The sequence below is a fragment of the Bacillus sp. ISL-41 genome (genome assembly GCF_018613235.1).
GTDB lineage: Bacteria > Bacillota > Bacilli > Bacillales > Cytobacillaceae > Mesobacillus.
In genome coordinates this window covers 1-115,343 of sequence record NZ_JAGGQP010000034.1, presented here as the reverse complement: position 1 = coordinate 115,343, position 115,343 = coordinate 1, and the positions used below count along the sequence as shown (strand labels likewise).

The window sequence follows — 115,343 nt, the reverse complement described above, 5'->3', positions numbered from 1 at the left end:
ACGGCGGAGAACTAATCGTCCAAACGTTCCGCACCGGAACTGTAATTCATATTCTCGTGAGAGATACAGGTCTCGGGATGACGGAAGAACAGATTGCCCGCCTGGGAGAACCATACTATACGACAAAAGGGCAGCAAGGAACTGGCCTTGGCATGATGGTGACTTTCAGCATCATCCGTGCAATGAGAGGTAAAGTAGAGGTCAAGAGCCAGGTTGGCACAGGGACCACCTTCCATATCCGCTTCAGCAATATAATAGAAGACAGCTAGCATGATTCTTCCAACGATTTGGGATGGTATTGATTTTTTTGAACATTTCTCAGCTGAAAGCTCCTGCCAGATAACAAGCACTTTAAACAAGAAATTGTCAGGTTTGTCTTCTGTTGACATTAAAATCCATCGTTGCTATATTGAAATTAGCTGATTGCACACGTATTAGGCACTATGCAATTTGCTTATTCCAATGTTTTAGACGTTTGAATAGGTCATGTATGAGGAACTAGTCGTTGTGATTTGCTAAATTTTAATCATGGCTTGTTCGGCCGATCTAGGAGGATTTTTCACATGAAAAACGGAAAAGTTAAATGGTTCAATGCAGAAAAAGGATTTGGTTTCATCGAAACTGAAGACGGCAATGATGTTTTCGTACATTACTCGGCTATTCAAACAGAAGGCTTCAAAACATTAGAAGAGGGCCAGGAAGTATCTTTTGAGGTTGTTGAAGGTGCTCGCGGACCACAAGCTGCTAATGTTACTAAACTATAATCGTTACTAAACTATCATTCTTAGTCTGATTTTTAGCTCAGCCAACTGGCTGGGCTTTTTAAGTACCAAAAATTACAATTAATTTGAAACCTTTCCATTATGAAAAACGTAATATCGATTAACAACTATTCCACAAGGCGAGGTGTATGATGTTGGGTATCTTCTTAACAATAGCGGCGGGAGCAGGGATTCTCTTTGCCATAGCTTATTTTTCGGGCAATGGAAGCAAGAAGAAAGTTTTATTGAAGGAGAATATACCGGATCGTCTTGGATTGCTGGAAGATGTGCCAGCTTCTGCTATCCTGAATAAATTGGAAAATGCACTTCCTTATGAGTATATCAATCAAGTAAAACTTCGATATTTAAGTGACCATCCACAAATTTCCGATGATGAATTTGAATGGCGCCTATTTGAATTAAAACGATATTTCTTCCTCAATTCGATTATGAAAAGCACGCCGATGTTCAGCAGCGAGGTCGATGATGTGTGGCATGAGATGCTGATGTTCACGAAGCAATATGAAGCTTTTTCCGAAAAATATCTTGGCAAAATGCTTCATCATACGCCGAATCTGGAGCCGGAACCGGCACCACAGCAACGGGCCTTCTTTGATTGGGTGTTTGCTCAGCTATTTGAAATAACAGAGTACACATGGCAGGCATGGGGAGACTTTTTTCATTATCCAATGGATCAGCAGCTTCTCAAAAAAATCGGTTCACTTAGTGACGATGAGCTGAAACAGCAATTTTTCAGGATTACTGAGGATAATCAGGAGCTAGTCGATTACTTAACCAAACAGTTTAGGTCACAACTAAAAAAAACACAGGAAATGTATAGTGTTGACAGAAAAGGGACCTTTGAAAGGCCAGTGCTTTTTGGCGACTTATCAGGATTGAGCCTGGTAATGATGTTTTATTCTTACTATTACTTTGATGAATACTGGGACTATGCACAAGCATATGTGTATTCACACCAGGCACATGGAACATCGGCCTGCAGTGCCGTTTTTTGCGGGTCGGGCGACTTGAATGATTCCCATAATGATGGAGGCGGACAGAGCTGTTCTTCCAGCAGCTGTTCAAGCTGTGGCGGAGGGTGTTCATCCTAAAAATAAAAACCTTCTAGTGATTGCTAGCAGGTTTTAACTTTGTATGATTTTTTTAATTACATTCTGCAGATTACCTTCTGTAGTAATATCTGAAAAATCTATTCCCAGCTGAACTGCTGTTTGTGCAACCTCTGGCCGGATCCCCGTAACGATGGTTTGAACGCCCAGCAGCTTTAGGGCATCCATCAGTTTGAAGATTTGATGGGCTACCATCGTATCAACCATCACGACTCCTGAAAGATCAACGATCAAGGTATTGATTCTGGCATCGATACTTTGTGTAAGCGTCGATTCCATCAAGCCCTTTGCTCTCGTTGTATCGATTTCACCAATCAATGGCAGAAGACCGACTTCCCTTGTCAGACTAATTACTGGTGCGCTTAATTCCTTAATTAAAGTTGCTTGAGAGGCTAATCGATTCATAAGGATATCCATGAAAACGATAATAAATGTTTCAAAGACATAATCAAGCGTGTAATTAATCTTTTCTTCCCATGTAAAAACGTCGTCCAGTGTGATCTCCATTTCAGTCTGTTTCACGAATCTTTGAACATATTCCCAGTAAACACGACGGAAAACGCCTGAATTCCAAGCCACTTCTGTCAGGTCCGTTTTAGATTTTATCCGGTCAGCTGCAGTCTGGCTCGTCCAGGCCGAAATGGTTTCCATCATCTCTTCCTCAGTCTGATAAAGTGATTTGGCTACAAGGCGAACATAATTTGAATTCTGCTCCTTCACCCTGTTCATAACTTCTGACGGCGCGTCAGCAGAGTAATCCGACCCCTTAATAACCCGCTGGCGTTTAAGCCAATCCTCTGTAAAATGGCTCGCATTATCGAAAAGAAACTTATATAACGCCTCTGTTTTTGGTTCCATTCATAATCCCTGCTTTATTGATTAGTCGTAACTCTATTGTGAAAAACAAGAGTTGAAAAGTCAAATTTCAAATATAATTAGTAAATGTTATTACAATATACAATAGTAGAGGAAAAATCAGGTAGATTTTCCAGGGGGTTTCTGATAGAATTAGAACAAACGTTCCTAAATCTTTCCTTTTTTTGAGCACCCAATAAATTTTTGAGTTTGATATAATAGTAGCATTGTCAAAAAACGCTTATAGCAAAATTAAAATAGATAACTTTAAAAAAACAGGGGGGATTGGCATGAAATTTATCCATACAGGTGACTGGCATCTTGGAAAGCTTGTACATGGTATGTACATGACTTCAGACCAGCGAGAGGTATTGAATCAATTTGTAGACCTTGTTGCCGACGAAAAGCCTGATGCTGTAGTGATTGCAGGGGATCTTTATGACAGGTCTGTACCGCCGACAGATGCTGTGGAGCTTCTTGATGAAGTGCTCTTCAGGATCAACGTGGAACTGAACACGCCGATTGTGGCGATTGCAGGAAATCACGACAGCGCAGAACGCCTGTCCTTTGGCAGTTCATGGTATCGTCACAACCATTTTTACCTTACCGGTAAATTGACGAACGACTTTAGGCCCGTACATATTAACGGGGTCAATTTTTACCTGATTCCTTATGCTGAACCTGGCGTCGTCCGCCATTTGCTTGACGATTCTTCAATCCATTCCCATCAGGATGCGATGAAAGCAGTGATCGGCAAAATTGAAGAAAATCTGAATCCTGACGAAGCAAACGTTTTTGTGGGACATGCTTTCGTGCTTGGAGGCGACTCATGTGATTCGGAGCGCACATTATCGGTTGGCGGTTCAGGCTGTGTCACCCAGGACCTCTTTGACCCGTTCGCCTTTACTGCACTAGGGCATCTTCACAGCCCAGACGCAATCAAGCATGACAAAATCAAATACTCTGGCTCCCTGTTAAAATATTCATTTTCGGAAGCAAAACAGCGTAAATCGATTTCAATCATTGAAATGAATGAAAACGGCAGCTTTGACATGCGCTACAGGACCCTGAAACCGAAGCAAGACATGCGTGAGTTGGAGGGCCACCTTGAACAGCTTTTGGATCCATCATTTTATGAAAAAGAAAATACGAGTGATTATTTAAAAGTAACTTTGCTAGATGACGGGGCCATGATCGACCCAATGGGCAAACTGCGTCAGGTCTTTCCGAATGTCCTCCATCTAGAGCGTAAAATCGAATCTATAGATCAGAAGCAAAAGCAGCACTTCAGCTCCAGCAGGGAAGAGAAAAAGACTGAGCTGGAGCTTTTCGAACAGTTTTACAAGGAAATGACCACAAGCGAATTTTCAGAAGATAAACGTGGGGTCATGACAGATGTGATTGGCAAAGTATTGAGGGAGGAGGGTCAAAAATGAAACCTCTGAAACTGACGATGCAGGCTTTCGGGCCATATGCCGGTACGGAAACGATAGATTTCAAGCAGCTTGAGAACAGGACAATGTTTGTCATTTCGGGTAAAACTGGATCTGGAAAGACAACGATTTTTGACGGCATCAGTTACGCGATTTACGGCAAGGCAAGCGGTGAGGATCGTAATGGCCCCGATCTGCGAAGCCAATTTGCTGAAGATGAGTTATTGACTGAAGTTACTCTTGAATTTTCATTGCGTCAAAAGACGTACCGGATTACAAGGTCTCCTCAGCAGGAGAGGAAAAAGAAATCTGGTGAAGGAACAACAAATGTCGGTGCCAAGGCAGAATTTTATCTGATCGACGAAAACGGAGAACTGCAGCTGCTTGCTTCAAATGTCCGCGAAGTGGATGAAAAGATCAAGGAGATCATGATTATCGACAGCAATCAATTCCGGCAGATCCTGATGATTCCACAGGGGGAATTCCGAAAGCTTCTAACTTCCGACAGTAAGGAAAAGGAAGTTATCCTGCAAAGACTCTTCCATACGGAAATCTATAAAAGAGTAGAGGAAAAGCTTAAGGAAGAAGCAACTGTGCTGAAAAAAACGGTCGAGGACCAGGTTGAAAAGAGGAATTCAGCACTTCGCAGCATAAAAGCTGTGGAAAATGAGGAACTGAAAGAGTATGTAGAAGCCGGCAGTACAAATGATGTATTGATCCTTCCGCTTTTAAAAGAAGAAATTGGGGCAATGGAAATAAAGCTTGAAAAGCTAAACAGGAACCGCGATAAGCTTCAGCTGGAGCGCGATAAAATGCAGCAGCGTTTGTTCGAAGCTGAAGCAACTTTAAAACAAATCCAATCACTAGAAATCCTTAAGATGACAAAGGAAAAGCTTGAAGGCCAAAAGGGTCTTTATGCAGAAAAAGAAAAGCAAACAGTGCTTGCCAAAAAAGCAGCTCTTCTGGAAGCTCAGGAACAGCTTTGCCACCGACTCAAGGCCGACCTGGACAGTATAACAAACCAGGTAAATGTGATCACAAAACGAATTGAGCAGTTAACAGTAAGACTCACAGCAGCAGAAAAAGAACACCAGAAACAAATTGATCGGGAACCAGAGCGGAAAGCAGCTGCTGAACAGGTTAACAGGCTTGAAAATATGAAGGAAGATGTCCAAGTATTCGCCAGCATAGCTTCACAGTTTGCAGAACTTAAGCAAGCACTGGAATCATCGGTAAAGAACCGGGAGAACAATGAAGCTCAGATTAAGTCAACTGAGGAGCGGCTTAAAGTTTTGCTTACAGAAAAGGAAGATGCCGAAAAGACTCAAATTACTTATCTGGAGAATGACCGGAAATTGGAGAAACTGTTGCTTGAATTGGAGAAGTTGAATAGGCTTGGCAACCATAATCAGAAAGTTACCCAAGCCCGAGCAAGCTTTGAAGCACGAAAAGGCATTTTTAACCAGGCTGTATCCAGACTGAATGATGCCAAAGCCACATTGGAAGAGCTTGAACAAAAATGGCTTCATTCCCAGGCTGCAGTTTTGGCTGCCTCACTCCACGATAGCAGTGCTTGCCCTGTTTGCGGATCAGAGCATCATCCTGAACCCGCGAAAGCAACTGAAGGTTTTATTCCGACCGAAGAGGATCTAAAAGCTGCACGAGAGCAGATCACTGGTGTTGAAAGAGAGAAGAGCGCTGCTGAAAAGTCTTACATCGAGGCAGATACGACCCTTAGGTCAAGGATTGAAAGCGGAGAGGAAATGATTGCTGAAATCGTCAAATTCCACTCTGACTTTGTCGTCGGCCAGTTAGCTGACACCGTCCTGCTGACCCAAAGTGAGGTTGAAAAACTGCAACATGAGCAGAATCAACACTCGGTGAAGTTAAAAGGCCTGGAAAAAATCAAATCTGAAATCAAAAGGTTTGAAGATGAAAGAGAAAGGCTGAATAAGCAGCTGAAAGCTATCGACGAAAGCTATCAAAGCCTGATGATCCAGTATACGGAAAAGAAAACCACCCTAGAGAGAATAACAGAGAAAATACCTGAACAACTGCGATCACTGCAAGTATTCGAATCGAAAGTGAAATCAGCACGACTCTTACAGAAGCAGCTTGATGAGGAACTAGAGCAGGCGCGCACAAATTATCAGGAAGCGAAAGAACTTCTGGGAACCGAAAAAGCACGGAGTGAAGAGGCCGAAAAGAGATTGAAGGAAATAGATTCGCAATTGACAGCCGAGAGGGAAACATTCAAAAACAATATGACATCCCAGGGCTTTGAAAACTATCAGGCCTATTACCAGGCGAAAATTCCAGAACAGGCTATTCAACAGCTTGATGCAGACATCTTGAATTATCGGGAAGAAGTCAGGTCGGTAAGTGATCGTTTCGCGGAATTGTCTGAACTTCTTAAAGACGTTAAGAAACCTGATATGGAAACACTTCAAGCAGAATTCGCCCAGTTAAATAATATGATTAGGGAGACTGATGAAGCATACCAGGATTTAAACATGAAAAAACGTGATAATCAGTCCATCTTGGATCAGGTAGATACTCTGAATGAGCAGATGAAGGTACTGGAGGAAAAGTACAAGCTAGTTGGGCATTTATTCGAAATTTCAAAAGGCCAGAACACTTACAGGATTACTTTCGAACGTTATGTCTTGGCGGCGTTTCTCGATGATATACTGGCTGAGGCGAATCTAAGGCTCAACAAGATGACGAGCGGACGATACAGATTATTGCGGAAAACCGATCGTTCAAAAGGCAATGTACAGAGTGGGTTGGAGCTCTTGGTTTTGGATGCATATACCGGACAGGAGCGACATGTTAAGACATTGTCTGGCGGAGAAAGCTTCAAGGCTGCGCTGTCACTAGCGCTGGGACTAGCCGATGTTGTCCAAAATTACGCAGGTGGAGTTTCATTAGAGACAATGTTCATCGATGAAGGCTTCGGAACCCTTGATCCAGAATCCCTGGACCAGGCCATTGAAGCATTAATCGATATCCAGAGCAGCGGCCGGCTTGTCGGGATCATTTCTCACGTGCCGGAACTAAAAGAGCGGATTGATGCAAGGCTCGAGGTCATATCAACCCAAACCGGGAGCAAAACAGAATTTGTATTGTTGAACTAACGGACAAATACAGCATCTTGCAATAGATGCTGTATTTTCACGCTTATAGGTCAGGCCTGAGTCTCAACTTGTAATCAGCTTGTCAAAAGTAATCAATAAATACGTCAGCAGGGAGTTTTACCATGGATTTTGAAGTTCAATACTTATCATTTTACGTTGTACAGGTAGAAGGAAAAGGCGATCAGGCAGATAAAAGATATAAACATTTCCAGACATTGAATGAGGAAGAATATGAATCTAGCCATCTGAAGGATTTTCTCGATGGCGAATTTGCCAAAATCGTCAAGCGTAAGGTAGAACGCCATCCAAAAACAGATGAAGTTCCTACTAAGCTCGGGTACTTCATCGTTGAGGAGGGGCATGATTTAACATCCAACCCAAACTACAATCTTTTCCATCGAGTACGTTTTGCGGAGTCAAAGGAAGACTTCCAGCAAGAGAGTGAAAAATTCGCTATTGCTTACGTAGATACAAGTGCAGTAAGAGGTGGGGCTTTTATTGTAGCAAGAGCCAAGCTTCGCAAGTTTTTTGATGATGCATTTGTGTTCATCCTTAAATGTGATTTTGAACCAAAAGTAGCTTCCATTTCTGATGAGTCAACATTGATCCGGCAAGTGGAAATGGCGATAACGACTAAAAACATGAAATCCATACAATATCCCTATATGCCAGAAGAGGGAATGATCCAGGATAATGAACTAAAAATCAACCAGTCTTCCCATGCACGTTATTTTGAAGACTTCCTGAAATATGTAGAGTATGGCCAATCGATGCCAGAAATCGTTAAGACTCAAGTTATTGAGATGGTCCGAGGGCATATGGAGGAAACCTTTGAGCCGGAAAGTGAGGAGCGGGAGCAGTTAGAGAGCGCCATGGAAATCTGGGCAGCCAGTGACAAGCGCGAACTCCAGGAGCGATTCGAGCCAGAGCAGGTCATTGAAGCGGCTGCACAGCTCATCGAGCATACCCCTGAACTGGAACTGAAAATGAAGCTCGACCACATATCAGTGAAAGGGTTGCTGGCTGATTACGGTGACAGCATCCATCTGTCAAAGGTGAATGGAAAGTATGTCATTATGATTGAAGCAGATACCATTACTTTTGAAAAAGGCTTTTCTCCAGTCGAATTTGCCAAACCAGATGAAATTGGTACCGTAGTAGAAAGAATAAGGCAAAAGAGCTGACAACTTATAAAGTTACAGCATGAAGAAAATAGCCGGATTAATACTTAATACTTTAATAACACATACAAGCATTGGCAAAGGCGCCAATGCTTTTTTTATACCCTTGTAATACTCTTCATATTATGGTTACAATTGGAAGGAGGGTTGGTTGTTTAACAGCAAGGGGGCTTATGGTTGATCACTACATATGTAAACTGGAACAATGCAAAAGTTAAATTAACCTGGCAGGAGGATGACAAGCTTCCACCGAGGGAGTTAATCAGCAGTGTCCATGGTTTCTGTTTCTACGATGATAAGGTGCTCCTGGTAAACTTGAATCACCGTGGATGGGATATGACTGGCGGTCATATTGAGGCAGGTGAATCTGTTGAGGAATGTTTTAAGAGAGAAACTATGGAAGAGGCCTATGTTTCTGGTGATTGCAGGCTTTTAGGTTCAATCATTGTGGATCATACTGAGAACCCGCAATGGAATGACATCAGTCCATACCCAAAGATTGGATTCCAGGTATTTTACCGGATGGACATTAAAGAAATACATGATTTCGATGCAGGATATGAATCCTCTGAAAGAATCCTTGTCGATCAAGACCGGGTCAGCGAGTATTATCATGATTGGCACGATCTGTATGAACATGTTTTAAAATTTGCTGCTGATAAAAAAATAATAGATTAAGATAGTTAGGGTGAATGAGATGGATGCAGTTAAACAAAATAGTCTTGCATGGGACAAGAAGGTTGAAAGTGAAGCAGTTTATACTAAGGCGGTTTCAAGAGAAGTAATTGAAAAAAGCAAAGCGGGCGAATGGGAAATCACCGTGACAACTGGAAAGCCGGTCCCAAGAAGCTGGTTTCCACAATCACTGGCAGGATTAAAAGTTCTTTGTCTTGCTTCTGGAGGAGGACAGCAGGGGCCCGTTCTGGCTGCAGCTGGAGCTAATGTAACAGTTGTAGATATCTCCAAAAAACAGCTGGAGCAGGATGAGTTTGTAGCCAAAAGAGATGGAATTCAATTAAGTACACTACAATGTAGCATGACGGATCTTTCGGCGTTTAGTGATGAAGAATTTGACATGATCATCCATCCAGTGGCCAATCTATTCGTTGAAGACATCTCACAAGTCTGGACGGAAGCGTCGAGAGTATTGAAAGATAAAGGGACACTGATATCCGGCTTTACAAATCCTCTGTTATTTATTTTCGATGATGAAGAGGACCTGAAAGGAAACCTGGTGGTTAAGAACAAAGTTTCCGGCTCTTCAATGGACAACCTGACGGACCATGAGAAAGAAGAATATATTCAATCAGGGAATACCATTGAATTTTTTCATACACTAGAAGACCAGATACAAGGTCAGGTCGATGCTGGATTCGTCATCGCTGGATTGTATGAAGACGATTTTGGCGGCAGAAGACCGCTAGATGAATATATTAAATGTTTTGTCGCAACAAAAGCAATTAAAATAAAGCTATAAATTGCTTAAGCCCTAAACATCCTTAGGGCTTTTTCTACTTTATAGGTATGAACATACTTCTCGCAAATTAGTGTCTAGCTTCAGCGCCTAGCCCCTCGAGTCGCTTCGGCCCGCCCAATGATGTCAAAGAGCGACTTCACTGGTCGGCCCTCCAGCGCTTGTCGGGGCTGACCAAGGCGCTTACGCTTTTCTAATTATTTTTAGAATATTTAGACTAATAGTTGAATATTTCAATATAAACGTTATAATAAAGTTTATAGTACATACCGACCGGTTAGTAGAAATCTTTAGGGGGAATAAAATGAGATTAGGAGACAAGACGGCGATCATAACTGGCGGCGCCAGTGGAATAGGCCGTGCAGCCGCACTTCGATTTGCCGCTGAAGGAGCCAAGCTGGTAATCGCGGATGTGAATGATGATGGCGGCAGAGAGACAGCCAAGCTTATTGAACAACAGGGAGGCAAGGCCCTTTTTATCGAAACAAATGTAAGCGATTCCAAACAGGTGAAAGACCTCGTTTCAGCAACTGTTGAAGCATACGGGAAGCTGGATATTCTATTTAATAACGCAGGCATAGGCAATCCGGATGTTAAAAGTGTTGATCTCGATGAAGACGAATGGGACAGAATTATAGATATAAATCTTAAAGGTGTTTTCCTTGGCATCAAGCATGCTGTCCCTGAACTAAAAAAGACTGGTGGAGGAGCGATCATCAACACCTCAAGCCTGCTTGGCATCAAAGGACAAAAATATCTTGCAGCTTACAACGCATCCAAGGCTGGCGTTATCCTGCTGACCAAAAATGCTGCGTTGGAATACGGCAGGGACAATATCCGTGTAAATGCAATAGCCCCGGGTGTCATCGATACACAAATTATAGAAGGATGGAAAAATGATGAACGCAAATGGCCGATCATTTCAAGGGCTAATGCCTTAGGAAGGATTGGAACACCTGAGGAAGTCGCTAATGCGGTACTGTTTCTTGCCTCTGAAGAAGCTTCTTTTATTACTGGTGCGACATTGTCAGTCGACGGCGGTGGACTGACATTTTAGCCATATACAAATACGTTAAATTTTGAATGGGGGAAATCAAATGAGCGAGAACAATGTCTGGCTTTCCAAGTATCCTGACTCCATTGCATCCACTATCACAATTCCTGAAAAATCTTTGCCGCAAATGCTTCGAGAATCAGCAGAGAAGTACCCTCATAACAATGCCTTATCCTTCTATGGCAGAAAAATCACCTATGAGCAATTGTCCCAGAATGTGACACATTTTGCATCAGCAATGCAAAACAGAGGAGTGGAGGCTGGAGACCGGGTTGCCATCATGCTGCCAAACTGCCCTCAATATGTCATTTCCTACTTTGGCATATTGACTGCAGGTGCGATTGTTACTCAGGTTAACCCAATGTCTGTTGAACGTGAACTTGAGTATATTCTCAATGATTCAGGAGCGGAAACGATTGTTGTGTTTGATGCCCTCTATGCCAAAGTTAAAAGTGTTCAGGCTTCTACAAAACTTAGAAATATCGTAGTTGTCAGCCTGCAGCCTTCTGAGCATACTTTTGCGCCAGATACAAAATTCGAAGCGTTTTTAGCAGAAAGCAGCGGCAGGACATCCGTGGTAGATGTTGATCCTGCAGAGGATGTTGCCGTGCTCCAATATACGGGCGGCACTACAGGAAGATCCAAAGGTGCGATGCTGACTCATCGAAACCTTCTGGCCAATGTACTGCAATCCCATGAATTTTTTAAGAATGATATCAAACCTGGTGTTGAGCGTTCGTTGACGGTCATTCCTCTTTTCCATGTATTTGGGATGACTGCCTGCATGAACCTATCAATCTATACAGGCGCAGAGATCATTTTATTGCCTCGCTTTGATCTGGAAGAAGTCCTGAATACGATAAAAAATGAGCAGCCAACGATGTTCCCTGGGGTTCCGACGATGTATGTCGCCATAACGAACCATCCCAAAGCGGAGGAGTATGGAATCGGCAGCATCGAAATTTGCAACAGCGGCAGCGCGCCAATGCCTGTAGAGCTGCTAAAAGAATTCGAGAGAAAAACCGGTTCAAAGATCCTTGAAGGCTATGGCCTTTCTGAAGCATCGCCAACTACACATTGCAATCCAAGCTTTGCCGAAAGAAAGCCAGGAAGTGTCGGCATCGGCATGCCATCAACAGAATACAGAATTGTCGACCTGGCGACAGGAACAGAAAAAGTTCCTGCTGGAGAGCTGGGTGAAGTAACCATCAAAGGCCCTCAGGTTATGAAGGGCTATTGGAATATGCCAGAGGAGACAGCAAACACATTGAGGGATGGGTGGCTTTATACAGGAGATATTGCAAAGGTTGATGAAGACGGATATTTATATATTGTCGACCGGAAAAAAGACATGATCATCGCGAGCGGTTACAATATTTATCCACGTGATATTGAGGAAGTGTTGTATGAGCATCCGTCTGTCCAAGAGGCCGTTGTCATCGGCATACCGGATGAATACCGGGGTGAAGCAGTCAAAGCAGTGATTGTCCTAAAAGCAGGAAAAGAAGCCGAAGAAGCACAGATCAAGGAGTTTTGCCGACAGAATATGGCGGCATACAAGGTACCTAACGTCGTCGAATTCCGTGAACAGCTGCCGAAGACAAGTGTGGGCAAGATTTTGCGCAGAGCACTAAGGGAAGAAGTCAGGAGTAAATAAATACTATCTCCTTAATGGGACAGGGGGTAAAATATGGTATAATTTCTGTGCAGACTAGTAGGATTGCGAGGACAGCAAAGTGAAAGAGAAAATTACCGCACATAGCATAAAATTATTTGAGAAAAAAGGTTTCAGTGAGACTTCGATCCAGGATATTGTCGACTCACTAGGGGTGACTAAAGGTTCGTTTTATTATTACTTTTCCAGTAAAGAAGAGTTACTGATGGATATCCATCTCAGATATATTGACGAGTTGCTGGGCCGTCAGGAAGAAATTCTCTCAGAACAGTCAACAAGCAAGCAGAAATTGTTTGACATCGTTTATATGCTGATTAGCAGCATTAAGTCCAAAGGAGCATCCGCAAAAATCTTTTTCAGGGAAATGCGTCACTTAAGTGATGACAGGCTGGCACAGATTGTCGCAAAGCGGGATCAATTCAGATCGAACGTGGAACGGCTGATTCGCGAAGGAATTGACAGCGGCGAGTTCCGAAAAGATTTGAATCCCATCATCGTAACCTTTGGCATACTGGGTGCTGCAAACTGGAGTTACCAGTGGTTCAATCCAATGGGAAAGGTTTCTGACCGGGAAGTGGCAGAGATTTTTGTCGAAATGATCCTGAAGGGAATCGAAGTCAATTGAAGAAATATAGGGAGAGGCTTTTGAAAGCCAAGCCTCTTTCTTTGTTTGCTACATACCAACCGGTTAGTACGGAGGAATTTCGAATTGAAAGTGGGGAGACAAATGCAGGAGATCCAGGTACAGGCACGATTTGGCGAGACGGACGCGCTAGGACATATTAACAACACCAGTTATTTTGTCTATCTGGAGGAGGCGAGGATGCGCTTTTTTGAAAAATTGGGCTACAGCATGGAGTTAAACGACTGGAAATTCATTTTAGCCTCTACAAAATGCGATTTCGTAAGCCAAGGGTATTTTGACCAGCTGTTGACGGTAAAAACATATGTATCAAGAATTGGTTCGAAAAGCTTCCAGCTGGAACATGACATTGTTTGCCCGCAGACACAGCAGTTGATCGCAAAGGGCAATGCAATCATTGTGTATTATGATTTTACAAATCAACAGAGTCAGGTTTTGCCCGAATTGCTAAAAGAAGGGCTGAAAAGCTATTTGTTGTCCGCTTAAATGACTGAATATTCCGTATACAAAGGAGGTTTTGGAGTGAGATTTCAAGAAACTGTGGTTCTTGTTACAGGAGCGGGGAGTGGAATTGGGAAAGCGACAGCCGCTCGGTTTGCCAGCGAAGGGGCAAAAGTAATATTGGTTGGACGGACGAAATCTAAGCTTGAGATGGCTGCAAAAGAAATAAATGAATCGTATGAGCTTCCTAAGGCAGAAATCTTTCCTGCTGACATAACAGATGAAGAAGATGTAAGAGAGTTAGCTCAACACATTGAGGAGCAATTTGGCGACTTGCATGTCCTTGTCAATAATGCAGGAGGTTCAGTTCACTCAAAAATTATGGACACCTCAGCCAGTGATTGGGACTTTGTACAAAATACGAATTTAAAAAGTGTTTTCCTGGTCTCGAAAATGCTTGGAAAACTCATGGCAAAAAATTCAGAGAAGGAGGGAGATTCTTCTCAAAAACGGTCGATCGTCAATGTAGCCAGCTTATCCGGACACCAGGCAGGTGCACATATCCCACATTATAGTGCTGCTAAAGCTGGTGTCATCAATTTTACAAAAGCAATGGCATTGGAATTTTCTCCTTACGGGATCAGGGTCAATTCCGTATCACCTGGTTTCGTGGAAACTCCCCTGACTGAGCAGGGGATGAAGAATGAACAATTTGTTAAAGCAATCAGAAGAAATACAGCTCTAAGTCGAGCTGGCCATCCCGATGAAATTGCGAATGTGATTGCTTTTGTCGCATCAAGTGAAGCTTCTTACATGACGGGTTCTGACATCCTCGTTGATGGCGGCTGGTTGATTAAATAAGTTTATGATTCTATTAAAATCTGAGAAAGGGTGAACGCTTTGACGAATGTTAAGACGAGTGACCATTTAATTATCAACAAAAATGGAGCAGTACTTTCCTTGACCTTAAACAGACCAGAAAGCTTGAATGCCTTCAGCCCGGAAATGATTCTTACACTGACGGAGGCATTAAAAGAGGCACAGAACAACCCAGAGGTAAAGGTAATCGTTTTGTCCGGTGCCGGCAGGTCGTTCAGTGCTGGAGGCGATGTAAAAACAATGGGCCAGGCAAACGCGACAGGAGTATACGACCATATCGGCAGGCTGAATGAGTGTATTCTTGCCATGAAAGCTACAGAGAAGCCAATCATCGCAGCGGTTCATGGTTTTGCTGCGGGCGCAGGATTCAACCTTGCCCTTGCTTGTGACTTGATTGTCGCTGCCGATGAGAGTAAATTTGCGCTGAGTTTCTCGCAGGTTGGCCTCGTCTCTGACGGCGGGGGTTCCTATTTTGTCACAAGATTAGTTGGCCCGCATCTGGCAAAACAATTCATGTTCACTGCAGAACCAATGCCGGCAGAGCGTTTATATCAGCTTGGGGTCATAAACTATCTCGTACCTGCAGCAAATTTACAGGAAGAAACACTGAAGCTTGCCGCACAGCTGGCAAATGGGCCGACCCGAACATATGGGATGATCAAGAAGCTGGTTGACCATTCCATGACATCAACACTTGAAGAGATTCTTGAGCAGGAACGAATCACACAGACGATGATGGTTTCCTCTGAGGATCATCAAGAAGGCATTGCAGCATTCAAAGAAAAAAGAAAGCCAAACTTTACAGGCAACTAAGGAGGCAAATCATGAAAGCAATCCAACTGAAAGAATATGGCGGACCTGAGGTTCTCCAATTAGTAGAAATGGAAAGACCGGTTCCTGCAGATCATCAAGTATTAATTGAAATCCATGCGATCGGAGTCAATTATGCGGACACAGCAAGAAGAGAAGGACAGTATGTCGTTCCTACTAAACTACCGTTTATACCTGGGGCAGAGATTGCGGGAGTAGTAGTTGAAACAGGAGAATCAGTAACAAATGTCCAAAAAGGTGACCGCATCGTTACCTTGATCGAATCAGGAGGTTACGCAGAATTTGCCCTTGCTGACAGCCGCGGGCTGATTCCCTTGCAGGACCATATGGAATTTGAACAGGCAGTCGCTCTCCCGCTTCAAGGGCTGAGCGCTTATCACATCCTGAAAACGATGGGGCGTCTTGAAAAAGGCGAAACAGTGCTAGTCCATGCAGCAGCTGGAGGAGTAGGCACTTTGGCTGTCCAATTAGCTAAGCTATCAGGCGCAAGCATAGTTATAGCAACCGCTAGCAGTGATGATAAACTCGCTTTAGCCGCTGAAATGGGCGCTGATGTACTTGTCAATTACACTGAACAGGGATGGGAAGAAAAGGTTTTGGAAGCAACCGGCGGTAAAGGTGTTGATGTCGCCCTGGAAATGGCAGGAGGGGAGATTTTCAATATAACACTGAAATGCCTTGCCACTTTTGGACGGCTGGTTATCTACGGAGTTGCCAGCGGAGAGCAGAGCCGCTTTTATCCATCATCCTTAATGGCCAGAAACCAATCAGTCATCGGATTTTTCTTACCGCAAATTATGAGAAAGCCAGAGCTGATTCAATCAAGTATGGCTGAAATGCTTGGATATTTATCGAATGGCCAATTAAAACTGACAATTGGAGGCGTTTATTCGCTGGAGCAGGCAGCAGAAGTCCATCGCCTTTTACAATCACGTCAGACGAAGGGAAAGCTGATTCTAAAACCTTAATAAGGGGTGTGCTGAATGGCAAGTATTAATACGGTAACTGGTCCTATTAAAGCGGAGCAATTGGGGAAGACGCTGATTCATGAGCACTTTATCTTTGGATACCCTGGCTTCCAGGGTGATGTGACATTGGGTGGATTTAAGGAAGAATCTGCTCTGGAAGAGGCAATCAACATTGCCAGGAACATGCAGAGCTTTGGGGTAAAGACAGTCGTGGATCCGACCCCAAATGAATGTGGAAGGAATCCAGAGTTTTTAAAGAAAGTCTCGGAAGCTACCGGTCTCCAGATTATTTGTGCCACTGGCTATTATTATGAAGGGGAAGGAGCAACCCCTTATTTCAAGTTCAGGCAGGCATTGGGCACCGGGGAGGAAGAAATCTATCAAATGTTCAAGAAAGAGCTCACTGAAGGCATCTCAGGTTCCGGCATAAAGCCTGGAGTGATCAAGCTGGCATCGAGCAAAGGTGAAATCACAGAGTATGAAAAAATGTTTTTCCGTGCAGGCGCCCGAGTACAACAGGAAACAGGAGCAGTCATCCTCACCCACACCCAGGAAGGAACGATGGGTCCTGAACAGGTCAGGCTGTTGATCGAGAATGGAGCAGATCCAGGCAAAATCATCATCGGCCATATGTGTGGAAACACCGACCCTGAATATCATAAACAGGTAATGGATCAAGGAGTCAGGATTGGCCTGGACCGTTTTGGCATACAGGGAATGGTTGGAGCTCCTTTTGACCAGGAAAGGGTACAGACTTTATTGGCTTTACTTAATGATGGGTATGAAGATCAAATTTTACTTGCACATGACACAGTGAACATCTGGCTCGGGCGCCCTCCTGTTATGCCTGAACAGGCTACAAAGATTATGGAAAACTGGCAGCCAGGCCATATTTTCAACAATATCCTGCCACAGCTTAGGGAAAATGGAGTGTCAGAAACGCAAATTGATAAGATGCTCGGCGGAAATGCTGTTGGACTTTTCACGGGGGCTCCTGCAAAGGTAGTTTCCTAGAAACAGTTCTCAGAGCTTAAATAAGATTCTAAAAGAAGGAGGCGATGACCTATCCAAAAAATTATACCTCTTACGCTGGATTCGCCTTTTTCTGAAGGAATCGTTGTAGCGTATGCTGTTCTTGGTGAAACAGCAACACTTATAGATACAGGCAATCCAGGTGAGAAATCCTTTTACCAGCTGAAATCACAATTAAAAGAGCATCATCTCAGTTTTAAAGACTTTGACCATATCATTGTGACCCATATGCATACGGACCATTGTGGCGGAGTCAGCCTGATCCAGCAGGAAGCAAGCCTCCCCGTGTATGTACATGAGCTTGCAAGGCCAGTGATCGCTGGAGGAGAACCAGAGTTTAATAGAATGAATCAGTTTTTTAGTGATTTTCTAAAGGAATGTGGTGCTGACCCTGCCGTTCATCAGCATGCACGGAAATACAAAGAAGAAATCTGGCAAAATGTCCATTATGTCAATGAAGGCGATGAAATATACATAGGAGGAAGACCCTACAGTGTATTGCATGTACCCGGACATAGCCAGACGGATATCCTTCTGATTGATGAAAAGCAGGGGATTACATTTGTCGGTGACCATATCATCCCCGAGCTGGCTGTTAACGCCTTTATAGAGCCTCCGGTACCAGGTGGGCAGGATCGTCCGTCTCCCTTGATACAATACAGGGAATCCCTGATCCGCTCAAAAGGGAGAAACCTTGGAAGATGTTATTCAGGACATGGATTGCCCTTCACACAGCACATCGAGCTCATTGATAAAAGATTGGCTCAGCAGGATGCACGCTGCCAGCAAATACTTCAGGTGTTACATGAGTCTGATAAAAATGTTTACGAGATTTGCCAGGAGGTCTACCCGCACTTGAAGGGTGGTATCGTTTTTCTTGGTCTCTCACAAATACAAGGCCATCTTGATTTGTTGGAAGCCCGAAATGAGGTGATCAAAGAGGAACGGAACTCAATTGTTTATTACAAACTGATTTGATAGTTGCCATAGCTTCTTAAACTTTGAACAGGAGAGGATTAAATGAAGCTGAAAGAGCTGCTTGAAAATAATATCAGTAAATACGGGGAATATCCTTTTATCTATTATAAAGACCAGCAATATACCAATATTGAAACGAGGCAGTATGCTGACCGGATTGCGAAAGGTCTCCATAAGCTCGGAGTGGGAAAAGGCGACCGGATTGTCGTCTGTATGCCAAATAACCCTGAAGTGATATTTTCCTATCAGGGCATTACCAGGAGCGGTGCTGTCATTGTTCCAATCATGTTTACCCTGCACCCAAAAGAAATTCAGTACATCATCAAAAATTGTGAAGCCAAAGTTGTCATTGCCTCTTCCTATACAGCAGAAAATATGAAAAAGGCGATAGAAGGCCTGGAAGTCAAACCAATCCTGGTCGTTACGAATCTTCCTGGCAATGATGATTTGTTAAACCTCTATGATCTCATGTCTTCGGAGTCAGCTGACACCGAGGATGATTCTGATGAAAACGAAACCGCCGTGATTTTATACACCTCAGGAACGACTGGAAATCCGAAAGGCGTTCTTTTGACCCACAAAAATCTTTACACCAATGCAGTCAACTCCGCAGCCCATAATGAAACCGAAAGAGGCGTTACGATTGGCGTCCTTCCGTTAGCGCATGTATATGGTCTTACCATTTCTAATACGTGCTATATAACAGGAAGTTCAGTTGTCGTTTCCGCCCGGTTTGACCCAGAAGAAATTTTCAAAGCTATTGAGACTTATAAAGTAAAAGCTTTCTCCGCAGTGCCTGCGATGATTCATGCAATGGTTGGCAGCCCAAAAGCCGACCAATATGATACATCTTCCCTTGAGTGGATCGGCTCAGGGTCGGCACCGCTGCCGATTGCCCTGTTAAATGGATTCCGCCAAAAGTTTGGGGCAAAAGTTTTTGAGGGGTATGGCTTATCAGAAGCGGCGCCAATCGTGACAGCTCATAATAAAAAAATTGAAATAAAACCGGGATCAGTCGGAATACCGCTTCCAGGGGTCAACATAAAAATAGTTGATCATCTGGGCAGGGAAGTCCCCGCTGGAGAAGTTGGGGAACTGATCGTTTCTGGTGATAATGTCACTCCTGGCTATTACCAGAACAGAGAAGAAACAAACAAGGTCATCAAGGATGGCTGGCTGTTTACCGGTGATATGGCCAGAGTTGACAACGATGGCTATCTCTATATTGTCGACAGGAAAAAGGATTTGGTGATCAGGGGCGGATTTAATATATACCCCCGTGATATTGAAGAGCTGCTGAACGCCCATGAGTCTGTCTCAGAGGCAGCTGTCGTTGGGATACCTGATGAAGCGATGGGTGAGGAAATCGTCGCATGTGTCGTAAGAAAAGCGGGCGCATCATCAACAGAAGAGGATCTGATTCATTACTGCCAGGACAATCTGGCCAAAAACAAAACACCCAAGCGGATTGTTTTTATGGAAGCTTTGCCGCGGAACGGAGTCGGCAAAATCCTTAAGACCCGTCTAAGAGAAACAGCTGGTACTATCATCACAAAATAAGTCATATACCGAGGAGGAGTGCAAGTGGAGCAAAGAACAATATTAACAACCAGCAAGCGGGGGTTGCAGACGGATTCATTTCCATTCCGTCTCTATCAAAAAGCGAAGAAATTCGGCATCTGGAATCCTGCTGACATTGATTTTACCCAGGACCAACAAGACTGGAAGCAGTTGGACGCCGAACAGCAAAATGACATTCTGCGCCTGATTTCACAGTTCCAGGCTGGTGAGGAAGCCGTTACCCTCGATTTGCTGCCGCTGATCATGGCCATCGCCAAGGAAGGCAGGCTCGAGGAGGAAATGTTTTTAACCACCTTCTTGTTCGAAGAAGCCAAGCATACAGAGTTCTTCCGGCTTGTCCTGAATGCGCTGGGTGAAACAGGTGATCTATCAGGACACCATACAGCTACTTATAAAAGGATTTTTTATGAAATCCTGCCGACTACGATGGACCGGCTGCTGACTGACCAATCTCCTGAAGCTATCGCTGAGGCTGCAACTGTCTACAATATGTTTGTTGAGGGAGTCCTGGCTGAAACAGGCTACTACTCATTCTATCAAAACCTTGAAACACTCGGTTTGATGCCAGGACTGCTCAAGGGGATCGGCAATTTAAAAAGGGATGAATCAAGGCATATTGGCTATGGGACCTTCCTGCTGCAAAGACTGATTTGTGAGCATCCCCATTTATACGAGTTCGTTGAAGGAAAAATGCAGGAGCTGACCCCGCTTGCCATCCGTTTGAACCAGGAGGGATTCAAGGGGAAGGATGTAAGTACTTTCGGAAATCAGATCGAAGATACAATGAATTTTACCATGAAACAGCTTTCGGTCCGGATGGACATCCTCTCCCGGGCAAGGGGCAAGCGGATTGAAGAGATTTATAGAGTCACAGAAACCGATATGGGTGTTCTATAACATACAACCTTTAGTTAATTAGTTGTTTAATGTCGTGGTTAGTGACCGAAAAAGACAAATTTTAACAAAACAGGGCACCAATAAGCCCTGTTGGTGACCGAAAAACCCAGATTCTAGCAAAACAGGGCACCAATAAGCCCTGTTGGTGACCGAAAAACCCAGATTCTAGCAAATCAGGGCACCAATAAGCCCGATTGGTGATCGAAAAACCCAGATTCTAGCAAATCAGGGCACCAATAAGCCCGATTGGTGATCGAAAAACCCAGATTCTAGCAAATAAGGGCACCAATAAGCCCTGTTGGTGACCGAAAAACCCAGATTCTAGCAAATCAGGGTACCAATAAGCCCGATTGGTGACCGAAAAACCCAGATTCTAGCAAATAAGGGCACCAATAAGCCCTTTTGGTGACCGAAAAACCCAGATTCTAGCAAATCAGGACACCAATAAGCCCTGTTGGTGACCGAAAAACCCAGATTTTAGCAAATCAGGTCACCAATAAGCCCGATTGGTGACCGAAAAACCCAGATTCTAGCAAATAAGGGCACCAATAAACCTGATTGGTGCCCGAAAAATACAGATTTCGGCAAATTAAGGAACCAATAACCCCAATTGGTCACCAGGAAATTTAGATTCTAATACTTCTTCTACAATTAATGAACATCCTGTTCTGTAAGTAGTTTTTATAACGTTCTAAAAAAGAAAGAAAATAAGGAGGACGCAAAATGACCGTAAATCTTGATGTAAAAACATTCCCGCTATTCATTAATGGAAAATGGGAGGCAGCGAGCAGCCAGGAAACATTTGATGTGTTTAATCCGGCGACTGGAGAACTGGTGGCACGTGTGGCAAAAGGCAATACAGAAGATGTAGACAGGGCCGTTGACGCAGCACGCAGAGCATTTGATGAAACCGACTGGAAGGACATGAAGCCAACGGACAGATCTAAGGTGCTTTATGCAATTTCTTATCAAATCGCTGCCCATGCAGAAGAATTGGCTTATCTTGAATCGATCAGTTCCGGTGGTACGGTAAGGAGAATTGGCGCAAACGATATTCTGCAAATGGTCGATTTGTTCCAGACATTGGCCAAGTTTGTTGAAGAATATGAATTCTCGGAAACGCTGCCAAGTCCCCCATTCCCGGGACCGGCACATAACTTTATCTGGCGCGAACCAATCGGTGTTTGTGCAGCGATTACTCCCTGGAACCTGCCAATGGTGATCGCGACATGGAAAATCGCTCCAGCTTTGGCGATGGGAAATACGGTTGTCGTCAAGCCGGCAAGCTACACTCCTTTATCGACTTTGAAGCTGGCTGAAATCATTTCACAGGTCGTCCCTCCTGGAGTCATTAATGTCGTGACTGGCCCTGGTGCTGAAGTTGGGGAAAAGCTGGCAAGTCACCCAAAAGTTGATAAGGTTGCTTTTACAGGGTCGACTGAAGTAGGCCGAAAAGTGATGCAGCTTGCTGCCGGGACCGTAAAGAATACAACTCTGGAGCTTGGCGGTAAGTCACCTAACATCATTTTGGAGGATGCTGACTTAAGCATCGCACTGCCAGGGAGCTTATTTGGAGTGTTCCTGCACTCGGGCCAGCTTTGTGAATCGGGCACGAGGCTGTTTGTTCCGGATCATTTGCATGACGTGATCGTTGAAAATCTTGTCAAGCTCGCTGGGAAAATCAAACTTGGCAATCCACTTGACCCTGCAATTGATGTGGGTCCGGTCATTTCCAAAAAGCAAAAAGAAACGATTTTATCTTATATCGAAGCTGGAAAAGCAGAAGGAGCCTCCCTTGTTTGCGGCGGAAACGAAGCTAAGGTTGCTGGCTGTGAAAATGGACATTTCATTGAACCAACAATTTTCACAAATGTAACCAATGACATGAAAATCGCCCGCGAAGAAATCTTCGGACCTGTTTTATCTGTGATTCGATATACAGATGTTGATGAAGCAATCAAAATGGCGAATGACTCGATCTACGGTCTAGCGGCCGGTGTTTGGACCAGGGATGTGAATAAAGCTTATGAGGTTGCCCGCAAGCTGCAGGCTGGAGTGGTCTGGATCAATGACTGGCATATGCTGCGCAATGATGCACCATTTGGCGGATACAAGCAGAGCGGAATCGGTCGCGAAATGGGCAAGCATTCACTGGATGCCTACACTCAAGTCAAACATGTGCACACTTCAATGGTACCGGAAGCACATAAGCGAACTTGGTATGGACTGCTTTTATCCGATACAGCTGAATAAAAGATTTATAAAAAATTCTATGAGGTGAAAAGGATGCAAACGACAACATTATCACAGTTCTCCCTACGTTCGGCAATCTACTGTGGATCAAATTCACGCGCCATGGTACCTGATTTGTTCAAGGGCTTAGGCTCTAAAAGAGTTGTTCTTTTTAGCGACAGGGGTCTGGAAAAAGCCGGAGTAGTAGAAAAAGTCGCCCAGATTTTCGAGTTGACCGGTAAAGGTACTGGCCCTGAACTTGCCGGGATTTACGTCGACATTGCCCAGGATGCCGAAAGCACTTCAGTGAATGAAGCTCTCCGGTATGCAAGGGAAGTGGGGGCTGACGGGCTGCTTGCTGTCGGAGGCGGCAGCGTGCTTGACACAGTTAAGGGAGTAAAATATGCCCTGCATAAAGGGTTAACCGACATCAAGGAAGCGATCACCGGCGGCTTTTTATTCGAGCAATTCCCAAAGGCAACCCATATCCCGATCCCGCACATTGCCATTCCGACAACTGCGGGAACAGGATCTGAGGTCTCGCCGATCGCGGTCATCTACAATGAAGATATCCAAATGAAAGGAAATATCATCAATCCTTTCCTCAGTGCGGACATTGCGGTGCTGGATCCGGACTTGACAGTGGGTCTGCCGCCGGCAATCACTGCTTTTACCGGCTTTGATGCACTAACCCATGCAATCGAGGCTTTTGCATCACCTAGTGCTACTGCACTGACTGATGCCCATGCTTTGCATGCAATCAGGCTGATTGAAAAAAATCTTCCTATTGCAGTAGCAGAAGGTTCCAATCTTGACGCCAGAATGGAAATGCTTCAGGCGAGCTTAATGGGAATCACCGCATTCAGCTTTGCCTTGAACGCCATTCCTGTCCATAACTTCGCCCATGCATATGGAGCATTATTCCGAATTCCACATGGACTCGCAAATGCCGTTTTCCTGCCTGTGGTGATGGAATATGTACCAAGCTTGTATCTTCCAAAGGTAAAAGAGCTAGCCTCGGCATTGAGGGTTGATTTTGACGCTGATGAAGAAAATGAGGCCGTGCTGTCAAAAGTGATTGAAAAGTTGCGCCTGCTTCAGCATAAGACTGGATTGCCATCAGACTTTACAGAATACAATTTAACCGAGGAAGACCTGGAGCGGGTTGCGGGTGCCGTTGCCAAGGACCCTGCCGCCGTATCCTTCCCAATGCCAAAAGAACTGATCCAGGCTGTCGGCCAGCAGGTCGTGCCGATTGGTGTAAAATAATTGGGTTTTAAGAGGGGAATCAGTCTCGGATTCACCCTCTTTTTACAGTTTCCTAACAGCTTAGGTTTATAAAGGAGTGACTAGATATGAATTTTGATTTTACTGAAGAGCAAGAGCTATTAAGAAAAACAGTCAGGAGCTTTGTCGATAAGGAAATCATGCCATATATAAAAGAATGGGATGAAAAACAGCATTTTGAAACTAGTATTTTAACAAGGCTTGCTGACCTGGGACTCATGGGCGTCTGTATACCGGAACAATATGGCGGCAGCGGAATGGACTATAATTCCCTTGCGATAGTATGTGAGGAACTCGAGCGGGGCGATACGGCCTTCAGGACTGCAGTATCGGTGCACACCGGTCTAAACAGCATGACGTTGCTGCAGTGGGGCAATGAGGAACAAAAGCAAAAGTACCTGGTACCTCAGTCAAAAGGACAGAAGGTAGGAGCATTCGGCCTTACCGAACCTAATGCAGGGTCCGATGTGGCCGCCATGCAGTCAACGGCGCGTGACGCAGGAGATCACTACGTACTCAATGGCTCAAAGACATGGATTTCATTATGTGATGCAGCTGACCATTTCCTTGTATTTGCGTATACAGAAAAAAGTAAAAAACACCACGGCATTTCTGCTTTTATTGTGGAGAGAACCTGGGAGGGCTTCTCCTCTAAAGCGATAAAAGGAAAGTTGGGTATTAGGGCCGGAAATACCGGTGAAATTTTCTTTGATAATGTAAAGGTTCCAAAAGAAAATTTGCTCGGGCATGAGGGGGATGGGTTTAAAATTGCAATGTCTGCCTTGGATAATGGCCGCTTTACTGTTGCTGCGGGGGCTTGTGGCACCATTATGGCAAGCCTTGAGGCTAGTGTGAAGTACTGTCATGAACGAAGCACTTTTGGCAAAGAGATTGGCAGACACCAGCTCGTCCAGCAGATGATCGCCAAGATGGAAGCAGGATTGGTACAATCACGATTGCTCGTTTACCGTGCAGGCTGCCTTAAAAACCAGGGAAAGAGGAATACCCGGGAAACCTCCCTGGCCAAGTGGCAGGCATGCGACTACGCCTATGAATCAGCAAATGATGCCGTTCAAATTCATGGCGCATACGGATTCTCCAACGAATACCCGGTTGAACGGTATTTAAGGAACGCCAAAGCACCAGTCATCTACGAAGGAACACGAGAAATCCACACAGTCATGCAGGGAGAATATGTATTAGGATATCGAGTCGACAAGCCATTGTCCAATATGCTTCCAGCCTGGCCGTTTGAGTCCGTTACCGAAGAGGCCCTGAAATAAGGAAAGGGGAGAGAGTGAGAAGGTACCTTTGCTTTTACCGAAAATCGGTGGTGGAGTCAATTTGGGTAAAAGGAGGGACTCTGCTTTGCCCGTAATTTGATGCAGAGCCCTTTTTCGGTAAAAGAAACGGCTCTGCTTTGCCCGTTATTCGATGGAAAGCTCTTTTTCGATAAAAGAAACCTCTCTGCTTTGACCGTTAATCGATGCAGAGCCCTTTTTCGGTAAAAGCAGGTCTTCTTTGTCTCCTATATTTGGTGGCAGGAAACTCCTATCCGGAGCTACCACACACCAATAAATCATACAAAAAAGGTGATCACTTCATTAAGTAAGTGATCACCTTTACTTTTAAAAAATCATTTCAGATTGTACGTAGTGGTACAGGAGTTTCGCTGTGTTTTCGATAGAATCCTTGTGTGTTCTTTCGAAAGCGTGGGAAGAGTCAATACCCGGCCCGATAAGGCCATGGATGATATCATGTCCTGAACGGATAGCGGCAGATGCGTCTGATCCGTAGAATGGGTAAATATCGAGTTTATAGCCGATTTCATTGTCAATCGCAAGCTGTGTCAGCCTCTTCCTCAGCTCGTAATGGTATGGACCGCTTGCATCCTTTACACAGATGGAAACAGTGTACTCATCGGTAGACTGGCCATCACCCATTGCACCCATATCAACCGCCAGATACTCAACGGTTTCCGTGGTGATATTCGAGTTTCCGCCATAGCCAATTTCTTCGTTATTAGATATCAAAAAGTGTGTTGTATAAGGAAGTTCTATGTTTTCTGCCTTAACTTGTTTGATCAACTGAAGCAGGATCGCGACACTTGCCTTATCATCAAGGTGACGTGATTTAATGTATCCTGATGGTGAAATTTGAACACGCGGATCAAAAGAAACAAAATCTCCTACTTCAATTCCAAGTGCCCTAACGTCATCCACGCTATGTACTTTTTCATCAATTCGAACTTCCATATTGTCCTGGTTGCGTTCTGCTTTGCCTGCATCCTTGTAGACATGCACAGATGTCTGGTGCATTAAAATCGTTCCGGTAAACTTTTTGCCGCTTGAAGTTTCAATTTCACAATACTCGCCTTCAATCGAGTTATACTTGAAGCCGCCAATCAAATCAAGCTTTAGGCGCCCGCTTGGCTTAATTTCCTTTACAATCGCTCCGAGAGTATCAACATGGGCTGTCAGCATTCTGTGGTTCTGCTGGTCCTTGCCAGGAAGAGTGGCAATCAATCCGCCTTTGCGGTTTCGTTTCGTTTCAACCTTAAGTTCTTTTAAATAATTTTCTACATATGTAATAACTTCATTCGTATTTCCTGAAGGACTTGGGATGCTGACCAATTCCTTTAATAAACTCAAGGTTTCCTCTGTATTAGGATATGCCATAATAAAACTCCTCTCATAATAATCTTAACATTCATATTATAAACTTATTACCTGAATCAAAGGAAACATTTATCTTGATTTCCTGTAATCACATATCCGTTCTGTTCATATTTTGATTATGGATGCAGTTTTGGGGAGGAGATAAAATGAACGGGTATTGGTACAAATATTCATTGATGCAATGGTGCAATGAGATGGAAGCGAGATTGGGTTCCTATAAAGGGCAGCTCAGGGAATCTGGTGATGAGGCCATATTACAAAAATGGAACGAAAACCTTTTGACATTGAAACAAGATGCGCAACAATCAGTTTATGACGAAGCACTGTATGCTCAGGCGAGAAACTTATATGACGAACTGGACAGTTATTTGGGTGGGTCTGACTTAGAAAGTGAGCGCCAGCAAGGCCAGAGACTTCAGCCTGTCCCTATAGGCGGCCACAGACTTCCTCCGTTGCCTTTTGCTTATGATGCGCTTGAGCCTGTGATTGATCGGGAGATAATGAGACTTCACCATTTAAAGCACCACCAGAGCTATGTGAACGGATTGAACAAGGCTGAAAAAGAAATGCAGAAGGCAAGACAAACTGGTGATTTCGGTTTGATTAAACACTGGGAAAGAGAAGCAGCCTTCAATGGGGCTGGACATTATCTGCACACAATCTTTTGGAGCATCATGAGCCCTAATGGCGGCGGCTCGCCAAAAGGACAGCTTGGAAAAGCGATCAACGATTCATTCGGCAGCTTTGAAGCATTCAAAGAACATTTTACTGCAGCAGCTAAAAACGTAGAAGCTGTTGGCTGGGCTATCCTTGTTTGGTCACCGCGTTCCCATAGGCTGGAAATCCTCCAGGCAGAAAAACACCAGAATTTATCGCAATGGGATGTTGTCCCTTTACTTGTCTTGGATGTTTGGGAGCATGCTTATTATCTACAGTATAAGAACGAGCGGGCTAAATATGTTGAAAACTGGTGGAAGGTAGTCAATTGGAAAGAAGTCGAGCAGCGGTTCAATAAAGCCAGGACATTGGCATGGCAGCCTTTTTGAGGAGTGACTTATTGTCACCCTTTTTTTGTATAAAAGGCTCCCTTTAGCAAACACTAAACATATGTTCGGGAGGTGTTTTTTTTGGAAAGCAAAGACTTTAACCAAATTTACAATGATTATAAGGAGCAAAGCCAGGGACAAGCGGAACTGGAAGCCAACTCACCACAATCAGGAAAAGAACAAATCGTTGCTGTCCGTAAAAATGATGATGGCGATTTGATTGCTTTTAAAACAGAAAGCGGGAGAGAGCTTGATTATGTTTCTGCTCTTACTGACGCTAAAGCGGGGAAACTCGCACATGTGGATGTATTCCATAAATATGGCCGTGATATTCTCAGGAGTGAGCCTGATGGAATTAAAGAAAACAACCTCGATAATTTACCACATTTCTAGCAGGGAGTATTCCCTGCATTTTTTATTTTTAAGGAATTTATAAAATCATTTAGTTATAGATAACTACAGGTAGTTTTGATAATCCAGATCCATCACTTGTCGGGGCTGGTCAAGGTGCTTGCGCTTTTCGGATAAAATAACTTGATTTTTCAGAAATTTCACTCTAAAATAATATTAACATACCAACCGGTAGGTATGTAATTCAGAATCCAGACATATATTTTTAATAGACTATCAGAATTAAAGAATACGATGGGAGTGACTTGAATGCATTTACGCCTTACAGAAGAACAAAAAATGGTACAAAAGACGATTCGCCGATTTGTAGAAAAAGAATTAGTGCCGCTCGAAAATGAAGTATTAAGAAATGAAAGAGAAGGACGTCCAAGCCTTCCTCCTGGAAAAATGCATGAACTGCAGATGAAAGCTAAAGAAGCAGGATTCTGGGGAATCAATACACCGGAACAATATGGCGGTGCAGATTTGGGCCAGATGATGATGGCCATCGTCCTGATGGAAGTTTCCAAAACATTCGTGCCATTCCAATTTGGCGGTTCAGCAGACAACATTCTTTATTATGGAAATGAAGAGCAAAAGCAGAAGTACCTGATTCCAACCATAAATGGTGAGAAAAAATCGTGCTTCGCGATGACAGAGCCTGGCGCTGGTTCGGATACAAGAAACATTAAAATGACGGCTGTGAAGGACGGAAATGAATGGGTTCTGAACGGTGAGAAAACGTTCATAACAGGCGGAAACGAAGCGGATTTTGTCATGGTCATAGCGATCACTGATAAAGAAAAACACCGAGCCACAGGCCGCGATGGTGTGACTTGTTTTATTGTCGACCGGGAAATGGGCTGGAAATCAGAATTCATACATACGATGGGCGAATGGGGACCGGCGGGACTGGTGTTCGATAACGTCCGCGTACCAGAGGAGAATATCCTGGGCGAAGTCGATGGCGGCTATAAATTGGGATTGGAATGGATCGGATTCGCACGATGGGTAGTTGGCGCAAGGGCAATAGGGGCTGCGGAACGCTTGCTGCAAATGGCAATTGACTATTCCAAAGAGCGGATTACCTTTGGCAAACCGATTGCGGAAAGACAAGCTATCCAGTGGATGATTGCCGATTCAGCTGTGGAAATCGAAGCCGCACGATGGCTCGTACTCAATGCCGCTTATACACTTGATGCTGGTGAAGATAACAGGCATATGGCATCGATGGCAAAATTGTATGGCTCCAATATGGGCAACAGAGTTGTCGACCGCGTTATGCAAATTCACGGCGGTATGGGCTACACAAGGGAATTGCCAATCGAGCGCTGGTACCGTGAAGCCAGACTTTGGAGAATTTACGATGGTACGGATGAAATACAGCGGATGATCATCGCCAGGGACCTATTGAAAGGGCATGTAAAAATCGGCCAGTTTGTATAACGAATAAATGAAAGCGTTAACAGCTTGATAGATAGAGGAGGAAATAGAATGGCAGGAAGATTTGAGGGAAGAGTCGCTTTTGTGACGGGAGGCAGCAGAGGAATCGGAAAAGGGATTGTTCAGCTTTTCGCCGAGGAAGGGGCGAAGGTTGCTTTTATTGACTTGAATGAGGAAGCATTGGCGGAAACCACAAACGAGTTGCGTGAGAAGGGATATGACGTTTACTCCAAGGTAGCGAATGTGACGGATTCCGGGCAGGTCGATCAGGCAATGAAAGGAGTGCATGACACTTTTGGCTCTGTCGACATCCTCGTGAACAACGCCGGTGTCATCCGCGATAACCTGCTTTTTAAAATGAGTGATTCCGACTGGCAAACTGTCATGGACGTTCACCTTAAAGGTTCATTCAATGCAGCGAAAGCAGCTCAGAAGTATATGGTTGAACAGAAATATGGCCGGATCATCAATATTTCGTCAACCTCGGCACTTGGAAACAGGGGCCAGGCAAACTATGCAGCTGCCAAGGCAGGTCTACAGGGTTTCACTAAAACTCTTGCAATCGAACTTGGCCGTTATGGAATAACAGCCAACTCGGTCGCTCCGGGCTTCATCGAGACGGAAATGACGAAGGAAACAGCAGCTCGAATCGGAATCTCATTCGATGACCTGATTAAACACAGTGTCGCGGGCATTCCTGTCGGCAGAAGCGGAAAACCAGCGGATATCGCCAACGCAGTCGCCTTCTTTGCTGATGAAAAATCGTCCTTTGTCAACGGCCAGGTCATTTATGTAGCTGGCGGTCCAAAAAATTAATGTGAGGTGAAGGTCAGTGTTCAAAGAGCATATTGGCAAACAGTCCAATAAAGTTAAAAACATTGTGGAACGCGGCGCTGTCAGGAAATTTGCCGAAGCTATCGGAGATCTTCATCCCATTTTCATTGATGAGGATACAGGCAAAAACTCACGATATAACAGGAACATTGCGCCGCCTACTTTTCCAAGGGTTTTCGATTACGGAACAATACAGGGGCTGAATCTTCCTAATAAAGGACTGATCCATGGAGAACAGACTTATCATTACGAGCGCCCATTGCTTGTGGGTGAAGAAATTACCTGTTACTCGGTGATCAAAAATTATTTCGAAAAGAAAGGAACCCAGGGGGAAATGGGCTTCCTGGTATTAGAAAGCTTTGGTGAAGACGAAATGGGAAAACTAGTATTTTCCTCCACGCAAACGGTCATTATCACGGAAGCGGTAAGGAAGGTGTTGATCGGATGAGCAGCTTAGCAGAATTGAAGGTAGGAGAATCCCTGAAGGAGGTTCAGCTTGATCCGGTCGACCGGATTACCCTGATCAAATATGCCGGTGCTTCGGGAGATTACAATCCAATCCATACAATCGATGAAGAAGCAAAAAAAGCAGGGCTGCCGGGTATCATCGCTCACGGCATGTGGACAATGGGGAACCTGGCAAAGCTTTTCACTGAATTTTACGAGGAAGGATTCATTCAGGATTATACAATTCGTTTTAAAGGAATGGTTTTCCTGAATGACGTCGTCACTCTAAAGGCAGAGCTGGCAGAGGAAAATGCGAACAACCTTAGATTCAATGTTAGAGCAGTCAATCAAAATGGCAATGAAGTCATTAAGGGAGATGTTCTGTATCATCGGTATGCATCTTAATAATCAAAAACCCGGCAGAGAATTGCTGGGTTTATGCAATTTAGGTCTAAAACGAGTTTTTAAGGGTTTTAGGAATGTTAACAAAATCTAAAAAAGAACGCCTATTCGAATCTCGAAATTTCAATTTAGAAATAGCAGAAACGAGGTGTTAAACACTAGTGAACTTTGATTTTGAAGAGGATTTACTGACTTTAAAAAGAAATGTCCGTGATTTTATCCAAAGTGAAGTCGAGCCTGTTGCGATGCAAATCGAGGAAGAAGACAAAATTCCGGAAAACATCATTCAGCTTTCCAGGGAAATGGGCCTTTTCGGATTAAGCATACCTGAGGAATACGGTGGCCTCGGAATCGGCATGGTGGAGAAATGTGCATTGTATGAGGAAATCGGCCAGACGCACAATGGCTATACGACTTTGATTGGTGCCCATACTGGGATCGGCACAGTCGGGATTGTCGAGCTGGGCAATGAGCAGCAAAAACGAAAATATTTGCCTGCTATGGCCAGCGGAGAGAAAATCGGTGCATTTGCCCTGACGGAACCTGATGCCGGTTCGAATGCAGCTAATCTAAAGACGACCGCTGTAAAAAAAGGCGATAAATATGTGCTGAACGGTTTGAAGCACTATATTACGAATGCATTAGAGGCAAGTGTATTTACAGTGATGGCAGTGACAGACCATGAAAAAGGAGCGAAAGGAATCACTTCGTTTATCGTCGAAAAGGACTTTCCTGGCTTCAAGGTCGGTAAAACGGAAAAAAAGATGGGCCTAAAGGGATCCCATTCTGCTGAATTGGTATTCGAGGATTGCGAGGTTCCGGTTAATAATGTTCTTGGAACTGAAGGGCATGGTTATGTAAATGCCTTGAAAATACTGACCAATGGAAGAGCTGGCCTTGCGGCGCGTAATCTGGGTTCCTCCCAAAAGCTCCTTGACATGTCTATTGCCTATGCCAAAGAGAGGATCCAATTCGGGAAACCGATCATCAAGCATCAAGCAGTAAGCCATATGCTCGCGGAAATGGCGGTTGAAATCGAAGCACTCAGGTCTTTTACATACCGAGTTGCCTGGATGGTTGATTCCGGACAGAAGGTCATCAAGGAAGCTGCCATGTTAAAGCTATATGGTTCGGAGGTTTACAACAGAGTCGCCGATAAAGCAGTGCAGATTCACGGCGGTCTCGGTTATATTTCTGATTATCCGGTCGAAAGATATTTCCGTGATGCAAGAATCACAAGAATTTATGAGGGCACGTCGGAAATCCAGAAAAACATTATCGCTGCTCAGCTGGAAAAAGAATAGCAGCACGTGAACATACCTACTAGTTAGTATGAAAAGGAAAGAGGTGGTATGGATGAATTTTAACCATACGGATAAGGTCAAGGAATACCAGGCCAGGCTGTCAGAGTTCATGGATGAATACATTTATCCAAATGAGAAGGTGTATAAAGAACAAATTGACAAAAATGACCCATTCTCCAAAGTTCCCCCAATCATGGAAGAACTAAAGGAGAAGGCGAAAGAAAAAGGGCTCTGGAATTTGTTTTTACCAGAGAGTGAATACGGTGAAGGGCTCACCAATCTGGAATATGCACCGCTATGTGAAATCATGGGAAGGTCAAGTATTGCGCCTGAGGTGTTCAACTGTGCTGCGCCTGACACTGGCAATATGGAAGTCCTTGTACGTTATGGATCTGAAGAGCATAAGAAGCAATGGTTAAAGCCTCTCCTGGACGGTGAAATCAGATCCTGCTTCTCGATGACAGAGCCTGACGTTGCTTCCTCTGACGCAACGAACATCCAGGCAAGCATCATCCGAGATGGAGATGAGTATGTCATTAACGGAACGAAATGGTGGTCTTCTGGGGCAGGAGATCCACGCTGCAAGATTGCCATTGTAATGGGTAAAAATGACCCCGATGCCCCGAAGCATGAGCAGCAATCTATGATTCTTGTTCCTCTTGATTCACCCGGTGTAACGATTAAGAGAATCCTGCCTGTATTCGGGTACGATCATGCGCCTCATGGTCACGCGGAAATAGAATACAAGAATGTAAGGGTGCCTGCCTCCAATATGCTATGGGGTGAAGGAAAAGGCTTTGCCATTGCCCAGGGCCGTCTTGGTCCAGGCAGAATCCATCATTGCATGAGAACGATCGGGGCAGCTGAACGTGCACTGGAAGAGATGTCAAAACGGGTTCTGCAAAGAACTGCATTCGGGAAAAAGCTTGCCGACCAGGGAGTCATACAGGAGTGGATTGCGGAAGCAAGGATTGATATCGAGCAGGCTAGGCTCCTTACTTTAAAGGCAGCGTACATGATGGATACAGTCGGAAACAAAGAAGCCAAGGCCGAGATTGCGATGATCAAAGTGGTTGCGCCTAATATGGCACTCAAAATCATCGACAGGGCAATCCAGGCTTTTGGCGCGGCAGGTGTAAGCGATGACTTCACGCTCGCAGCTGCATGGGCGAATATCAGGACACTAAGATTGGCGGATGGTCCGGATGAAGTACACAAACGAGCGATTGCAAGATATGAACTGAAAAAATACTTGTAAGGAGGATTCATCAATGCATGTATCTGAACTATTTTCATTAAAAGGAAAAGTAGCGATTGTCACTGGCGGGGGGCGAGGCCTGGGGGAACAAATCGCTATTGGATTCGCAGAGGCAGGTGCCAATGTGGTCGTTTGCTCAAGACGTGTCGAAGCATGCGAAGAAGTTAGCGGGAAGCTTAAGGAAATCGGAGTTGATTCGCTTGCTCTGAAATGTGACATCACCACCCCCGAAGATGTGAAGAACGTGGTAGAACAGACCGTCGAGAAATTCGGCAGGATCGATATCCTGGTCAATAACAGCGGAGCTTCCTGGGGTGCCCCGGCGGAAGAGATGCCGCTTGAAGCATGGCAAAAAGTCATGAATGTCAATGTGACTGGTACATTCTTGATGTCTCAGGCAGCTGGCAAAGTAATGCTCGAGCAAGGTTCAGGCAAAATCATCAATATCGCTTCCGTCGCGGGACTGAAGGGTTCCAACCCAAAGGTTATGGATGCGATTGGATATAATGCCAGCAAGGGGGCTGTCATTACTTTTACAAAGGACCTCGCAGCAAAGTGGGGGCCGCGCGGAATTTACGTTAATGCGATAGCACCAGGTTTTTTCCCGACAAAGATGTCAAACGGTCTGCTTGAAAAAGGCTGCCAGGCAATTCTTGAAGGAACTCCCCTGCGGAAATTCGGATCTGACACTGACCTTAAGGGCGTAGCAGTATTCCTGGCGGCATCAGCATCGGATTATATTACCGGTGATGTAGTGATAGTCGATGGCGGAACACATGTACTGTAAAAGGAGGCAGCATCCATGAACAGAGATGCAGTAATTGTATCTGCAGTCAGGACAGCAATCGGCAGACAGGGCGGAGCGCTTGCTTCGGTACCGGCCCATGTGTTTGGGGCAGAGGTGATCAAAGAAGCAATCAGGAGGGCAAACGTACAGCCTGAAATGGTCGAGGATGTCATCATGGGGAATGTCATCAGCGGAGGCGGGAACATTGCTCGACTCACAGCGCTGCAAACAGGACTTTCACTTGAATTGCCCGGCCTGACGATTGATCGTCAGTGCGGATCGGGCATAAATGCAGTCAATCTTGCGGCCCAGGGAATTAGGGCAGGGTCGGGTGATGTCTATGTTGTTGGCGGTATTGAAAGCATGAGCAGGGCACCTTATTTAATGGATAAACCAGAAAGACCTTACAGCCCTGTGCCGCCAAGTTTCAGGAAGTCCCAGCTGTCACCAAAAGAAATCGGCGATCCGCCAATGGGAATCACAGCGGAAAATCTAGTAACAAAATATTTAATCAGCAGGGAAGAACAGGATCAATTCGCGCTTGAAAGCCAGCAAAAAATGGCGGCAGCGATGGCTGAAGGGCGGTTTGACGAACAGATTGTCCCAATCTCGATACCTGTCCGAAAAGGTTCACCGGTCATTTTTAATAAGGATGAGCATCCAAGACCGCAAACGACTTTGGAAGCCCTGGCCCAACTTAAGCCAGCTTTTTTACCGAATGGGACAGTCACAGCCGGAACCAGTTCAGGCTTGAATGACGCCGCAGCAGCGTTAATTGTTATGTCAAGGGAAAAAGCACAGGAATTAGGTGTGAAACCATTGGCGGTCGTGAGGGAGGAGGCAATAGCTGGGGTAGATCCAAATATCATGGGCATTGGACCGGTACCTGCAGTCAGAAAAGTACTTGAAAAGTCTGGTCTGACTCTTGATGACATGGACATCATCGAAATTAACGAAGCATTTGCTGCACAGGTCATTGCTTGTGACAGAGAGCTAAACATGGATCATTCAAAAATCAATGTCAATGGCGGGGCGATTGCCCATGGACACCCATTGGGAGCAACAGGAGCGATTTTGATTACAAAAGCGGTTTATGAGCTTGAGCGAAGAGGCGGACGTTACGCCCTTATCACTGCCTGCATCGGCGGCGGCCAGGGAATCGCCACAATCTTAGAGCGCGAATAAATATTTCGGCTAAAAGGAGGAATGGTACTTATGGCTTCTGATACGATTCCAATCAGACAAGGGGAAGAACTTGATATCAGCGCGATCGAAAACTATTTAAGGGAGCATTTACACAATCTTCCTGAAGTAAACCTGTCGATCCAGCAATTCAGCTTTGGGAAATCCAATTTAACCTATCAACTGAAGATGGGGGAGTGGGAAGCGGTCCTGCGGCGTCCCCCGCTTGGTCCTGTGGCACCAAAAGCGCATGATATGGAAAGGGAATATAAAATCCTGAAAGAGATCAGCCCTCATTTCGCAGCTGCTCCGGAACCTTATCTGTTTGCTGATGAAAGTGTCATCGGCAGTCCATTTTTTGTGATGGAAAGAAAGCGCGGGATTGTCCTTGACACTGATTTTCCTGAAGGCATTACGCCTGGCAGAGAGATATGCAGTTCTTTGTCAGAAACAATGGTCAACCACCTTGTTGAGCTGCACAGCATTGATTACACAAAGACAAAGCTTACGGAAATGACAAAACCCGACGGCTTCATGGAAAGGCAGGTCATAGGGTGGATTCGCAGGTATGAGCGTGCGGAAACGGATATCGTTCAAGGCGTTGAGCAGTTAAAGCAATGGATGCTGAAGAATGTGTCTGAATCTGAAACGCCGGCAATTATCCATTATGATTACAAATTGAACAATGCCATGTTCAATGAGGAAATGACCGAAATGGTTGGATTATTCGACTGGGAGATGACAACTGTTGGTGATCCGCTAGCTGATTTGGGTGTTGCGATGAGCTATTGGATACAACCCGACGACTCCGATCTATTGAAAAAAGGGATGGGAAAGCCTCCGGTCACGGTAACACCTGGGTTCATGACTCGTGATGAATTTATGGAGAACTATGCAAGAAAAAGCGGCAGGGATCTGGCTAACATGAATTTTTATCAAACATTTGCTTATTTCAAGCTTGCAGTCATTTGCCAGCAAATCTATTACAGGTGGAAAAAGGGACAGACAAAGGATCCACGGTTTGCACACCTTGATAAGTTTGTCAGCAGCCTGATCCAATACGCCCTTTACACTGCAGGAAAAAAATAACAGAAAGGGCTGAAGGATGATGAAGGTCCACCTTTTGCTAAAAAAAGAGGACATCGATAGACAGAAAATGGCCGACAACAAAATCGCTGTTGTTTTCGATGTACTGCTGGCAACATCTACTATCGCGTCAGCACTTCAGTTCGGCGCGAAAGAAGTAATCCCAGTCCTCGATGGAAAGGCTGCTGAACAGGAAGCTGCCGGCAGGGGTAAAGACAGTTTCGTTCTCGTTGGAGAATATCAAGGAAAAACGATCGACGGGTTTCTTTCTCCTAATCCTCTGGAATTGAAAGAAAAAATTGAGGGAAAAACTGTCATACTATCTACCACTAATGGAACGGTCGCGCTCAAAAATTCTGCGGATGCCAAAGCAGTATATGCTACGTCCCTGTTGAACTGCAAGGCAGTTGCCAACCATATTATAAAGGGATATCAGGATGAGACGATTGTGGTTGTCTGCTCAGGTTCTTCCAATGAATTTAATGTAGAAGATTTCCAGGGAGCGGGCTGCTTTATTGACGCCCTCATCCAGCAATTCGGCGGCGAGTTCTTTCTAACTGATTCAGCCTATGCTGCGTACAGTTTCTACCATGGGCACAATCAAAATAGTGATGATATTTTAAAAGCTTCCCGAGTCGGACGGATGCTGAGTAAACATGGGTTTGAAAAGGAACTTGAATTCGTTTCCCAGCAAAATATATTTATAAAGGTACCTATGCTTATAGATAAAAAAAGGATCATCGCAGTATAAAATGATAGCGTTTACATAAAGAGGAGGAGAGTATATGCAATTAAAACCTGAAGTAAAAGCGCTGCTCGAAGCATTCGCCAACAACCCTGTTCCGCCACTTGAACAGCTGCCATTGGATGAAGCGAGAAAGGGATTTGAACAATCTGCTAAACAAATGAGCAGAGCTGAAAAACATGTAAAAACAGAAGACCGGAAGATTAATGGATTTAACGGAGAAATAAAGATCAGGATTTATACGCCCGAGAGAACAGAAGAGTCAAAGCTGCCCGCCATTGTTTACTACCATGGAGGCGGCTGGGTGATCGGCAACATTGAAACACATGATGCCCTCTGCCACACCTTATCAAATGAAGCTGAATGTATAGTCGTTTCTGTGGATTACAGTCTTGCACCTGAAAGCAAATTCCCGGCAGCAGTTGAAGATTCATATCTAGCTGCTAAATGGGTGTTTGAAAACGCTGATGAGCTGAATATCGATGAAAACTTTATCGCAGTCGCAGGTGATAGTGCAGGAGGAAATCTTGCAGCTGCTGTCAGCTTTCTTTCATTAGAAAGGCAGACACCGCCGATTGCTTACCAAATGCTGTTTTACCCATCTACAGGCTTTGAATATACTCCATCTTATGAAAAATACGGCGAAGGCTATTATTTAACAAAGTCCACAATGAACTGGTTCCGTGAACAATACCTGAACACAACAGCCGATACACAAAACCCTCTTGCCGCACCTTTGCTGATTCCTGATGATGTAACTGAAAAACTTCCGCCAGCTTTTATTATGACAGCAGAGCTTGACCCTTTATGCGATGGCGGTGAACACTTTGCCATGAAACTGAAAAATGCCGGAGTAGAAACAGAATATGTGTGCGTTCCAGGAATGCTCCATGGTTTCCTGGGAATGACTGAATTTCTGCCAGACGGCAAGAAATCCATTAAAGATGCAGCAGAAGTCTTTAAGAACAGAAGATCCCTTAAACCAGTTGAGTAAAAAAAAGGAGGAATGAATGATGCCTAATCTTCATTTTGAGCATTGGCCGAAAATCTCTAAATCTCTGAAATTGCCAGAAACATCACTCTATAAAAATTTAAAAGTCAGTGCAGCGAGATACCCTGACCAGAGTGCGATCTACTATTATGGCAATACAATTTCATACAAGGAGCTTGATGAGGAAGTCAACGCCCTTGCAGGCTTCCTTCAGCAGAAGCTGGGTGTTGCAAAAGGTGAAAGAGTTCTGTTATTTATGCAGAACTCCCCGCAATTTGTGATTGGATTCTATGCCATATCAAGAGCAGATGCAGTCGTGGTGCCCATCAATCCCATGCTGACCGCAGAAGAGCTGAGCTTTTATATCAAGGATTGCGGCATCAATTCCGCACTAGTTGGCCAGGAGCTTTATGACAAGGTTGAGCCGCTTATAGGAACAACTCCGTTAAATAATGTGGTAGTTGCCGCTTATTCTGATTATAAAGGGGATGGTTTCAACGGAACAGTGCCCCCGGAGGCGGAGGCAGCAAGAAAGATTTACGACCAGCCGGGTCACTTCCACTGGAAGGAAGCCATTGCGGCACAGTATGAACCTGGAAAGCATACGACCAGGGCAGATGACCTTGTTGTGCTGCCTTATACTTCTGGAACAACTGGGCTGCCCAAAGGCTGCATGCATACGAACCGAACCGTCCAGGCGAATACAATCGGCGCCTATCACTGGTCGAGTTCTACCACCAGTGCGGTTCATTTAACCACCTTGCCATTGTTCCATGTTACCGGAATGGTCCACAGTATGCATATGCCAATCTATTCAGGCAGCACAATGGTGCTGATGACAAGATGGAACCGCGAGGCAGCAGTTGAACTGATTCAATCGCAGGGATGCACGCACTGGGTGGCAATTGCAACCATGATTGTCGACTTCCTTGCAAATCCCAAACTGAAACAAGAGGATATAGCAACATTAACCTCGATATCAGGCGGCGGTGCAGCGCTCCCTGAGGCTGTTGGAGAAAAACTGTACAAACTAACAGGCCTGAGGTTTGTGGAAGGCTACGGACTTTCAGAAACAATTGCCCAGACCCACTTTAACCCGCCTGACAGGCCAAAAATGCAATGTCTTGGAATCCCGTCTTTTGATGTCGATGCAAGAGTTATTGAACCATCAACCGGAAAAGAACTTGGTGCAGGAGAGATTGGGGAAATTGTTGTGAATGGCCCTCAGGTAATGGTTGGCTATTACAACAGGGAAGATGAAAACAGGAATTCATTTATTGACATAGACGGCATAAAGTTTTTCAGGACGGGGGACATAGGCCGCTTCGATGAAGAAGGATATTACTTCATGGTCGACCGCGTCAAAAGGATGATCAATGCGTCCGGTTATAAGGTATGGCCAACGGAAGTGGAATCGTATCTTTACAAACATCCGGCGATACAGCAGGCGGTGGTGGTTGGTATCCCGGATCCAAGAAGAGGGGAGTCCGTGAAGGCCTTCGTGATTCTGAATGAGGGGTACGATGGTGAAGTAAGTGAAGATGAAATAATTGAATGGTCCAAACAGCATATGGCGGCCTATAAATATCCGCGTGAGGTCGAGTTCAGGTCACAGTTCCCCATGACAAGCAGCGGCAAGATATTATGGCGTAAATTACAGGAGGAAGAACGGGAAAAGGCTGAAAAGCAGGTAAGGTAAAAGCACTCCGTCTAAGGCAGCTATCAAATTTTAAGGAGGATCTTGATGGAGATTTTGGTTCAGCAGCTGTTCAATGGGCTTACCATAGGAAGTGTTTATGCACTGGTGGCCCTTGGGCTGACTCTAGTTTACGGTATCCTTCATATTCCGAATTTCGCCCATGGTGCCCTGTATATGATGGGTGGCTATATCACGTTGATGATGATGGTCCAGTATGGCCTTCATTATTGGCTGGCCATCCTTGTTTCTGTCATTGTTGTCGGACTTATTGGCGTGCTGATGGAACGATTGGTTTTTTACCCATTACGGCACGCACCGCCGATACACGACAAAATTGCCGCCATTGGAATTCTGTTGTTCCTGGAAGCTTTTGCCCAGTATATCTGGGGAGCGGACTATCAAACAATGCCAACGCCATATGGCCAGGTCATCCAGTTATTCGGTTTGACCTTTACTATGCAAAGACTGCTGATCATCATTGCGGCGATTGCTGTGATGGTTCTGCTTTATCTTTTCCTGAAAAAGACGTATACAGGGGCATCCATCATCGCCATGTCACAGGACCGTGACGGAGCTAACCTTGTGGGCATCAATACGAACCGGGTCGCGATGCTGACGTTCCTGATATCCGGAGGGCTTGCGGCGATTGCCAGTTCTCTGGCTGCGCCGATCAACCTGGTTTTTCCCGGCATGGGACAGCTCGTCATCTTAAAAGCATTTGTCATCATCATTCTTGGCGGTATGGGCAGCATTCCAGGAGCCATCATCGGCGGTTACATTCTAGGTTTCAGTGAAAGCCTGGGTGCAACGTATATATCAAATGATTATAAAGATATTATCGCGTTCATCCTTCTGGTGATCATTCTATCAGTAAAACCAACTGGTCTCTTTGCAAAGGGGGGGCACTAGTTGTGAAGTTCATTAATAAACGGAATATCATAATGACCCTTGTGCTTCTTGCCATCGCCTTTCCATTTGTGACGCAAAATGACTATTTCATCCATGTTATGACTCTCTCATTCATCTGGATGATTGGTGTCTACGGGCTTAATCTATTAGCCGGATATACAGGGTATCTATCACTGGCACATGCAGGATTCTTTGCTGTTGGTGCCTATTCCTTAGGCCTTCTGACTGTAAAAGCGCAGATGAATTTCTGGCTGGCATTTGTTCTCGCCCTGATCATCACCAGCATTATTGGGTTTTTGGTTGGCCTGATTGCATTAAGGACAAAAGAGCACTTCTTTGCCATTTATACGCTTTGTGTAGGATATATCCTTTATCTTGTCATTGATAAGTGGGACAGCTTAACAGAGGGCGTCCGTGGACTGATCGGAATTCCGGCACCGGCAAACATTGGGCCGATTTCCTTTGAGACACCCTTATCACAATACTACCTAGTCCTCGCTATCCTGCTTGTTGTCATCCTGATTGTTTACCGTATTGTGCATTCTCTTACTGGAAGGACTTACATTGCTATTCGCAATAGTGAGGACCTGGCACAAACCATCGGTATATCCACTATGAAAAATAAACTTGAAGCATTCGTACTCTCAACATTTTTTGCCGGGTTATCAGGAGCTCTCTATGCTTCATTCATCCGCTTCATCGGTCCTGATATCGGCAACATCGTCATCACGTTTGATTTGCTGACCTACCTGTTGATTGGCGGAATCGGCACGCTTTCAGGCCCAATCGTGGGAACTGTTTTGGTCGTCTGGATTTCACAGCAGCTGCAATTTCTCCAGGATTACCGCATGCTTATTTTTGGTCCGATTCTCACACTGCTTGTGATCTTTTACCCTCGGGGAATTGCCGGATCGATTGCTGGATGGAATGCAAAACGTGCGGAGAAAAAGCTTGCACAAGACAAGCTGGACGAACGGTTTTCACAAAGCACAATAGCTGCGGAAAATCAGGTGAAGGAGGGGTAAGAATGTTCCTTGAAACAAAGAACTTATCGAAGAAATTTGGCGGTTTGACAGCAGTGAACAACGTTGATTTTACTGTTGAAAAAGGAAAGATCAATGCAATCATCGGACCTAATGGTGCCGGAAAATCCACTTTTTTTAATTTAATCAGCGGCTTCCATCCTCCGAGCTCAGGCAGCATTATTCTGAAAGGCCAGGATGTCACCAATATGCCTCCTAATAAAATAGCTGAATTGGGAATCGCACGCACCTTTCAAACAACCAATCTGTTTGAACAGTCAACTGTACTTGACAATGTAATAGTCGGACACAGATTAAGGACAAAATCAAATTTACTTGATGCTGTTTTAAGATCAAAGAGGCTGAAAAGAGAAGAAGAACAATGCCGTGAAAAAGCACTTGAAGTGATTCGTTTTACCGGTTTGGAAAAGGTTGCCGGGAAATTGGTTGGCAGCCTGACTCAGGAAGAGAAGAAGCGCACGGCCTTTGCACTGGCCCTCGCAACGGAACCGGAAATTGTTTTTCTTGATGAGCCTGCAGCCGGCGTCAATCCTGATGAAACAGAGGGGCTGGCTCAATTAATGAAAAAAATGGTTGATAGCGGGATCACTGTCTGTCTGATTGAGCACAAAATGCAAATGATCATGAAGCTGGCAGATAAGATCATGGTTCTCAACTACGGGGAGAAAATCGCTGAGGGTACTGCGGACGAAATCAGGAATGATCCCGCTGTCATCAAGGCTTACCTGGGAGGGAGCGCCAGTGCTTAAACTGCAGGATGTTTCAGTAAAATACGGCAGCTTCACAGCTGTCCAGAATGTTCATCTGGAGGTTCATCCTGGTCAAATCGTTGTTTTGTTAGGGGCGAACGGCGCAGGGAAAAGCACCATATTCAAGACGATCAGCGGGCTGAACAAAGCATCTGCTGGAAGTATCGAATTTGAAGGCCAATCTCTCAACAAACGCTCTCCTGATAAAATTGTCCAGTCAGGCATTGTCCAGTGTGCAGAAGGGCGTAAACTGTTCCCTTCAATGACAGTAGAAGAGAATTTGAAGATGGGAGCCTATGTCCATAGAAAGCATAAGAAAGGGATAAAGCAGTCGATGAAACACGTATTTGAACTTTTCCCTATTTTAGAAGAGAAACAGGATGATATGGCCGGTTCACTGAGTGGTGGACAGCAGCAAATGCTTGCGATTGGCAGAGCACTGATGGCAAAACCGAAGCTGATGCTTCTCGACGAACCTTCCATCGGGCTCGCTCCGTTGATTGTTGAGCAGATGTTTGAAGTGATTAAGACCATCAATCGCGAGGGTACCACGATTCTGCTTGCGGAACAAAATGCCAATGCAGCATTGAAAATTGCAGATAAGGGCTATGTGTTTGAAAACGGAGAAGTTGTCCTGGAAGGTACTTCAGAGGAACTGTTTGCGAATGATGAGATTAAGAAAGCTTATATAGGTGCTTAATACGACATCTGTCTATAGGGAGGTGGTTGTGAAGCGGTTTACAATAATGTTTCTGAATATTAAGAAAACAAATTAAGGGGGAAAACAAATGAAGAAGTCTAAACTGTTATTAGTCTTAAGTGTGATGTTTGCTTTGATTTTCAGCCTTGCCGCTTGCAACAACTCTGAAAAAACAGATACAGGAGGAACAGAAACTGATGCTGAAGCAGGGGAAGGAACGATTAATATTGGATATACAGGGCCGTTGAGCGGACCGGCAGCCTTTTACGGAGAACGGACATTGAATGGCGTCCAAATGGCAGCCGAGGAAATTAACAATGCCGGTGGAGTCGAAGTAAATGGCAAGAAATATAAATTCAATGTCGTCTCCCTGGATGACAAATATTTGCCGAATGAAGCGGGAGCGAATGCCAAGAGATTGATGCAGGAGAACAAGACGCCGATTATCTTCACACCGCACAGCGGCGGTGTGGCTGCAATGCAGGTGTTTAACCAACAGGAAAAATTCATCATTGGCGCCTACACTAGTGAACCTAAGGTAACAGAAGGCGGCAATAAATTAACGGTCAGAATACCTCCTCGTTATGATGGCTATCTTGAGCCATTCACAAATTATTCAATGGAGAAATTCGGCAAGAAAATCGCCTTCCTTCCGACTGCTTCACAATACGGTAAGGATTGGGCAGAAAAGCTGCAGCCACACTGGGAAAAGGCAGGCGGGAAAGTTGTGTATAACTCTTCGATTGACTTCGCGAAAGATACCGATTTCTTCACGATCATTACAAATGCCCTGAAGGAGAAGCCTGATGTATTATTTATCGGCGGACCGTCCGAGCCAACAGCAAAAGTTGCCAAACAAGCCAGAGAACTTGGCTTCAAAGGTGGATTCATTGTTATGGACCAGGCAAAGTTCGATGAGATGAAGAAGGTAACTGGTTCTTACGACGTCTTGAATGGAGCAATTGGTGTTATGCCACTCGTCAATTCTGACAGTCCCGGCATTCCTGAATTTGTTAAGAACTATCAGGCTAAACACAATGAGGACCCAGGTTCTGAAGCTGGCTTGAATTATATCGCGATGTATGCCTTCGCAGAAGCGATAAAAGCAGCAGGATCTGTGGATGACCCTGAAAAAATCATGGCCCATATGCAGGATGGCCTGGATAATCTGCCAGAAGACAAAAAAGTATATGTCATTCCAAAGATTGACCCGAATGGCGGGTTTGAAGCCGAGCTTATTGTAGCAGCGATTGAGGACGGAAAAGTTGTGCCAATCAAGGCAGATTAAAAGGTTGTCATTTAGCCCCGGTAGGGTTATATAAATCTGCTCTCGATAATAAATAGCAGGAATACAAGACGAGGAAGCGGCATTTAACTGCCGCTTTTTCTTTGGATTAGAAAGAAAGTATAAACTTTTTTTATTAGATTAGTGTCCAACTCCAGCGCCTAGCCCCTCGAGTCGCATGTCTAGCTTCGGCTCCTAACTCCTCGAGACGCTTCGGTCCTGCCCATGGAGTCAAAGAACGACTTCACGGGCAGGACCTCCAGCGCTTTTCGGAGTTGAGCAGTCGCCTCCGCTTTTCGAGTTCGGTCCGCCCGATGAAGTCAAAGAGCGACTCCACCTGTCGGCCCTCCAGCGATTGTCGGGGCTGACCAAGGCGCTTGCGCTTTTCTTATTGCCTTCTGGTTTCCTTAAAACTTACAATAAGAAATAAAGATTGAATTTCATGGAAGGGGAGACCTCATGAATAATAGGATCGGCATAGACGCCGGAGGGTCATTAATTAAAATTGCTTATGAGGAAAATGGCAGATTACATTTTCGCAAACAACCGATAGAGGAAATTGACGAAGCGTTAGTTTGGCTGAAAATAGTCTCTACGAACAAAAGAATTTTTCTGACAGGCGGGAGAGCAGGAAGAATTAAAGCAGATTTTTTTCCGGAAGCAGGGATTGTCGATGAATTCACCGCAGCATGTGAAGGTGCGACTTACTTAATGATGAAGGAAGGAATGCCTAATGGGGGGAAATCCTTGCTCATCAATATTGGCACCGGCATTTCCTGGATTAAAATTGATGGGGAAAGCTATGACAGAGTTCTTGGCAGCGGAATCGGCGGCGGGACTTTTATGGGCCTAGGTAAGCTATTGGCTGATTCCAGCGATTTTGCAAGTCTGGTTCGTTTGTCTGCCTCAGGACAAAGGGGAAATGTCGACCTGCTGGTGAAGGATATCTATCATCCGGAAGAACCACCGATTCCTGGCGATCTGACGGCAAGCAACTTTGCCAAGACAGAAGCAATCAATTCAAGCTCTCCAGCTGACAAAATGGCTTCTTTTTTGAATATGATGTCAGAGACCATCACTCTTCTGTCCGTACAAACTGCTGCTTTGCACGGAATTAAGAAAGTCATTTTCATAGGAAGTACGCTGGCAGGCAATAAACCATTGCAAGAAAACCTGGACTTCTATTGTAAAATGTCGGGACTAGATCCAATCTTTTTGCAAAACGGGGAATTCAGTGGGGCAATCGGGGCTATAATCAGATAAGCTGAGACATTCAGAAAAAGGAAGCCAATAAAAAGAGGAGAATCTAGCTTTTTTAGATTCTCCTCTTGCTATGATGATGTTCTTTCTAACGCTTAAAAACCTCAGAAACAATTTCGAAAGATTTTAGTCTGGCTTGATGATCAAATATTTGTGCGTTAATAATCATTTCATCTGCCTGTGTTTCATCCAGGAATTCCTGAAGTTTGGTCTTGATCGTTTCTGGGCTACCAACGATGGAGGAACCGATACGGCTGCCTAGGAGCATTTTTTCATAGTCGCTTAGCTGGCCTTCCAGGTTTTTAACAGGTGGCAGCAAAGGACTTGGGTTGTTCCTGAACAGATTCAGGAACTGCTGCTGCATGGATGTTGCCAGGAATTCTGCTTCTTCATCCGTTTCGGCAGCAATCACGTTGACGCCGACCATTGCGTAAGGCTCCTGCAAAACATCTGAAGGCTGGAAGTTCCTGCGATAAAGCTTTAATGCACCTAATGTATTTTCCGGTGAGAAATGGCTGGCGAATGAAAATGGCAATCCAAGTTGTCCCGCAAGCTGCGCACTGTATCCGCTTGAACCCAATAGCCAGATTGGAATGTTCAATCCTTCACCTGGAATTGCCCTGACACTGCGATATTGCGAATCGAGTTCCGGATTGAAATAGGCTCGAAGTTCATCCAATTGCTCCGGGAAGTCCTGCCCATCACTGCGGCGTTCACGACGTAGGGCATAGGCCGTCACCTGGTCAGTTCCTGGAGCGCGTCCGAGTCCAAGGTCAATGCGGCCCGGGAAAAGAGATTCAAGCGTTCCGAATTGTTCAGCGATGACAAGTGGAGCATGGTTAGGGAGCATGATGCCACCCGAACCAACCCTGATGGAGCTTGTTCCCGCTGCAACATGGCCGATCACAACGGATGTAGCAGAACTTGCGATACCGGGCATGTTATGATGCTCGGCTAACCAATAGCGGTTATAACCCCATTTTTCTGCATGCTGGGCAAGGTCAAGGGTGTTCTTTAAAGCATCTGCTGCTGTGCCGCCTTCAAGAATTGGAGCCAAGTCGAGCACGGAGTATTTTATATCGTTTAAACGTTTGTTGTCGGTCATTTTTTCATCTTCCTTCATTGGATAATATTCACCGCCAGGATTATCATTTTTCCTATTCCCAGCGTTTATACTATTCAATAGTAACAAGAATCTTTCGGTAATCAAAATAAAATGTTTTGAGATAAAAGGAATGAGGATATTTAAAAGAGGGAGTTGGGGGAGGGATATGGGGAACAAGCTTATCTTTTTAAAGATAGGTATTCATAAACCTCACGCAAATTCTGGTAGCCTTGATCCCGGGCTTTTTTTATATAGAATGCCCAAAGCTTCGCTGCCATTTTGGCATCTGACAATGCATGATGCCTATTTTTCACTTCAATCCCGCACTCTAGGCAAATTTGTTCCAAAGGCATGGAATTGACAACGGGCTGGAATATTCTAATTAAAAATGAAGTATCAATCACTCTGTGTTCAAAATTTAAGCGTAAATGACTGCTAGTGAATTTCTTCATAAAGGCTTGCTCATGTTTTGCATGGTGAGCTACAAGTACTGAGCTGCCTATGAAATTTAAATATTCCATCAGGGCTTGTGAAGTTTTCGGGGCAGTCAAGAGCTCTTCTTCAGTGATAGAAGTCAGCTTCAGGACATCAGTCGGGACTGAAGTTTCAGGGTTGATTAATGAATAGAAAACCTCATTTTCAAGTATTGTGGAACCAATTACTTTAACAGCTCCTATAGAGATGATTCTATCGCCTCTTTCAGGATAAAAACCTGTTGTCTCGAGGTCAAAAACTACGACTGGCAACTCTCCCAACGGACAGTCAAGGCTATTTCCTTCCTTCAGTTCTTTTTGCAGCTGTCTTAAAAAAGACATTTGTTGTGGATTTGAGTGAGTTGACATTCCGGCATAGATGTTCGATCCGAGCTTTCCGGTCATTTGCCGAAGGAAACGAATCATATCATTCATTCCCATAAAAACTTACATCCTTTAAAGCAGCTTTCTGACATGTTCATAAAATTGTTCACCCACTTTAATAATCTCTTTTAATGCTTTCTTTTCATCTTTAGTAAGTTTATTGATATTAACGTAGTGTCCGGAATCATAATCCCTGTGACTTCCATGTTTCAGGCGATAGTCAAGCAATGCAGAGAAGTTATTGCTGTACAAAGATTTATCTTGGTGCAGCATCACGACGTCAGATATAAGGCTGATACGGGAGAGAGTCGAAGTTTCTTTTATCCCTTCGTAAAATGACAACAGCCTTGCTGCATTTACAAAGGGGAAAAAAGCTGTCTCCTTTAGATTAATAGATCCAGTAAAGGGGCCATGAGTTTCTACAAGCAGCTGACCAAGTACTCCAACCCCTCTTTTAAGAAACATTGTGTTATGAAGCATTCTTAACAATAATTGCTCTCTTTTAACTTCGTCAAAGGCTTTTTCTTTCAGGATATTTAATAGACTATGATCGCCGTAGATAGTCCTGGCATCGGCAAATATAAGCAAATATCGGATTGACTCCCATGTAGATTCACCAACCCAAAGTCCAAGTTGATTCTCCCAATCCTTCAGCGATTTACACCACAATGGATTGCAGGCCATAACAGAGCCGGAACATTTTTTATAGCCAGCCAGCTCTAATCCTTCGGAAATCTCTTTACCTAACTTTAAAAAGTACTCCTGTGCACCATTACTGTTTGTTTTGAAAACAAGTCCGTGGTCCTGATCACTCCAAATAGATTGCTCCATCCGTCCAGCACTGCCCATGACGAAGAAACAGAAAGGTGAAGGGGGGTTCCCGTATTCTTTTAACAGTTTGCTTATTGCAGCAGACATGACTTGATCATAGATCAAGTCATGGAAATGGTTTAATTGTTCATTGCTAAAAGTTGAGTCAGACAGCCCTTTAACTCTTATTGCATTTATATTTGAATAGTCATCGAAGTTCATAATTCGGACGTCCTCCTTTCTCCATTCATCAAGAGACGGCTGGCCCACAATAGGGGCCGCCGCTCAATACATGAAACTTCAATAATCTAATTGACAGATGGTTGCTGTGAACTCAAAGGGACATTGGATGTTGAGGTGACATCCATTGTTACCTTAGCTGCTGCTTCCTTATTGACCAATTCCGGATACCCATAGCTTCCGTGTTCACTAATATCCAGGCCGATGATTTCTTCCTCTTCTGTTACCCGCAAGCCCTTCATTGTTATTTTCATAATCGATAAGATGATAAAAGATACTATGAAAGCGAAAGCACCTGAGGCAACAACTCCCAACGCCTGTACTCCTAGCTGTTCAAAACCCCCACCATAAAACAATCCTGGATTCCCAACTGTGGCTAGCTCAGGTGTCGCAAAAAATCCTGTTGATAGAGTTCCCCAAACACCAGCAGTACCGTGTACTGATAGCGCAAAGATAGGATCATCTATCTTTCTGCTTTCAAAGAAGCGAATACTGTAGAAAACAAGGATGCCAGCAATAAGCCCGATGACAACCGACGCCCAAGTATCAACAAAAGCACAGGATGCCGTAATGGCCACTAGACCTGCGAGCGCTCCGTTCAGCATCATGGGAACATCCGCTTTACCTAAAACTATCCAGGAGATTAGCATGGCTGCCACAGTACCAGCAGCTGCCGCAAGATTCGTATTGAGAGCAACAAACCCAAAGAATGCTCCATCAACAGAAACGGTGCTTCCTGCATTAAATCCGAACCACCCAACCCATAATAACAATACGCTCAATGCTGTGAAAACCTGATTGTGACCTTCAATATTATTGGCTGAACCGTCTTTATTAAATTTACCAATACGCGGCTTCAGGAGGATGGTCGCTGCCAGTGCCGCCATTGCTCCAGTCAGGTGGACTACAGTTGAACCAGCGAAATCCTGTTTTCCGTGTTCTGCCAGCCAGCCGCCGCCCCATATCCAATGAGCAATGAATGGATAAACTAAAACTGAGAATAGAAGTGCAAAGACAAGATATACAGACAATTTTGCTCTCTCAGCAAATCCGCCAAAGGCAATCGTTAAGGATATCCCGGCGAATGCCAGCTGGAACAGAAAGAATACAGCACCTGAAAGTCCTAAGCCCTCTACATCGTAGCCAGAATAGAAAAAGTCCGAGAAGCCCAGAATCGAGTTACCTTCGCCAAAAATAAGTCCATATCCTACAGCCCAGAAAACGATTGATGAAATTCCGAATGTCAAAATCGTTTTTCCGGCAATGTGGCCGGCGTTCTTCATTCGTGTAGATCCTGTTTCAAGAAGGATGAAACCTCCAATCATCAAAATAACCAAAACCGCGGAAATCATAACCCATAGGCTATTCATTAAAAATACCGTATCCATTTTTTCGTCCCCTTTCAAATTGTGAATGTAGTTTGTATTGTCGCATGTATTTTTTTTACAATCTACAAACATGTCAGGAAACCTCACATAAATTTAACCAAAAAAGAAAACCCTCCAAATAGGAAGGTTTTACAGTTTAGTATTTTCGAACTCCGAATCGAGCATTCAATTGTCCTTGTATCATTTTCTTATGTGCCTCGTCTTTATGTCGTTTCTTTTCCTTAATCATTTCCTGCCGAATCTCATAAGTCTGGACACCATCTTCGATTTTGTTTGCAATCTCAACTAATTGTTCGACATCTAAGAATGAATATCTCCTGCTTCCGCCAGGGGTTCGGTCCGGAAAGACTAATTTCCTTTCTTCATAATAGCGTATTTGCCGTTCTGAAAGACCGGTCAACTCACTGACAATTCCAATTGTAATCACTTTCTTTTCTTTGTAGGAGGAAGGGTCTGCAGCCAATTCATTCACCACACTTTTTCACTTTTAATAGTATATGTTATATTTTCTCACATGCGATATCGATTTGTAAATTGGCTAAAACCCATTTATTAAATTTTTCAGTTCAGTTAATGTCAGCTTTCTTAATTCTTCTTCGCTTTCGTTTGTCATTTTTGACTTGATCAGATGCTGGATATAATGGTCCTTTAGTTTTTCTACGGCAGTACGCAAATGCAAGGACACAATGAATCCCTCCTTAATAAGTTTCATTCTGAGCAGTACGTAACAGCTCAAAAGCGTCGTTTCCGTGCCTTTTCAAAAGTTCCTCGTACAATTGATCCCGAAAAAGATCAATCATGATGATCAATTGGGCCAATTCCAATCCATTCCGACTTTTCATATTCATCTCCTCGATTTGTGGAACATTTTTTCAATCGTAAAGAATTCCTGCTAAAAAGTCAGCAGCTTCGTCAGGATATCTGACAGGATTTTTCAAAGTGAAGTAATGTTTCAAGTGAAATCCGGAAAAACTATAATGATTTGTTCATTAGGAGGAATGAGGATGGAACAAAATATGCAACCCGAAAATAGAGGGTATGTCATAAATGAATATGACGTACTTAAGAAAGTCATTCTTTGTCAGCCACAGTATATGACAATACGCGAAGTAATAAATGAAACCCAGAAACACTTCAAGGATGAAGGTATACATATAGAAGTTGCCTTGAAACAGCACAATGAATTTGTGAATACATTGAAAAATTACGGCATCGAGGTAATCCTGCTTCCATATCACAAAAAATATCCGGAGCAAGTCTTTACAAGGGATATCGGGTTTACCCTCGGCCAAACGGTATTTGTTGCGGATATGGCCAGCGATGTGCGAAAGGGCGAGGAGGATGTCCTGAAACAGTGGCTCGAAGATGAAGGAATCTCCTACTATAATTTAATCGGTGATCAGATCGAAGGCGGGGATGTAGTCATCGATCAAGACACAGTATATGTAGGCTTGAGCAACCGGACCAACCAACAAGCAGCAGATCACCTGCAAGGACTGCTTCCGACCTTTGAAGTTAAAGCTATTCCGTTTAAAGCAGAGTATTTGCACCTTGACTGTGTCTTCAATGTCGTTTCCCCGGAAGTTGCACTAATTTATCGACCTGCATTGACAGATGAGGATATTAAACTGTTCAGTTCAAGATATGATTTGATTGATGTGAGTGAGGATGAACAATTTACGCTTGGAACAAATGTGCTGGGTATCGGAAACAAGAGAATTTTGAGCTTGCCTGTAAATAAAGGCGTTAATGAACAGCTTCGAAGCAAAGGATTTGAAGTTATTGAAGTGGATATAACAGAAATCATCAAATCTGGTGGTTCGTTCAGATGCTGCACACTTCCGATTATGAGGGAGAAGAGTGAGCATTAAAACTTGATGGAATGAGCGGGGGACAGTCGTCTCTCGCTTTTTTGGTTTAATTAATGGATAAGGCAAACATTAGACAGGTTTGGAGGGAATCAGCCAAAACCTGGCTGAACATAGGGCGACTTAAGACAGCTTTTCAGCAAATAGCCAAAACCTGTCTGAACAAAAAGGCAATTACAGCCTGGTTTGCAGGACAACAGTAAACTAACGCACAATATCGTGTTTGAACACAGTTTTAAGAAAATGTTTCCTGTTAAATATCACATTTTGATTGTCCTTTAACCTAAATTATCTTATAATTCAAAATAGCAAGAAATTAATTTTGTAAAGGGGGATTCATTTGGAAGCTTTTGTATCTTGGCTCAATGGGATTCTTTGGAGCAACCCGGTTATTTATATCATTCTTGGAATCGGTTTACTCTTCTCGATCCTCACACGTTTTTTGCAAGTCAGATTATTGAAGGACATGGTTAAACTTATGTTCACTGGAAGAAGTTCCGACGCGGGTGTTTCATCTTTTCAGGCCTTATCTATCGCTTTATCCGGCCGTGTAGGAACTGGTAACATTGCAGGAACTGCCACTGCTATCGCGATGGGTGGTCCTGGTGCGGTTTTCTGGATGTGGACAATTGCATTTATCGGGGCAGGAAGTGCGTTCGTAGAATCGACTTTAGCCCAGATCTACAAAGTAAAACAAGATGGTCTTTATCGAGGCGGTCCGGCGTATTACATCGAAAAAGGGCTTGGTATCAAGTGGTTTGCCATTGCTTTTGCCATAGCTGCCTTGCTGGCAATGTCACTGCTGATGCCAGGAATTCAGTCCAACTCAATCGCACTTGGTCTTGAGAACGCATTTGGCGTTAGCAAGACAGTGACAGGAGCTGTCGTGATCGCACTTTTGGCATTAATCATTTTCGGAGGCGTTAAAAGGATTGCAACTGTCGCGCAATATACCGTTCCTTTCATGGCTGTCGGATACATCCTTGTCGCCCTCGTCATCATTGGAATGAATATCTCAGAAGTTCCTGCGGTGTTCGCTTTAATCTTCAAAAGTGCATTCGGTGCTGACTCAATGTTTGGAGGTATTCTAGGCAGCGCGATTGCATGGGGTGTAAAACGCGGTATCTATTCCAATGAAGCAGGTCAGGGTACAGGGCCTCACGCAGCTGCTGCTGCTGAAGTATCACACCCGGCTAAACAAGGCCTGGTCCAGGCATTCTCTGTTTATATCGACACTTTATTCGTTTGTTCCGCTACAGCATTCATGATCCTATTCACTGGAATGTTCAACACGGTTGGTGCTGACGGGGCATTCATTGTCGAAAACCTAAAAGGCGTGGAAGCAGGTCCAGGATATACACAGGCTGCAGTAGATGCGGTTCTTCCTGGCTTCGGTGCTGAATTCGTCGCTGTAGCACTTTTCTTCTTCGCTTTCACAACAATCATGGCATACTATTATATGGCTGAGACAAATATTGCTTATCTTCTTAGAGGAAGAAACGGCAAGGTGCCAATGTTTATCCTGAAAGTTGTCATCCTCGGAGCAACTTTTTACGGAGCAGTGAAAGAAGCTTCACTCGCATGGGCTCTTGGTGATGCCGGCCTTGGATTGATGGTATGGCTCAACCTCATAGCCATTGTCCTGCTCGCGAAACCAGCATTGATTGCCTTGAAGGATTATGAGGAACAGAAAAAACAAGGACTTGATCCAGTCTTCAATTCCAAAAAACTCGGCATCAAAAATGCTGAATACTGGGAAGAAGAATATTCCTTCAACCATGATAAGGAAAAAGTTTCTTAATATTGTCTGTTAGGGAGAGCTGCCTTTTAAAGGGCAGCTCTTCTTTTTGACTAATTTGTTTGATTATATTGTCCCGGTGGAATGGGAAGAATGAGAGCATTAAGGAAGAATCGGGGGAATTTCATGAAAATGTTATGCATCGATGGGGGCGGTATAAGAGGCATTTTCCCGATTGCTATCCTGCAAGCGATAGAGGAAGAGTTTGGAAAGCCTGTGGGTGAACTCTTTGATGTGATCTCAGGTACAAGTACAGGATCAATCATTGCTGCTTCAGCTGCTTTGAACACATCTATGGAAGAGGTGATGGGCAGGTACGAGACTTATGGCAAGAAGATTTTTGTGAGAAAATCTAAAATCGGTCTTTTCAAGAGTGTTTATAGTGACAGGTATTTACGCCGGCTTTTAAAACAGGCCTTCAAGGAAATTACTCTTGGCGATATCGAAAAGCCTTTGTTGATACCCGCTGTTGATATAACACATGGGAAACCTTATATCCATCGAACGGATTTTGGTTACTCGTCCGAAAATGAATTATCGATAAAGTTGTGGGATGCTGTACTATCGTCTTGTTCAGCGCCAATCTACTTTCCACCCAACAATGTAAACAATCAATATTTATCAATCGATGGAGGACTTTGGGCAAATAATCCATCTTTGGTTTGTGTGACGGAAGCTTTGCACCACTTTAAAACTGACTTGGCTGACATCCATATCCTGTCGATAGGAACTGGCCAACAGAATATCGATTTTTCCATAGGGGAGGAAAAGTACTGGGGCATCCGGCAATGGCTGCCTTTCCATTTTCCAACTTTAAAGGTTACCCCAAAATTATTGGATCTGGCTATGGATTTATCCTCTGAATCAGTTTCTTATCACTGCCGGCTTTTGCTAAGCGATCATTATCTCCGGCTAAATACAGAACTTTCAGAAGAAGTACCTTTTGATGATTTTACTAATATGGCGGAACTCAAGAATCTGGGACGGCAGGTTTTTCAAGATAATAAAGATAAAATAGCATCTTTTTTATCGGGTAAATAGGCTTTATACTGGCTAAAAATTTCTTTTTAACTTAGGCTTAAACAGTATGTGGTTTACATAGTTTTGAGATACTATGCTGTGTAAAAAAAAGACAGGAGGTACTTTCGATGGAAAAATTTGAAGTTGGTGAAGTATTCACAATAAGTGATGAAAATGATGCGGAGCAAGAGGTAGAGGTTATTGGGACTGTGACAATAGAGGGCACTGACTATGCAGCGGTAAGCTTCGTAGAGGATCTTCAAACAGAAACGGACGAAGATATCGATATCTTTTTCTTAAAAGTGGATGAAGATGGAGACTTAGCTGCAATTGATTCGGATGAAGAATTCGAAAAAGTTTCTTCCGCGTTTGATGAAATGCTGAATGAAGAAGAATAGCGAGCAGGAGAAAGGTTAATCCTTTCTCTTTTTTTGGTATTATTAGTAGTAGGCAAGCATGTTCACGTAAAAAAGTTGTAAATAGAAGGAAATCAAACGAGTTTGTCGAATTGTTTTTTGGAAGGAGTTGATTCCATTGGATAGCGTCATCCTTGTTACCTTTAAAATCAAGGGAATACCAATACCTATTAAAATAGCCTCTACTAACGAACCCACCAGGGAGCAAATACTGAAGAAAATTACTGACTTGGCGAATGGATATGACTTATCCGGCGAAATCCAATTCAAGAAGCTCCTTAAAGAAAACGGGCATAAAATGTATATCTATGAAATTGGAGACCGAAAGTGCGTGGTGCTCGTAGAAAAGCTTGAGAAGATTAAAGAGTTTGAAGAGATCAACACTTAATTCGATCATCCATGTATTTATAAATTTATATTTAAATAACCCAGAGGCACCCCCCTGGGTTATTTCGCGTTAAAATACGATTTTATGCTTCTGAATTTTGGATTTGAGACACACAATAAATCACTTTTTCTATAAGGATTACCCTTTTTTAAGTTTATTCCACATTTTCACCGTAATCCACAGTCCTGAGTAAGGTATTTTCAAGTCTGTTTTTCTCAACCTTCAGGTATCCGATAGAGTTTTTCGTTTCGGCAATGCTGCCATCTTCGAATGAATAATACTGAATACTTTCTTCCCATAAAAGCTGTTCTTTGGGATTCACATCACTTTTTTCAAGCGTGAGGTTGTAAGTTTCCCCACAGCTGCGGTAAAGAGACTGGTCTTTCCGTTTGCTAGCGTTAAACCAGAGCACTGACTTCATTAAAACTCCCCATAATCCGGTAAAGCTCTCATTATGAATAGGGCTGCTTGTAAATTGGTAGAATGATTGTTTTCCTCCGGAATGAAACTGGACATTCGATTTCACGGATGATGAGAAGTGGACATCTCCGGAAAGCAAAATAGAATACGCCGGATCCCAGTTGGCCACTTGTGAAATAAATGCATGAAATCCTTTACCATTGTACTTCCATCCATCAAAGTCAAAGGTTGTCTGGACAGGGAAGCCTAAAACTTTGAATGGATATACGTATTTATGGAGAAAGGATTCAACCAATCCCATCCCGTAAAAAGGGGTTGGAGATACGATATTCAGGGGCGTTTGGCTTCTCCAGCCGCTCTGAAGCAATTTTTGGCTTATATTTTCCCAGCCTGCCTCACTGATCAATAGCGGCGTGCGTGTTGTTTCTTCGATCAAGCTGCCCAGTTTAACTGCCTCCGGTCTTGGGTCGAACTCCCGTTGGGTCCTTGTATCTAGAAAAACAGTTTTTGGATTTGTTGGAGCAATGAAATGCCAGGAATGAAAGTCCCAAAGATGATTCAAGCCATTCTTATTGGCAGCGGAATCAATGCTGGATGATGTTAAATAGCTCTTAACTTCCTTGGCAAATTCACGGTCAAAGTTATCAGGTTCATTGCCCCAACCCTGGAATAGCCAGTAGGCAGCAAGTCCGTTACCGATAATATACTTTCCTAAAGAGGAATCACTTACAGCAGAAGTCCACTTATGGGATATGTTCCAATCATCTGTCATGTCGTGATCATCAAAGATCATATAAGTTGGCGTGTTTGCCATTAAGCGTCTGGCCGCAGACAGTGAGACAACAAAATCCCTCACATTATCCATTTGTTCCTCATACCTTGCTTCCAGCCTGGATAATTCTTTTTTTCTTTTCTTATCATTTTCCAATTTAAGGTGTAGTTTCTCTCTTTTTTTTAACTGTTGAAAAGAAAGGAGGAGCTCATTCTCATGGATATAATCCCAAATTTCCGGGCTCCAGCTGAATAAATACATAGCAGCATATTCACCAAAAGCAATCAGATGGTTATCACCTTTCCTTGTTGAAAAATTGGCAAGGTGTTCAATCAAGAATTGCCTTCCATTCACCTGGTGTAGTCTGGGAATTAAATTTTTTGGGATCAGTTCGTTCAATTTATCCCTTTCACTGTCACCGACCAATTCCTTTCCAAGTTCCGTTATGATGGGAAGGAGCGGATCAGCAACATCATCAGCATAAATCTGATCTCCCATTAAAAATAAAGCATTGGGCCTTTCTGTAAGATTAAGATGTTTGTTCTCAACCAGCACATCTGCTGCAAAAAAGGCATCATCGCCCTGTCCATGCGGCTTTCGGCAAGAGCCATACAGCAAGTTATCAGGCTCGCTTTCATGGTTTATTGTAAACGAAGGATACTTAAGATTTCCGTATACAATTGAACGTGGATTTTCAGGATCCAGCAGATTATAACTGTCTAGAGTACGTACTTTTCGCCCTTTTTTAAAAAACAAATCATAACCGAGGAGAGTGCAAGGAGGAAAATGTAAATCATCAGGGGATATCCTAAGCAAATAAATATATAGATTTTCACCTGCTTTGAAGGTGTTTGCCTCAGTGTGTGTCTGTAAAGGAATATATTGATACTTTTCGCCAGCACTATACTCGATCTGGAAAATTTGAGCGTCGATTTCTACCTGTATGCTTAAAGCAATCCAGATATATACAGATGAAGGGTCGACCCTTCTAATAATAGGTCCGGACAAAATAGTTGGTAATCTCATTCATCAGTTCACCACCGTATAGTTCTTTACTGCTAACTTATTCATGCAGTAACTAAACGGTGTCCTACAGGACTATGAACCATAAAGAAAAGGAAGCCAACTGCGGCTTCCTCATTTTATTTCCTCGTATAGTAACGTGTATCTTCTTGCTTCTTTAATTCTCCTGCGATTAAGGCTGTGGCACTATGGTTTCCTTTAGCGTCCAGTCCTGCTTCCCATAGCATCATGCCTCCCAGCTGTTGGGAGAGGGCAAGACTTGTTTTCTTTTTCAATGTGGAATGGCCATTATAATGGTAGGTCGTCCCATTCATTTCGACCTGGTCCTTTCCGGTATTAGCAGGGTGATGATTGATAAGAGCTTCGTAAGAGACCTGTTTGATTGAAGGATCCTCAGGCTGTGCATAGAGCGGCACACCAAGGACCAGTTTCTCCCTTGAAAATCCATGCTGGTCAAAAAGGGCTGCCCAATAGGCTACTATATTAGCAGAATAAGAGTAAGGAGATAAATTAGCAGCGTTATATTCTCCATCCCATTGGCCATCATAAGCCATCAAATTGACATGATCAAAGTACTTGAACATGGATGGCTCAAACACGACAGAGTGAATTTCGGTCCCTGTCACGCTGTGCACCTTGGCATTTACAGCGATGGACAGTTCTTTACCGTTTGGTTTCAGCTGCTCACTTAGCTCCTTTGCGAAGTAAGCGAGATAGCGGGCATCTTCTGAAGAGCGAGGATGCTCAAAGTCAATATCGACTCCATCAAGCTTTTCTTTTTCTGTAAAACTTACAAGCTCTTGAACTAGTTTTTTTCTTGTTTCAGAGCTGGAAATAGCTGCTTTGAAATAGTCATAAGATTCCCCGCCATTAATGTGGTACCAGCCGCCGATTGCCAGCATGACCTTCGTATCGTGCTTTTGTGCATTAGCAACAACCGCCCTTAAATTTTTGACGGAATGATCTCCATTCATTAACAGGCTGCCATCCGAGTCTGGATGCGCGAAGGAAAAAATCACATGAGTCATATTTTTATAATCAATCTCTTCTGGCTTCCTGAAATCCTGGACATAGCCGATTAAAACCTTTGCTTCTTGCTTTTTCCATTGTGGTTCTTTTTTAACCCCAGGTATTTTGGCTGAATAGGAAGCCTTTGTACTGGTAGCGATCGTCTTGCTTTTTTTCGTATTCGAATAGAGTGTTCCAGATATAAAACCGCCCACGAAGGTGAGGATTATGACCATCAGAGGCAGGAAACGTTTTTTCATAAGGGTATCCTCCTGTGTTTTATCAACCTCAAAATTGTAACAGAGAATACACCTTTATAGCTGTGGAAATATCAGCCTATCGATTTCAGCAATAGATTAATAAACGGGAATCAGGGAATATAATAACTATAACTCAATGAAAGGGCGGAAGGATATGGACTCAAAGAAAGTAAGAGCTGGAAGCACGGAAATGAGCTTTTATGATGAAGGCAAAGGTGATCCAATTCTCCTCATACATGGATTTGCCGGCAGCAAGCACTATTGGGATAAAATCATTCCCGATTTGGCCAACGAGTATAGAGTCATCGCACTCGACCTTCCTGGACACGGAGAGTCAGGAATGGGGAAGGACAGAAACTCCATTGAGGATATGGCCAGTACAATTAAAGAATTTTTGGACAAGTTAGGGTTAGAAAGAGTCACACTTTACGGTCATTCACTAGGCGGATATATCACCCTGGCATTTGCCGAGCTATATCCTCAGTATTTAAAAGGTTTTTCTTTGGTACACTCCACGGCTAATCCTGATTCTGAAGAAGCGAAGGAAGCCCGGGAAAACAATGCAAAGAAAATCCAGGAAGAGGGTGCTGGACCATTTATCGAAGGACTTTCCAGGAAGCTATTTTCTCCTGATAACACAGAAGTGAATGCAAAGGAAATGGAAGAGACAGTCAAAATCGGCATGATGACCAAAGTGGAAGGGCTTGTCAGTGCATTGATGGCGATGAAGGATCGACCAGATCGAAATCAAGTGTTAGAGGAAACGGAACTTCCTGTGCTCCTGATTGCTGGTGAACAGGACCAAATTATCCCTCCTGAAAAAACATTTACTGTATCGAGACAAAATATTGAAAAGAAAGTTATTCAAAATGCGGGCCATATGAGCATGTATGAACAGCCTGAGAAACTTGTTAAGGTGATGAGAGAATTTCTTGCAAAAATATAACGAGTCGGAGCAGCCTGTCCACTTAGGGCAGGCATTTTTTATTTGTAGTTCATGAGTGATAAAATGTATTTCAGCAAGAATATAGGGAGTGGATATTTTGGTTGACAAAGTTATTTTAGATGGACGAACAATCGTAATCAGTCATTTTGAAATAGACAATACTGGCGGACTAAAGAGAATTGCAGTGCATTTTCCCGTTACAAGCGAAGATTATCATGATGTCACCACATTATTATATAAAGGCGAATTTGATGTACAGGTTCCTGCTAAAGACATAGCTTTTAGGGGACAAATTGTTGAATACTCTACTTCGGTTACGAACCTATATAAAAGCGGACAGGTCGGTACCTTCAAATTAGTCTTGTTGGAAGTAAAGGAGTAAGCCATGAAGATAAGCATACTTGACCAGGCTCCGATATCGGCGAAGCAGACTGCCAGAGATGCATTGGAGCAATCCGTATTACTTGCACAGATTGCCGAAAAATTAGGGTATACGCGTTACTGGATCGCTGAGCACCATAATATACCTGGTTTGGCATGTCCTGCACCCGAGGTCATGCTGCCCTATATTGGGGCAAGGACAAGTAAGATTCGAATAGGTTCTGGTGCTGTATTGCTACCTCACTACAAACCGTATAAAGTGGCTGAGCTTTATAATTTGCTTGCAACATTGTTCCCAGGCCGGGTTGATATCGGAATCGGCCGGGCACCAGGAGGGTCTGCAGAAGTAACCAATGCTTTAACAGATAACTTCCTGCAAAATGTTTGGAAACTGCCTGAATCATTGAAGAACTTTCTTCATTTTATTAATGACAGTCATCCGGAAGACAGTGAATTTGCTAAAATCAAAGCCGCACCATTCCCAGAAGTCCGTCCGGAACCGTGGCTTCTAGGTACGAGTGAAAAAAGCGCAAGGCTCGCGGCTGAGTACGGTATGGCTTATGCGTTTGGTTTATTTATGAGCGACAAAGACCCTCGAGACATTTTGCAAGTTTACTATGACTCTTTCTTGCCAGGGAGCCCAACATCTCCGCAAACCATTTTGACGGTTTCGGCCATTTGCGCTGAAACCACTGAACAGGCGGAAGAGATTGCATTAAGCTCACTCATATGGAGTATCCAGCAGGGAAAAGGTGAAGGAACATCCGGTGTACCTTCTATTGAAGACGCAAAGAATTACAAGCTTTCGCCAGAAGAATATGAAACTGTCGAAAACATGAAGCGAAGAATGATCATGGGGAATCCAAAGCAAGTAAAAGATGGATTGATCGAATTACACAAGAAGTTTAACCCGGATGAAATCATGATCCTGACCATTACGTATTCATTTGAGGACCGAATAAAATCCTATGAACTAATTGGGGGAGAGGTGCTTTAGCAGTTGGGCGAAGTTTCATGTTCTAATAACCCGTATTGAGACACAAATTCTTTTTCGTGCTCCACCAGTGCCTATTGGGACATGTACTCTTTGCTTCCACAGTATACTAACCTCTTAACAAATCTTTCATTTAAGGTATAATATTATCTGTGAGCAGCAGCTGCTACATGTATAAACATTGCAGCTATCTGATATAAGTTGAAAGAGAGTGGAATTTATGGGTCGTAAATGGAACAACATTAAAGAGAAGAAAGCGTCCAAGGATGCAAATACAAGCAGGGTTTATTCGAAATTTGCGCTTGAGATTTATGTTGCAGCCAGACAGGGTGAACCAAATCCAGAATCCAACCAGGCGCTGAAATTCGTCCTCGAAAGAGCAAAGACATATAATGTACCAAGAGTCATCATTGACCGTGCAATCGAAAAAGCCAAGGGCGGAGCCGAAGAAAATTATCAGGAGCTTCGATACGAAGGTTTTGGACCTAATGGATCCATGGTGATCGTTGATGCACTTACAAACAACGTAAACCGTACGGCTTCCAACGTGCGAGCTGCTTTTGGAAAGAACGGCGGCAATATGGGAGTAGCAGGATCTGTATCTTATATGTTCGACAAAACAGCAGTAATCGGATTTGAAGGAAAGTCTGCTGATGAGGCATTGGAAATATTGATGGAAGCGGATGTTGATGCACGCGATATCCTAGAAGAAGATGAATCCATCATTATTTATGGTGAGCCTGAACAATTCCACGCAATCCAGGAGGCATTCAGGAATGCCGGTATCACAGATTTTACTGTTGCTGAACTGACAATGCTGCCTCAGAATGAAGTTGCTCTGGACCCAGAGTCGCAGGAACAATTCGAGAAGCTAGTTGATGCGCTGGAAGATTTAGAGGATGTCCAGCAGGTATACCATAATGTTGATTTAGCTTAATTGTTTCATCAAACAAACCCAATCCTATGCAGAATGGGTTTGTTTTTTTGTAAAAATTTAACCTGCCAACTTATGTTTGTCCAGCTCCTTGTCCAGCTTACCTAATAAGATTAACCTGTACATGCGGAAATCTGCACGGAGTGACCAGACTGGGTGCCCGAATGTGGCTGGCTTGTTGCCTTCGATAAAGAAATGGCTGAACCATGCGAACGCGTAAGCAGTGACTGGAGCCAACAATATTAACCAGAAGTTAAACGTAATGAAAGCAGCGACCAAAAATACGAAAACGAAACTTGTACCAACAAAATGCCATCCTCTTGTTGAACGTTTACTATGCTGCGATAAATAGAAAGGCCAAAACTCTTCATAATCTTTAAACTCCATTGTCAACCTCCTAATATTATTTACTATATATTTCTATGTGCTCATTCAAATCCCTCTAATTTTCCAGAATACAGATTTCTTGTGGGAAGAAAGGGTAAATTAATAATAGTCTGCAGCCAAAAGGACAATCAATGAACGGATAGCCAGCATATTAGTTCAATCCATTTAATCATGCATAACGAAAAAAAAGTTATAAAAGCGGAGGTGCACCATGGCTACAAAAGGTGATCTGTTTCAATCTATTAAAAATCATGCAGTAAGATTTGATACATATGATGACCTCGATGCAATTGTAGAATCTGCAGCAGAAAAACAGTATGTGATGCTGGGAGAAGCTTCTCACGGAACATCCGAATTCTATACCATCAGGGCAGAAATCAGCAAAAGATTGATTGCAGACCATGGGTTTTCTTTTATTGCTGTAGAAGGTGACTGGCCATCGTGTTTCACTGTGAATCAATATATTAAAGGGTATCGTGTCACCGACGCTCATACAGCACTTAAAGATTTCGACCGTTGGCCTTCCTGGATGTGGGCAAATGAAGAAATACTTGAACTTGTAAGTTGGTTAAAGAACTATAATGAGTCTGCAGAAAAACCAGTTGGTTTCTACGGTCTTGATGTTTACAGTCTGTGGGAGTCAATGGAAGAAATCATCAGGCAGCTTGAAAAAATATCGCCTGATGATGTCGAATCGGCGAAGCAAGCTTTTTCCTGCTTCGAACCCTTTGATCGACGAGGGGAGAATTATGCGATTTCATCAGCTTATTATGGAGAAAATTGTACAGAGGAAGTCATAAAGGTCCTGATTGATCTTCAGAAAAAACGGAAGAGTTACCCAAAAGAGCAGGAGGGCGACTTGAATTTGGAGGTTAACAGCCTTGTCATGCTAGACGCTGAACGTTACTACCGGGCAATGGCCACAGGCGGTGCAGAGGATTGGAACATCCGTGATACCCACATGGTGAGCGCACTTGAAAAGGTCGTGCACGCCCATGGGGAAGGTGCCAAAGCCATCATATGGGAGCATAATACCCATATTGGAGATGCAAGGGCAACAGATATGGCGGATGAAGGCATGATAAATGTTGGGCAAATTCTAAGGGAAAAATATGGCCAGGATGTTTACGCTATTGGTTTTGGTACACACCATGGCACAGTGATTGCTTCTGATCAGTGGGGCGGTTCTGTCGATGTAAAAGACGTTCCGGAGGCTCAGGCTGGAAGCTGGGAGGATGCTTTGCACCAGGCAGGAGCATTCGATAAGTATATTTTATTCAATCAGGCAAACGAAAGGGACTTTGATCGTGTTTTAGGCCATCGAGCCATCGGGGTCGTCTATGATCCTGAGCTCGAACACTTGGGCAATTATGTTCCATCCTATGTTGCCAGAAGATATAATGCCTTTATTTTTATCAATGAAACCAAAGCCTTATCACCAATATTCTTATGAACCTAAAAACGTCCCTGAAAATGGGACGTTTTGGTTCAGGCTTTACGGCTTCAGGACCACTTTAATGCAGCCATCTGTCCTGGTATCAAAAATTTGATAGCCGTGTTTCGCCTGGTCGAGCGGCAACACATGAGTGATGACATCGCTTAGATCCATTTTTCCTGTAGAAATAATATCATAAAGGTAGGACATATAAGGGATTACCGGTGCCTGGCCCATTTTGAGATCCACGTTTCTCTGGAAGATGTCTCCCAGTGGAAAAGCATTATATCTGCCTCCATAGACACCAGTGATTTGGATTGTACCAGCCTTGCGGACAGCCTGAGAGGCTATGACAAGACCGCCCATCGCACCTCCATGCAGCTTCAAGCCAGTAGCCAGGTATTCAAGCGGAGACATTTTCCCGCTCATGCCTGTGCAATCAATGACAATATCAGCTCCGCCTTTGGTGATCTCTTTCAGGTATTCGCCGGTATTCTGGTGTTCCTCTATGTTAACTGTTTCTACTTTATTTGTCTTTTTTGCATGCTTTAAACGGTAGTTTAAATGATCAACAGCTATTACTCTCTTCGCCCCTTTGAACCAGGCGAATTTTTGTGCGAGCAAACCAACCGGACCGCAGCCTAAAACTACCACTGTGTCGCCTGATTTGACACCTGCATGGTCAACGCTCCATAATGCTGTTGCTGCAGCATCAGCCAAAAGTACAAGTTTTTCATCCTCAACTTCACAATCCTCGGGGATTTTAAAAGGAGTGAAATTTCCGTAAGGTACACGCATATATTCGGCCTGGCCGCCAGCATAACCACCCGTTGTTTCTGAGTAGCCAAAGAAACCGCCCATTTCTCCATGAGGATTGGAATTATCACATTGTGAAGTGATGTCATTTTTACAATACCAGCATTCTCCGCAGCTGACATTGAAAGGAATAATCACTCTATCGCCTTTCTTTAGTTTGTTCACACCAGGTCCCACTTCTTCGACTACACCCATTGGTTCGTGCCCAATTACATAATCTGTAGGCAAGTTCGGGATCATTTGATGCAAAAGGTGCAAATCAGACCCACAAATAGCTGAAGCGGTTACTTTTATGATGATGTCATCTGAATTCTTTATTTCAGGATCTTTTACATTTTTGACTTGTATATTTTTGCTCCCTTGATACGTAACGGCTTTCATAATAGACATTCCTCCTTTATTTATCTGGTGTCGCGAACATTCCAAGCCGATCCGTGTCAATTGGGAATAAATCCATCTTTCCGATACTTACTGCCATGTCCGCAGATTTTAAATCCAGTTCCACCTGCTTTCCTACATCATGGGGGTACAGCCAGCCCTTCTTCATCATCAAGTCGGAAACTTCAGCGTGAAGGTCAATCGCTTGTTCCATTTGTTTGTATAATGTTTTCCTAAGCTCTGCATTGGCTGTTTCAGTGATGGCAATACCGTAAGTGTGTATACCAGTTTTGATCCAGAGAAGAAAGTCCAGCGCAAATGATGCATCGGCCATCTCGGGCATGTGCTCAGCACCCTGGGGATCGAGGTAATCCATTTCCATTAGACTTCACCTTCCTGCAATGGTTTTGTTCTAGCACCTTTATAAAATACTTTCAATTCATCAATTGCTGCGATCGACTGTTGGACATCTTTTTCCATCAATGCTTTTAATTCGTTATCAAAACAGAGGCCTTGCATTAATTTTGATTTAAGGACACTAATCGTTTTAAGGTTCAATATTTCATGAGCTTCCATTGTTTCATGGAAGGCAAGTGTTTCTTTTTCCATAAAATCACCTCCAATAAGAACATATCTAATTTTCCAATTATGGAGGGTGTTTATACAGAATGACAGAATAATGAATTGTTTTAATGGAAATATAACAGGGAGAGCTCACAAAATTAGGAGAGATTGCTGATGACGAAATATTTAGGTATACATGAGACCCTTGAATTGCTGGAGGTTATGACGTTCAAAAGTGTGACATTGACAAAAGCAACAGCCATGGGCTTGCTTGTTAAGGACTTACGGCTAAAAGAAATTTTAGCCGATGAAGTGGCGGCAACAACCGCACACATCAATCGGATGAAGGAGCTATTGACCAAGAAGGAGGAGAATCGGGCATGACGAACATCTTGCACAATCTGGCGGGTATGGCAGGAATGACAGACCAGGTAATTTCAACGGATTATTTGATTTCCATTAAGTCAGGGATCCGAAACCTTTCATTCGCAATCACGGAAACTGCCACGCCCGAATTAAGGGAGGCATTTCGAGAACAGCTGAGGGCGGCTGTAGAAGCTCATGAAAACATTTCAGAGTATATGATCGAAATGGGATTTTACCACCCGCATAACCTTGGGGAACAAATCAGAGTGGATTTGGATACTGCCGATACCGCTTTGAACCTTGCGGATTAATATGAAAAGTGCATGGGCTTTGTTTAGCCCCGGCAAGCGCTGGACTCTGGACATTACTCTGAGTGAAATTTTATATTTCTCCTTGTTAGGCTGCCGAGGCAGTCTTTTTATATGATTTGAAGTCTTTATACTGAATTTGAGCAGATCCGCTGCTTTTATCCCTGTTAAGTTTAATGCCCTTGTTTTACAGGAATAGACTGATATATTGGAATTGCAGGTGGGACACATGGTAGATACTTTTATTAGGGACATTTCTCGCGGCGATATTATCAGACTTGCTGTATTTTTAGTGATCATTATAGTAGGAAATTGGCTAATAAAAAGGGTTGCTAAGGTTTCGGCTGCACAAGATTCGAGATTCTTCCAAAGATCTCTGCCGATAATCGATTCGCTTGCGGACTGGGTAACTTTTTATGGGATTATCATTTTACTCCTATTAACCTTCTCAGAGAATGAATGGTTATTTGAACCGCTATATACCCATGGGGAAGTAAAGGTGACAATCTTGCTGATTGTCATAGCCTTCCTGATCGTTTCGCTGGCACACAGGCTAGTTAAGCTTTTCAATAAGTATATTTTATCCTCGATCTACGATTACTACGGAGTGGATAGAGGATTGGGCTACACTTTCAACCAAATAATATACTATACTGTTATGTTTGCCGCACTGGCTGTAAGTCTGACCAGTGTCGGGATCAACCTGACTGCGATAGGAGCCGTTTTTGGAGTTCTTGGCATTGGTATTGGTTTTGGCATGAGGAATGTTGCTGGTAACTTTGTATCGGGTATCATTATTTTGTTTGAAAGACCAATCGAGGTAGGGGAAATCATTGAGATCAATGATAAGGTCGGACGGGTAGAAAATATCCGCTTAAGATCTACAATTATCCGTACTGCAAAGGAAGGGACTTTGATTGTTCCTAACCAGTATTTTATCGAACAGATCGTCAAGAACCGAACCAGCGCAAGAATGATGGCTCAGGTAAAGGTGAGTGTCGCTTTTGGAACAGATACCCATATGGTGCAGGCACTGCTTGAACAAGCGGTACACGAAATTAAGGAAAATGAGGAAGGAATCCTTGATTCTCCGGAACCTGATATCCGTTTTATTGATTTCCACAGCAAGGCAATGGAGTTCCTGATCGAAATTCCGGTCGTTAACTTTGAAATTAAAGAGAAGATCGAAAGTAAATTGAGACATATGGTAGCAGCGATTTTTGTCGATAAAAATATTCAGCTGCCAGCAATAACCTTCCAAATGAGTGATAAAACTAACCATTTCACATCAGAAGAAGCAGAATAAGAAAAAGGAGAGTTTACCAGCATGGCAAACTCTCTTTTTGATGCTGATTAAATGTTTTTAAGAGCATCAACAATATCAGTTTCTCCAGAAATTAAATCAAAAGATTTCTTGAATGTATTTTTCGCTTTTAAGCATGCCAATACGGTTTTTGCTACATCAACTCTTGGAATCGAGCCCGTTTTCAGGTTCTCAGCAACCTCAATTTTACCCGTACCTGCTTCGTTCAGTAACCCGCCAGGCCTGATGATTGTATAATTAAGGCTGCTCTGCAATAAAGCGCGATCCGCATAGTGTTTTGCTACATAATAAGGCTTAATGGCTTCAGACCAATTCTCTCTTTTGTGTGCTTGCAGGGCACTGACCATTATGAACCGGTCAATCCCAGCCTGTTCTGCAGCCTCCACCGTTTTCACAGCGCCGTCAAGATCCACTAACAGAGTTTTATCCAAACCTGTATGTCCTCCTGAACCTGCTGCGAACACAATGGCATCGCAGCCTTTTGCTGCAGATGCGATGTCTTCAACGGTACCTTCAAGGCTGGCGATTACAGTTTCAACACCTTTTTCTTCAAACTCCGGAGTTTGTTCCGGTTTTCTCAGCATCGCTCTTACATCATGTTCGCTGCTTTCTTTAAGCAGATCAACGAGTTGTTTGCCAATCTGTCCATTTGCACCTACGACAAGTACTTTCATCAGATAACCTCCTTGAAAATTCTTAGGTCATACAAAATAAAACTCTGGTTCACATTAAGGTTTGTATAACGCACATGTATATAATCTACCCTTTATTTACTATTGTAAAAGGTATGAATTGAACTATTAAATCCAATTAGGTATGGATTATATGAAATGGGGAAAATAAAGAGAAACTTTTTATTCTTATTGGAGGGGACAGGATGGAGAATTACAGTGGACTAATAGAGAAACAAAGACAGTTTTTTTTCAGTGGAAAAACAAAGGAAATTCCATTCAGGCTTGAGGCTCTGAGATTATTAAGAAGCTTGATCAAATCCCATGAACAGGAACTGATGGATGCCTTAAAGGCGGACTTGAATAAGACTGAGTTTGATTCATACCTAACCGAAATTGGAATAGTACTTGAGGAGTTGCGGTTTACCATAAAGCATGTCCGCAAATGGGCAAAGCCAAGAAAAGTAAAATCTACTCTGACTTTGTTAGGGTCTAAAAGCTATATATATCCCGAACCGTATGGAGTAGCTCTTGTCATTGCTCCATGGAACTATCCTTTCCAACTGGCGGTAGCCCCTTTAATTGGAGCTATCGCTGCCGGAAACTGTGCCATCTTAAAGCCTTCAGAGCTTACTCCCCGTACCTCCGGGGTCCTCGCGAAGCTCATTCATGATAATTTTCCTGAGGAATATCTGGCTGTTGTTGAAGGCGGAGTGGAAACCAGCCAGGGACTTTTAAGAGAGAAACTGGATTATATCTTCTTTACAGGAAGTGTTCCGGTGGGAAAGATCATAATGGAAGCGGCAGCTAAGAAACTTACTCCCGTTACCCTTGAATTAGGAGGTAAAAGTCCATGCATTGTACACCATGATGCCCATTTAAAGTTTGCAGCAAAGAGAGTTGCATGGGGCAAGTTCATGAATGCAGGACAAACCTGTGTTGCTCCGGACTATCTTTATATCCATAGAAGTGTAAAAGATGAATTTTTAAAGCTGTTAAAAGAATCAGTAGAGGAATTATACTCATTGGATGCGATTTCAAGCGGAAACTTTACGAAAATTGTAAGTGAGCGGCATTTTAACAGACTAACGGGTTTCCTCGATAATGGTGACACATTCTTTGGCGGAAGAACAAATGAAGAAAAGCTTTCAATAGAGCCTACCGTTCTAACCAATATCAACTGGGAAGATGAAGTGATGGAGGACGAAATTTTCGGTCCGATTCTGCCTGTCCTGGAATACGAGGATTTATCTGATATGATAACCAGAATCAATGCTCGGCCTAAGCCGCTCGCACTCTATATCTTCTCTGAAAGTGAACAGGTCCAGAAAATGATTCTTGAACATATATCATTTGGCGGTGGATGCATCAATGATACCGTCTACCACTTAAGCTCACCGTACCTGCCATTTGGCGGTGTAGGTGAAAGCGGTATCGGTGCTTATCATGGACAGGGCAGCTTCGATGTATTTTCACATGAAAAAAGCATATTGAAGCAAACCACTCGCTTCGATCTTCCTTTCCGGTATCCTAACACCAAGAATGCGCTGAAGAAAGTGAAGCTGTTTATTAAATAAGCACGGATTTGCAAATTGTAAGGAGGGTGGAACAGATGGGTGCAGTGGAACGCAGCGGATATATTTTCGAACCGGAATATAGTGTGATTAACCAGGACGGAGCTATCCATGTATATCATAAAGGGGAATTCATCGAAGAGTTGAGATTTTCCTTCCAAGGCGAAGCTCCTGATCCCAGTCTTACTGAGCGACTAATCGACCAATACTGTGAAAAGCATGGAATTGACTAATGGGTTTTACTCACTGTGAATAAATAACAGCTGCTCCGAAAAAGAGCAGCTGTTTCTATTTACAGCATATAAGAAAGGAGATTAACTTATGCAGTAATATTCTCGTCTATTTCAACCTCTTCTAAAGTTTCCCCTTCCGAGCGGGCTACATAGACGGCGCAGGCAGCATCACCGGTAATGTTCACTGCGGTTCTGCACATATCCAGGAGACGGTCAACCCCCAGTACTAAAGCTATAGCTTCAACAGGCAAGCCTACTGAAGTTAATACCATAGACAACATGATAAGTCCCACTCCAGGGACGCCCGCTGTTCCGATACTTGCAAGTGTCGCAGTCAATATGACGGTCAATAATTGCCCCAGTCCAAGTTCGGCTCCATAAACCTGGGCAATGAAGATGGTGGCAACCCCTTGCATGATAGCTGTTCCATCCATATTGATCGTGGCCCCAAGCGGCTGTACGAAACCACTGACACTTTTGGAAACTTTGAGATTATTTTGCAATGTTTTCATCGAAATAGGAAGAGTGGCAGCACTGCTAGATGTACTGAATGCAACAATCATAGCTGGTGAGAATTCTTTGATGAATTTAATTGGATTCAGTTTTCCGAGCAAAGATACTGCTGACCCATAGGTGATCACAAGGTGAAGCAGCAGAACGAAAAGAACCACAAACATATATTTACCCATTGCTGCGATGGCCTCCAGTCCCTGGCTGCCGATTGCCGTTGCTATCAAACCGAAAGCGCCGTATGGAGCGAATTTCATGATAGCCTGAACTAAATACATTAGTACTTCATTGGCCTGTTCGACCAGTTTAATCAATCCAGCAGCTTTTTCACCGACTCTTGCTATACCAAATCCAATGATAATTGAAAATGCAATCACCTGGAGCATAGAACCTTCAACCATGGCCCCAAGAGGGTTGGCAGGAATGATATTCAATAATGTTTCAATAACCGGGGGTGCCTCAGCAGCTTCAAAACTTGCGCCATCCGATTGGAAGCTGCCTGAACCCGGCTGAACCAGAAGTGCCATTCCAATCGCCAGAACTAATGCAATTGCGGTAGTAACCAGGAAAAAAGATATCGTCTTGCCGCCGATCCTGCCGAGCTTCTTAGGATCACTTATTCCCGCAGTTCCTAATATAAGAGAAACGATGACAATAGGGACAACAAGCATTTTAATCAAATTAACAAAGATTTTTCCAAGAGGGACAAATAGATAACTATTGACTGTTTCGAACACTCCAGGCAATGCCAAGTTAAAAATAAGGCCGACAATAATACCCAATCCCATACCATAAAGGATTTTACGAGTTAGTGACATTTCATCTCCTCCTAAAAATAAAATAATGAAAATGAAAGCGCTTACTAAAATAACTGATAATTATAAATATTTTGTTACATTTAAAGTATGACTATTTTCGCTTGAAAAGACAATACGTTTTCTGAATATTTTAAAAATACACGATAAAAATGAGAGAGCAATATATTTATGGTATATTTTTGTTAACTTTTCTTTTGAAGGCAGTGATATAAAGTGGATGCTCAAAGTAAATGGAATCGAAAATACATGGATAGATTAATAGACGGGAATCCTCCAGAACCAAATAGAAGGCTGCTAAATATGGCTGCTTATTTGAAAGGAGGGTCAGCAATCGACTTTGCCTCTGGACTGGGAGGCAATAGCATTTATCTGGCAGAAATGGGCTATGACATCACTGCCGTTGATATTTCCGAGGTTGCTATCAACTATGTACAAGAGCAGGCAGCCAAACGAGGGTTGAATATTACGGCTAAAGTAACCGATCTCACAAAGGAAAGAACCTTTTTAAAAGGCCATAAGCTTGATTTAGCGATAATGACCTTTTATCTGGACCGTTCTTTATTTCCACTAGTCAAACAAGTAATCAAGGACCAGGGATACTTGTTTTTCGAAACGTTTTACAAGCATAAAGCCGCAGTTAACGGGCAGGTTTCGAGTCAATACAAGCTGGAATCAAATGAGCTGCTAAAAGAATTCCGAGATTGGAAGGTTCTCTTTTTTGAGGAGAATGAGCAGGAAGGACGACAGACAATTTTTTGCCAGAAAAAGAATGAATTGCAATAGAATTTAAGGTTATAGCTTGCTGATTAATGAGAATAGCAGAAACAGTTAGGACCTGTTTCTGCTTTAACAAAGGTTAAGTTTATATTGATTCCGCTATCACTTTACGTTCGAATTTTAAAGCTACAAACAGGAAGGAAAAGGCGGCAATCATCCGGAACAGGGCTATCAGATTCATGGGGGCATTCATTCCAAAACCATTAAGGAGCAGGACACCAATCTGCGGGGCAATAAACCCGACGATCGAATGCAGGAAGTTATAATTGGCAATATAATTCGTCCGGTCAGTCTCTGGAGAAGCTTTAAGGAGCTGGTTGAACAACAGCAGGTTGGTTCCAGAAACAAACAAGCCAATCCACAAATTTATCAGTGTCAGGTAGACGAGGTTCGTTGAAAGCATCGTCAAAGCAGGAGCAGTAGCCATACCGGCTGCAGCAATAAATAAAACAAAGCTGTTTCCCCGGCGGTCTGCAGCATTCGCCCACCATTTTATACTGATGATTTGGGCCAGCTGGTTTGTGACAGAAAACAGGCTCAGCCACAATGCGGTGGCATTGGCCTCTTTAATTTGGTAAATACTGAACAGAGACCATGCCATCTGCGCAGAAAAACCGAACAATAAGGCTGAAATAACGAATGCTAAGAACGGCTTATGTTTATATACAGCGAGCGAAAGCTTCTTGCTTTTCTCTTCTGTAACTTTTTCATTCTTGAGCCTTTCAGGTTCCTTGTGTTTAAAAAGATAATATATCTCAAACACTGCAAACAGAAATGCAGCAATGAATAATACTTGGTAAGGAAAAGCGTTATCTTTATCAAATTGCTGCAGGAATACTCCAGTACCAAATGTGACAGCCATAGCTGCTATCGTGTTGTATCGGTTACGCGAGCTAAAGAATTCCCCTCTGCGTTTTTCAGGAACCAAATCCCCAATCATTGACTGCCATGACAAACCAGATAAGGCACCAGGAAAGTTTAGCAGTGCAATCAGGATCACCAGTGCCCATGCTGCATATGGACTTCCAAGGAAGGGAACGAATAGGATCAAGCTGAATAATAAACGGGTAAGTAACGTTGAAATAACAGCAAAGTTCTTCTTGCTATGCACCCGATTAAGCCAAATAGCGCCTGGAATCAATGCAAGCATGCCGATTATTGATGGCAGGGAGACAATCAAGCCGATTTGCTGGTTTGTTGCTCCCAGTACTCCAATTGCAAACAAAGGAATATAACCGTTAACCATGTTAGTAGCTGCAGTTGAAGCAAGCCCGTTATAGATGCTCAACTTCTCATTTTCATTAAATTTCAATCCTCATTTTTCTCCTCTCAAATAAATCACACGAATTGGATTGTACGATTTTGCTTCTCGATTGGCAATAGAAGCAGATAAAAACAGTACATTATGATTACCTTCTCAATAAAGAACGGAAGGTAATCATAATACCCTTAAGTAATCCGAATGAAGATTAATGCGGGAAACATATACTGACAAAGAGGCTTATTGGTAAGCAAAAAGCTCCTTTCAGGATAAACACGAAATTAGAAGAAAAGCAGTACGGAAGATTATCTTAAAACAAGGAGGCGAGCTATGTACAATATTCTGTTGTTTACAGATTCAGGCGTTGATGATTCATTGGCCCTTATGTATGCCTTGCTTCATCCTGAACTAAATGTTGTAGGGGTTGTTACCGGGTACGGGAATATCACAAAAGAACAGGCAATAAATAATACAGCCTATTTATTGCAGCTGGGAGGAAGAGAGGATATACCGATCATCGCCGGTGCATCCGGCCCTTTATCTGGTGAACTTGCTACTTTTTATCCGGAGATACATGGACCAGAGGGGCTTGGCCCGATCAGACCACCAGAGGATTTGGGTGAAGTAGAGGTATATGATATTGATAAAATCCTTGAAATTGTTAATCAGTATCCTGAAAACCTTGTAATCGTCGGAGTAGGAAGGCAAACGGAACTGGCGATCCCATTTATCTTATATGGCGTGGAAGCGTTCAAAACAGTCAGCGCTGTCTATATCATGGGGGGAGCCTTCCTCGTGCCTGGAAATGTCACCGCGGAAGCTGAGGCAAATTTCTATGCCGATCCGATTGCGGCTAATCAGGTGCTGGAAAAGGCAAGAAATGTATTTCTGCATCCTTTAAATATCACTAATAGAGCCATCATTCCCCCAGCAGTAATAGACTATCTTGCACAAAACAGCCAGTCTCCTTTTAAGGATCTGATTAAACCTGTATATGATTATTACTTTGATGCGTATAAAAAGAATGTCCCGGGCATCCAGGGGGCGCCTCTTCATGATGTAATCACATTAAGTGCCCTGGTGAACAAAAATCTGGTGAAATATCTGCCAAGACGAGTAACCGTTGAATTATTCGGGCGTGCCAGAGGCAAGAGTATTGCAGACTTCAGGCCAAAGCCTGATCAGGAACCAGGTGAAAACTTGGACTGGATAGGCATGGAAGCAGACATACCAGCCTTTATTGAAGATTTCACCCTTGTTTTCATGGGGGAGACCCAGTCTAAAAATTAAAGAAAGGAACTCCTATAAAAATGGGAGTTCCTTTTTCGGTTATAGACTTTGATTTACTTCCCTATACTTTTTCCTGTCAGCATTTGAATAAAACATCACCAAAAGGCTTGAGATAATCAAGGTTCCGTGGAAAATCCAGACCATTCTAGGCAGTGACAAAGCTTCTAACAGAATAGGGGCAATGACAAAACCAAGTGCAAATCCTAATGACTTTAACAGCATGCCAACTCCAAATATTCTTCCTCTTATGTAATTATCCGTTTTCTGGAGGATTGTCGCGTGAAGGGTGGTGAAGCATGCATCAAAAATCCCGGTAAGAAAGGCATACATCATGACAATCCAAACATTTATATTAGACAGGAAGATTATGAAGCCGGTTGACATCAAAATTGCTGCGAGAAAATATGTTCGATACAACTGGTTTCCCTGCAGGAATTTCATTCTGGGTAAAAGTAGGGTGGCTAACACGGAACCAATTCCCCAGACACCCCAAATGAGTCCGTAAATTAAGCTTTGTTTGCTGGAATCTATTGATTCTGCTAACAAAGGAATTCCAAGATTATGAGAAGCACCAGCAAATGAACCTACGAGGAAAACGATATTTACGTATAATAACATTGGCACTGAACGGATGAATGAAAATACTTCTTTTAAATCTTTACCAATCTGGGAAACTCTTTGTTTAACTCCATTCGTTATCAAACCTGAATGAGCTGGCTTAGTTGTTTCCCACTTGATTTTGATTAATACCGCTGCAGATATTAGATAAGTTGCAGCGTCAATAATCAAGGTAACCTGGTAACCAAGAAAATCTGTGATTAAACCAGCACCAATGAACCCAAAAACCAGGCTGATCGATGTAAGTCTGGATATAAGGGCATTCGTCTCTAAAACCTTATCCTGGCCAAAAATTTGCGGGATTTCCGCACTGTAGCTTACAGCAAAAAAGCTGCTCGTTAAACCGATCAGAAAGCAGACAACCAATATCATTACCGGATTAGGGAAGGGGATCAGGCTCAAAATGATAATTGCCCGAAAAACATCGGTCCATATCATGATTTTCCTGCGGTCAAATCGGTCAGCAAGAACACCAGAAAATAAGCTTGATAAAACTCCGCCCAGTGTCCTGAACGCCATCGTGGCTGCAAGCCAGGCGGGACTCCCGGTAGCAATATACATCAAGACATTGATTGCGATTAAATCCATAAAGGTTCCAAGATCGGAAAATGCTTTTACATAAAGAAAAACTTTGGTGTTCATAATATCTCCCTTAATCATGAGGTAGTATAGTTATACTGTTTTATTTTAAAGATTTTAAATTTACTTCACAATACGAAATTTCAGTTTTTTGCTATAATATAATAAATTTCTCATTAGAAGGGAGAAACTCCCTGGTGAACAGGGAGCTTCATTTATTTAAGAATTACCACCATGGCCTGCCATACCAGGGGCGACGTCCATAACCATACCAGGGACGTCGGCCAAATCCATACCATGGTCTGCGGCCGTACCAGTATCCAGGACGTCCGTAACCATACCAGGGACCACCGAATCCATAACCGCCATAAAATGCAGGTGCGGCAGCGGCGAGGAACAATAATGGGATAATCCTTTCATCATTCTGCTGACCTTGCCTGTGAAAATAAGTTTGAGGATAATTCATTGAGCAACCTCCTATATTTTATTCAATATAGGATATGTGACTAAAAATTTGATGGCATGAAAATAGAAAAAATAGACAGTTGCCCATGATTCATCGGAAAATTTTAATAAATGGAGGAACAAAACATAATGATTCAATTAATCAATCAAACTGTCATGCATAGTTATCCAGGAATGGTCGCACTCGTTACCGTGTCACATCGAGAAGAAAACAATATAATGGCTGCTGGCTGGCACTCATACATATCCTATCAACCGCCAATTTATGGAGTCTCTATCGGTCGTGAGCGCCATACTCATCAGCTGGTTAAATCTGCAGGCAAATTCGCCATTAATTTTGTGCCATTTGATAAATCTGCTCTAATTCAGCAAGCAGGGGTATATTCGGGTTCAGAGGTGAACAAATTTGAAAAAGCAAACATATGTTTTAACTCTGGATCAGCAACGAATTCACCGATACTGCGTGATGCATACATAGCATATGAATGTGAAGTCATAGACATCAATAGTTACGGCGACCACGATTGGTTCGTTGCAAATATCGTACAATTTTACAGGGATGCTGATAAATTCCTTGAAAACGGCATGCCGAATTTCGATAAGCTCACGATTCCGCTTTATTTAGGAAGATCCACATACACAAATGTAAATCAACATAGTGATTTTGTTTCGCATAAAATAGAGGAATAGAAGCACACTAAAAAACACGAAAAGTGTTCTGAAGGAAGTTCAGAAGATTTTTCGTGTTTTCTTATGCAATTTTGGGAGGAGAGGAGTGAAGAATAACTTCATATAAAAAACTTATTTTCTAGTTTACATAACATAAATTCTAGGAAGTTGAATAAAATCATTTTGATACTGTCTCAATCACTAAGTATACTTAAACTAGTGAGACGGAACAAAAAATTTACGTAAACTTATACATAAATATATATAAGTCTTTTCAGTAAGTCAGTTAAGTTATTGCAATTAGAGTTCATGTGAATTTTTTTTTGTAAAACCATCATTACGTTCATGGCTTCTAGCGTTTTTAATCCCTGCTATATTTACTCACATGCAGTGATTTTACGAATTATTTTGGTTACTCATTCTTAAGATCCACTTAATCTCCCGGATTCTATATATATCACCTATTAACGTTTTTTAGTTTACATAATAAAGTTATTTCTCCTCTCTAACAGCAAATATAAAAAGCACAGGATTTATCATGCCTGTGCTTCTGGTGTTCTTTCTTTATTCGCTTTGTTAAGATACATTCTTGGCGTACCATAGTAGCCTATTTGATTAAATTCTGGATAGATTGATGAAAACTGTACGTAAATTGGCACATCAAGCAGCCATGGATAATATGTGAAGAAGCTTCTATCTCCATAAATCATTGCTGTCAATGCTAAATCCAGTTCTTTCTTGAAAATCATATATCGGATTCTGGACATATTCAGATCAAATTCTCCGTTGCTGATATAAACCTTTCCATACAGTAAGTATTCACCGTTGATTGTCACCCAGTCGGCCAGTACTTCATCGCGCATTTCATAATTGATGGCCTGGTAGTCATATTCATTCCCGATGGCAAGAAATAATTCTCCAGTAAGGTCAGAATGAGTTAAAGTATACTTCCTGCTGTCTATAGGCACAAAAGCAGTTGCTGGTGGAATAAAGGTAACTTTCAGTCGTTCTGGCTTGAATTTGCTCACGTCAGAAGGCTCCTTCCTGATAAAAGAATCCTTTTCCGATAGCTTATGCCAGCTGTGTGAAATACGTGACAATCGCCTATTTTATTGAGCTTTCAAGGGTTTGACTTCAGCACTTAATAATTTCCATTTTCCGTTTTCATATAACCAGGACGATTCAAGATTGGCGATTCCATCCGCATTATATGCTCCATTTATCCGCTGACTGCCTATTAATCCGTAAAGCCCCTTTTTGACCTTTACTGGCTCCAATAATCCGAATGGAAGAATCATTAGTTCAGTCGGTTCATTTAATTTTCCATTCTGATATAGCCCGAGCCTTTCATAATCATCTTTCCTGTCGCTTAAATCAAAGCTGTACGACTGGCCTGTTTCTTCAATCTTAATGGAAGCCTTGTATCCATCCTCAAATTGGCTGCTAACTGCCAAAGCTTCTGGTACAGTGAGATTGGCAACTTGGAAATCCTTTAAACTATATAAAAAATAATTCGAAAGACCTCCGCTTCCTCCCGTAGGAATACTGATAAATATGTCTTTCACAGAATCGTGATTCAAATCTTTATATATAGTAGCGGGATCGTATCCACCCTTTAGATCGATTTTATAGATTTCTCCATTGGAAGCCCTGATTTTCAGGAAAATCTTCTTGAGAAACTGAGCACCTTCTTCATAAGGCACGCCTTTTCCATAAATCAAGTCTTTCTTACCGTCGCCCGTAATATCCACTTTGTCTTCTGAAATCGTCCCCGTTTTTTCGTTGGATTCTCCTGTATATACGCCGGCGAAGGCGGTTAACGACATAAAAAAGAATGCACCAAACGTGATTAATAGTTCCCTTCTCATTTTAAATCACCCCGTTAAAGTTAATTTCTCCAGGAATGGTAAAAAAATACACAAAAAAACCCCTCTGACTGAATCAGAAGGGTTAGACATGATTACTTATTTTCGGACTCTACAGACTTTCGATAATCCCAGGACTCTATTCCTGTCAAACCATCGATTGAATCCGCATAGAAAACTGGATCTTTTCCTTGTTTTCGCTGTTCCCTGTAATCCTTTAATGCTGCCATCGCAATCTTCGCTAACAAGGTAATGGCTATAAGATTGATCAATGCCATTATGCCCATGAAGAGATCTGCCAAATTCCAGACAATGGCTAACTCGGCAATTGAACCGAACAAAACCATTCCAATAACAGCAAGACGATAAACTAATAATGCCGTAGGGCTTTCCTTGATGAATTCAATATTCGTTTCACCATAATAGTAATTTCCAATAATAGAGGTGAAGGCAAAAAGGAAAATAGCTCCGCCGACAAACGCTGGTGCCCATGAACCAACATGCGCTGTCAGAGCTGCCTGGGTTAACTGTATTCCATCTAAATCAGGGTTCGTATATTCGCCCGACATGATGATGATAAAGGCTGTTGCCGTACAAATCAGTAAAGTATCCGTAAATACACCTAATGTTTGGATTAGGCCTTGTTTCACTGGATGGGTTACAGCCGCAGTAGCAGCTGCATTTGGCGCACTGCCCATTCCAGCCTCGTTGGAGAATAGTCCTCTCTTGATTCCCATCATAACCGCTGCACCCATTCCACCGCCTACTACTTCCTGCAGGCCGAATGCGTTCTTGACGATCAATGATAGCATAGCAGGTATTTCACTGAAATTCATGATCACAATGATCACGGCAAGAATCAAATATAACACCGCCATGATTGGCACGATAATTTGAGAAACAAAAGCGATCCTTTTAATCCCGCCAAAAATGACCGCCGCAGTCATAACAGCCAAAATGACTCCCATCCAAAAGCGATCGAATCCAAACGCCTGGTCAAAAGCAAGGGAAATGGTGTTGGATTGTACAGAACTAAAGACCAAACCAAAAGTAAAGACAATAATTATAGCAAATAAGATTCCCAGCCATCTCTTATTTAACCCGCGTTCCATATAATAAGCTGGACCGCCGCGATATTCTGCCTCATCTTTATCTTTAACCTTATAAATTTGGGCTAGAGTACTTTCGATGAAGCTGGAAGCTGCGCCTACAAGGGCAATGATCCACATCCAGAAGACCGCTCCTGGCCCTCCTGCAGAGATGGCCGTCGCAACTCCAGCCAGGTTCCCTGTCCCAACTCTAGAAGCTAAGCTGACCGTAAAAGCCTGAAATGAAGACCTGCCCCTTTTTCCCTCTGATGATACGGTCGCTGGATCTTTAAGTACTTTAATCATTTCAGGGAAGTATTTGAATTGAACAAATCTGGTTCTGAACGTAAAATATGTACCCAATACAACCAGTACAGCAATTAAAACATAGCTCCACATATAATTGTTTAATTCGGATATAATGTTGTTGAAAATCTCCATAAAAAACTCCTTTATTATGTTCTAGACAAAGTTATTTCAATATAGTTTTTAATGTACCAAAATTGTAATCGCTTTACAATGGTACTTCACTCCCATTATCAGATTTGCCTCAGAAAGACAGGAAGTTACCTACCTATTACCCTGATTATGTTAAGAAAAACAAAAAACACAGCAAATTCACTGTGTTTTTTGTTGGAATTGGTATTATTGAGAGTCTTTTGCTTGTTCATTCTCGCTTTTCCAGATTCCTGTAAGCTTTCCAGTTTCACTTTCATCCACAAGGAAGGATCCATTTGTATATCGATCGCTAAACCTTAATTCTGAAGCTTTTACTGAAACAATATGCTGTTTTTCTGACTGGAAGAATAATTCTTCATCGTCCTTGACTGCGTCCATACCAATAATACGGTGAGGATTTGCTTTCAATTCACGCAGCATGACAACACCGCGTTTCGCCCGGGAAGTTTTCTCGAACTCAGACAGCTTCATTTTTTTAACGGCACCACGCTGGGTAGCTATGACAATAGAATGGCTTTGATTGTTGTCGAGAATTTTCCCGCCGACAACATAATCCCCATCCTTCAGGTTCATCCCCTTTACACCAGCTGCCCTTACCCCAATTGGACTGATTTCTTCTTCGCTGAACCACAGACCATAGCCGAGATGTGATGCGAGGAATAAATCCTTCTCACCATTGGTTACATGTACATCGATGACACGGTCGTCACCTTTCACATTGATCGCGGTTAGCGGCTTGGAGTAACGCTGTGCTTTATAAAGGTTTAATTCGGATTTCTTTACCATGCCATTCCTGGTCACAAATACAAAGAAAGAATTTTGTTCGAAATCCGTGACAGGGACAGCTTTTATGATCTCTTCATCCCGGTCTAACGGCACAAGGTTTGCTACATGCTGGCCAAGATCTTTCCAACGTATGTCAGGCAGCTCATGGACAGGCAAATATAGGAAGCTGCCTTTATTCGTGAACAACAGCAGGACATCCTTTGTATTCATATTCAACTGTGATAAAAGCCTATCCGTGTCCTTCATCGCAAAATCCTGCCCATTGGAGGCGGCATATGATCTTTGGCTGGTTCGTTTAACGTACCCATCCTTCGTCACAGTTACGATGACATCCTCGCTTGCAATCAGAACTTCAAGGTTAATCTTGATTTCCTCAATCTCTTCCTCGATTTTTGTTCTGCGTTCATCCGAGAACCGCTTTTTGACATCCTTCAGTTCCTTTTTAATGACAGATAATAACTTTTTCTCACTGCCGAGAATAGCGGTAAGCTCCTCTACTTTCTTGGCTAGCTCTTCTGCCTCGGCTTGAAGCGCAGTAATATCGGTATTCGTCAGGCGGTATAATTGCAAGGATACAATCGCTTCAGCCTGGACCTCGGTGAATTCAAATTTCTTAATTAAATTATCCTTGGCGTCACGTTTATCTTTTGACGCCCGGATCGTTGCGATTACCTGGTCAAGAATCGATAAAGCTTTTATAAGCCCTTCGACGATATGCTGACGGTCACGAGCTTTTTGAAGGTCATATTGCGAACGCTTTGTCACAACATCCTTCTGGTGGTCAATATAAGCATCAAGCAACTCGGCAAGCCCCATCAGTACAGGTCTTTTCTTGTTGATGGCTACCATATTGAAGTTATACGTAATCTGCAAATCGCTGTTCTTGTAGAGGTAGTTCAACACACCATTTGCATCCGCTTCTTTTTTCAGTTCGATTACAACACGTAGCCCTGTGCGGTCGGTCTCATCACGTACTTCTGCAATGCCTTCCACTTTACGGTCCAGTCGAAATTCATCAATACGTTTTACCAGAGTGGCTTTATTGATTTCATAGGGAACTTCTGTGATTGCAATTTGCTGCTTGCCGCCGCGGATGTCTTCAATTTCAGCTTTGCCGCGAACGATGATCTTACCTTTGCCGGTTTTATATGCTTTAGTCATACCCTCGATTCCCTGTATGATTCCTCCTGTCGGGAAATCCGGGCCTTTTATGACTTGCATCAGATCTTCCACAGTACATGCAGGGTTATCCATCCTCATGATGACCCCATCAATTACTTCCGCTAAGTTATGGGGAGGAATATCAGTCGCATAACCCGCTGATATTCCTGTTGAACCATTGACCAGCAAGTTAGGGAACATCGCAGGAAGCACCGTAGGCTCACTTGAGGTATCATCAAAATTCGGAATGAACTCGACTGTCCTTTTCTCGATATCCCTTAATAGTTCGCCGGCGATGGCCGACAATCTTGCTTCTGTATAACGCATCGCAGCCGGAGGGTCACCGTCGATGCTTCCGTTGTTCCCGTGCATCTCCACAAGATAGTTCCGCACTTTCCAATCCTGGCTCATACGGACCATGGCTTCATAAACAGAGGAATCACCGTGAGGGTGGTAGTTACCAATTACGTTACCGACTGTCTTTGCCGATTTACGGAAGCCTTTTTCACTTGTATTTCCTTCCACGTGCATAGCGTACAAAATCCTGCGTTGAACAGGCTTTAGTCCGTCCCTTGCGTCAGGGAGTGCACGTTCCTGGATTATATATTTACTATAGCGGCCGAAACGGTCGCCCAATACGTCTTCTAAAGGGAGGTCACGAAATTTTTCTACTGAACTCATTCGTCAGCAACCTCCTCTGCAACTGAGATATTTTCATTTTCAAGGATGTTCCCATCTTCCTCCAGGCCGAACGCCACATTTGATTCAATCCACTTTCTGCGTGGTTCTACCTTATCCCCCATAAGGGTCGTCACTCTTCGCTCCGCTCTTGCTGCATCATCAATACGCACTCGGATTAACGTTCTTGTCTCGGGATCCATTGTCGTTTCCCAAAGCTGGTCGGCATTCATTTCCCCAAGACCCTTATAACGCTGGATAATATAGCCTTTGCCGACCTTTTTCATCGCGTCCTTCAGCTCATCGTCGCTCCAGGCATATTCGATAATTTCTTTTTTACCCGTTCCCTTGCTGACCTTATATAAAGGCGGCAATGCAATGAATACCTTGCCAGCTTCAATTAACGGTTTCATATAACGGTAAAAGAATGTCAGTAACAGCACCTGGATATGGGCACCGTCGGTATCAGCATCCGTCATGATGACTATTTTGTCATAGTTGATGTCTTCTACATTGAAGTCTGAACCAACACCGGCACCAATCGCGTGGATGATCGTATTAATTTCTTCGTTTTTGAAAATGTCCTGCAGCTTTGCTTTTTCCGTGTTGATGACTTTACCGCGCAATGGCAGCACAGCCTGGAACTTCCTGTCACGCCCTTGTTTGGCAGAACCACCAGCGGAATCACCCTCTACCAGGTATAATTCATTTTTTGCAGGGTTCTTTGATTGTGCTGGAGTCAGTTTGCCAGACAGCACTGCATCTGATCTCTTTCTCTTCTTCCCGCTTCTTGCATCTTCGCGCGCTTTTCGGGCAGCTTCACGTGCCTGGTAAGCCTTGATGGACTTTCGGATCAGCAATGTACTGATATCAGGATTTTCCTCAAGGAAATATGACAGATGTTCTGAAACGACAGAATCAACCGCGGACCTGGCTTCACTTGTCCCCAGCTTTCCCTTTGTCTGGCCTTCAAATTGCAGCAGCTCTTCAGGGATTCGCACGGAGACGATGCCGGCCAATCCTTCCCGAATGTCAGCACCATCAAGGTTCTTGTCCTTCTCCTTGAGCAAACCAACCTTTCGGGCATATTCATTGAATACTCTCGTCATCGCTGTTTTGGCCCCAGCTTCATGTGTACCGCCATCTTTTGTCCGGACATTGTTGACGAATGAGAGCACATTCTCTGAGTACCCATCATTAAATTGGAAGGCAAACTCCACTTCTATGTTGCTGTACACACCTTCAAAGCTGACAACTGGATGCATCACATCTTTTTCTTCGTTCAAGTATTCAACAAATGCCTGGATTCCAGTCTCATAATGGAAAACATCTTTTACATCATTACGCTCATCGATTAAATCTATTTTCAATCCTTTTAATAAAAAGGCAGACTCTCTAAGACGTTCCGAGAGGGTATCATAGTTATAGGTTAGCGTAGAGAAAATTGCCGGGTCAGGTTTAAAGTGGATTATCGTTCCTGATTGGTTGGTTTTTCCGATCTTTTCGAGCGTAGTCACTGGTTTTCCGCCATTTTCAAAACGCTGTTCATAGACAAAACCATCACGTTTTATGGTTACAACCAGCCATTCTGATAATGCGTTTACAACGGAGGCACCTACACCATGAAGTCCGCCGCTCGTTTTATATCCGCCCTGACCAAACTTTCCCCCTGCGTGCAGGACAGTAAGGATCACCTCTGGAGTCGGTTTTCCAAGCTTGTGCATCCCCGTTGGCATGCCTCGGCCTTTATCCTGTACACTGATGGAATTATCTTTATGGATTTTGACAATGATTTGACTGCCGTAGCCGCCAAGTGCTTCGTCTACAGAGTTATCAACGATTTCAAATACGAGGTGATGAAGTCCCCGTGTATCCGTGCTGCCGATATACATACCCGGCCTTTTGCGAACCGCTTCTAGGCCTTCAAGTACCTGTATGGCATCATCATTATAATCAAAAGCTTGCTGATTTCTTGCCACAAACATACCCCTTTCGTTTCTTGCAAACAACATTGACGGTTTTTATGTATAGTGTCAATGAATTCGTTAAGTATTCGTCTTTTTTAAATAAGGCTGTTTTCGTATTGATAGTTGCTTTTCGTATAAAATGTCTACTCCAGCGTATTTAGGCTTCGAAACTGTGTTCTTTAAATGGATAACCTGTTTCTTTAGCTTGTGAAACAACACGTTAACGAAAAGAACCGTTGAAAAAGGACTAGGTTCTTATCTCCTTTTTCAGTATCAGAACAGTTGTTCTCTTAGTTATTTTACCATAAGAATGGCGTCTATGCTTAATTGTAGCGATTAATTGGGATTTGGCAAACGGAATTCAAGAATTAATTGGAATTTTGTCATAAAAAATCGGTTATTTGGGGACTAATGTGAAGCTTTCATGTCATTTTTTTGTTGTATATTCACTCCCATAGAGAAATAAATCTCCTTCACCCTTCCACAATTACCGGGCTTTTAAACTCCCAGAGATTTCCGCCGTTAATTTTTTCAGTAGTACTGCAACATAAGAACAAATACATTTTACGGAGGCCTTTTATTTATGAGAAGAACGAAGGTGTTTATTCTTGGGTTGTCATTCATCCTTCTTCTCGCCCTTACTGCCGGCGGGGTGTTCAGGAATGACGATTATCAAACAGGGCATGGAGCAAGAACCCATTCCTCGGGACAGCAAATTATGTTAACAGAGTCTATGGCAAAAGTTAATAACGTGAAGATGGGTGAGGAAGTCAAGAATCAACTCGACACACAAGAAGAAGTCACACTGATTTTTCATAACAAAAAGGATACAAGCCACTATTATGATCATGAAGCCACAGTTGATTTTGTTAACGAACCAAGTGTAGAGGAATTAGAAGAAATTACACGTGATATTAAAGGCTGGGTCATCAAGCATCTAAACTCAATATATATTTTCAGGTCAACGGTGATGGAAACGCCGGAAATGATCGAGTATTTTAACCAGAGAAAAAATATTGAATATGCTGAGCCCAACTTTATCTTGATGCAAAATGAAGTGATCGGTCCCAATGACCTGCTCTACCAGGAAAATTATCAATGGAATTTGCCAGTCATAGGTACTGAACAAGGATGGAAGGTAACCCGCGGAAATGAAGATATTGAAATAGCGATCGTCGATACAGGTGTTGATTTGGACCATCCCGATTTAAGGAACCGCCTTGTTAAAGGCTATAACGTGATTGATGAAAAATCCGAACCGGATGATGACAACGGGCATGGAACCCATGTAGCAGGAATAATTGCTTCAGAAACGAACAATAACGAAGGTGTGGCCGGCATGACATGGTTCAGTAAAATCATGCCCATAAAAGCGATGGGTGCAAAAGGCTATGGCACAACATTCGATATCGCTAAAGGGATTGTCTGGGCTGTCGACCATGGAGCGGATGTGATCAATCTTAGCCTTGGCAATTACCAGCCTTCAAAGGTTCTTGAAGAATCTGTACGTTATGCCTATAAGAAAAATGTAGTCATGGTTTCTGCAGCTGGCAATGATGGTTCAGACCAGCCGACCTATCCTTCTGCATATCCTGAAGTATTGAGTGTTTCTGCAGTTGATTATAATGGGAACAAAGCAAGCTTTTCAAACTACGGGGATTATATTGATATTGCTGCTCCAGGTGTTTATATTCCCAGCACTTATTTTAACAAGCAATATGCTGCCCTTTCCGGGACATCAATGGCTGCACCGCATGTCGCTGGCCTTGCTGCTTTAATTAAATCTGCCAACACCGACTTAAGCAGTTCTCAAGTGATTAGAATCATAAAGAATTCCGCGATCGATCTTGGGGAACAAGGGAAAGATAGTAACTATGGAAATGGCTTAATTGATGTGAATTCAGCACTGCAGGAAGCAGGCAGAGAACAACCAAGCCACAGCAAACGAGAGAAGTCATTGTTTGAATGGCTCAGATAATGATTAATCCATAAAACAACAAGCCGCCATTGATATTTGGCGGCTTGTTGCTGTCAGACCAGATTATATAGTTGTTCATCTACCTGTTGAAGAAGCGGACTAAGCCTTCCTTTAGAAAGGACATACAGCTCATGCATGGCCCGTGTGCAGGCGGTATATAACAATTTCCTTTCTTCAGTTCTTGTATAGGACGATGAATCGTAAATAATCACTGCGTCGAATTCAATCCCTTTTGCCAGGTATGTCGGTACAACATTGATACCATTTTCAAACGTCAATGTGCCTTTTTCGATCAATCTCGCGTCATACGCTTTTTTCACTTCCTCGAAAGCTGCTTTGCTCTCTCTGGCAGTTTTGCAAATAACCGCGATATTTTTATGTCCTGATTTCTGTAAATCGGAAATAATATCATTTACCTTTAGATTATGATCGCTGCCTTCAAGGCTTTGAACGATAACCGGCTTAGGTCCCGTACGATTGAAAGGCTCAATCATATCTCCTCCCTCGATCAATTGGCGGGTAAATTCAACAATTTGTTTCGTTGACCGGTATGTCTTCGTAAGCCTGTAAAGTTCCTTTTCCCCAAATTCAAGAGCTGATTCAGCAAGAATAGTGGGTGCGCCTGTTGGTCCCGAGTAAATCGCCTGGTTAATATCCCCTAACAAAGTCATCTTGCTGTATGGAAACATCATTTTTATATAGGCAAACTGGAAAGGTGTGTAATCCTGTGCTTCATCAATGAACACGTGGCGTATCGAAGTATTCGATTTCCTTCCTTCAATCAAGTCTTGAAGGTACAGAAAAGGAGTCGCGTCCTCATATGCTATATATCTGTTTTCTAAATTACTGATGGCTTGTTCACAAGAGACAGTCCAATTTTTAGGCATTGAGGCAGTTTTAAGCTGTCCATCCTTGAAGAAATTCTTGTATATGGCTCTGATATTAATGAATTTCAATCTTTTTACCGCATTGAACAAAGGCTTAAAACGTCTTTTGACTACCATTTCCGAGAGCCACTGCTGCTCACGGTCATAATCATGGAAGGTATCATCCGATCCTCCCTGTTTTTGCTGACTTTGTTTGAAGGCCTCCAAGTAATCTTCCTTTTCAAGGAATTGAATCTCTTTTTCCACCCATTCCTGGGACAATTCGGCTTTTGCTTTTTTCTTAAGTTCCTTTAGCAGCCATTCCTTAACAAGCTGAACTCTATTCGGAATTGAAATATTGCTGTCGAGTGAGCCATAGTAAGCCGCTATATCCTTCTTGGATATGATCGCCCGTTTATTTAACCCCAAACTCTTAAAAACAAGAGTCTCCCTGGAAAGTTTCCCGGCGTACTGATCCAATAATTCTTTAAATTCCAAACTTGCCTTAAAGCGAATGCTTTCTATCCTGTCAAAATAACTTTCATTTTTTTCTGCCTCAAGAAGGAATTCCATCTGCTCAAAAGGATCTTCAAGTTGATAATCCGAGCCAAAACGAGTTGAAAGATATTCCTGGAAGGTAGCTTGCTGCATATTTTCCTCGCCAAGCTCAGGCAATACCGTTGCAACATAGCTATTAAAAAGCGGATTTGGTGAGAATAACATAATATTTTCTGATGTAATGATATTCCTGTACTTATAAAGTAAATAAGCAACCCGCTGCATGGCTGCAGAAGTTTTGCCGCTCCCGGCCACACCCTGGACAACAACAAGGCTGCTTGAGTCATTGCGGATTATTTGGTTCTGTTCCTTCTGAATCGTTGCCACAATCGTTTTCATCTGGGTATCGGCATTGTTGCCCAGGACTTCCTGAAGCATTTCGTCACCAATTGTTACCCCGGTTTCAAACATTGCTTTGATTTTGCCGCCTTTAATAACGAACTGGCGTTTTAACTCCATTGATCCTTCAATGATATCTGTTTCTGTTTTATATTGTGCGGGACCGGGGGAGTAGTCGTAATAAAGACCCGAAATTGGCGCTCTCCAGTCATAAATCAGGAAGTTTTCTTCCTTTTCATCCATTAGGGTTGCAATGCCCAAGTATATCCTCTCAGCTTCTTTTTCCCCATCTTCTTTAAAATCGACTCTGCCGAAGTAAGGTGAAAACCTTAGGCGTGATAATGTTTGCAGCTGCTTGATCATTTGTGATTGTGTCCGCTCACGTTCTGATAAAAGAGCGGCCTGCTGTTTAATACTCGTGAAGGTTTCCGCTACATCATCAGCTTCATCGAAGTTAACCGTAACATCCTCCCAGAAGGTTTTTCTGATTTGAAGAGCATCTGAGCCTACATCACTTGAACTTTCATTCCATTTTTCTGCTTTTTTATCAATTTCCTGAATGATGGAATCGACACGTTCCTGTTCTATTCCTAAATCTTTAAGCTGCTTTTCTTCCACGAAAATCACTCCCAAACTCAAAGCTCTGCTCTTATACTTGACTACAACTTTAATTTGTGTTATTGTTATATTAGAATCTTTGTGCATGTAAAACCTTGTCTAATAACTGCCATCATTCATTTTACTATGTACATATCTTTATTACAAATATCTAAAACCTAAAACCTAAAACCACCTTAAGGGTGCTTTTTTATTTTTTACATAAGTTTTAATTATATTTATTCTATTACCAACCTTTTTAAACATGAAAACCGCGATGCTGATCTTGCAGCACGCGGTTTTCATGTTTATTTATTATTCGTTTATTTGCTTAGTTTGATTACGGATGCGATATTTGCTGCCATTCTTTCGACATATGTGTGTGCGTTTTTAAATGCGTCATCTAGAGAAATAACACCTGGTATTATGCTGAACACAGCGTCGATCCCATGCTCGTGGACTACCTCACTGTCCGAGGCTACATTTCCTGCGATGGCAATGACAGGTACATTATGTCGTTTCGCTGTCTTGGCAACGCCAATAGGAGTTTTCCCGAAAATTGTCTGTCCATCAATCTTGCCTTCACCAGTAATGACAAAATCAGCATCTAGTATGTGGGTTTCAAGATTGGCAGCATCAAGTACAATGTCAACTCCTCTTTTTAACTCGGCTGACAGGAATGCCATCAACCCGCCGCCAAGTCCCCCTGCTGCTCCGGCGCCTGAAACAGGTTCGATATCTTTGCCAAGGTCAGTACGGAGAATTTCAGCGAAATGGTGGAGGTTGTTGTCCAATACTTCAACCATCTCAGGTACTGCACCCTTTTGTGGTCCGAATATATGTGATGCGCCTCTCAAGCCTGTTAATGGATTATCTACGTCGCAGGCAACATCAATTTTTACTGTTTCCAGCCGTTTATCTATTCCATCCATGTTGACTGAAGCAAGAGAATCTAAAGCTCCTCCACCTTCGCCAATTTCTCTTCCATCTGAATCCAGAAGCATGATCCCAAGGGCTCTTGCCATGCCGGCACCTCCATCATTAGTGGCACTCCCGCCAATCCCAATGATGATATGTTCAACACCATAATCCAAAGCCGCAGCAATCAATTCGCCTGTTCCCCGAGTGGTAGTAACCAGCGGGTTTCGTTCTCCGGGAGGTACAAGATGGAGTCCTGAGGCCGCGGCCATCTCTATGACCGCGGTCTTTTCGTCGCCGGATATACCAAAAAATGCATCAACTGGAGTACCGAGTGGTCCAGTTACTGTTTTCGTGATTATTTTCCCGCCTGTGGCGTCAACAAGGGATTGAACAGTTCCTTCGCCTCCGTCTGCCATGGGTACTTTTACGAAATTTGCCTCAGGAAGAATTTTTTTCATTCCATTTTCGATCGCTGTAGCTACTTCAAGCGCTGTAAGGCTCTCTTTAAAAGAATCTGGTGCAATCACAATTTTCATGCTCGTTTCTCCTCTCATCATATACGGAGTATCAATACACTTGATATGAAAGGTCTGGACTTCTTTGAAAATCCAGACCCTTTTTATTTATCCGAAAAACTTGAAGATACCAAAGATTAATGTCGATACGATCGCAAGAGTTAAACCGACTGCTGTTTCGTAAGGAATCAATTTTAGACGCTCTTTAATCTCCATGTTGACACTTCCGCCTGTTGCGTGGAAAAAGCTTCCGTGTGGCAGGTGGTCAAGTACGGTGGCACCAGCGTGAACCATGGCAGCACCGGCTAATGCAGTAACACCCATTTCCAAAATGGTTGTTCCGAATACCTGGGAAGCAACTGCTGTTCCCGCAGTTGTCGAAGCAGTAGCAGCGGACATGAAAATACCCGATACTGGTGCCAGGACGAATGCTGGAAGACCAAGTGCATCCAGGCTGTTAATCAAAACGTCCTTTAACCCTGAATTAGCGATAATTCCCGCTAGTGTACCTGTACCAAGGAGCATAATAGCCACACCTGACATTTTACCGAGACCTGCAACCGCATAGTCATTGATATGCCTGATTCGTCCCATAGCAAGTGCTCCCGCGATCCCCCCTGCTGGCAGGGCGATCATAGGATCGATGTTAATATCAAACAAAGGTCTTAGTGCAAGCAGAATGATTGTTACTAATGGTGCGACAATTGCTGGGACTACTGCCGGAAGTTTCCCTTTAACTGTTGTTTCACTTTCTTGAGCTGTAACGATAGAACCTTTATTGACTAGCTTCTTTGCTAAAATATACGTAACGGTCAATCCGAAAACAGCTGGTATGATTCCAGCAGCCATTACAGAAGTCAATGGGATTTGGAACGCATCCGCTGCAGCTATTGCATTCGGATTCGGTGACATAATATTACCAGCCTTACCGCCGCCAATCATCGCAAGCAGGATAGCTGTTTTAGAAATACCTGCTTTATTGGCAATTGCCAATGCGATTGGCGCAACAGTGATAACCGCAACATCAACGAATACCCCAACAGTAGTCAAAATCATTGTCGCGATGGCCAGTGCAAGCAACGCTCGTGTTTCCCCGACCTTCTTAACAATTGTTTCAGCGATTACGGCAGCAGCACCTGATTCAATCAGGACGCCTGCAAGCACACCGGCAGCCAGGATTCTTAATACTGCAGGTATGATCCCCTTCGCCCCTTCCATCATCAACGCAACAGTGTTCGTGACATCAACTCCGCCTACAAGACCACCAATCAAAGCACCGGCAATCATTCCATATGCTGGTGAAACTTTCTTTAAAATAAGGAAAATAGCTACTACTAGTGCTACAATAGCGCCGAAAGCGCTTACTTGAATATCCACGGTGATTCCTCCCCAAACTTTTTTGTAACCCAATTGTAAGCGCTATCTATTCTTATTGCATTAGTCAAACCATCAAAAAAAGACCTGTAATAGAACAGATCTTTTGTGCAATTGCACAATTCATTCCAGCTCATTAGTAAGAAACGACAAATACAGATGAAGCAGGTCAGTCGTTTTGCGTGGATCCTTTCCTGTTATTTCTGTGATTTTATCAAGGCGGTATCGAAGCGTGTTCCTGTGAACAAATAGTTTCTGTGAAGCCTTATTCATGTCGCTGTTTGTTTCGATCAGTGCTCTTAAAGATTCAGTCAGCTCACCCTTTACATCCTTTTCTTTCAAATTTTTATAGAATGGCTGCAACCCTTCCGCCAGCCCTTTTTTAGCAGCACTTAAAAGAAATACAGGGAGGTAATAATCTTCATACAAGTAAATGTCATGCTGGGGGGTCAATTTCAACCCTGAATTCAGTGTGAGGACCGCCTGCCTGTAGGACTCTGTGAACCCTGACAATCCTTCATGGTATTGACCAACCCCGATTTTCACTTGAATATTATCATTCTTTCTTAAACCATTAAGCCATGCTTCTGTTATTTTTTTAATGAAATGATCTATGTCGTCACGAGGAACCACTTTTAAAACAACGATCCTGTCATGCTGCATCAGTAATAAATCATCTTTCTTCAGCCGGCTTTTTAAGTAGCCAAATGTTTTCTTTCTGTCAGGAGTCATGATGACGATTGCTGTCCTGGCTAATTCAAGATCAATACCCAGGCGCATAGCTCTTTCAAGGAAAAGCGAGTCATGCTTGCCTTCAGAATGGATGATTTGGCTGACGAGCTCCTCCTTCAGCCTTTCATCCCATTGGATTTCATTTATCAAAACCGCTTGCTGAAGGCTTAGCTCAGCAGCCATGCGAACGAGTTCACCGAAACTCCTTATTTCATCCGGGGAACCAGTTATACCAATAACACCCATGATTTTGCCATCGAAAAAGATGGGCAGGTTTATTCCAGGCCGTACTCCATGGAGCTTTATTGCCTCCTCTTCGGTTATTTCAAAACCCGTGCCTTGTTTGATTACAATGACCGCGCCCTCATGGACATCATCTATTCGTTTTGGGTCGCCTGATCCTATGATCACGCCCCGGTTATCCATTATATTGATATTCTTTCCGATGATCCCCATCGTCCTGTCTACAATTTCTTGAGCCAGCTCTTTGTTTAAAAACTCCATATCAAAATCCCTGCCTTGCAATAACTATACTGTCTTTTATTATGGCTGATAATTTGCCGAAACAAAAGGAAAGCGTGAGAACATAAGTCCTCACGCGCATATTATTTCGTTAAAGCATGTTCTACCTTGATGCATCTGTCCATGATCACGGTATACCCTTTTTCTTTTAGGAAATTATAGGCCTCCTCGTCTTCAAGACCGAGCTGCGCCCAGTATACATCCGCATCGATTTCGGCAAATTCTTTCGCAACCTCCATCAAGTATTCTGAACGGCGGAACACATTGACAATATCCACGTGCCCTTCGATTTCTTTTAGCGTTTTAACAGCTTTAACTCCAAGAACCTCATCAACAGTAGGATTGACAGGGATGATTTCATAGCCTGCTGCCTGCATTGCCTGTGATACCATATAGGAAGTCCGCTGCGGATTATCGCTCAATCCGACAACTGCAATCCTTTTTGCCTTCTTAAGGATTTGGCCTATTTCTTCACGGCTTGGATTTTTAATTGCCATATTATATCACTCCTAAGGATTAATTTGATCCTACCCTTTATTTTATCGTACTATTCTTCAGTCTCAAATCAACTTGCCTAACAATCCTTAAATCTCTCCATTCTCTTTTTTTGCTGAAGTGTGAATTGATCTACGGCTACAGCAATCAGCGTGCCAAGGATTAGACCATTATTGAGGATTGAAACTAGGACAGGCGGGATATTGCGAAAAGCCTCGCCCGGAATGAACATTGCCCCTACACCGGCCAGGAGGGAGGTTCCAATAACGACCCGAATCCTTTTTTTATCGTTCTCACGATCAAATTCCGAGAATGCAATCCCGGTCATATTTACGAATATAACAAAAGTAACGGAGTAACCTACAGGTGCAGGGAGTGCCGCAAACACAGACATTACATGTGGCAGCATACTTGCAAGGACGATCAACAAAGAACTGATGATAAAAGGCAGGACCCTTGTGATACCAGTAGTTGAAATAAATCCTGCTGCGCCAGAGATTGGAACAGAGCCAATCGCCGAGAACACCCCTCCAAGCAGTTGATTGATTCCGGCTGTAAAACCACTGGCACGATAGCGGAAATCCTTAATATCTGCCCCCATGTCCTTTAAAACTTGTCCAGTAACCCTTATGCTAGCTAACATATTGGTGATTAACAGGAACGTTATAAAAATAGAAGTCACAATTAAACCTGAATCAAAAACAGGCCTCCCGAATGCAAAAACTTCCGGAAGTGCGATCTTTGCTCCATCGTATCGTTCGTATGCTTTTCCCAGGTCAAAAATTTCAAATAGCGCCCAGCCAGCGGCCAGGCTGATTAAAATGGCATACTGGCTGACCCACTTAATATGATGCCTTGTCAGATAAAAAGTGATCCCAACCATAGTAAAGCTGAAGAACGCAATTGGGAGGCTGACTTCGCTTTGTCCTCCGCCAAGACCAGCCATTCCATTCAGGAAGGATCCGCTGAGCTGAATGACAAGCAATAGTAAGTATATTCCGCTGACTACAGGTGTGAATAACACAGCCAGTCTATCGATAAGTTTGAATAAACTTAACAGGAAGAATACAAAACCGCTGATGATCATGGCTCCTTCTAAAGCCTGCAGCGTTTCAATGCTGGAGGAAAACAGTGTCGTACTCAATCCTGCATATATAGTAAAAACACCCCACCATAGTCCGGCCGGCCCCTCATTAATTGGCATACGATGCCCGAACAGGGCCTGCAGCAGACTCGAAATGCCCAAAACAAACATTGTCCTTTGAACGAGCCCTGTCGTCTCTAAATCATTCAATTGGAATAAATCGGCGATCGCAATCGGTGCAACGATTGAACCAGCAATGATAAACGCCATCCACTGTATGGCTGATAATATAGTCTTCATCTAAAATCTCCATCTTCTTGGCGTAATAAGTTATAGTGCAGATATTCTGATATTGCGCTCAGGTTTTTATCCTAATTCTATAAATGCAGTCCATTTTCCTTCGCCTTAATAATATCGTACTTAAGGATAATGTAAATGAGAATGAATATTTTAGACCATAAAAAAGGACATCCACGTAGGATGCCCTTTATGTTAATAGCTTGTAAACCATAATATTCTTTGAATCCAATAGATTACATATTTAAATGGCGTCATCTTGTCCTTATTTTCTTCATAATCCAGTGTATATTTTACCCGGTCATTATTCCAGATTCTGTTGAAATACTGGTCAACATCTTTGATGACTTGAGTATCAGGTCCCGCCGCTATCTTGATGTTGGTTTCAAGGTTTAAATCATCGAGATTCCTTCTTGTAAAGTTGGCGGACCCTCCCAGTATTACGCTGTTATTTCCCCGGTCAAAATAAATCATTTTTGTATGATATTGCTCCTGGCCAGCATTGTACCACTTAATCTTGATATTTTCGCTGCCAAATTCCATTATTTCTTCTGATACCGGAATGTTGGGCAATCCTGATTTCTGGTTGCCAAATGCATTGGTATTAGGATCAAGTATAATATTGATTTTCGCTCCCCGATCTGCGGCCTTGTCAATCTCGTCGATGACTTTCCTTTCGGCAAGGTAGAACATGCCTATCCAAATATGATCGCCTTTCCCCGTATTTTTCAACTCGTTCAGGAGATGCTTGAGGATTTTCCCTTCTGTTAAAATCTGGACCTTAATATCCCCTTTTTCTTTTACAGGTGTGTAATCAGGGAGGTCGCCGCCGCCTGAGAAGTCGATTACTGCCTGCTCAGACTCCAAAATGTCTCCTATTATATTTCCGCTCGTTTCAAAGGCAATATTGGAGTGGAAGCCACTTGCATCATGCGGGTTCGCGGATGCCACGATTGCTGTCTTTTCAGTGACGAATACTTTCCTGTGATTAGCCTTCAGGTTCAGCAGTTCAAGATAGGAGCGAAGTGTTACATCAGGTGCATTCTTTGCCATCGGATTCGGAATCCAGCCTTCCCCCGATTGTCCAAACCACTGGAGAAAAACCCGCCAAAAAGCAGTATACAATGGATTGGAATCTCTCAATGGATCCAGATTGGTGAAAATAACTTTTATGTCATTTTCCCGAAGTTCCTTTAAAATACCGGATTTATGGGATCCATACGTCAAATTAATTTCATCCGTGATGAAAACAATCTTAAGGTTTTTATGCTTTTTCTTCTGGGCTATAAGTTTATCACTGATCGATTCGCTTATCTCCGGATAGCCCATGTCCTCCTTGTAATAGCCATTGAATAAAAACATATCCAGGACGATGAATTCTTCTGCTTCTCCAATCCTTTTGATGATCGTATCGAATATTTCATGCTCGTACTTTTTTTCACCGTCCATCCCCTTGTAGGTTAAATCAGATAAAAACCGGACATCCTTGACGCGGTGGACTTCCCCTTCATAGGATAAGCCTTCGGGGAGTTCCTTATTTATTTGGTAGACAGCGGTAATCCCAAGTATTAATGCTAGGATGATTAGGAACAATAATGGTTTCCTATTAGCTGAATTTTTCCCGATCCTCATTTAGAAGGGCTCCTTAATATCGTTGATATACTTACTTATTCACTTATTCAGCAAGTTATAAACTTAGCCAGCAAGAACTTCAGCCATTCATGAACAAAACAGTTTTTGTTCAAGAATTGCATGGAGTTTTTAAGAGAACATGGTAAAATAAAAGAACCTTAAAATCTTAAAAGGAGAAAATTTCATGGCATTAAACGCAATCATCATTATTCTAGCTTACTTGCTGGGATCAATACCCTCTGGTCTCATTATCGGAAAAGTGTTCTATGGGAAAGACATCCGTGAACATGGGAGCGGGAATTTAGGCGGTACAAATACATTCCGGACGCTGGGAGTTAAAGCAGGTTTAGTCGTAAGTATAGCTGATGTCTTGAAAGGGACTCTTGCAGCTAGTCTGCCTTTGCTGCTGAATGCTGATCTCCATATGCTTTTAGTAGGGGTTTTTGCTGTAATCGGCCATATGTACCCTGTTTTCGCTGGATTCCGTGGAGGTAAAGCGGTCGCTACTTCCGGAGGTGTTTTACTGGCGTATATACCGGTATTGTTCTTATTCATGCTCATTATCTTTTTCATCAGCTTGTACATAACAAAGTATGTTTCCCTATCATCGATTCTAACCGGTATAGCCGCGTTCATTTACTCGCTGTTTACCCAGGATCTCCCTTTGATCATAGTAGTCGCTGTCCTGGCCAGCTTCGTCATTTACAGGCATCGCGCTAATCTTGAAAGAATCCGCAACAAAACAGAGCCGAAAATAAAGTGGCTTTAAAACTTAAGAGAATAAAAATACAGGCCGGCATACCCATATAAACAGGTTTGCCGGCTTTTTATTTTCGGACGATTCCAAAGGCCTTCAATGCCTGTCCAAGATTGTTATACATTTTGACATTATCAAAATTGATGCCAAGAGTAACCACTGAATGAGCCAGTTCTGGCCTCATTCCGGTCAGGTTCACGTCAACTCCTGTCAGTTTAAGACTGTCAATGATTTTAAATAATTCCTGGGCAACCATTGTATCAACAATGAATACGCCTGAAAGATCCATGATCAGGCAGTCAACTTCCTTATTATTCGTTTCCCGAAGGGTGTACTCCATCAGGATCCTTGCTCTGTGTGTATCTATATCACCAATGATCGGCAGGACAGCTACCCCGTCAACAATAGAAATGACTGGTGTGCTCAGTTCATCAATAACTTCTTGCTGTGCCCGAAGCCGCTTATTGGCCTGTCCAGTATAAGAATTAGTGAAAATGATAATCAGGCCGTCAATGAACTCATTTATAAGATTACACACTCTTAAACTTTGGCCTGCACTAAGATTTTTATTATTATCGGCCATTATCGAGAGTTCCTCCCACAATGCACCGCGAATACCATTAAAATGCTGAATGGATTGACTGAGAGAGAGTCCGAAACGCACTTTATCTTCACTCACCCTCTTACCCCAATCCTTGATTTTTTCATCGTCTGATTCTCCGATTAAATGACTTTCAAGCAAATGGATTAATTCTCTTACTTGTTCTTTATAAAAACTAAGTTTAGTTTGGCTGGTTAATTTAATGAATGCTTCAGGCTGATTATCATCAATTGAATCCAATATATTGATCAGAATTTTTTCTTCTCTATCAATTAGAAATTCTCTAAATAACTGAATGGCTTTATCCATCTAATAGCTCCTTTTGAACGGTAAGTTCTGTATAAAATATTTTTTGTTCTTTATAACAAATAAAGTGTTTTTGCTGGTATAATTTAAATGATTATGTCATATACATTCGAAAGAAATCGAATTTAGACTGCCAAGTTTAAAGGATGTGAATTCCTGATGAAATTACCCGAAACTATAATGCTTCAAACTAATCAAGTTCAACCTACACTGGAAAAAGAGGTGAACGAAATCCAAGTAATAGCATGCTCTAAACCCTTTCATTTCAGCACGGAGATGGATATGCATCAACCACTATCCCAAGCTGGCCCAACAAGCAAAAAATCTTTCTTGATTCATAAACTCGCTATATCGAAGGATGATTTGATAATGAATGATTTAGATCAAAAAAAAGCAGATCTCCAAAGCAAAAGTTTAAAACTTGAACAGGAAATTGTTGAAAAAGAGCAGACTTTAATGATCCTTCAAAAAGCCATTCAAACTGCCACAGGAGAATATCAAGCTGTTTCAGCAAGCCATTTAGCAGCCGGCTTAGCCCATGAAATAAGAAACCCACTGACAACGCTCAAGGGTTTTATCCAGTTGCTGAAGCCGGAACTTCAGGCTGTTGGCAAGCAGGAGTTCGTAGACGTAGCTCTTGATGAAATTAACCGTGCTAACAGCTTACTTACTGATTTTCTTTCTGTTTTAAAACCTGGCTCTTCTGAGAAAGAGAAGCTGTCTATGAACGAGTTGGCAGCAAGTATGATCAAGCTATTCTCAAGCGAGGCAATTCTGAAAGATATCGAAATCAGTGGTGAATTTCCTGGTGAAGAGTTGTATGTATTTGTAGATAAAAATGCGCTTAAACAGGTGCTGGTCAATTTGTTAAAAAATGCAATCGAGGCTGTTGAAGGAAATCATCATACAAAGGCTTCTATAAAATTAGTTGTAAGTAAGGATAGGGATTCAGTTGCCGTAAGTGTCATCGATAACGGCGGCGGGATTGATGAATGCACCCTAAAGAAGATTTTCTCTCCATTTTACACTACAAAAACAGGAGGCACAGGGATGGGATTGGCAATCTGCAAGCAAATAATCGAAAACCATGGGGGCGAATTGAGTGTTACCACTCAACCCTTTAAAACGATATTTAAATTTTCGCTTCCTGCTGGTTAATGTGGAGGTCATTCGATTATTCGAAAAATTGTCATATTGAAAATCGTTCATCTCTTCCTTTGACTGGTAAAATGTAGGTAAGAATAAGGGAAAGAAGGCGGATTGTAATGGAAGAAGTTATTAAGCAGGCTGAAAGTTTTGTGTTTACAACCACAACCGCTGATGTCACGTCGCCTGATGATTTTATTGTAGAAATTCTCACTGAAAATCCTGACAATGAAAAAAATGATCCTTCTGCGGTCAAGATAAAGAATATGGATGAACTATTGGATTTCCTGGAGAAAATGGAATGGTAATATGATTCACTAAGTTTCTTACTGATTATTGGATTTCCTAATTTGAAAATAGACTAGAAATTCCCCTCACAAAATTAGTTATTAGAAAAATGCGATTCCCGAAGAACCGCATTTTTTTTGCATTACTGCTTACACTTTTAGCAGTTTGAACTTTCCCGTGCCAAAAACATCTTTTACATAATCCAGTTTTGTATCAGTGAAATAAACTGAATCACCTTCATGAATCAGGATAGAAACCTCTTCAAATGTAAAAATCTGATCATTTCTTAATGGCTGCTCTTCCAGAGCGACCCGAAGCTGAGGTCCTCCTCAGCCGATTCCCATCGTCAGTCGGACATATAGCTTTTCCCCATCCTTGCTCTCTTTCCGTATTGCCTGACGCAAAATTTTAGATGCACTTTCTGTTATTTTGAACAAGTCCTCTCCCCCTTTTTTAGTCACTTTCTTCCATATCCTTTTTTAAAAAAAGATTATCGAATTTTGACAAAATAGTGAATATCATACTGAAAATTATACATTTAACACCATTCTTATAATATATTATCCTTAGAGGCGAAAAAATAAAAATGCCTCATTCTAATCTGGGGAGATTACCATGAGAAAAAAGAAGAAAAAACCTTATGGACTGGCCTTGTTTACTGGCTTAGGTGTTTTGGCATCTGTATTAACATTCCAGATGTACCATGAAGCCGAGGCAAAGGCACCAAGTATTAAAATGAAATCTCAAAAATCCCATCTTGAAAGAAGCTTTGATGTTAGCGGCAAGAGTTTTGTAGAAACAGTAAAGATTGGAGCAATCGGGGACATCCTGATCCACGATACAGTTTATGAAGATGCCTTTGTGAATCCAGGGTATGATTTCAAACCAATGCTCAGTAATGTCAAAGAATACTTGATAGAACCGGATCTTTTGCTGGCGAATCAGGAAACACTTCTTGGCGGTGAAGAAATCGGCTTATCAAGCTACCCTAGTTTCAATAGCCCGGTTGAAGTTGGAGAGGCATTGATCGATGCAGGGGTGGATATTGTATCGAATGCAAATAATCATTCCCTTGATAAATCTGAAAAGGGTGTTCTTGCATCCATAAAGAATTTGGAAGCGACCGGTCTTCCTTATGTTGGTTCGTATAAGGACGATGCAGACAAGCAAGAATTGCGGATCCTAAATAGAAATGGGATAAATGTTTCATATTTGTCATACACCTATGGAACAAATGGCATCCCCGTCCCTTTTGGAAAGAACCACCTAGTAAACCTGATTGACCGAGAAGCAATGAAAGCGGAGATTCACCGCGCCCGAACAGAATCAGACATTGTCGTTATGAGTATCCATTGGGGAAATGAATACCAGCGTTTCCCTACCATTGATCAAAAAGAGCTTGCCCAGTTTCTCATCAATGAAGGTGTTGACATCATCTTTGGTCATCATCCTCATGTTCTTCAGCCTATGGAATGGCTGATGGCGACGGACGGCAGAAAGGCATTGGTCTTCTACTCTCTGGGAAATTTCCTGTCAGGTCAAATGTGGGACTATAAAGATATCGGCGGTCTCGCTACTGTTGAAATAATAAAAACCATTACACCCGATGGCAATAAAGTCGTATTGCAAAACCCTGATTTCCTTCCAACCTTTGTTTCGAGCAGCAGGCAAAGTAATTACCGAGTTGTTCCATTGCAACAAGCCGGTCAATACGGCCTTGCTGAAGCTGAAAATAAATACAATGAGATCATGCATCATATGACTCAATTAATAAAAGAATAAATGTGAGAAAGCCCGGTCCATGAAGACCGGGCATTGCTTATGTTATAATCGTTCTATCTGGTATGGAAGGAGAACAATATGAAAATTACAATTAATGATGATGCAGCAGCATGGTATGAAAATGAAATGGACCTTTCATCCGGAAGCTATTTGCGATTTTTTGTCCGGTACGGCGGTTTCAGTTCAATCCAGAAAGGTTTTTCATTAGGTGTCTCCAAGGAAGAACCGGATCACATTGGTGTTAAAACAGAAAAAAATGGGATCACCTATTATATTGAAGAAAAAGATATTTGGTATTTTGATGGCCATGATATGATCGTGGAACTCCACCCGGTTGGCCATGAACCTGACTTTAAATTTGAAAAGAAATAAGGCAGACGCGAAAGCGCCTGCCTTATTTTTCACCTTTTATGAGGGGGCTTTCAATACCCTCCTGTTTTAAAATTTCAGCCTGCTTCGTTCCTAAAAGATCGAAATGAGGGTAATTGGCCTTCCTTTTGTCAATCCACTCTGGCCGCAAACCATACTTTCTCCCCCACTCAGCTAACCTTTCAAGATCCCTGCATCCCACCTTCGTAACCGTTGAACAGTCCGGGAAGCGGTCATCCAGCCAATAGTGCGTGAGGAAAGCGAGTTCTCCTCTGTCTATTTTCGCTTTCCATTCATCCAGTTCAGGGCGTTTAATCCCGAAAGCCAATCAGACCTGCTCCTTTTCAGCTTCCGGCTTTCTCATGGCCTGTAAATAAGCTGCATGCCAGTCAGGATAGCTCCTTTTCAAAGAAATCGGACGGAAGCTGTCTTTTTTAACACAGACATGTTTTGAGCTTCCAGTCAAAGCAAGCTCCCCTTCCCCATCGAAGATTTCATATTTATAGACAGAGCGGATTCCATCATACTCATCCACCCAGGTCTTAATTGTAGCTGTATCTCCATATCTCAATGGTTTTTTATAGGAAGCCTGTATATCAAGTACAGGTGAAATGATTCCATCCTTCTCCATCTCTGCATAATTAAAGCCAAGCTCTTTGATCAACTGTGTTCTGCCCAGCTCCATCCACACCAGATAATTAGCGTGATATACGACCCCCATCTGGTCTGTTTCCGCGTATCGAACCTCAATCTCCCTTGTAGAAATTATCATTGGTATTCCCCTTTATTTTTCAAGGATTTTCATCCTAAAAGTTTTTTTAAAGCCGCTTCAAAATCCTGTTTTTCCAGGTATAGAACATCCTCATCCAAATCGTCTAAATGGTCGTAGTCAATCAACCGAAATGCCTGGGATTGAATCGCTTCATCCACTAAGTTTGTGGCGAATCGCCCATTCCCTTTTATTTCTGTTTCTGAAAGTTGCTCAGTCAAAAACGCTTCAGCTTCGGTCCCCATTCTATATTGATACTTGCCAGCGTAGTTTCTGATGATGAGCAGCAAATCACCCACACTATAGTCAGGAAAGTGGAAAAACTTCTTGAACCGTGATCTTAGGCCAGGATTGCTTTCCAGCAGCATATCCATTTCAGCAGGATAGCCTGCAAGAATCACGACTAGATTTTCATTATGTCTTGTCATTTCATCGACAAGAGTATCAATCACTTCCTTGCCAAAATCACCCGAGCTTTGTCCAAGAAGAGCGTATGCCTCATCAATAAATAATACTCCTCCGAGCGCCTCACGGATTTTATTCTTTGTTTTGATGGCTGTCTGTCCAACGTAACCAGCGACAAAATCCGCCCGGCTGCTGACAATTAAGTGCCCCCTCTTCAACATGCCGCATTCCTTTAAAAGTTCAGCGTAAATCTTGGCTACGGTCGTTTTTCCTGTTCCAGGATTCCCGGTGAATACAGAGTGGAGCTGGATCGGCACAGCAGGCAGTCCTTTTTCCTTTCGCAGCTGCTGCATCCTCACGAAGGAGATCAGGGAGGTAACCTCTGTTTTTACAGTGTCCAATCCTACGAGTGCATTCAGTTTGTCGAGTGGTTTTTCAGCTGAAATATTTGCTGTAGATTCAAAATCCTCTTTTTCCAATAAGGTATAGGTCGAAAAGTCATGTTCTTCACTTTGCTTTGATCCCTTTTTAAAAATCGCTTCCAAAACAAGGTTGCGTACCGTCCTGGCATTTCCAAAGGTGTCATCGACTCTTTCCTTTTCGATACGATCCGTTAGTTCGAGCTTTGCGGTTTCTGTCATGGCATAATCGTTATCCTGTGCAGCTTGCTCAGCGATTTGTAATAGCTCACTATTCGAATAATCAGGTAGATGAATTAAATTTGATTGAGGGAACCGTGATCTTAAACCTGGATTCGCATCAAGAAATTGTCTCATCTCTTCTGGGTACCCAGCAAGAATCACGGCGAATTTGCCGCCATACTCTTTCCCGGTCATTAAGGAAACGAGAGTATCAATAGCAGTTTGGCCATAATCATTTCCAGTCTGGCCTTCCCGCTTTAGACTGTAAGCCTCATCAATAAATAGCACTCCACCCAGAGCTTGCTCGACGACCTTTCTGACATTTTCTTCTGTTTGACCAACATAAGCCCCTACAAGCTGGGAACGATCCGCCTCAATTATTTCTTCCCGCGGCAGTACTCCCAGCTGGTGATAAATTTTGGCAAGCAATCGTGCTAATGAAGTTTTCCCTGTTCCTGGATTCCCGGTCAGCACCATATTCAAGCTTTGATCATCCTTCGTTTGCAGACCAAGCTCTTTCCTTTTTTTCTGATATTTCAAGAATCGGTAAAAATCATTCACTCTCTCCTTGACCGATTCAAGTCCTATCATTTTGTTAAGTTCGGCCAAAGGATCAATTTCAGATCGTTTTTGGCTTTCCGATTCCTCAGCAAATTCTTCTTCCCAGTTTAGCTTGATTCCTTCCAGGGTTTGAAGTCTTTTCTGCATTTCTTCATAATGGACAGCTGTGTGAAACACTCCGGTAACCGACTCTTCATATAGCTCTGTTGCTTTCAAGAGGGCTGCAGTCTCTTCTACAGCCTGCTCCAGCAAATTGGTCAGCCTTTTGAATTTAGCCTCAGCTTCAGAGCCTGCTTCAAGCTGCTGGGCTTGAAGGTCATCCAGCTCTTCTTCAGCATGTGACAGGAATTGCTGTGAAATATTTATGTACTGCTCTGCTGTTTTCTTTTTTAATGCCCGATTATCAGTTTCCCTGATCCGAGGATAAACTAGCTGGTCAAATAGATCCCCTTTATTTTTCCATTGATTTCTCGCCAGCAGGGATTTTGCCTTCTTGTTTGCTGTATCGTGTTCAATCGCAGTCCTTAACCACTCAAGGACGAGAGAATCATACCCGTTTCGCTGGGCTCTCGATTGTGCAGCCAGAGTCAGGGTTTGAGACAGCTGCTTACGGTCTTCCGTTTTTGACAGTTTCCTGATTGCGGTGATCAAGCTGGCTTCATCCTGAATAAAACCTTTTGTATTTATCTCCTCTTCCCACAGCTTAATCTGTTCATCCATGGGAATTTGCTTTTTTTGTCGATCCATCTAAATCACTTCTTTATCTAAAGAGTTTTCGTTGTTTAGTTTACATTCCGTATATTATCACATTTTCAACCAAACGGAAAAAGACCCGCCTGTTGACGGGTCCTTTGGGTTTACTGCTGGTTATGCGCTTCATCCTTAATTTCAGCCCTGAAGGCATCAATACTTTCTCTGCGGCGCTCATTCTTTGCCTTGATTCTTTGCTGGTCTTCAGGACTCGAGTTGACCATTGCAGCTTCCGCATCTTCCATGTTTTCAATCGTATGATGGATCATAGACTGCAGCTTTTCTACGTTATCGCTTCGATCATCTGGCTTTGGTGTATTGTTTGCCATGATAAAGTACCTCCTTCTGAAAAGTACATCAATAGTATGCAACTAGCCATATCAATTATTAGCGGAAAACAGTGGATATCTTTTGTTGGCAAAATAAAGGCCCGCCAAGTAATTGGCAGGCATATTCACCCAGTTATTCACCTTTAGTTTGTATTACCTGGGCATGTTCACCCGATTTATCATTCATTTTCTTCCCTTTATTGCCACTGAAACCACGCGGCTGTGTGCCGAGGTGGCTTGGAACATAATGCTTACTGTCCCTTTTAGGATTGCTCATGTATATCCCTCCTCTAGAATAAGTTTCTCCTAAAGAAGAGGTTTTCATAAATGGTAATGTATGATATTTACTCAGCTTTTCCCAAGTGTTTTTGCTCCAATTTAGCCTCGATCTTCTCGAGTGCATCACGGTCATTTAGAAGTTGGCGTTTATTTTCCATAACAAGCTCTTGAAAAGAACGCTTTCTAGGTTTTCTCATCGTGTTCACCATCCTTTGTCATCATTGTAACAGTTATTATGTCCGGAAACGGTTGCAATTATTACAACTTTTTGAAAATTTAATCGTATTTTATTCATACCCGCTAATTTCGTGTATTGCCCATGCAATTTTTACCATAAAAAAACACCAGTAGATTGTACTGGTGTTACTTCGTGAGTTCCTGCATTTGAGCGTATGTCATCGAACCGATGTGTTTTTTTAAAATCAATCCCTGCTCATCGATTATAAATGTTGTGGGAATCGATATGATCGAGTATGTTTGCTGTGTTGATCCATCTTGATCAAGCAGTATAGGGAAGGTTAAATTATTATCTTTCACAAATGATTTTACATTATTCTGGGGATCCAGATTTACGGCCAGTATTTCAACATCCTTCGACTTTTCTTTGTAAAATTGCTCCATCGCCGGCATTTCTTCTTTACAGGGCGGACACCAAGTAGCCCAAAAGTTCAGCATCACCTTTTTACCTCTGTAGTCCTTCAAGCTTACCTCTTCACCGGCGAGGTTTTTCAATTTGAAATTAGGAGCTGCCATACCCGCCCCAATTCCTGTAGTTGCTTTTGATGCTTCAATTGCTTGTGGTTCCTCGATTGTATAAAACTGCTGGAAAATGGCAACCAAAACCAGTCCAGCAAGAATCCCAGCCACAATCGCTTTTTTGACCATAGGAAAAACCTCCTTGGGTTAATTTACAAGTAGGATATCCCAAGTATACAAAGATAATGAAAGTGGAAAAGTGAGAAAATTTGAGGATTATGTGAATTTTATAAAGAAGTTGTTACTGGGGTGAATTTCTTAGTATCTTCAGGACTGATAAGTAGTATGTACAAGCTTAGACCGCACCGCATGTACAGCTTTGTCGAACCTAGGTCACCTTCAAACAAAATCATCTTCCTCTCACGGAGTTTTGTCCGAACCTGGGTCACCTTCGACTAATCACCGACACACAAGCAATTGTCTTAGAACTATGCCCCATTTTAAAACAAACCATCTCCATCCCAGCCAACATAAAAAATGCCAGGGAGTGCATCCCTGACATAAACTATGCTTATTGTCCAAATAAACGCGGCAGTTCTTCGCTGTAGTTTCCTCGCATGATTCCTTTTTCTGTAATGATTGCTGTTATTAAGTGATGTGGTGTTACATCAAATGCAGGGTTGAAAACCTTGACTCCATCAGGTGCTGTCAATTTTCCAAAACCAGCAGTGATTTCCTCAGCTGCTCGTTCTTCAATAGGTATTTCATCCCCAGTTTTTGTCTCAAGATCAATTGTCGATAGAGGTGCAGCGACATAGAAAGGGATATTATGGGCTTTTGCGAGCAATGCAACACCATATGTGCCAATTTTATTGGCTACGTCTCCGTTAGCTGCTACGCGATCGCACCCCACGATGACTGCCTGGACCTTTCCCTGTTGCATGACCATAGCGGCCATACTGTCAGTGATCAGGGTAACATCGATTCCAGCCTGCATTAATTCCCACGCTGTCAAGCGCGCCCCCTGTAGCAACGGACGGGTTTCATCCGCGTACACCTTTATATCCATTCCGCGTTCTTTAGCCAAATAGATTGGCGCAAGCGCTGTTCCATATCTTGCTGTGGCAATGCCGCCAGCGTTGCAATGAGTTAACACAGTCATGCCGTCTTTAAATAAAGTTAAAGCATTCTCGCCAATGGAATTGCAGACATTTTCATCCTCCTGGCGAATCAGATGAGCTTCCTGTTCCAATAGACTTTTTATTTCCGCTACAGGCTTAGAGCTTGATTGCTTAGCACATGTATCCATCCTCTTCAAAGCCCAGAATAAATTGACTGCAGTTGGCCGAGATGTGGCAAGATAATCTGCTTTCTCTTTAAAAAACTCATAAAATGTGTCATAGTCACTTTCAGGAGCTTCCTTGATGCCAAGGGAAAGGCCGTAAGCAGCCGCAATGCCAATCGCTGGAGCACCTCTTACTTTAAGCTGTTTAATCGCGTCCCATACATCTTCAATATTCTCGATTTCAAGGAATTCTGTTGCCTGGGGAAGTTTTGTTTGGTCTAATATATATAGTTTTTCACCATCATATTTGACGGATTGTAAAAATGATTCTTCCATGGTGATCCTCCTTCTGGCTTTTAAGACAATTCTGAACTAAATATCATTTTATCAATTATAGGCTCCATAGCAAGTGAAAATTATTTTCAAAGAAAAGTTTTTACCTTCAGCATGGAATCGACATTTAAAAAAGCAGCGTCATTTGACGCTGCTTTTACTGTTTACCGGTAATATAGTATGGTGGAACTCTTAACCATCCTTTTTCCTGCATAAGCGATTTAAATGTCAAAGAAAAGGTGATTTTCATCATATGGTATTTTGCAAATAAGTAACCAACATCTGACCTGACAGATTCAGTAATTCCCCTTGTTGCAGAAGTGATTCCTACTACAAGATTATAGGCAATCAGATTGGCAATTTCCTCATCATTCATCCTTGCCCCTTCTGGAAGGGACTGATATTCACCAATTATCTTTTCCGCTCCAACATCAGGGAGAGGGATTCCTTCATCTTTGAAAAACTGTGTTAATTCTTCGATCATGGGTCTGTGTACATTTTCGATGATATCCATGATTTTTTCTTTGAGTTCAGGATTCTGTGCTAAATTGTAAGCGTGCTGGTCATATCGGAGAGTTTGTTCGGTTCCATGAAGATAAAACCACAGATTCATTACTTCTCCGACATGCAACGGCTTTTTTTCACCATCCATAAAAGGGCCGAATGCATCCTTCATTACCTCAAGAAGATTCAAAGCATGACACCTTCCTTTCTGCAAAAGAATTTGCAGTTATTATTGGAAGAATAAATTCCTTTTATTCATGACCGTTTTCAGTTATGCCAAGCCTCTGTTTTACCAACCCGATGAAGTTTCTTGCCGGTTTCGAGAGGTGATGTTGTTTTAACCAGATCAGCCCTACAGATGAAACCAACTCGGCATCTGAAATTTTTCGGGCAAAGAGATTCGAATATCCATATGATTGAAAAACAGATTCAGGAACTATGGTTGACCCAATACCTGAGGATACCATTTGCATCAGTACATTCATATCCGAGCATTCACAAATGACCTGGAGCGGCAGCTGCACTTTTGTAAAGGCATCGTGGATTATATTAAAGCTGCCCAGTCCCTCTGTAGATGGAAGAATGAGTGGATAGTCGCTGATTTCTTTTATGGATATCTTGTCTTGTCCATTTTGCCTGCAAACGAAAACGAATGATTCATTATATAAATGAAGGTAGTTAAGATCTTGATTGGCCAATGGAAGCCTGACCAGCCCCAGTTCAATTGTTCGATTTTTTACAAGTTCAGCCAAGTAAGCAGAATCATTTTGTACAATCCGTAAATAGACTAGCGGAAAGGAAGAGTGAAATGCTTGCAACCATTCGGGAAATTCCGGCACAGATAGAGTGTTGATCCCAACTGATAAATTACCTTTCCTCCCCTCATCCGTCTCTTGAAGTTCATTTTTAACTTCCTCAAAGGCATGGACAATGTTTAGTGCATGTCTATATAGCAACTGTCCCTTATCAGTCAATTCAAGCTTTTTTCCATGACGCTCAACCAGCAACACTCCTAATTCTTCTTCCATTTGCTTTAATTGAAGGCTTAATGGCGGCTGTGACATATGTAGTCTATGTGCTGCAGCTGTTATATTCTTTTCTTCGGCGATTGCGATGAAATAACGCATTTGTCTAATATCCATAAAAACTCCTTCTATTTAAAAAAGATATGATTTTAATATAAATTATATATTTTCAATATAGCACAAGTTTATGGTACGATATTTTCATTCGTTTCAAAACGGAAAAATTTATCTGTAAAAGAGAGAGGAGAAAAAATGGATAAATTATTTCAATTACAGGCACATGGTACAACGTTTGGAAGAGAGTTATCTGCAGGCCTTATTTCCTATATCACAGTTGTATACATTATCATTGTCAACGCAACAATATTAGCAGCAGCAGGCATTCCACTTGAAGCTGGAATCATTGCTACGATTCTTACCGTGTTCGCAGGCTGTTTGCTTATGGGATTCTGGAGCAACACTCCAATTCTAGTGATTCCTGGCATGGGGTTAAATGCGATGTTTACATATTCAATCGTGCAATCCGGCGGTTTCACTTGGCAGGAAGCTCTAGCAATGGTTTTTGTATCTGGTATCCTGTTCATGGTTTTAGCCTTCACTCCGCTGGCAAAAACCATCATTGCATCCATTCCTGACTCGTTGAAAGAGGCAATTACAGTCGGTATAGGAATACTGTTGATTTTAATTGGTTTTGATAATAGCGGGATAATTACAAGCTCGGAGCATACCCTGCTAGAAATCGGGGACCTTAGCAGCTCAACTGCGCTCATCACATTGATTGGTTTAATTGTCACAGTCGTCTTATTTATTAAAAATATTCCTGGCAATCTATTGCTGAGCATTGTTTTCACATCTGTACTTTCCCTTCTTTTCGGGGACTTCGGAAGTGGTGGAGTATCGTGGAGTATGCCGGCTATTGGTGAGTACACATCTGTTTTTGGGCAGCTGTCATTTGCCCAGGCAGGTAATTTTGTTTTCTGGCTGACAGCCTTTTCTCTTGCAATGGTCGTCATTTTTGAAAATATTGGTCTGATCCATGGCCATACAAAAATGCTTAATCAGACTCAAAAAAGTAAGAAGGCACTCCAGGCTAATTCGATTTCGGTTGCCACTGCAGGTATTTTCGGCACGAGCCCAACAGTATCATCTGTAGAAAGTGCTGCTGGGATAGCCGCTGGCGGCCGAACAGGATTAACGAGTATTACTACAGGTGTCCTGTTCCTAGCTTCAATCGTGCTCATTCCTGTTATTAAAGTAGTACCTGAAAGTGCGGTATCACCGGTATTGATTTTGATAGGAATATTGATGCTTCAGAATATAACGAACATCAAGCTTGACGATTTGATGGAAAGCTTCCCGGCACTTCTGATTATCGTATTAATCCCATTAACCTACAGCATTGCTGATGGAATGGCGATTGGGTTTATCCTATACCCGCTCCTAAAACTGTTGATGGGAAAAGGCCGGGAAATACAGCCTGCACTTTATATGATTGCATTGCTGTTCCTTGGCAATTTCGTACTTAAGTATGCACTTTAATGCATTCAAAATTCTCGAATTACCCCAAAATTGTTCTGTTTTGGGGTGCAACGTTAAAAACATAGCAAATGGCGCGGAAATTTGTCCGCGCCATTTTTCTTATTGTGCCACCCTTTATTTATTTGAGTGAAGGCAAGCTTGCTCAGTTAGATTGCTTCACACTAAGTATAGTGATCGTAGCCAAGATGACCATCATTCCAAAAAGTTGAATGGTGGTCAATTGATCTCCGATAATCAGCACTCCAAATAATGAAGCTGTCACCGGCTCTACCATAGCAACCATGGAAGCAGTTGTTGGAGCAGTCCTGCGAATGCCAATCACATAAAATATAAATGAAATGCCAGCACCCACGACCCCTAATAGAAGAAACCATCCTATGTCGCTTGACGTAGCCACAGCAACTGCTTCATCTTTGTCTGCAAAAAGAAAAAGGATGAGACACAATGAAAAAAATGCAATGGTTAACGTTGTCTGCGGATTTCCGATAGACGAGGCATTTTTAAATCCAAATATAAACAATGCATAGGAAAGACCAGCAGCTAGCCCCGCTGCCACTCCTAGAAAACTCACTGAAACCGTTTCTGTGTTGTAGGCACCTGTAAGCAGGGTAATGCCTATAAGTACACCTGCAATGCACCCCCATTTAAACCAGGTTGAACGTTCTATTCGCAACAAAAAAGATATTAAGAGGACGAAGACAGGCGCCGTGTACATTAAAGTAGCAGCTACAGCAATGCTGGAAGCTTGAATACTTAGAAAATAAAAAGTAAAATTTCCTGCTACACCAACACCCGCCAATAGGGACCATAAGAATAAGCGTGTAGAGGAGGTCAAATTCTGTCTAAAGCGGAAGAGAAGCCACGCGAAAAAACATAAAAATCCAACTGCGCCCCGGTAAAGTGAAATCACAATAGGGTCCCAGCCTTTGGTCATTAAAATATCGGCAATCCCTCCACTAATGCCCCAGCATATTGCGGCTAGTATAACTAAGCCTACCCCTGAAAACTTCATCTTGTGCCCCCTTATATTGGTTTGAGTTTATCCCGCGTGCCCTTAATAACAAAAATTCAAGTCAACATTTCTCTTTTAGCTTCTATGATCAATATATGTTTCTAAAATAGGTATTAACGATAATTCCCTTGTTTTCCTGGTTAAAACATAAGTCAGATACATGCAATATGGACAGTATCCCTAAAAGATTTATGAAACAACATAGGTAGTGTCTGAGGAGAAATTGAATCGGGAAATACACCTAGGTACAAAAAACTTAAGTAAGAGAATAGAGGTAAAAGAGGTTTATATTACTTACATTGTCGAGGCTGCTGGTTTATGATGATTAAGAGTGTTTTTTGGGATAAGAAAATAAATAAAAAAAGGCGTGTCATAACTGATGTCAGTTTACACGCCATTTTCATTGTCATTTATAAGTTATGCACCCTAAAACAGAATGATTAATAAAATCCCCAGGGCGGTTTTAATTTACTTTTTTGAGAACATGTGATGATGCGTTGGTATGAACGTTTGGGATGAACTTCGAAGCTTCCTGCAACAGATGGATTTGTGCAGCCTGTGCCTGGTCGACTGTCCCCATGCCATACATCTTCAAGGAATTCTCAAGTACAAGCATAGATTCATGACCGTTTACATAGTAGAGACTTTCACCAGTACGAGGATAATAGGATTCCAGAGGCTTTATATTGGATATGACATGATACTGTGCTTCTCCGTTTTGAGAGTACCCTGCGACCACAGCTTCAAAGGGCTGTCCATCCACCATGAGTGTGAGATCATTGATCAATGACTGAATTGATTCAGCCAGTTCCTTAAGACTGAAACCTTGCATAACAAGACTTTCGGCAGCATTGGCAGCCATCAAGGCATATTCTTCATCACCTGAGTAAGCAATTACCGCTGTATTAGGTATTAATTCTTTAAATCTGATATCATCGACCTTCTGATGAGTCCCATAATCTGTTACCAATGAAATGAAATCCTCTCTTGCTACTATTGATACAAGGCCCATAAAAACCACTCCTTATATTCCATCATCTACCTTAAACATACCTCTTTAGGAGGAAATTTCAATAGGAGAAGTTGTCGATATATCAGAAGTTTTCACGGATTTTGTAAGATTAGTCAATGAAGAGAATTTTCCAGGCTTAAAGTAGTCAAGGAAGGAAATTTAGTCATCATTTTACTCTATCAACAGCTTTAATAGTTCCTAGTATTACCTAGTAAGAGTTGTCATTAATTAGTCTATTATCTTGACAGGTTCATCCCCTTCAGGCGAAATGTTGTCATCAATAACACATTATCTTGACAGGTTCACCCCCTTCAGGCGAAAAGCTGTCACGAATAACACATTATCTTGACAGGTTCACCCCCTTCAGGCGAAATGTTGTCATCAATAACACATTATCTTGACAGGTTCACACCGTTCAGGTAAAAACCTGTCACGAATAGCCCTTTATCTTGACAGGTTCACCCCCTCCAGGTAAAAACCTGTCACGAATAGCCCTTTATCTTGACAGGTTCACCCCCTTCAGGCGAAAAGCTGTCATCAATAACACATTATCTTGACAGGTTCACACCGTTCAGGTAAAAACCTGTCACGAATAGCCCTTTATCTTGACAGGTTCACCCCCTCCAGGTAAAAACCTGTCACGAATAGCCCTTTAACTTGAC

Annotated in this window: 112 protein-coding genes (1 of these 112 running past the window's edge); 67 read left to right on the top strand and 45 right to left on the bottom strand. The window is 42.8% G+C overall.

Translation table 11 applies throughout. The features are described 5' to 3' along the window. The 3 genes from J7I80_RS18225 to J7I80_RS18215 all read left to right on the top strand — a co-directional run. Positions 1-269, top strand: the 3' end of a protein-coding gene (locus J7I80_RS18225; RefSeq protein WP_214740150.1) for an ATP-binding protein. The gene continues 982 nt to the left of window position 1, outside the view; the window shows 269 of its 1,251 coding nt (coding positions 983-1,251); its start codon lies beyond the left edge, outside the window; its stop codon occupies positions 267-269. Positions 270-563: 294 nt separating this feature from the next. Continuing rightward, complete coding sequence (locus J7I80_RS18220) at positions 564-764, top strand: cold-shock protein (RefSeq protein ID WP_214740149.1); 201 nt, start codon at positions 564-566, stop codon at positions 762-764. A 152-nt stretch (positions 765-916) separates the two neighbouring features. Then, entirely contained in the window at positions 917-1,873 is a 957-nt protein-coding gene (locus J7I80_RS18215; RefSeq protein WP_214740148.1) for a glycine-rich domain-containing protein, read from the top strand. Positions 1,874-1,906: 33 nt separating this feature from the next. Here the strand turns inward: J7I80_RS18215 and J7I80_RS18210 are convergent, their stop codons facing one another. After that, positions 1,907-2,749 (bottom strand): STAS domain-containing protein, encoded by an 843-nt coding sequence (locus J7I80_RS18210; RefSeq protein ID WP_214740147.1) that lies wholly within the window; start codon positions 2,747-2,749, stop codon positions 1,907-1,909. Positions 2,750-3,036: 287 nt separating this feature from the next. Between J7I80_RS18210 and J7I80_RS18205 the strand changes: the two genes are divergently transcribed. The 19 genes from J7I80_RS18205 to J7I80_RS18115 all read left to right on the top strand — a co-directional run bounded on the left by J7I80_RS18205 (position 3,037) and on the right by J7I80_RS18115 (position 25,752). Continuing rightward, positions 3,037-4,182, top strand: coding sequence for an exonuclease SbcCD subunit D (locus J7I80_RS18205; RefSeq protein ID WP_214740146.1), 1,146 nt, complete (start codon positions 3,037-3,039; stop codon positions 4,180-4,182). Further along, positions 4,179-7,316 (top strand): SbcC/MukB-like Walker B domain-containing protein, encoded by a 3,138-nt coding sequence (locus tag J7I80_RS18200; RefSeq protein ID WP_214740144.1) that lies wholly within the window; start codon positions 4,179-4,181, stop codon positions 7,314-7,316. Before J7I80_RS18205 ends, J7I80_RS18200 begins: the two co-directional genes overlap by 4 nt. Before the next feature lie 122 nt (positions 7,317-7,438). After that, positions 7,439-8,500, top strand: a complete 1,062-nt coding sequence (locus J7I80_RS18195) for a DUF3900 domain-containing protein (protein WP_214740142.1) — start codon at positions 7,439-7,441, stop codon at positions 8,498-8,500. Positions 8,501-8,674: 174 nt separating this feature from the next. Continuing rightward, positions 8,675-9,175 carry an NUDIX hydrolase gene (locus J7I80_RS18190; protein WP_214740140.1) on the top strand — a complete coding sequence of 167 codons (501 nt, stop codon included), beginning with the start codon at positions 8,675-8,677 and terminating at the stop codon, positions 9,173-9,175. A gap of 19 nt (positions 9,176-9,194) precedes the next feature. Beyond that, on the top strand, positions 9,195-9,974 hold the full coding sequence (locus J7I80_RS18185) for a class I SAM-dependent methyltransferase (protein ID WP_214740138.1): 780 nt from the start codon (positions 9,195-9,197) through the stop codon (positions 9,972-9,974). Between the two features lie 301 nt (positions 9,975-10,275). Next, entirely contained in the window at positions 10,276-11,028 is a 753-nt protein-coding gene (locus tag J7I80_RS18180) for an SDR family NAD(P)-dependent oxidoreductase (protein ID WP_214740136.1), read from the top strand. A gap of 40 nt (positions 11,029-11,068) precedes the next feature. Further along, positions 11,069-12,682, top strand: a complete 1,614-nt coding sequence (locus tag J7I80_RS18175; RefSeq protein WP_214740134.1) for a long-chain-fatty-acid--CoA ligase — start codon at positions 11,069-11,071, stop codon at positions 12,680-12,682. Between the two features lie 79 nt (positions 12,683-12,761). Next, positions 12,762-13,325 carry a TetR-type transcription factor C-terminal domain-containing protein gene (locus J7I80_RS18170; RefSeq protein ID WP_214740132.1) on the top strand — a complete coding sequence of 188 codons (564 nt, stop codon included), beginning with the start codon at positions 12,762-12,764 and terminating at the stop codon, positions 13,323-13,325. A 102-nt stretch (positions 13,326-13,427) separates the two neighbouring features. Beyond that, positions 13,428-13,829, top strand: coding sequence for an acyl-CoA thioesterase (locus tag J7I80_RS18165; RefSeq protein ID WP_214740282.1), 402 nt, complete (start codon positions 13,428-13,430; stop codon positions 13,827-13,829). A 36-nt stretch (positions 13,830-13,865) separates the two neighbouring features. Next, positions 13,866-14,645 carry an SDR family NAD(P)-dependent oxidoreductase gene (locus J7I80_RS18160; RefSeq protein ID WP_214740130.1) on the top strand — a complete coding sequence of 260 codons (780 nt, stop codon included), beginning with the start codon at positions 13,866-13,868 and terminating at the stop codon, positions 14,643-14,645. Between the two features lie 39 nt (positions 14,646-14,684). After that, positions 14,685-15,476: an enoyl-CoA hydratase/isomerase family protein gene (locus J7I80_RS18155; protein ID WP_214740125.1), complete on the top strand. Its 792-nt coding sequence runs from the start codon at positions 14,685-14,687 to the stop codon at positions 15,474-15,476. Positions 15,477-15,487: 11 nt separating this feature from the next. After that, positions 15,488-16,462 (top strand): quinone oxidoreductase family protein, encoded by a 975-nt coding sequence (locus tag J7I80_RS18150; RefSeq protein WP_214740124.1) that lies wholly within the window; start codon positions 15,488-15,490, stop codon positions 16,460-16,462. 15 nt (positions 16,463-16,477) lie between these two features. Further along, positions 16,478-17,476, top strand: coding sequence for a phosphotriesterase family protein (locus tag J7I80_RS18145; protein ID WP_214740123.1), 999 nt, complete (start codon positions 16,478-16,480; stop codon positions 17,474-17,476). A 51-nt stretch (positions 17,477-17,527) separates the two neighbouring features. Further along, the gene (locus J7I80_RS18140; protein WP_214740281.1) at positions 17,528-18,472 is read left to right on the top strand and encodes an MBL fold metallo-hydrolase; all 945 of its coding nucleotides are present in this window, start codon (positions 17,528-17,530) and stop codon (positions 18,470-18,472) included. Between the two features lie 42 nt (positions 18,473-18,514). Beyond that, positions 18,515-20,032, top strand: a complete 1,518-nt coding sequence (locus tag J7I80_RS18135) for a class I adenylate-forming enzyme family protein (RefSeq protein ID WP_214740122.1) — start codon at positions 18,515-18,517, stop codon at positions 20,030-20,032. A 24-nt stretch (positions 20,033-20,056) separates the two neighbouring features. Next, positions 20,057-20,950, top strand: a complete 894-nt coding sequence (locus J7I80_RS18130; protein WP_214740121.1) for a R2-like ligand-binding oxidase — start codon at positions 20,057-20,059, stop codon at positions 20,948-20,950. Between the two features lie 723 nt (positions 20,951-21,673). Continuing rightward, the gene (locus J7I80_RS18125; RefSeq protein ID WP_214740119.1) at positions 21,674-23,203 is read left to right on the top strand and encodes an aldehyde dehydrogenase family protein; all 1,530 of its coding nucleotides are present in this window, start codon (positions 21,674-21,676) and stop codon (positions 23,201-23,203) included. A 33-nt stretch (positions 23,204-23,236) separates the two neighbouring features. Further along, positions 23,237-24,451 carry an iron-containing alcohol dehydrogenase gene (locus J7I80_RS18120; RefSeq protein WP_214740117.1) on the top strand — a complete coding sequence of 405 codons (1,215 nt, stop codon included), beginning with the start codon at positions 23,237-23,239 and terminating at the stop codon, positions 24,449-24,451. A gap of 86 nt (positions 24,452-24,537) precedes the next feature. Then, complete coding sequence (locus J7I80_RS18115) at positions 24,538-25,752, top strand: acyl-CoA dehydrogenase family protein (protein ID WP_214740115.1); 1,215 nt, start codon at positions 24,538-24,540, stop codon at positions 25,750-25,752. A gap of 345 nt (positions 25,753-26,097) precedes the next feature. Here J7I80_RS18115 and J7I80_RS18110 read toward each other — a convergent pair whose 3' ends face one another. Further along, the gene (locus J7I80_RS18110) at positions 26,098-27,147 is read right to left on the bottom strand and encodes a M42 family metallopeptidase (protein WP_214740113.1); all 1,050 of its coding nucleotides are present in this window, start codon (positions 27,145-27,147) and stop codon (positions 26,098-26,100) included. Positions 27,148-27,293: 146 nt separating this feature from the next. On the opposite strand from J7I80_RS18110, the gene J7I80_RS18105 reads away from it, so the two are divergent. From J7I80_RS18105 to coaW, 20 genes are all read left to right on the top strand, one after another. Next, complete coding sequence (locus tag J7I80_RS18105; protein WP_251027845.1) at positions 27,294-28,193, top strand: superoxide dismutase; 900 nt, start codon at positions 27,294-27,296, stop codon at positions 28,191-28,193. Between the two features lie 81 nt (positions 28,194-28,274). Next, positions 28,275-28,586, top strand: coding sequence for a DUF3892 domain-containing protein (locus tag J7I80_RS18100; RefSeq protein ID WP_214740111.1), 312 nt, complete (start codon positions 28,275-28,277; stop codon positions 28,584-28,586). Positions 28,587-28,853: 267 nt separating this feature from the next. Then, positions 28,854-30,029, top strand: a complete 1,176-nt coding sequence (locus J7I80_RS18095) for an acyl-CoA dehydrogenase family protein (protein WP_214740109.1) — start codon at positions 28,854-28,856, stop codon at positions 30,027-30,029. Between the two features lie 48 nt (positions 30,030-30,077). Next, positions 30,078-30,842, top strand: coding sequence for a 3-oxoacyl-ACP reductase FabG (fabG, locus tag J7I80_RS18090; RefSeq protein ID WP_214740107.1), 765 nt, complete (start codon positions 30,078-30,080; stop codon positions 30,840-30,842). 16 nt (positions 30,843-30,858) lie between these two features. Beyond that, positions 30,859-31,308 carry a MaoC family dehydratase N-terminal domain-containing protein gene (locus J7I80_RS18085; protein ID WP_214740105.1) on the top strand — a complete coding sequence of 150 codons (450 nt, stop codon included), beginning with the start codon at positions 30,859-30,861 and terminating at the stop codon, positions 31,306-31,308. After that, on the top strand, positions 31,305-31,712 hold the full coding sequence (locus J7I80_RS18080; protein WP_214740103.1) for a MaoC/PaaZ C-terminal domain-containing protein: 408 nt from the start codon (positions 31,305-31,307) through the stop codon (positions 31,710-31,712). The genes J7I80_RS18085 and J7I80_RS18080 overlap by 4 nt, the downstream gene beginning before the upstream one ends. 158 nt (positions 31,713-31,870) lie before the next feature. Continuing rightward, a complete protein-coding gene (locus J7I80_RS18075) occupies positions 31,871-33,013 on the top strand; it encodes an acyl-CoA dehydrogenase family protein (protein WP_214740101.1) in 1,143 nt (380 codons plus the stop codon). A 52-nt stretch (positions 33,014-33,065) separates the two neighbouring features. After that, complete coding sequence (locus tag J7I80_RS18070) at positions 33,066-34,271, top strand: acyl-CoA dehydrogenase family protein (protein ID WP_214740098.1); 1,206 nt, start codon at positions 33,066-33,068, stop codon at positions 34,269-34,271. 13 nt (positions 34,272-34,284) lie between these two features. Next, positions 34,285-35,058 (top strand): SDR family oxidoreductase, encoded by a 774-nt coding sequence (locus tag J7I80_RS18065; RefSeq protein WP_214740096.1) that lies wholly within the window; start codon positions 34,285-34,287, stop codon positions 35,056-35,058. 15 nt (positions 35,059-35,073) lie between these two features. Continuing rightward, on the top strand, positions 35,074-36,243 hold the full coding sequence (locus J7I80_RS18060; RefSeq protein WP_214740094.1) for a thiolase family protein: 1,170 nt from the start codon (positions 35,074-35,076) through the stop codon (positions 36,241-36,243). A gap of 30 nt (positions 36,244-36,273) precedes the next feature. Then, positions 36,274-37,329 carry a phosphotransferase family protein gene (locus tag J7I80_RS18055; RefSeq protein WP_214740092.1) on the top strand — a complete coding sequence of 352 codons (1,056 nt, stop codon included), beginning with the start codon at positions 36,274-36,276 and terminating at the stop codon, positions 37,327-37,329. Positions 37,330-37,363: 34 nt separating this feature from the next. Beyond that, positions 37,364-38,077, top strand: a complete 714-nt coding sequence (locus J7I80_RS18050) for a 2-phosphosulfolactate phosphatase (protein ID WP_251027844.1) — start codon at positions 37,364-37,366, stop codon at positions 38,075-38,077. Between the two features lie 34 nt (positions 38,078-38,111). Next, positions 38,112-39,065 (top strand): alpha/beta hydrolase, encoded by a 954-nt coding sequence (locus J7I80_RS18045; protein ID WP_214740089.1) that lies wholly within the window; start codon positions 38,112-38,114, stop codon positions 39,063-39,065. Positions 39,066-39,084: 19 nt separating this feature from the next. Then, complete coding sequence (locus J7I80_RS18040) at positions 39,085-40,761, top strand: long-chain fatty acid--CoA ligase (RefSeq protein WP_214740277.1); 1,677 nt, start codon at positions 39,085-39,087, stop codon at positions 40,759-40,761. Between the two features lie 45 nt (positions 40,762-40,806). After that, on the top strand, positions 40,807-41,670 hold the full coding sequence (locus J7I80_RS18035) for a branched-chain amino acid ABC transporter permease (RefSeq protein WP_214740088.1): 864 nt from the start codon (positions 40,807-40,809) through the stop codon (positions 41,668-41,670). A gap of 32 nt (positions 41,671-41,702) precedes the next feature. Further along, positions 41,703-42,695: a branched-chain amino acid ABC transporter permease gene (locus J7I80_RS18030; protein WP_214740275.1), complete on the top strand. Its 993-nt coding sequence runs from the start codon at positions 41,703-41,705 to the stop codon at positions 42,693-42,695. Between the two features lie 2 nt (positions 42,696-42,697). Then, positions 42,698-43,462 carry an ABC transporter ATP-binding protein gene (locus J7I80_RS18025; protein ID WP_214740087.1) on the top strand — a complete coding sequence of 255 codons (765 nt, stop codon included), beginning with the start codon at positions 42,698-42,700 and terminating at the stop codon, positions 43,460-43,462. Continuing rightward, positions 43,455-44,162: an ABC transporter ATP-binding protein gene (locus J7I80_RS18020; protein WP_214740086.1), complete on the top strand. Its 708-nt coding sequence runs from the start codon at positions 43,455-43,457 to the stop codon at positions 44,160-44,162. Before J7I80_RS18025 ends, J7I80_RS18020 begins: the two co-directional genes overlap by 8 nt. An 88-nt stretch (positions 44,163-44,250) precedes the next feature. Further along, entirely contained in the window at positions 44,251-45,450 is a 1,200-nt protein-coding gene (locus tag J7I80_RS18015) for an ABC transporter substrate-binding protein (RefSeq protein WP_214740085.1), read from the top strand. A gap of 456 nt (positions 45,451-45,906) precedes the next feature. Beyond that, positions 45,907-46,710 carry a type II pantothenate kinase gene (gene coaW / locus J7I80_RS18010; protein ID WP_214740084.1) on the top strand — a complete coding sequence of 268 codons (804 nt, stop codon included), beginning with the start codon at positions 45,907-45,909 and terminating at the stop codon, positions 46,708-46,710. 85 nt (positions 46,711-46,795) lie between these two features. Here coaW and J7I80_RS18005 read toward each other — a convergent pair whose 3' ends face one another. The 7 genes from J7I80_RS18005 to J7I80_RS17975 all read right to left on the bottom strand — a co-directional run bounded on the left by J7I80_RS18005 (position 46,796) and on the right by J7I80_RS17975 (position 51,949). After that, positions 46,796-47,812, bottom strand: a complete 1,017-nt coding sequence (locus J7I80_RS18005) for an LLM class flavin-dependent oxidoreductase (RefSeq protein WP_214740082.1) — start codon at positions 47,810-47,812, stop codon at positions 46,796-46,798. 179 nt (positions 47,813-47,991) lie between these two features. Further along, a complete protein-coding gene (locus J7I80_RS18000; protein WP_214740080.1) occupies positions 47,992-48,726 on the bottom strand; it encodes an exonuclease domain-containing protein in 735 nt (244 codons plus the stop codon). Positions 48,727-48,741: 15 nt separating this feature from the next. Next, complete coding sequence (locus J7I80_RS17995) at positions 48,742-49,701, bottom strand: DUF294 nucleotidyltransferase-like domain-containing protein (protein WP_214740078.1); 960 nt, start codon at positions 49,699-49,701, stop codon at positions 48,742-48,744. 86 nt (positions 49,702-49,787) lie between these two features. Then, complete coding sequence (locus J7I80_RS17990; protein ID WP_214740076.1) at positions 49,788-51,107, bottom strand: ammonium transporter; 1,320 nt, start codon at positions 51,105-51,107, stop codon at positions 49,788-49,790. Positions 51,108-51,243: 136 nt separating this feature from the next. Beyond that, positions 51,244-51,570, bottom strand: coding sequence for a MerR family DNA-binding transcriptional regulator (locus J7I80_RS17985; RefSeq protein ID WP_214740274.1), 327 nt, complete (start codon positions 51,568-51,570; stop codon positions 51,244-51,246). Positions 51,571-51,645: 75 nt separating this feature from the next. Then, the gene (gene fbpA, locus J7I80_RS17980) at positions 51,646-51,792 is read right to left on the bottom strand and encodes a Fur-regulated basic protein FbpA (RefSeq protein WP_192472054.1); all 147 of its coding nucleotides are present in this window, start codon (positions 51,790-51,792) and stop codon (positions 51,646-51,648) included. Positions 51,793-51,805: 13 nt separating this feature from the next. Beyond that, entirely contained in the window at positions 51,806-51,949 is a 144-nt protein-coding gene (locus tag J7I80_RS17975; RefSeq protein ID WP_214740286.1) for a hypothetical protein, read from the bottom strand. Positions 51,950-52,111: 162 nt separating this feature from the next. On the opposite strand from J7I80_RS17975, the gene J7I80_RS17970 reads away from it, so the two are divergent. The 5 genes from J7I80_RS17970 to J7I80_RS17950 all read left to right on the top strand — a co-directional run bounded on the left by J7I80_RS17970 (position 52,112) and on the right by J7I80_RS17950 (position 56,597). Beyond that, complete coding sequence (locus tag J7I80_RS17970; RefSeq protein WP_251027842.1) at positions 52,112-52,978, top strand: dimethylarginine dimethylaminohydrolase family protein; 867 nt, start codon at positions 52,112-52,114, stop codon at positions 52,976-52,978. Positions 52,979-53,315: 337 nt separating this feature from the next. Further along, complete coding sequence (locus J7I80_RS17965; protein ID WP_214740074.1) at positions 53,316-54,776, top strand: alanine/glycine:cation symporter family protein; 1,461 nt, start codon at positions 53,316-53,318, stop codon at positions 54,774-54,776. Between the two features lie 123 nt (positions 54,777-54,899). Further along, complete coding sequence (locus J7I80_RS17960; RefSeq protein WP_214740072.1) at positions 54,900-55,814, top strand: CBASS cGAMP-activated phospholipase; 915 nt, start codon at positions 54,900-54,902, stop codon at positions 55,812-55,814. Positions 55,815-55,921: 107 nt separating this feature from the next. Continuing rightward, a complete protein-coding gene (locus tag J7I80_RS17955) occupies positions 55,922-56,191 on the top strand; it encodes a DUF1292 domain-containing protein (RefSeq protein ID WP_214740070.1) in 270 nt (89 codons plus the stop codon). A gap of 136 nt (positions 56,192-56,327) precedes the next feature. Next, a complete protein-coding gene (locus tag J7I80_RS17950; RefSeq protein ID WP_214740068.1) occupies positions 56,328-56,597 on the top strand; it encodes a hypothetical protein in 270 nt (89 codons plus the stop codon). Between the two features lie 154 nt (positions 56,598-56,751). On the opposite strand, the gene J7I80_RS17945 is transcribed toward J7I80_RS17950, so the two are convergent. Together J7I80_RS17945 and J7I80_RS17940 are read right to left on the bottom strand one after the other, a co-directional pair. Then, a complete protein-coding gene (locus J7I80_RS17945; RefSeq protein WP_214740052.1) occupies positions 56,752-58,815 on the bottom strand; it encodes a metallophosphoesterase family protein in 2,064 nt (687 codons plus the stop codon). Positions 58,816-58,931: 116 nt separating this feature from the next. Further along, entirely contained in the window at positions 58,932-60,080 is a 1,149-nt protein-coding gene (locus J7I80_RS17940) for a glycoside hydrolase family 18 protein (protein ID WP_214740050.1), read from the bottom strand. 154 nt (positions 60,081-60,234) lie between these two features. Between J7I80_RS17940 and J7I80_RS17935 the strand changes: the two genes are divergently transcribed. The 4 genes from J7I80_RS17935 (at position 60,235) to J7I80_RS17920 (ending at position 63,338) form a co-directional block, all read left to right on the top strand. Next, positions 60,235-61,026 carry an alpha/beta fold hydrolase gene (locus J7I80_RS17935; RefSeq protein WP_214740048.1) on the top strand — a complete coding sequence of 264 codons (792 nt, stop codon included), beginning with the start codon at positions 60,235-60,237 and terminating at the stop codon, positions 61,024-61,026. A gap of 97 nt (positions 61,027-61,123) precedes the next feature. Next, positions 61,124-61,408, top strand: a complete 285-nt coding sequence (locus J7I80_RS17930; RefSeq protein ID WP_214740046.1) for a DUF3219 family protein — start codon at positions 61,124-61,126, stop codon at positions 61,406-61,408. Positions 61,409-61,411: 3 nt separating this feature from the next. Next, a complete protein-coding gene (locus J7I80_RS17925; RefSeq protein ID WP_214740044.1) occupies positions 61,412-62,404 on the top strand; it encodes an LLM class flavin-dependent oxidoreductase in 993 nt (330 codons plus the stop codon). 217 nt (positions 62,405-62,621) lie between these two features. Then, the gene (locus tag J7I80_RS17920; RefSeq protein ID WP_214740042.1) at positions 62,622-63,338 is read left to right on the top strand and encodes a YebC/PmpR family DNA-binding transcriptional regulator; all 717 of its coding nucleotides are present in this window, start codon (positions 62,622-62,624) and stop codon (positions 63,336-63,338) included. Positions 63,339-63,395: 57 nt separating this feature from the next. Here J7I80_RS17920 and J7I80_RS17915 read toward each other — a convergent pair whose 3' ends face one another. Further along, the gene (locus J7I80_RS17915; protein WP_214740040.1) at positions 63,396-63,722 is read right to left on the bottom strand and encodes an Mpo1-like protein; all 327 of its coding nucleotides are present in this window, start codon (positions 63,720-63,722) and stop codon (positions 63,396-63,398) included. Positions 63,723-63,933: 211 nt separating this feature from the next. Between J7I80_RS17915 and J7I80_RS17910 the strand changes: the two genes are divergently transcribed. Then, a complete protein-coding gene (locus J7I80_RS17910) occupies positions 63,934-65,175 on the top strand; it encodes an erythromycin esterase family protein (RefSeq protein WP_214740038.1) in 1,242 nt (413 codons plus the stop codon). Between the two features lie 42 nt (positions 65,176-65,217). Here the strand turns inward: J7I80_RS17910 and J7I80_RS17905 are convergent, their stop codons facing one another. The 3 genes from J7I80_RS17905 to J7I80_RS17895 are packed head-to-tail and all read right to left on the bottom strand — an operon-like array spanning position 65,218 to position 66,960. Beyond that, the gene (locus J7I80_RS17905; protein WP_214740036.1) at positions 65,218-66,354 is read right to left on the bottom strand and encodes a zinc-dependent alcohol dehydrogenase; all 1,137 of its coding nucleotides are present in this window, start codon (positions 66,352-66,354) and stop codon (positions 65,218-65,220) included. Between the two features lie 16 nt (positions 66,355-66,370). Beyond that, the gene (locus tag J7I80_RS17900; protein ID WP_214740034.1) at positions 66,371-66,733 is read right to left on the bottom strand and encodes a spore coat protein; all 363 of its coding nucleotides are present in this window, start codon (positions 66,731-66,733) and stop codon (positions 66,371-66,373) included. Beyond that, positions 66,733-66,960, bottom strand: coding sequence for a spore coat protein (locus J7I80_RS17895; protein ID WP_214740032.1), 228 nt, complete (start codon positions 66,958-66,960; stop codon positions 66,733-66,735). The genes J7I80_RS17900 and J7I80_RS17895 overlap by 1 nt, the downstream gene beginning before the upstream one ends. 129 nt (positions 66,961-67,089) lie before the next feature. On the opposite strand from J7I80_RS17895, the gene J7I80_RS17890 reads away from it, so the two are divergent. The 3 genes from J7I80_RS17890 (at position 67,090) to J7I80_RS17880 (ending at position 68,895) form a co-directional block, all read left to right on the top strand. After that, the gene (locus tag J7I80_RS17890) at positions 67,090-67,299 is read left to right on the top strand and encodes a hypothetical protein (RefSeq protein WP_214740029.1); all 210 of its coding nucleotides are present in this window, start codon (positions 67,090-67,092) and stop codon (positions 67,297-67,299) included. Further along, positions 67,296-67,592 (top strand): spore coat protein, encoded by a 297-nt coding sequence (locus J7I80_RS17885; RefSeq protein WP_214740027.1) that lies wholly within the window; start codon positions 67,296-67,298, stop codon positions 67,590-67,592. Before J7I80_RS17890 ends, J7I80_RS17885 begins: the two co-directional genes overlap by 4 nt. A gap of 226 nt (positions 67,593-67,818) precedes the next feature. Beyond that, complete coding sequence (locus J7I80_RS17880; RefSeq protein ID WP_214740025.1) at positions 67,819-68,895, top strand: mechanosensitive ion channel family protein; 1,077 nt, start codon at positions 67,819-67,821, stop codon at positions 68,893-68,895. Positions 68,896-68,942: 47 nt separating this feature from the next. Here the strand turns inward: J7I80_RS17880 and J7I80_RS17875 are convergent, their stop codons facing one another. Next, on the bottom strand, positions 68,943-69,587 hold the full coding sequence (locus tag J7I80_RS17875; RefSeq protein ID WP_214740023.1) for an SDR family oxidoreductase: 645 nt from the start codon (positions 69,585-69,587) through the stop codon (positions 68,943-68,945). A gap of 203 nt (positions 69,588-69,790) precedes the next feature. Here J7I80_RS17875 and J7I80_RS17870 point away from each other — a divergent pair, with 203 nt between their 5' ends. Beyond that, positions 69,791-71,161: an aldehyde dehydrogenase gene (locus tag J7I80_RS17870; RefSeq protein ID WP_214740021.1), complete on the top strand. Its 1,371-nt coding sequence runs from the start codon at positions 69,791-69,793 to the stop codon at positions 71,159-71,161. A 35-nt stretch (positions 71,162-71,196) separates the two neighbouring features. Then, on the top strand, positions 71,197-71,391 hold the full coding sequence (locus J7I80_RS17865; RefSeq protein WP_214740019.1) for a YbxH family protein: 195 nt from the start codon (positions 71,197-71,199) through the stop codon (positions 71,389-71,391). 86 nt (positions 71,392-71,477) lie between these two features. Here J7I80_RS17865 and J7I80_RS17860 read toward each other — a convergent pair whose 3' ends face one another. Next, positions 71,478-72,719, bottom strand: coding sequence for a dicarboxylate/amino acid:cation symporter (locus J7I80_RS17860; RefSeq protein ID WP_214740017.1), 1,242 nt, complete (start codon positions 72,717-72,719; stop codon positions 71,478-71,480). 246 nt (positions 72,720-72,965) lie between these two features. On the opposite strand from J7I80_RS17860, the gene J7I80_RS17855 reads away from it, so the two are divergent. Beyond that, a complete protein-coding gene (locus J7I80_RS17855) occupies positions 72,966-73,502 on the top strand; it encodes a class I SAM-dependent methyltransferase (RefSeq protein WP_214740015.1) in 537 nt (178 codons plus the stop codon). Positions 73,503-73,581: 79 nt separating this feature from the next. On the opposite strand, the gene J7I80_RS17850 is transcribed toward J7I80_RS17855, so the two are convergent. Beyond that, a complete protein-coding gene (locus J7I80_RS17850; RefSeq protein ID WP_214740013.1) occupies positions 73,582-74,808 on the bottom strand; it encodes an MFS transporter in 1,227 nt (408 codons plus the stop codon). Between the two features lie 279 nt (positions 74,809-75,087). Here J7I80_RS17850 and J7I80_RS17845 point away from each other — a divergent pair, with 279 nt between their 5' ends. Beyond that, complete coding sequence (locus tag J7I80_RS17845; protein ID WP_214740011.1) at positions 75,088-76,047, top strand: nucleoside hydrolase; 960 nt, start codon at positions 75,088-75,090, stop codon at positions 76,045-76,047. 39 nt (positions 76,048-76,086) lie between these two features. Here the strand turns inward: J7I80_RS17845 and J7I80_RS17840 are convergent, their stop codons facing one another. Beyond that, on the bottom strand, positions 76,087-77,307 hold the full coding sequence (locus tag J7I80_RS17840; protein WP_214740010.1) for an MFS transporter: 1,221 nt from the start codon (positions 77,305-77,307) through the stop codon (positions 76,087-76,089). 163 nt (positions 77,308-77,470) lie between these two features. After that, positions 77,471-77,710, bottom strand: a complete 240-nt coding sequence (locus tag J7I80_RS17835) for a hypothetical protein (protein ID WP_214740009.1) — start codon at positions 77,708-77,710, stop codon at positions 77,471-77,473. Positions 77,711-77,838: 128 nt separating this feature from the next. On the opposite strand from J7I80_RS17835, the gene J7I80_RS17830 reads away from it, so the two are divergent. Continuing rightward, on the top strand, positions 77,839-78,399 hold the full coding sequence (locus J7I80_RS17830; RefSeq protein ID WP_214740008.1) for a flavin reductase family protein: 561 nt from the start codon (positions 77,839-77,841) through the stop codon (positions 78,397-78,399). Positions 78,400-78,914: 515 nt separating this feature from the next. On the opposite strand, the gene J7I80_RS17825 is transcribed toward J7I80_RS17830, so the two are convergent. From J7I80_RS17825 to parE, 5 genes are all read right to left on the bottom strand, one after another. Next, entirely contained in the window at positions 78,915-79,406 is a 492-nt protein-coding gene (locus J7I80_RS17825; RefSeq protein WP_214740007.1) for a staygreen family protein, read from the bottom strand. An 81-nt stretch (positions 79,407-79,487) separates the two neighbouring features. After that, a complete protein-coding gene (locus J7I80_RS17820) occupies positions 79,488-80,246 on the bottom strand; it encodes a hypothetical protein (protein ID WP_214740006.1) in 759 nt (252 codons plus the stop codon). A gap of 92 nt (positions 80,247-80,338) precedes the next feature. After that, the gene (locus J7I80_RS17815; RefSeq protein ID WP_214740004.1) at positions 80,339-81,772 is read right to left on the bottom strand and encodes an alanine/glycine:cation symporter family protein; all 1,434 of its coding nucleotides are present in this window, start codon (positions 81,770-81,772) and stop codon (positions 80,339-80,341) included. A 204-nt stretch (positions 81,773-81,976) separates the two neighbouring features. Next, positions 81,977-84,418 (bottom strand): DNA topoisomerase IV subunit A, encoded by a 2,442-nt coding sequence (parC, locus tag J7I80_RS17810; RefSeq protein ID WP_214740002.1) that lies wholly within the window; start codon positions 84,416-84,418, stop codon positions 81,977-81,979. Continuing rightward, positions 84,415-86,394 carry a DNA topoisomerase IV subunit B gene (gene parE / locus J7I80_RS17805; protein WP_214740000.1) on the bottom strand — a complete coding sequence of 660 codons (1,980 nt, stop codon included), beginning with the start codon at positions 86,392-86,394 and terminating at the stop codon, positions 84,415-84,417. The genes parC and parE overlap by 4 nt, the downstream gene beginning before the upstream one ends. A gap of 571 nt (positions 86,395-86,965) precedes the next feature. On the opposite strand from parE, the gene J7I80_RS17800 reads away from it, so the two are divergent. Further along, positions 86,966-88,360, top strand: coding sequence for a S8 family peptidase (locus tag J7I80_RS17800; protein WP_214739998.1), 1,395 nt, complete (start codon positions 86,966-86,968; stop codon positions 88,358-88,360). Positions 88,361-88,413: 53 nt separating this feature from the next. Here J7I80_RS17800 and helD read toward each other — a convergent pair whose 3' ends face one another. The 7 genes from helD to J7I80_RS17765 form a co-directional block, all read right to left on the bottom strand. Then, a complete protein-coding gene (gene helD, locus J7I80_RS17795) occupies positions 88,414-90,741 on the bottom strand; it encodes an RNA polymerase recycling motor HelD (RefSeq protein ID WP_353050132.1) in 2,328 nt (775 codons plus the stop codon). Positions 90,742-91,043: 302 nt separating this feature from the next. Then, on the bottom strand, positions 91,044-92,177 hold the full coding sequence (locus J7I80_RS17790) for a glycerate kinase (protein WP_214739994.1): 1,134 nt from the start codon (positions 92,175-92,177) through the stop codon (positions 91,044-91,046). Positions 92,178-92,264: 87 nt separating this feature from the next. Next, complete coding sequence (locus tag J7I80_RS17785) at positions 92,265-93,533, bottom strand: GntP family permease (RefSeq protein WP_214739993.1); 1,269 nt, start codon at positions 93,531-93,533, stop codon at positions 92,265-92,267. A 120-nt stretch (positions 93,534-93,653) separates the two neighbouring features. After that, complete coding sequence (locus J7I80_RS17780) at positions 93,654-94,766, bottom strand: sugar diacid recognition domain-containing protein (protein WP_214739991.1); 1,113 nt, start codon at positions 94,764-94,766, stop codon at positions 93,654-93,656. Positions 94,767-94,867: 101 nt separating this feature from the next. Continuing rightward, a complete protein-coding gene (locus tag J7I80_RS17775; RefSeq protein WP_214739989.1) occupies positions 94,868-95,281 on the bottom strand; it encodes a CoA-binding protein in 414 nt (137 codons plus the stop codon). Positions 95,282-95,358: 77 nt separating this feature from the next. Next, a complete protein-coding gene (locus tag J7I80_RS17770) occupies positions 95,359-96,663 on the bottom strand; it encodes a purine/pyrimidine permease (RefSeq protein ID WP_214739987.1) in 1,305 nt (434 codons plus the stop codon). 192 nt (positions 96,664-96,855) lie between these two features. Then, positions 96,856-98,292: a phospholipase D family protein gene (locus J7I80_RS17765; RefSeq protein WP_214739985.1), complete on the bottom strand. Its 1,437-nt coding sequence runs from the start codon at positions 98,290-98,292 to the stop codon at positions 96,856-96,858. 184 nt (positions 98,293-98,476) lie between these two features. On the opposite strand from J7I80_RS17765, the gene plsY reads away from it, so the two are divergent. Next, positions 98,477-99,061, top strand: a complete 585-nt coding sequence (plsY, locus tag J7I80_RS17760; protein WP_192472341.1) for a glycerol-3-phosphate 1-O-acyltransferase PlsY — start codon at positions 98,477-98,479, stop codon at positions 99,059-99,061. 58 nt (positions 99,062-99,119) lie between these two features. On the opposite strand, the gene J7I80_RS17755 is transcribed toward plsY, so the two are convergent. Further along, positions 99,120-99,959 carry an STAS domain-containing protein gene (locus J7I80_RS17755; protein ID WP_214739983.1) on the bottom strand — a complete coding sequence of 280 codons (840 nt, stop codon included), beginning with the start codon at positions 99,957-99,959 and terminating at the stop codon, positions 99,120-99,122. A gap of 156 nt (positions 99,960-100,115) precedes the next feature. On the opposite strand from J7I80_RS17755, the gene J7I80_RS17750 reads away from it, so the two are divergent. From J7I80_RS17750 to J7I80_RS17735, 4 genes are all read left to right on the top strand, one after another. Next, positions 100,116-101,114 (top strand): sensor histidine kinase, encoded by a 999-nt coding sequence (locus J7I80_RS17750; protein ID WP_214739981.1) that lies wholly within the window; start codon positions 100,116-100,118, stop codon positions 101,112-101,114. A 107-nt stretch (positions 101,115-101,221) separates the two neighbouring features. After that, positions 101,222-101,410, top strand: coding sequence for a hypothetical protein (locus J7I80_RS17745; protein ID WP_214739979.1), 189 nt, complete (start codon positions 101,222-101,224; stop codon positions 101,408-101,410). Between the two features lie 595 nt (positions 101,411-102,005). After that, a complete protein-coding gene (locus tag J7I80_RS17740; RefSeq protein WP_214739977.1) occupies positions 102,006-103,172 on the top strand; it encodes a CapA family protein in 1,167 nt (388 codons plus the stop codon). Positions 103,173-103,250: 78 nt separating this feature from the next. Next, the gene (locus J7I80_RS17735; RefSeq protein ID WP_214739975.1) at positions 103,251-103,544 is read left to right on the top strand and encodes a HesB/YadR/YfhF family protein; all 294 of its coding nucleotides are present in this window, start codon (positions 103,251-103,253) and stop codon (positions 103,542-103,544) included. A 22-nt stretch (positions 103,545-103,566) separates the two neighbouring features. Here the strand turns inward: J7I80_RS17735 and J7I80_RS17730 are convergent, their stop codons facing one another. The 10 genes from J7I80_RS17730 to J7I80_RS17685 all read right to left on the bottom strand — a co-directional run bounded on the left by J7I80_RS17730 (position 103,567) and on the right by J7I80_RS17685 (position 111,235). Further along, the gene (locus tag J7I80_RS17730) at positions 103,567-103,869 is read right to left on the bottom strand and encodes a hypothetical protein (RefSeq protein ID WP_214739973.1); all 303 of its coding nucleotides are present in this window, start codon (positions 103,867-103,869) and stop codon (positions 103,567-103,569) included. Continuing rightward, entirely contained in the window at positions 103,870-104,313 is a 444-nt protein-coding gene (locus tag J7I80_RS17725) for an acyl-CoA thioesterase (RefSeq protein WP_214739971.1), read from the bottom strand. 29 nt (positions 104,314-104,342) lie between these two features. Beyond that, a complete protein-coding gene (locus tag J7I80_RS17720) occupies positions 104,343-106,664 on the bottom strand; it encodes an AAA family ATPase (RefSeq protein WP_214739968.1) in 2,322 nt (773 codons plus the stop codon). A gap of 110 nt (positions 106,665-106,774) precedes the next feature. Further along, complete coding sequence (gene tlp / locus J7I80_RS17715; protein ID WP_214739966.1) at positions 106,775-106,996, bottom strand: small acid-soluble spore protein Tlp; 222 nt, start codon at positions 106,994-106,996, stop codon at positions 106,775-106,777. A 133-nt stretch (positions 106,997-107,129) separates the two neighbouring features. Then, positions 107,130-107,273, bottom strand: coding sequence for an acid-soluble spore protein N (locus J7I80_RS17710; RefSeq protein ID WP_023627804.1), 144 nt, complete (start codon positions 107,271-107,273; stop codon positions 107,130-107,132). 67 nt (positions 107,274-107,340) lie between these two features. After that, the gene (locus tag J7I80_RS17705) at positions 107,341-107,472 is read right to left on the bottom strand and encodes an FbpB family small basic protein (protein ID WP_144480839.1); all 132 of its coding nucleotides are present in this window, start codon (positions 107,470-107,472) and stop codon (positions 107,341-107,343) included. A gap of 166 nt (positions 107,473-107,638) precedes the next feature. After that, positions 107,639-108,160, bottom strand: a complete 522-nt coding sequence (locus J7I80_RS17700) for a redoxin domain-containing protein (protein ID WP_214739964.1) — start codon at positions 108,158-108,160, stop codon at positions 107,639-107,641. Positions 108,161-108,542: 382 nt separating this feature from the next. Then, positions 108,543-109,592 (bottom strand): S-methyl-5-thioribose-1-phosphate isomerase, encoded by a 1,050-nt coding sequence (mtnA, locus tag J7I80_RS17695; RefSeq protein ID WP_214739962.1) that lies wholly within the window; start codon positions 109,590-109,592, stop codon positions 108,543-108,545. A 154-nt stretch (positions 109,593-109,746) separates the two neighbouring features. After that, positions 109,747-110,283 carry a DUF3231 family protein gene (locus J7I80_RS17690; RefSeq protein WP_214739960.1) on the bottom strand — a complete coding sequence of 179 codons (537 nt, stop codon included), beginning with the start codon at positions 110,281-110,283 and terminating at the stop codon, positions 109,747-109,749. A 61-nt stretch (positions 110,284-110,344) separates the two neighbouring features. Further along, positions 110,345-111,235 carry a LysR family transcriptional regulator gene (locus J7I80_RS17685; RefSeq protein WP_214739958.1) on the bottom strand — a complete coding sequence of 297 codons (891 nt, stop codon included), beginning with the start codon at positions 111,233-111,235 and terminating at the stop codon, positions 110,345-110,347. A 135-nt stretch (positions 111,236-111,370) separates the two neighbouring features. Here J7I80_RS17685 and J7I80_RS17680 point away from each other — a divergent pair, with 135 nt between their 5' ends. Next, positions 111,371-112,657: an NCS2 family permease gene (locus tag J7I80_RS17680; RefSeq protein WP_214739956.1), complete on the top strand. Its 1,287-nt coding sequence runs from the start codon at positions 111,371-111,373 to the stop codon at positions 112,655-112,657. A gap of 142 nt (positions 112,658-112,799) precedes the next feature. Here J7I80_RS17680 and J7I80_RS17675 read toward each other — a convergent pair whose 3' ends face one another. Further along, positions 112,800-113,669: a DMT family transporter gene (locus J7I80_RS17675; RefSeq protein WP_214739954.1), complete on the bottom strand. Its 870-nt coding sequence runs from the start codon at positions 113,667-113,669 to the stop codon at positions 112,800-112,802. A 463-nt stretch (positions 113,670-114,132) separates the two neighbouring features. Further along, on the bottom strand, positions 114,133-114,681 hold the full coding sequence (locus J7I80_RS17670; RefSeq protein WP_214739951.1) for a hypothetical protein: 549 nt from the start codon (positions 114,679-114,681) through the stop codon (positions 114,133-114,135). Positions 114,682-115,343: the final 662 nt, after the last annotated feature.

Coding starts and splice junctions, on each gene's coding strand:
- J7I80_RS18220 (WP_214740149.1), top strand. CDS start 564: ATGAAAAACGGAAAAGTTAAATGGTTCAATGCAGAAAAAGGATTTGGT.
- J7I80_RS18210 (WP_214740147.1), bottom strand. CDS start 2,749: ATGGAACCAAAAACAGAGGCGTTATATAAGTTTCTTTTCGATAATGCG.
- J7I80_RS18205 (WP_214740146.1), top strand. CDS start 3,037: ATGAAATTTATCCATACAGGTGACTGGCATCTTGGAAAGCTTGTACAT.
- J7I80_RS18200 (WP_214740144.1), top strand. CDS start 4,179: ATGAAACCTCTGAAACTGACGATGCAGGCTTTCGGGCCATATGCCGGT.
- J7I80_RS18195 (WP_214740142.1), top strand. CDS start 7,439: ATGGATTTTGAAGTTCAATACTTATCATTTTACGTTGTACAGGTAGAA.
- J7I80_RS18185 (WP_214740138.1), top strand. CDS start 9,195: ATGGATGCAGTTAAACAAAATAGTCTTGCATGGGACAAGAAGGTTGAA.
- J7I80_RS18180 (WP_214740136.1), top strand. CDS start 10,276: ATGAGATTAGGAGACAAGACGGCGATCATAACTGGCGGCGCCAGTGGA.
- J7I80_RS18175 (WP_214740134.1), top strand. CDS start 11,069: ATGAGCGAGAACAATGTCTGGCTTTCCAAGTATCCTGACTCCATTGCA.
- J7I80_RS18165 (WP_214740282.1), top strand. CDS start 13,428: ATGCAGGAGATCCAGGTACAGGCACGATTTGGCGAGACGGACGCGCTA.
- J7I80_RS18150 (WP_214740124.1), top strand. CDS start 15,488: ATGAAAGCAATCCAACTGAAAGAATATGGCGGACCTGAGGTTCTCCAA.
- J7I80_RS18145 (WP_214740123.1), top strand. CDS start 16,478: ATGGCAAGTATTAATACGGTAACTGGTCCTATTAAAGCGGAGCAATTG.
- J7I80_RS18135 (WP_214740122.1), top strand. CDS start 18,515: ATGAAGCTGAAAGAGCTGCTTGAAAATAATATCAGTAAATACGGGGAA.
- J7I80_RS18125 (WP_214740119.1), top strand. CDS start 21,674: ATGACCGTAAATCTTGATGTAAAAACATTCCCGCTATTCATTAATGGA.
- J7I80_RS18120 (WP_214740117.1), top strand. CDS start 23,237: ATGCAAACGACAACATTATCACAGTTCTCCCTACGTTCGGCAATCTAC.
- J7I80_RS18115 (WP_214740115.1), top strand. CDS start 24,538: ATGAATTTTGATTTTACTGAAGAGCAAGAGCTATTAAGAAAAACAGTC.
- J7I80_RS18110 (WP_214740113.1), bottom strand. CDS start 27,147: ATGGCATATCCTAATACAGAGGAAACCTTGAGTTTATTAAAGGAATTG.
- J7I80_RS18105 (WP_251027845.1), top strand. CDS start 27,294: ATGAACGGGTATTGGTACAAATATTCATTGATGCAATGGTGCAATGAG.
- J7I80_RS18095 (WP_214740109.1), top strand. CDS start 28,854: ATGCATTTACGCCTTACAGAAGAACAAAAAATGGTACAAAAGACGATT.
- fabG (WP_214740107.1), top strand. CDS start 30,078: ATGGCAGGAAGATTTGAGGGAAGAGTCGCTTTTGTGACGGGAGGCAGC.
- J7I80_RS18080 (WP_214740103.1), top strand. CDS start 31,305: ATGAGCAGCTTAGCAGAATTGAAGGTAGGAGAATCCCTGAAGGAGGTT.
- J7I80_RS18070 (WP_214740098.1), top strand. CDS start 33,066: ATGAATTTTAACCATACGGATAAGGTCAAGGAATACCAGGCCAGGCTG.
- J7I80_RS18065 (WP_214740096.1), top strand. CDS start 34,285: ATGCATGTATCTGAACTATTTTCATTAAAAGGAAAAGTAGCGATTGTC.
- J7I80_RS18060 (WP_214740094.1), top strand. CDS start 35,074: ATGAACAGAGATGCAGTAATTGTATCTGCAGTCAGGACAGCAATCGGC.
- J7I80_RS18055 (WP_214740092.1), top strand. CDS start 36,274: ATGGCTTCTGATACGATTCCAATCAGACAAGGGGAAGAACTTGATATC.
- J7I80_RS18045 (WP_214740089.1), top strand. CDS start 38,112: ATGCAATTAAAACCTGAAGTAAAAGCGCTGCTCGAAGCATTCGCCAAC.
- J7I80_RS18040 (WP_214740277.1), top strand. CDS start 39,085: ATGCCTAATCTTCATTTTGAGCATTGGCCGAAAATCTCTAAATCTCTG.
- J7I80_RS18035 (WP_214740088.1), top strand. CDS start 40,807: ATGGAGATTTTGGTTCAGCAGCTGTTCAATGGGCTTACCATAGGAAGT.
- J7I80_RS18030 (WP_214740275.1), top strand. CDS start 41,703: ATGACCCTTGTGCTTCTTGCCATCGCCTTTCCATTTGTGACGCAAAAT.
- J7I80_RS18025 (WP_214740087.1), top strand. CDS start 42,698: ATGTTCCTTGAAACAAAGAACTTATCGAAGAAATTTGGCGGTTTGACA.
- J7I80_RS18015 (WP_214740085.1), top strand. CDS start 44,251: ATGAAGAAGTCTAAACTGTTATTAGTCTTAAGTGTGATGTTTGCTTTG.
- coaW (WP_214740084.1), top strand. CDS start 45,907: ATGAATAATAGGATCGGCATAGACGCCGGAGGGTCATTAATTAAAATT.
- J7I80_RS18005 (WP_214740082.1), bottom strand. CDS start 47,812: ATGACCGACAACAAACGTTTAAACGATATAAAATACTCCGTGCTCGAC.
- J7I80_RS18000 (WP_214740080.1), bottom strand. CDS start 48,726: ATGGGAATGAATGATATGATTCGTTTCCTTCGGCAAATGACCGGAAAG.
- J7I80_RS17995 (WP_214740078.1), bottom strand. CDS start 49,701: ATGAACTTCGATGACTATTCAAATATAAATGCAATAAGAGTTAAAGGG.
- J7I80_RS17990 (WP_214740076.1), bottom strand. CDS start 51,107: ATGGATACGGTATTTTTAATGAATAGCCTATGGGTTATGATTTCCGCG.
- J7I80_RS17975 (WP_214740286.1), bottom strand. CDS start 51,949: ATGAAAAGTCGGAATGGATTGGAATTGGCCCAATTGATCATCATGATT.
- J7I80_RS17970 (WP_251027842.1), top strand. CDS start 52,112: ATGGAACAAAATATGCAACCCGAAAATAGAGGGTATGTCATAAATGAA.
- J7I80_RS17960 (WP_214740072.1), top strand. CDS start 54,900: ATGAAAATGTTATGCATCGATGGGGGCGGTATAAGAGGCATTTTCCCG.
- J7I80_RS17955 (WP_214740070.1), top strand. CDS start 55,922: ATGGAAAAATTTGAAGTTGGTGAAGTATTCACAATAAGTGATGAAAAT.
- J7I80_RS17945 (WP_214740052.1), bottom strand. CDS start 58,815: ATGAGATTACCAACTATTTTGTCCGGACCTATTATTAGAAGGGTCGAC.
- J7I80_RS17940 (WP_214740050.1), bottom strand. CDS start 60,080: ATGAAAAAACGTTTCCTGCCTCTGATGGTCATAATCCTCACCTTCGTG.
- J7I80_RS17935 (WP_214740048.1), top strand. CDS start 60,235: ATGGACTCAAAGAAAGTAAGAGCTGGAAGCACGGAAATGAGCTTTTAT.
- J7I80_RS17925 (WP_214740044.1), top strand. CDS start 61,412: ATGAAGATAAGCATACTTGACCAGGCTCCGATATCGGCGAAGCAGACT.
- J7I80_RS17920 (WP_214740042.1), top strand. CDS start 62,622: ATGGGTCGTAAATGGAACAACATTAAAGAGAAGAAAGCGTCCAAGGAT.
- J7I80_RS17915 (WP_214740040.1), bottom strand. CDS start 63,722: ATGGAGTTTAAAGATTATGAAGAGTTTTGGCCTTTCTATTTATCGCAG.
- J7I80_RS17910 (WP_214740038.1), top strand. CDS start 63,934: ATGGCTACAAAAGGTGATCTGTTTCAATCTATTAAAAATCATGCAGTA.
- J7I80_RS17905 (WP_214740036.1), bottom strand. CDS start 66,354: ATGAAAGCCGTTACGTATCAAGGGAGCAAAAATATACAAGTCAAAAAT.
- J7I80_RS17900 (WP_214740034.1), bottom strand. CDS start 66,733: ATGGAAATGGATTACCTCGATCCCCAGGGTGCTGAGCACATGCCCGAG.
- J7I80_RS17895 (WP_214740032.1), bottom strand. CDS start 66,960: ATGGAAAAAGAAACACTTGCCTTCCATGAAACAATGGAAGCTCATGAA.
- J7I80_RS17890 (WP_214740029.1), top strand. CDS start 67,090: ATGACGAAATATTTAGGTATACATGAGACCCTTGAATTGCTGGAGGTT.
- J7I80_RS17885 (WP_214740027.1), top strand. CDS start 67,296: ATGACGAACATCTTGCACAATCTGGCGGGTATGGCAGGAATGACAGAC.
- J7I80_RS17880 (WP_214740025.1), top strand. CDS start 67,819: ATGGTAGATACTTTTATTAGGGACATTTCTCGCGGCGATATTATCAGA.
- J7I80_RS17875 (WP_214740023.1), bottom strand. CDS start 69,587: ATGAAAGTACTTGTCGTAGGTGCAAATGGACAGATTGGCAAACAACTC.
- J7I80_RS17870 (WP_214740021.1), top strand. CDS start 69,791: ATGGAGAATTACAGTGGACTAATAGAGAAACAAAGACAGTTTTTTTTC.
- J7I80_RS17865 (WP_214740019.1), top strand. CDS start 71,197: ATGGGTGCAGTGGAACGCAGCGGATATATTTTCGAACCGGAATATAGT.
- J7I80_RS17860 (WP_214740017.1), bottom strand. CDS start 72,719: ATGTCACTAACTCGTAAAATCCTTTATGGTATGGGATTGGGTATTATT.
- J7I80_RS17855 (WP_214740015.1), top strand. CDS start 72,966: ATGGATAGATTAATAGACGGGAATCCTCCAGAACCAAATAGAAGGCTG.
- J7I80_RS17845 (WP_214740011.1), top strand. CDS start 75,088: ATGTACAATATTCTGTTGTTTACAGATTCAGGCGTTGATGATTCATTG.
- J7I80_RS17840 (WP_214740010.1), bottom strand. CDS start 77,307: ATGAACACCAAAGTTTTTCTTTATGTAAAAGCATTTTCCGATCTTGGA.
- J7I80_RS17835 (WP_214740009.1), bottom strand. CDS start 77,710: ATGAATTATCCTCAAACTTATTTTCACAGGCAAGGTCAGCAGAATGAT.
- J7I80_RS17830 (WP_214740008.1), top strand. CDS start 77,839: ATGATTCAATTAATCAATCAAACTGTCATGCATAGTTATCCAGGAATG.
- J7I80_RS17820 (WP_214740006.1), bottom strand. CDS start 80,246: ATGAGAAGGGAACTATTAATCACGTTTGGTGCATTCTTTTTTATGTCG.
- J7I80_RS17815 (WP_214740004.1), bottom strand. CDS start 81,772: ATGGAGATTTTCAACAACATTATATCCGAATTAAACAATTATATGTGG.
- parC (WP_214740002.1), bottom strand. CDS start 84,418: ATGAGTTCAGTAGAAAAATTTCGTGACCTCCCTTTAGAAGACGTATTG.
- J7I80_RS17800 (WP_214739998.1), top strand. CDS start 86,966: ATGAGAAGAACGAAGGTGTTTATTCTTGGGTTGTCATTCATCCTTCTT.
- J7I80_RS17790 (WP_214739994.1), bottom strand. CDS start 92,177: ATGAAAATTGTGATTGCACCAGATTCTTTTAAAGAGAGCCTTACAGCG.
- J7I80_RS17780 (WP_214739991.1), bottom strand. CDS start 94,766: ATGGAGTTTTTAAACAAAGAGCTGGCTCAAGAAATTGTAGACAGGACG.
- J7I80_RS17775 (WP_214739989.1), bottom strand. CDS start 95,281: ATGGCAATTAAAAATCCAAGCCGTGAAGAAATAGGCCAAATCCTTAAG.
- J7I80_RS17770 (WP_214739987.1), bottom strand. CDS start 96,663: ATGAAGACTATATTATCAGCCATACAGTGGATGGCGTTTATCATTGCT.
- J7I80_RS17765 (WP_214739985.1), bottom strand. CDS start 98,292: ATGAGGATCGGGAAAAATTCAGCTAATAGGAAACCATTATTGTTCCTA.
- plsY (WP_192472341.1), top strand. CDS start 98,477: ATGGCATTAAACGCAATCATCATTATTCTAGCTTACTTGCTGGGATCA.
- J7I80_RS17755 (WP_214739983.1), bottom strand. CDS start 99,959: ATGGATAAAGCCATTCAGTTATTTAGAGAATTTCTAATTGATAGAGAA.
- J7I80_RS17750 (WP_214739981.1), top strand. CDS start 100,116: ATGAAATTACCCGAAACTATAATGCTTCAAACTAATCAAGTTCAACCT.
- J7I80_RS17745 (WP_214739979.1), top strand. CDS start 101,222: ATGGAAGAAGTTATTAAGCAGGCTGAAAGTTTTGTGTTTACAACCACA.
- J7I80_RS17740 (WP_214739977.1), top strand. CDS start 102,006: ATGAGAAAAAAGAAGAAAAAACCTTATGGACTGGCCTTGTTTACTGGC.
- J7I80_RS17735 (WP_214739975.1), top strand. CDS start 103,251: ATGAAAATTACAATTAATGATGATGCAGCAGCATGGTATGAAAATGAA.
- J7I80_RS17725 (WP_214739971.1), bottom strand. CDS start 104,313: ATGATAATTTCTACAAGGGAGATTGAGGTTCGATACGCGGAAACAGAC.
- J7I80_RS17720 (WP_214739968.1), bottom strand. CDS start 106,664: ATGGATCGACAAAAAAAGCAAATTCCCATGGATGAACAGATTAAGCTG.
- tlp (WP_214739966.1), bottom strand. CDS start 106,996: ATGGCAAACAATACACCAAAGCCAGATGATCGAAGCGATAACGTAGAA.
- J7I80_RS17710 (WP_023627804.1), bottom strand. CDS start 107,273: ATGAGCAATCCTAAAAGGGACAGTAAGCATTATGTTCCAAGCCACCTC.
- J7I80_RS17705 (WP_144480839.1), bottom strand. CDS start 107,472: ATGAGAAAACCTAGAAAGCGTTCTTTTCAAGAGCTTGTTATGGAAAAT.
- J7I80_RS17700 (WP_214739964.1), bottom strand. CDS start 108,160: ATGGTCAAAAAAGCGATTGTGGCTGGGATTCTTGCTGGACTGGTTTTG.
- mtnA (WP_214739962.1), bottom strand. CDS start 109,592: ATGGAAGAATCATTTTTACAATCCGTCAAATATGATGGTGAAAAACTA.
- J7I80_RS17685 (WP_214739958.1), bottom strand. CDS start 111,235: ATGGATATTAGACAAATGCGTTATTTCATCGCAATCGCCGAAGAAAAG.
- J7I80_RS17680 (WP_214739956.1), top strand. CDS start 111,371: ATGGATAAATTATTTCAATTACAGGCACATGGTACAACGTTTGGAAGA.
- J7I80_RS17675 (WP_214739954.1), bottom strand. CDS start 113,669: ATGAAGTTTTCAGGGGTAGGCTTAGTTATACTAGCCGCAATATGCTGG.
- J7I80_RS17670 (WP_214739951.1), bottom strand. CDS start 114,681: ATGGGCCTTGTATCAATAGTAGCAAGAGAGGATTTCATTTCATTGGTA.